The following is a 115,343-nucleotide window of genomic DNA, read 5'->3' as shown; positions in this document are numbered from 1 at the left end:
GTTATTTGTGTAACAGGCTGTTACGCGCAAACCTCTCCAGCAGAAATTATGGCGATACCAGGAGTTGATATCGTCGTAGGAACTCAAGATCGCGTGAAAATGCTAGATTATATCGAACAATATAAACAGGAGCGCCAGCCGATTAATGGAGTAGGCAATATTATGAAAAGCCGCGTTTACGAAGAGCTTGATGTACCTGCTTTTACTGATCGTACTCGTGCCTCTCTTAAAATTCAAGAGGGCTGCAATAACTTCTGTACATTCTGCATTATACCTTGGGCACGCGGATTAATGAGATCAAGAGATCCGCAAGAGGTCATTCGCCAAGCACAGCAATTAGTTGATGCAGGCTATAAAGAAATTGTCCTTACAGGAATTCATACTGGCGGCTATGGAGAAGACATGAAGGATTATAACTTAGCCATGCTTCTTCATGATTTGGAAGCTCAAGTAAAGGGATTAAAGCGAATTAGAATCTCTTCTATTGAAGCGAGCCAAATTACTGATGAGGTCATTGAGGTAATAAATAATTCTAACATGATCGTTAGACATCTTCATATTCCGCTGCAATCAGGATCAAATACGGTTTTAAAGAGAATGCGCAGAAAGTATACGATGGAGTTCTTTGGCGAGCGTTTAGATCGCTTAAAGGAAGCTCTACCAGGCTTAGCTGTCACTTCTGATGTTATTGTAGGCTTCCCAGGTGAAACAGAAGAAGAGTTTATGGAAACCTATAATTTTATTAAAGAACATAAATTCTCAGAGCTCCACGTGTTCCCGTACTCCAAACGAACGGGAACACCTGCAGCTAGAATGGAAGACCAAATTGACGAAGAAGTGAAAAATGAGCGTGTCCATCGCTTAATTGCATTATCTGATCAGCTTGCAAAGGAATACGCATCTCAATTCGAAGGAGAAGTTCTTGAAGTAATTCCGGAAGAAGAATTTAAGGATCAGCAAGAAAGTGGCCTATACGTCGGCTATACGGATAATTATCTGAAAGTCGTTTTCCAAGCAACTGAAGAAATGGTCGGACAAATTGTGAAAGTCAAAATTACAAAAGCAGGCTATCCATACAATGAGGGACAGTTTGTAAGAGTATTAGATGAACTGGAAAACTGTGAAGAAGCAGCGGTATAAATGAAAAAGGAATTACCATTTTTAAATGGTAATTCCTTTTTCTTATCTATTAGAAAAAGTAAAAATATATTCTCGTTAATTTGGATTGTGAATAGGAATATTCTGAAAAAATTGTAGATTAGGAAAAGTAAATATGATAATATTTCAATAAGTCAGATAAATAGGACTTGGAGGTGACAACGGAAACAACCTAAAATTATGAGATAAAATAGGGATAGTAGTTTTGGGAAACTTCTATTAATCTCATCCCTATATTGATGATGCGTAGTTAATAGGAAATATTTGTAGGGAAATATACTATTGAGCTACAAATATTTCAAATCATACAGTGTTTTATTTGGAACACATTGTACATATGAGTTTTCATTCTCCTCTTGGATAGCGTTTACAAATTAGAACTTATTCGTGCAGAAAAAGAGGATAAAGAGATATGGAGAAAAAATGAAAGCATATTTAATGGAGGGGGATTTATCCAATTTACGGTTTAATACAAAGAAGTACGGAATTCATTAAGAGAAGCTGTTTATCAAACTTTATTTACGGGAGGTAGTCTTTGATGTGGTCTTATATAATAAAACGATTGTTTGCCTTAATTCCTGTATTATTTGTCGTATCGATAGTTATATTTTCAATTATTCATCTCACCCCAGGGGATCCAACCTCATATATGTTAGGAGAGGAAGCAACAGAAGAACAGCTAGCAGAGGCTAGGGCACAACTTGGATTAGATAGACCAATTTATGAGCAATATTTGAACTGGATAAAAAAAGCTGTAGTTGGTGATTTAGGCTTATCGTATCACATGAATATGTCAGTCAATGAAGCAATCATGAGCCATATTGGCCCAACTTTATCGCTCGCTATCTTAGCAGAAATCATTGCTTTATGTATTGCAATACCCCTAGGTATAATTGCTGCAATAAAGCGAGGTACAGCTACAGATCAAACTGTTATGGGAATTTCATTACTTGGTATGGCAATACCAAGCTTTCTACTTGCAATGTTTTTAGTATTACTTATTGGAGTACAGCTACAATGGCTACCTGTAGCTGGATACCGTCCTCTGGAAAAAGGAATATGGGATCATATAAAATATTTAATAATGCCAGCCATTTCATTAGGGTCAATCCAAGCCGCTTTAATTGCAAGAATGACTAGATCTTCAATGCTGGAAGTTTTAAATACGAATTATATTAAAATGGCCCGCGCTAAAGGGGTAGTTGAAAGAAAGGTTATTTACAGTCATGCATTAAGAAATGCTTTTCTTCCAATTCTAACTGTTATCGGAATAACTTTTGGGGGATTAGTGACGGGAGCGGTAGTAACTGAAACGATTTTTAATATACCTGGTATAGGATCGTTAATCATTAATTCAGTTGCACGTCGAGACTATACTGTCATACAAGGAATAGTGCTATTTGTTACATTTGTATACGTAATGATTAACCTTATTATTGATATACTTTATGGAGTCATTGATCCACGTGTTAGATTAGGAGAAAAGTAGACTTGAAAGTGATGATCTTTTATCACTATTAAATACTGAATTTTCGGTTATTAGGAGGCTTATTATGGAGGGCGTAGGGAGCACATTAACTCTTTCAGCAGCAAGAAAAAAATTAAAAAAAGAGCAGCAGCAACTATTGAAAAAACGGTTTACTACCAATGTTTCTATGATGATAGGAATTATTGTTTTTTCCTTTTTAGTATTATTGGCTTTAGTAGGTCCATTTATTGTAGGATATAGTCCGTATGAAATGGTAGTAAGCAACCGTCTTCAACTGCCTAGTTCAGAGCATTTACTAGGAACAGATAACTTTGGAAGAGATTTGTTATCTCGGATTGTCTATGGAGCAAGGGCCTCAATAGGCGTAGGATTCTCAATAGCAATCATTACTTCCGTTGTAGGTTTGACAATAGGTTTATTTGCTAGTATGTACAAAGCCTTAGACCATATTTTAATGCGAATTTGTGATGGGCTAATGGCAATCCCAGCCATCTTGTTGGCAATTGCTTTAATGGCAGCTTTAGGCCCTAACGTAAGAAATGTAATTATTGCTTTAAGTTTTGTATTTACTCCATATGTAGCCCGTATTGTTCGGTCTGCTGCACTAGTCGTTCGTGAACAAACATATATTGAGGCAATGAAAGCTCAAGGGGCAAGCCAGGCGCGAATTATTTGGCTACACGTTGCTCCTAACGTACTTTCACCACTAATTGTACAGGCAACCTTCATATTTGCTGATTCTATTATTACTGAAGCTGCCCTTAGTTTTCTAGGTGCGGGGATTCCGGCTCCTGCGCCTAGTTGGGGTAATATCCTGTATGACGGAAAGCTTGTTATTTTTAATGGATGGTGGATGACTGTCTTTCCAGGATTAATGATTATCTTATCTGTAATCGGTCTTAATTCCTTAGGTGATGGGTTGAGAGACATAATGGACCCCCATTATAAAAAGGTTAAAAAGAAAAGAGCTAAGGTTGCTAGATAAAGGGGGAAGTGCATAATGACGAACGTATTATTGAAAATAAATGATCTTAAAACGCATTTTTATACAGAAACTGGGAATGTAACGGCTGTGAATGGGGTATCTTTTGATGTTAAAAAAGGAGAAATATTGGGTGTAGTTGGAGAATCTGGTTGTGGTAAAAGCGTGATGTCCCAAACTATTCTTCAACTATTTGAAGCGGGTACAGTTGAATATGAGGGTGAGATTAACTTCAAAGGGAAAAACCTCCTTAAAATAAGTAAAAAGGAAATGAATAAAGTAAGGGGAAATGAAATTTCGATGATTTTTCAAGACCCGCTTAGTACGTTGAACCCAGTGCATACAATTGGCCGTCAAATTGCAGAATCTATTATTTTACATCAAAAGGTTGGAAAAAAGGAAGCTGAAAAGAAAGCAATTGAACTATTAAAATTAGTAGGAATCCCATCTCCTGAGAGTAGGGCAAAGGAATATCCGCATAATCTTTCCGGTGGGATGCGGCAAAGAGCAATGATTGCAGTTGCCTTAGCATGCCGTCCACAATTATTAATTGCGGATGAACCAACAACAGCATTGGATGTTACGATTCAAGCTCAAATTTTGGATTTAATGAAAAATTTAAATACTGAATTAGATATGGGAATCATTTTTATCACTCACGACTTAGGAGTGGTTGCAGAGTTATGTTCAAGGGTTGTCGTTATGTATTTAGGTGAAATTGTTGAAGAAGCAAGTATCGAGGAGCTTTTCACTAGACCGTTGCATCCTTATACACAAGGTCTAATTAAATCGATCCCACAATTAGATGGAGATAAAACAGAAGAGTTACATACGATCGAAGGAACGGTTCCTCCATTAACACGAGTACCGAAAGGATGTCGTTTTTCAACACGATGTCCATATGCAGATGAACAATGCATTACGTCTTCGCCACCTGTTTTTGATCACACATCTTCACAAAAAGTGAAATGCTGGCATTTTGAAAAAATTCTTACTCAACAGGAGGTTGCGGCAGATGTCAATACAACTACTTGAATCTAGAAAAAATGGAGAAATCAAAGATAAAGACCCGCTTTTAGAGTTAAAGAATTTAAAGAAATTTTTTCCTGTAAAAAAGAGTCTTTTAAACTTCAATAAGGAACAAACATTTGTTCAAGCTGTGAATGATGTTTCTTTTACACTATTTAAGGGGGAGACTTATGGGCTTGTTGGGGAATCTGGATGTGGAAAAAGCACAACAGGCCGTACTCTACTAAAGCTAACTAATCCTACTGAAGGCCAAGCACTTTATAATGGAAAGGATATTTTTAAGATTTCAAATCAAGAATTAAGAAAAGTGCGTCAAGATATTCAAATGGTTTTTCAGGATCCATATTCTTCATTAAACCCGAGAAAAAGAATTGGAAATACGCTTGAGGAACCATTGGTCATTCATAATATTGGAAGTGCTAAAGAACGAACGGAAATTGTAATGGAAATATTAAGTACGGTTGGTTTGCAACTTGAACATTATTATCGCTATCCGCATGAGTTTTCGGGAGGCCAAAGACAACGGATCGGGCTTGCTAGGGCGCTTATTTTGAATCCAAAAATTTTAATCATGGATGAACCAGTCTCGGCACTGGACGTTTCGATTCAATCTCAAATCCTTAACTTATTGAAAAAAATACAATCAGAATTAAATTTAAGTTATCTCTTTATCTCACATGATATGAGTGTCGTTCGCCATATTTCTGACCGGATCGGTGTCATGTATCTGGGAAAATTAGTGGAAGAGGCTCCTACAGATGTATTGTTTGCAGAACCTTTACATCCGTATACGAAGGCGCTTTTATCCGCGGTCCCGGTGCCGAATTTAGAAACGAAAAGAGAAAGGATCATATTAAAAGGCGATTTACCTTCTCCTATGAATCCTCCTTCAGGTTGTGTTTTTCATACAAGATGTCCATTCGCGGAAGAAAGGTGCAAAATAGAAATACCACAAAAGAAAATGATAACAAATGAACATAATGTAGCTTGCCATCTCTATGATAAATAGGGTGATGATTTGTTATATTATCGGGGGAGATTCCTCCAATATGTGAAGTTCTACTTTACGAAAGCCTTATTCACCATTTGGTGAAGGTCTTTTGTTTTATTAAAAGGTGGGAGGCTTGTTCAAATGAAATTGGAACTTCAAGTACTAGATGGAGGAGAATCATAGAGTAACTACTTATTTATCAATTAACAAAATATCCATTTATAAGTAATTAGGTATTTGTGTTTTTTGTTTTCAGAATTGCCAAAAAGTTGAGGGGGGAATTATTATGGAAGTTATATCATTACGAAGGGAATTTCATAAGCACCCGGAATTAGGCTTTACTGAATTTTGGACAGCTTCGAAAGTAGTTGAAATTTTAGAGTCGCTTAATTACAAGGTTTTGTATGGTAGAGATGTGATAGACGAACAATCCCGTCGGGGAGTTCCCACTCAAAATATATTAGATGAGGCTTTTTCTAGAGCATCTCAACATGGAGCGAACCAAACTATACTAGAAAGAATGACTGGAGGTAATACAGCTGTTGTTGGAGTGTTAGAAGGTAAAAGAAAAGGTCCTACAGTAGCCTTCCGTTTTGATATGGATGCATTACCAATTCAGGAAAGTACAAACGCCGAGCATTTTCCGTTTTCACTAGGTTTTAATTCTAAATTCAATGGTAACATGCATGCATGCGCTCACGATGGGCATACAGCGATGGGGCTTGCATTAGCCGAAAGATTAGCAAACAGAGATTTTTGTGGGACATTAAAATTAATTTTCCAACCAGCTGAAGAAGGAGGGCGCGGCGCATACGCAATGACCCAAAAAGGAGTAGTAGATGATGTAGACTTTATTTTTTGCTCTCATCTAGGATTGGATCTTCCACTTGGAGAAGTGCATGGTGGTAATTCTACATTTTTAGCTTCATCAAAATTGGAAGTTGAATTCCATGGTGTGCCTTCGCACGCTGGTGGTACTCCTGAAAAAGGATGCAACGCATTATTAGGGGCAGCGACTGCCTTACTTAATATACATGCTCTCCCACGCTTTAGTGGCGGAATAACAAGAGTAAATGTAGGGATTTTGAAAGGAGGTACAGCTGCGAATATCATACCTCAACAGGCTTCCATGGTTGTAGAAGTAAGATCAGATAAAGCAGATATATGTGATGAATTATTAAATAGAGTTTATAAAATTATTAAACATAGTGCTGAAATGCATGGTCTTACATATGAAACGAAGATAATTGGAGGATCTACTACAATTCAGCCAGATCCTGAATTGGTTTCTATCGTTCTTCAAGAAGCTAAAAAAATAAATGGTTTTACGACTTTTAAAGAGGATAGTGACGTAAGTGTTGGAAGCGAAGATGCTTCTTTCTTCATTAATCGTGTCCAAGAACTTGGTGGAAAGGGAACTTATATGAATATCGGGTCTCCACTGCCTGCACCACATCATCATCATGAATTTGATATAGATGAAAATGTGCTGCCACTTGCTGTTAATCTTTTGGAGAATATCGCAAGACGAATGCTATCATGAATGATTATAAATAAACGAATAGGCCACTCTTAATAGAATTTTATACAAGTTATCAAAGGGGAATAGTAAAATGACTTTGAAGTTAAAAAATCACTGCATACTTTTAATGTTTTTGATATTTGCGATATTTATTGCAGGATGTAGTGCCGATAAATCAGATACCAAAAAAAGCGAAAAGCCAGAAGAGAGTACGACTATAGTTAGCGGTGGCGATATTCATGTCGCAATTGATGCACAACCGCCAACTTTAGATCCTCAGATTACTACAACTACTGCAACAAAAGAAATCGCTAGACATATTTTTGAAACTCTTTTAGTTTTGGATCCGAATTATGAAGTAGCCCCAATGCTTGCCGAGTCTTTTGAAAAAAGCGAGGACGGATTAACATATACATTTAAATTAAGAGAAGGAATCAAGTTTCACAATGGTAAGGAAATGACTGCAGAAGATGTAGCTGCTTCAATGAATCGCTGGTTAAAGAAATCTACGAGAGCTGCTAATGCAATTGGAGAAGGGGAATTTGTAGTTGAAGATGACTACGTTGTAGCCTTGAAGATTAAGAAGCCTACAATTGGAATCTTTGATATTGTTGCCTCTACAAATCAATTTGCTGCTATCATGCCAAAAGAAATTATTGAAAATGCTCCCGAAGAAGGAATAAATGAGATTGTCGGGACAGGGCCATTCAAACTTGTTGAGTGGAAACAAGATCAATATGTCCACTTAGAAAAGTATGATGGCTACCAATCACTTAATACACCATCAAAAGGTTTATCAGGCAAAAAGGAAGCATTAGTAGACAATATATACTTTAATATTGTTAACGATGGATCTACTAGATTAGCTGGAATAACTACAGGGCAATATGATCTTGCTTATCAAATACCGTACGATAGTTATGAACAAATTAAAAGTTCTTCAGATGTCACTCCTCTGCTTAATTTATATGGAGGTATCAGTTTTGTCTTTAATAAAAAAGAAGGTGTTTTTACCGATGAAAAAATTAGACAAGCAGTGAACCTGGGAATTAATAATGAAGACATATTATTTGGAGCAATGGGAAATAAGGATTTTTATCGACTAGACAATGGATTAATGTATCAGGAACAAGCGAAATGGTATACAGATTCTGGGAAGGATTTTTATAACCAAAATGATACTAAAAAAGCGAAAGAGCTTCTAGAAGAATCAAGTTACAAAGGTCAAACGGTTAGGATCTTGGCAACACGCGATTATGAATATATTTATAATACTGCTGTTGTTATGAAAGATCAGTTAGAAGCACTAGGGATTAAAACGGAAATTGACATAGTGGATTGGCCAACTTTAACACAAAAGCGAACAGAACCATCTAGTTATGATGCATATATTACTAGTTTTTCTCCCGTATCAATCCCAACTCAATTGTTAGCACTCGATCCTACTTATCCGGGATGGGCTGAATCTGAGAAACTTAAATCATTAACAGAGGAAATCAGAACCGCTTCGACAGATGAAGAAGCATTTGATAAATGGGTTGAATCACAAAAGTATAACTGGAGTGAATACGTACCATATATTAAAATTGGGGACTTTTATACTTTCTCTGCTTATAGAGACAGTATAGCTGGTAATAGTTATTTTGAAGGAATTATTCTTTGGAACACAAGTTTGAATAAGTAAATATCATGTCTTTCTAGGTTAACACTTGAATAATGGTAAAAGTTCAAGTGTTAACCTTTTTAATTAACTATGGAAATTTAATTTAGGGGATGTTCAAAAAATGAAAGACACCATTTCTTTTGTAGCAACGGGGGATTATTTACAAACAAGAAGAGTGCCAAGTTATCAAGAAGAAAACTTTATGAAAATTAGGGATATAGTAAAATCTGCTGATGCTAGGATTACAAACTTGGAAATTAGTATTGTTTGTAATGAGGGTATTCCAGGTGCAATTTCAGGAGGAACTCATGTAAAAACAACACCAGATCGTTTGGACGATTTAAAGGAATATGGATTTAATCTTGTCGGAACAGCGAATAACCATGCATTTGACTATAATTATGAAGGCTTAGAAGCTACAAATTGCTATCTTGATAGAGCGGGAATACTACATACAGGAACTGGAGAAAATTTGTATGAAGCAGGAAAACCAGCATTTCTTGATACCATTGCTGGTCGAGTCGCCTTTATATCGGTTTCAGTAGTTTCGCATTTGACTCATATGGCTACAGAACAACGACACAATATAAAAGGAAGGCCCGGTATAAATGGTCTTCGTCATGTTAGAAGACATATTATTAGTAAAGAAGAAATGACAGTATTAAAAGGAATTGCAGAGAAGACAGAAATAAATGCTTTTACGCAAATGGCAATAAATGAAGCTTTTATTTTACCATTTCCTGAGAATATTTTGCCATTTGGGAATGATCAATATGGTTACCCTATGTTATTTGAGGTTGGAAATAAAGAAGGGCTTGTCACAGAAACTAATGAAAAGGATATGAAACGAATAGAAAGATTAATAGACGATTCACGCCGACAAGCAGACTATGTGGTGGTGAATTTTCATGCCCATGAAATGAAAGGTGTTAATAAAAGAGAAGCTGCGGATTTCGTTAAAATTGCAGCAAGAAGATTCATAGATGCTGGTGCTCATGCAATAATTGGACACGGTCCTCATACGATTAGAGGTATCGAAATTTATAATAACAAGCCGATTTTCCATGGTTTAGGTAATTTCATTTTTCAAAATGAAACATTAGATGTTCTTCCACAAGATTTCTATGACAAACATAATATACCTAATGAATATGGAGTTATGCAAGCAATGGATATGAAAACAAAAGGTGGAACAAAAGGGTTACTAAGCATACCAGAAATGATGGAGTCTATATTACCTACATGGACAATGAGAAATGGAGAATTAGAAGAAATTACTATATACCCAATTGATTTAGATTACGGTAAAAAGAGGCATCAAACTGGATTTCCTTACATTTCAAACAATATAGGTACTCTTAAACGATTACAAGAACTATCAGAACCTTTTGGCACAAAGATTAGTATTGAGAATGGAATTGGCAAAATATACTGTAATTCAATTTTAAAAACTTCATGTTGATATTGTGACCAATCAGGCTGACGAATAGAAGGCGTAATAGTAAATGCAAATTATTTATTGGGAGGATTTACGGTATGAAAAAGAAATTTAAAGGATTTATTGCCGTCTTAATGGCATTTTTCCTTGTTGCATGTAGCGGTGAGGGAAAACAGTCAAGTGAGTCTGCAGGGAATAAACCTGTTGAGTCCGAAGGGAAAACCAAAACAGAAATGCATGCTGCATTGAACGGACAGCCGCCAACTCTTGATCCAGCAATGACAGCCGGAGCTTCGACGAAATATACTGCACGACATATATTCGAACAGCTCCTCACACTTAATTCTAAATACGAGCCAGTACCAATGCTCGCTGAAACATACAATGTAAGCGATGATGGAAAAACATATACGTTTACTTTAAGACAGGGGGTTAAGTTTCATAACGGCAAAGAAATGAAAGCGGAAGATGTTGTAGCATCTATGAACCATTGGCTTAAAGCTTCTCCAGCTGCAAAAGTGGCCTTCGGAGATGCTCAGTTTGAAGTTGATGGGGATTACAAGGTAATCTTCCAGCTGGATAAGCCAAATTTTGAAACGCTTGATGTTCTCGCTACTCCAAAGCAATTTGCTGGAATTATGCCAAAGGAAATAGCTGAAGCCGCAGGGCCCGAAGGTGCAAAAGAATATATAGGAACAGGGCCTTTCAAGTTTGTAGAGTGGAAACAGGATCAATATATCAAACTTACAAAATTTGATGATTATCAAGCTGTAAAAACAGAGCCGGACGGAATGAGTGGAAAAAAAGAAGCGCTCATAACCGATCTTTATTTTGATATCGTTGATGATTCTTCGACACGATTTGCGGGTCTTCAAACAGGACAATATGATTTTGCGTATTCGGTTCCAATAGATAGCTACGAACAAGTGAAAGCAGATTCAAACCTTAAGACCTATATGAGCCTATATGGAAACTTATCGTTAATCTACAATAAAGAGGAGGGAGCTCTTACCGATATTAATTTGAGAAAAGCTGTAAATGCCATAATTAATTCAGAAGAAGTAATGCTTGGTGCCCTAGCCAATAAAGATCTGTTCGAATTGGATGGTGGTTATATGCATAATAGCCAAAAAGGCTGGTACAGTAGTACGGGAAAAGAAGCATATAATCAAGCAAACCTAGAATTGGCAAAGGAATATTTACAAAAGGCTGGATACAATGGTGAAGAAATCGTTATTCTTACAACAAGAGATTACGACCATTTGTACAATGCTTCGGTCGTAATAAAAGAACAATTGGCTAAATCAGGTATTAATGCAAAGCTCGATGTGTATGACTGGCCTACACTGATGGAAAGAGAAAGAGATCCTAAAAATTGGAATATATTTATTACCGGAGTTTCAACAGTTACAACGCCGTCACAAATTTTATATTTAACATACAATCAGCATGGATTTACAAAAGATGAAAACATTGTAAATTTCCTAAATGACATCAAAGCATCTTCTTCTACTGAAGAAGCCAAAAAAACATTTGGCGAATTGCAGGAATATGGATGGAAAGAATATTTGCCAGCATCGAACCTAGGATTCTACTATGATTTCTTTCCGTCAACAAGTAAGGTAGAAGGCCTAACAATTTTAGATGGGCCACTTCTATGGAATACAAAAGTGTACGAATAATATATCAAAGTGGAGGGAAAAAACATGGCATATGTGTTAATTGAAAATGGAACATTAATTGATGGATTTGGCGGAGAACCAATTAAGGAAGCGGCAGTACTAATAAAAAATAACATTATTCAAGCAGTCGGGAAAAAAAATAATCTAGAATTGCCTTCAGATGCTGAAATAATAACTATGGATGCTAACGGAGGATATATTCTACCTGGATTAATTGATACACATGTACATCTTACTTTCCAATTAGCTGGCCTTGAAGATAAAACTAGCAGCCCATTCTCACTCCGCTTTTATAAAACACTAGATTATATGAAAGCAACAATTAATGCCGGAATTACTACTGTACGTGATGCGGGTGGTACGGATGCAGGTATTAAACAAGCAGTGGAGTCAGGGATGGTGCTTGGACCGCGTATGCAAATTTCGATTGACGCATTAACAACGACAGGAGGACATGGCGACTCCTGGACATTGTCTGGAATCGATTTAACAAAACCTGAATACCCGGGATCACCAAGTGGGCTTTGTGATGGCCCAGAAGAAGTAAGGAAGAAGGTTCGCCAAATGTTACGAGCAGGGGCAGACATCATTAAAGTCCATGCAACTGGAGGAGTAATGAGCCCAACGGACCATCCGGAATATACACAGTTTTCACCAGAAGAATTGTCTATTATTGTAGATGAAGCAAATTATCATCGCGGCAAAAAAGTAATGGCACACGCCCAAGGTTCAGAAGGAATTAAAAATGCTATAAAAGCAGGAATTCATTCAATTGAACATGGTATTTACCTTGACGATGAGGTAATCGAGTTAATGTTAAAGCATGGTACTTACCTCGTCCCAACATTGCTTGCTCCAATTGGAGTTCTTGAATCAGCAGCGGAACATGGCAATATGCCAGAATATGCGGTAAAAAAAGCGCGTGAAGTCATTGATACACATAAAGCAAGTATTGAAAAAGCATATAAAGCAGGCGTGAAAATTGCGATGGGCACAGACGCAGGTGTCTTCAAACATGGCATTAATCTCCGGGAATTAAATTTAATGTGTGAAATCGGTATGTCACCGATGGAAACAATTGTCGCATCAACGAAAACTGCTGCAGAATGCATGGGTTGGGAAGATCAAATAGGTACACTCGAAGCAGGGAAATTTGCCGACATAATCATTGTTAATGATAATCCTATTGAGAATATTAAAGTTCTTGAAAATACTGATAACATCGTTACGGTAATGAAGGATGGAAAAATAGTAAAGGATTTAAGAGCCGTGAAGGTAACTGTTGCCGCTGTATAACAGCAAAAGCTTGCATTGAAATAAATGAAAAAAATAGCGGAGAAGGTTGAATTTAACTTTTTTCGCTGTTTTTTATTATATGAATCTATTTTTGCTAGCTTAAACTAATTTGACAAAAATACTTAAAAATTGAACTGCTCCCTAATTAGAGTATACAAAGGATATTTGGACTGCTTCAAAAATCGAATGCAATTATTGTGATTGGCAAGGAAGCACCTCAGTCAAGAGATAAGCCACGACATATATTTCATTTAAAAGAGTAAAAATACATTCACTTCAAAAAATATTAGGAGGTATCTTAATTGAAAATTGCCATTGGTCAGCTATCTCATGAGACAAACACATTTTCCAACATCACGACAACAGAGGATACTTTTAAAAAATGGGAATGGGAAGATGAAACCATTCTCATAGAAAATCATAAGGGTGTGAAGGATTACTTAGGAGGTATGATTGACGGTGCATCACAACTACAAATAGAAGTTATTCCTACTTTCTGCGCCGGCGCACTTCCATCTGGAATTATTACAAACGAAACATACGAAACGATTAAAAGTCATTTTCAAAGAAATTTATCAAGAATACAGGAGCTTGATGCTGTATGTCTAGCACTTCATGGAGCGGGAGTTGTTGAGGGGATTGATGACTTAGAAGGAGACTTTCTCCAATTTATTCGGGAGATAGTCGGCTCGGGAATTCCCATTGTTGCAACTCTTGATCTCCATGGAAACATGACGCGAAAAATGGTAAAAACAGCGGATCTTTTGTTAGGTGTAAAGCTATATCCCCATACAGACTCCTATGAGAAAGGGTTTGAGGCAATTAATCGTGCCTATCAACTTGTCAAAAAGGAAATCATTCCTACAATGCATTTAGAACAGCTTCCGTTGATGATTCCTACTTCCACTTCAAACCTATCACCAGTAAAAAATATTAATGAATTTTGCAATGAAAAAGAAAATCAGCTAGGAATACTTGATTGTACTTTTTTCCATGGATTTCCGTATACAGATGTACCTTTTGCAGGAGTTTCCGTCTTATGTATCACAGATGATAACAGAGAATTAGCGGAAATAACAGCGAAATCTGTTTCTTCATTTGTGTGGGAGAAAAGGGAACAGTTTTTTCCAAAAAGACCTACACCGGAGGAAGGTATTGAGAGAGCTCAGAAGTTAAATATGTGCCCAGTTGTAATAAATGAAACATCAGATAACCCTGGTGCTGGCACACCGTGTGATGGAACTCGATTACTAAGAGCGATGCTTAATGCAAAGCTAAAAAAAGCTTGCATTGGATTAATATACGATCCTGAAGTTGTAGAGCTTGCTCATAAACAAGGGGTCGGCACACATATCGAAGCATATCTTGGCGGAAAAACAGATCAATTTCATGGTGAACCAGTTTTTATTAAAGGATACATTAAAACACTGACAGATGGTATCTATATTCAATCATCCCCTATGTGGAAAGGGAAGGTTGTGAATCTAGGAAGGACAGTTCGGATTCAGGTTGGCGGACTTGATATTATTGTCGGATGTCTTCGAAATCAAGTCTTTGATGAACAGCTCTTCCTTCTTCATGGAATTGCTGTAAGTGAGGTTCCGATCGTCGGTATAAAGTCAAGCCAACATTTTAGAGCAGTTTATGAATCTATTGCTAAAAAGATCATCACGGTAGATTCACCTGGATTAAGTACACTTAACTTAAATAGTTTCAAATATAAAAAGATCCAAAGACCAAGATACCCGATTGATGATATGATGCACCAAAGTTATTCTGAATATTTTAATTACTGTACAAATAAGACTTCGTAAAGGAACTGTAACAATTAATTTATATAAAGGGGGAAAAACAATTGAAAAAATGGTTATTGCTTCTCATTTGTCTATTTGTAATTACTGGGTGTAGCTCTAAAACAGAGACAACTAAGCAATCTGAACCATCTGAAACTAAAAATAAAACTGGAGGGGAACTTCATGTTGCTATTAATACTCAGCCCTCTACGTTAGACGCTCAAGTAACGACTGCTACAATTGTTTCAGAAGTCTCTCGTAATATTTACGAACAGCTTGTTGCTCTTAACTCTTCCTATCAAATTGTTCCTATGCTTGCTGAGACAGTAGATGAAAGCGAGGATGGAAAAACCTATACCTTCCATCTGCGCAAGGGCGTTAAATTCCATAATGAGAAAGAAATGAAAGCAGAGGACGTTGTCGCATCTCTTAATAAGTGGAAAGAAATTTCTACAAAAGCGCAGGCTGTCATTCCAGAGGCTGCTTTTGAACAAGTTGACGAATACACAGTCACAATGAATCTGCCTAAGCGTGTATATGGTGCTATTACTTTACTGGCAGATGTGGGCCAAATGGCGGTAATCATGCCTAAGGAAATTGCTGAAACGGCTGATGTAGCTGGAGCAACTGAATATATAGGAACGGGTCCATTTAAATTTGTTGAATGGAAACAAGATCAATATATCCATTTTACGAAGTACGAAGATTATATCCCTGTTGATTTACCAGCGGATGGTCTTTCAGGTAAAAAAGAAGCTTTAGTCGACGATATCTTTTTTCATATTATTACGGATAATTCAATACGTGTGTCAGGAGTGCAGACTGGTCAATATGATATCGGAATAGCACTTCCTCCTGATAACTATGATATGTTGAATAATGATAAAAATATTAAAACCGAAATTGATTTAATGGGGCCAGTAGGTTTGATTTATAACAAAGAGGATCGCATTTTTGCTAATGCAAAGATGAGACAGGCAGTTAACGCAGCCCTTGATATGGAAAGTATTATGCTAGCCGCATACTCAAATGAAAAGTTTTTCAGGCTTGACCATGGCCATATGGTAATAGAGCAGAAGGAGTGGTATAGCGAAGCTGGAAAAGATCGATATAACATAAATGATACAGAATTAGCAAAAAAATTATTAAATGAAGCTGGCTACAACGGCGAGGAAATAAGAATTTTAACTACTCGCGATTATGATTGGATGTACAATTCCGCAGTCGTTATTAAAGAACAATTGGATAAAATTGGAGTAAGTGTAAAGCTGGATGTAATCGATTGGGCAACCCTTATTGATCTTAGAGCTAAGCCAACTGAATATGACGCATTTATTACTGCTTTCCCTAAGGTAATGACACCACCGCAAATTCTTTATTTAGGGTCAAAATGGCCTGGTTGGACAAATGATGAAGAAATCACAAAGCAAATGGAGGAGATTAACTCTTCTACTTCAAAAGAGGAGGCTAAGCAAGCATGGGATAACCTTCAGGATAGAATGTATGACTATCTACCAATTTCTAAGTTTGGCGATTACTATCTTTTTTATGGTATATCCAAAAAAGTAGAAGGCATGACTTTTCTTGACGGAATGATGCTATGGAACACATCGAAATCAGAGTAAGTGTAAGAGTAAGCGGTAGATTTTTTGTACCTTGTTGATTGAAGGCGAAGGAGCGGGAACAGCGTGTCTAGGGGAGCCCCCACAGGACCATTAGCGACGAGGAGGCTCCCGGCTCGCCCGCGGAAGGCGAGTACCCATAGCGGAAATCAATAGACTAATAACTGATAAGGGGAGTTACATATGCTAGATATATTAATAAAAAATGGAAAAGTATTTGATGGAACAAGAAATCCATACACCAAGCTGGATATCGGTATCAAGAACGGAAAGATTGTCAATTTGCAAAAAAATATTTCAGAGGAAGCTGAAAAAGTAATTGACGCAACTGGACTCGCCGTCAGTCCTGGATTCATTGACACTCATGTTCATTCTGATTTAATGTGGAAAAAGCCCGAGGTACATGCCATAAAAATTAAACAAGGTGTGACAACGGAATTACTAGGTCAGGATGGAATTTCTGTAGCCCCAGTTTCAGATGCGACAAAGCCACTATGGCAGGCTCAATTAAAAGGGTTAAATGGTGATATTGGAGATTGGCCATGGGATTCCATTGAAAGTTATCTTGATCATCTGCAAACCTTAAAAGCTTGGACAAATACTGCCTACCTTGTACCTCATGGAAATATTCGCACGCTAGTCATGGGTTTTGATAAAAGGGAAGCAACAGAAGAGGAACGAAAAGCAATGAGACTGCTTGTAGAACAAGGAATGAGAGAAGGGGCAGTTGGATTTTCAACAGGACTTGTTTATCCGCCGAATAGTTTTTGTGCAACTGAAGAGCTAGTAGAAATCTGTAAGGGAGTCGCTACATATGATGGGTGTTTTGTCGTTCATATGAGAAATGAAAGCAATCACATTCTAGCAGCACTCAATGAAATGCATGAAGTCGCCATCAAATCAGGCGTTAGGCTACATATTTCTCACTTAAAAGTTATTGGTCTTCGAAATAGAAAATTATATAAGGATGTTATGGAAAAAATCGAAGAATTAAGAAGGGAAGGGGTTGAAATAACGTTTGATCAGTACCCTTATACAGCAGCATCAACCGTTTTTTCCGCTATTCTTCCACCTTGGGTTCATGATGGTGGAACAGAAAAGATGCTTAAGCGTCTTAGGGATGAGGACGATAGACAAAAAATAAAAAATGATTTTCAAAACGATTTAAGTTATGAAAATTGGGTGTTTAATTGTGGATGGGAGAATATTGTTATCTCCTCTATCGATGTTACTGAGTTTAAACGATTTGAAGGAAAGAGCGTAAAAGAAATAGCAGAAGTGTTTAATCATCCCCCGGATGACTTGGCATTGGATCTTCTTCAGAAGGCTGAAGGCAATGTGACGATGGTGATTCATTGGGGCTTGGAAGAAGATATTATTTCATCTATGCGAAGCCCATACCATATCGTTGGATCAGATAGCATCTTTGGAGGCAAGCCTCATCCTAGGTTATCTGGAACCCAGCCTCGTATTCTAGGACGCTATGTGCGAGAATTAAATATTCTTTCACTTGAAGAGGCGATACACCATATGACTGGGGCAGCAGCACAACTTCTGAGATTAAAAGATAGAGGATTAATTAGAGAACAATTTTGGGCAGATATTGTAGTATTTAACCCTGAAAAAATAAATGATACAGCTACTTTTGAAAATCCATTATTAGAACCAGAAGGCATAGAGTATGTACTCGTAAATGGTGCTATTTGTGTTGAAAAAGGGGAATGTCTAGACTCTTTATTTGGACAAGTAATAAAAAGAACATCAGAAAAGTGATGATAAATTAGAAGCTTTTATACTACGTCAAGAAAATCTGTGTCTATTTTCTTGACGTAGTATTATTAGTCATGAAAAACTTAACCCCAATTATCAGATTGTGTCTAACAATTGGGGCCTGCTTTATTTTAAGGACTTATCGGATAGCCCCTTTTCCTTTTTAAGAATTGGGTTCCAATCCAATTTACACTAATAACTCAACTTTGGATGTAGATGTTTTCTATTTATCATTAGAAGATTCCTTAGTATTATTCATTCAAAGAGACATTCCACAAAATAGGATTTGAGATGAATTGAAAGCCATCGACATCTTTACGCATAGATGTAATCAAAGTGTTATTACCAGGCTTAATGATTGGAAGGTAGTCCCAGAACGCACGGTGAAGTTCTGGTGAAAACTTCTGAGCTTCTTCTATGGATTCCGCATAGAGAATGTCGTTGACTACACTTTTAATTTCTTCACTATCTGTCCACCCTAACCACTCAGGGTTCAAGAAAAGATACTGAATAGGGATGGGTCTGACTGTAAAGCTAGTGAAAAATATATCAAATTTATTCTCATCTTCACGATTGGCAAGTACTGTTGCCCAGTCTGACACCGCTAACTTAACATTCATTCCTACAGCTTCCAACTGTTGCTGAACAACGACAGACATATTATAGTAGTTTGTATACTCTCTGGACGTTAGAATCACAACTTCTTCCCCATTATATCCAGCTTCAGCTAACAACTGTTTGGCTAACTCGGGATCATATGTGTTATACACATCACCGCCGACATCTGTGTACCATCCCGTTTGTTCTTTCTTTACGAGCGCGTGATCCTTAAGATAAAATTCATCACTGACATAGGCTGAAGTTAACATATCCTCTACATTAATAGCTGCATTTGCGGCTTGCCGAATTTTTTGATTAGCAAAAACACCTGCTTTTTTATTAAAAACCATCGTTGTAAAAGCACTAGCATCAATGGCATTCTTAATATTATTATTGTTTAACATTGTCTGGGCATTATCCGGAGAGATATCACTAGCAATGTGATATTCCCCCGATTGGAGACCAGCTACACGGATAGAAGGATCCTTTATCAAATGGAAATAGATATCATCGACATAGGCGTTCTTTTGTCCTGCTAAACCGTCTGCTTTTTCACTGCGGGACTGATAATCATCGAACCTGCTCAAATGGATAGAGTGATCTTGTCTCCATTCTTTGAATTGATACGGCCCTGTACCAATATATTCAGTGATTTCGTCGGAACCCGCCTTTTCAACGATGGATTGTGGCATAATTGCAGCGAACTGTGTCATATCGGCTAAAACAAATAAATCTAATGAGGTAGGGTTTACAAAATGGGCAGCAACCGTATGCGGGTCTATAGCTTCATATGTTGTCCCTTCCAAATAAATTTTCGCTTGAGATGACTTTTCCTGCCACCTGTTCATAGAAGCTACGACATCGTCAGCAGTCAATTCCTGTCCATTATGGAATTTAATATTTTGTCTAAGATGGAATGTAATCGTCTTTCTATCCTCACTTACCTCAAAGGTCTCAGCCAACATCGGTTGAATTTCTAAGCTGGTATCGAGTGTGAGTAGGGGTTCAAAAATATGGTGGGCGATGTCTCTCGTTGCATCGGCTGTCGTGAAATGTGGATCTAGTGTGGCTGGTTGAGCATGATAGGCGAAGTTTAGTTCCCCTCCTTTTTTATTAACAGCCCCTTTATTTTCAACATGAGATGAATCGGAAACACTCTTATCAGACGTGCAACCAATAAGAGCAATGCTAAATGTTAACAATAACAATAAGTATCTAAACTTCTTTGACCTCATACGTACTGTCCTCCCTTTTTCAAGAAAGATAATAATTTTCTTATGTCATGCTATTTTTGTTGATTGTCGGCATAACTACCGATTTACTTCCTTAATGATTTAATACCCTCCGTTTCTATAGTAATGTCAATACGTGGCCCATCAAAATAAATAAGATTTGAGATAAGATAACCTCTTCCTGTTGTAGGAATATTCTATAAATTCGGGTGGAATACCTCTAAAAATATAGAAATCTATCAAAAGTTTTTTAAACAAAAAGACCAAACTTCTAATTACCTAATCCTTAATGGGCTGCGGGGCTAATAGCAACAAACTATGTGAAGACAACCTAGAAAATAAATGTTAATATTTTTCGATTTGCGGAAGATATGATCATTTTCATTTGTTTTTATGTATAATAGTAATCGTGGGATAAGGATAAACAATTATGAATTTTATGAAAATATATAAATGATTGATATTAATAAGAGTTAAAGGGAGTTGTTTTAATTAGCAATACTAGGAGGGATAAAAGAATGAATAAAACGAGTGATAAAATAGTGCTTGATGAACTTCCTTTTCCGGCTATTGTTCTAGATCCTGATAATACGATTATTTTATATAATCATTTAATGAAATACATCTTAGAAAATGAAATAAACATTGGAATGAACGTCACAGATACCTTTTCTGTTTGGGAGCATAATCTCCACTCTGAATTGATACTTGCTAATTTTGATCATAAAAAGGATTTCGTATTCATAGAGAGATCCTTTCTAAACACAGAAGACAGATTGCTACTTGGAGTCGAAACATCCGAATTATCTATATTAAAAAGGGAGAATAAAAAACTCAAAAATTTAAATCGGGAATTAGATGCAATTATAGATAATTCGTATGACGGGATTTATATTACCGATAGGAATGGAGTAACCTTAAAAACTAATTCTGCGATTGAACGAATAACGAATATACCGAAAGAATATTATATAGGAAAAAATGTAAACGATCTCATGAAAAGAGGGATTCTAAAAAATTCCGTAACGAATAAGGTTTTAAAATATTCACGGACAGTGTCTGTCGTTCAAAAAAATTATTCTGGAAATGAAACGCTTCTTACAGGTAGCCCTGTATATGATGAGAATGGAGAGATTGAAAAGATTGTAACAAATATTAGAGATTTATCTAATTTAAATGAACTTGAAGCGGAACTAAATAAGGTGAATCAACTTAATGACAAATATAAAAAGGAAATTGATCGTTTAAAAAACAAACCAGATCAACTAAAGGGGATTATTACCAAAAGTAAACAAATGAAAATGATTTATGATACGACAGAGAGGATTGCAAATATTGATGCAACCGTCCTAATTTTAGGGGAAACGGGTGTTGGAAAAGACGTATTAGCAAATTACATTTTTGCAAATAGTAGCAGATCGAAAGAAGGAGAATTTATTAAAGTAAATTGTGGTGCTATTCCACCTGATCTACTTGAATCCGAACTATTTGGTTATGAAAGTGGGGCATTTACTGGGGCAAATCGTCAAGGAAAACCAGGGATGTTTGAACTAGCTAATAAAGGTATTCTCTTTTTGGATGAAATCGGAGAATTGACTCTAAGTTTACAAGTGAAATTACTAAGGGTCTTACAGGAAGGAGAAATTCAACGAGTAGGCGGAGTCAAGCCAAGTAAAATAGATGTTAGAATAATAGCTGCTACAAATAATAATCTGTATAAAATGGTAGAAAAGGGTGAATTTCGAAACGATTTATATTATCGATTAAATGTGATACCAATAGAAATCCCTCCTCTAAGAGAACGGCGTGAAGATATTTTCCCATTAATTCAGTTATTTCTAAATAAAGTGAATGAAAAGTACCAATTATCGAAAGAACTAGATTACGACCTTAATCAATTTTTCTTATCTTACGACTGGTATGGAAATATTCGAGAGCTTTCTAACTTAATAGAAAGACTAGCTGTCACAACACGTGATGATTTAATTAATATCGATGACCTTCCGTCAGAATACCGGCAATATAATCACACAACGGTTGACTCAATTGGATCTTTAAAAGAGGCGGTGGAAATGGCGGAGAAGAAAATCATTACTTTGGCAGCCGGAAAGTATGGAAACACGTATGAGATCGCCCAAGCATTGGGCACAAGTCAACCAACTATAGTTAGAAAATTAAAAAAATATGAGATCGATATAAAAAATAAATGAGGGGATGTTCTCATGAAAATTGGTATTGCTGGTGCGGGAGCGTTGGGATGCTTTTTTGGTGCACTCCTACAAGAAGCTGGTCACCAAGTAACTTTTTTAGCTAGAGGAAATCATCTTGATGCAATGAAAAAGCAAGGGTTATTTGTTAAAAAAGAAGATGAAGTACTACATATTAGAGGCACATTCACTGAAAATCTAAATGATTTATTAGAATCAGAACTAATCTTATTTTGTGTGAAGTCACATGATACGAAAGAGATGGCAAGGGAATTATTGCCGCTTGTAAAAAAAGATACACTTATTTTGACTTTACAAAATGGTATTGATAATGAAGAGCTACTATGTGAAGTGTTTGGTTCCAAACGTATCCTATCTTGCGCAACCTATGTACAAGCCTCCATAGAGGAACCAGGAAAGGTTTGTCAGCATGGCAGAGTGAAAATGGTTATCGGGGAACTTGATCACCTTACGAACGAAGCTTGTTCAATTATTGTAAAAACATTTCAGCAAGCTGGAATTAATACAATGCATACATCGAATATACTTGGGAAAAAATGGAATAAATTACTTTGGAATGTAACTTTTAATCCGTTATCAGCGATTACAACGGCAAAAGTTGGAGAAATCTTAGATGACAAAAATTTACGAGGAACAGCGGAATCGATATGCAAAGAAGCGATAGAAGTAGCAAGTAAGGTTGGAATGTTTTTAGACAAAGATAAAACGTTCTCCACTATTTTTGCCAATGCTGAATTTGCAAGGGATCATCAAACGTCTATGTTACAGGACCGATTAAAAGGAAAAAGCATGGAAGTAGAATCCATGTGTGGAGTTATCGTAAGAAAAGCTATCGAACTAAAAGTCGAAGTGCCAACACTACAGACAGCTTATAGTATTTTACATTTTATGAATGAAAAACCCCAAACAGATAGATTAATAAGGCTTTGAAAGGGGAGTAACCACAGATAATGATCAAGGTCGATGAGAAAGATAACGTTACTTGTGTAGAGGGAACGATTAGAAGATCTGGCCGAAACGAAAGAACGGTATATCTATTTTTAGTGGACGGTATGTTAATTGATACGGGATCGAAAAACCTTGAAAAGGAACTTATTCCATTTTATGAAGATCATTCGTTTGACCTGGTTACACTAACCCATAGCCACGAGGACCATTCAGGAACTGCTCCATGGATACAAGAAAAAAGAAATATTCCCATTTATGTTCATCCGAAGGGAATCAACATATGTGCTCAAAAACATCCCTATCCAAAATATCGTCAAATGACTTGGGGAGCACGAGATGAATTTATAGCATCCCCACTTGGAGATAGGATAAAGTCTAGAACGCACGAATGGAAAATAATATATACACCAGGCCATGCGGATGATCATATCTCTCTTTTTCATGAAGAAACAGGCAGGTTATTTTCTGGTGATTTATTTGTTACTCCAAAGACAAAGGTGATTATGCGTAGCGAATCAATTCCTGTAATTATGAATTCGATAAGAACGCTACTTTTTTATGACTTTGGAACTATGTTTTGTTCCCATACAGGGTATATCCGGGATGGAAAAAATATGTTGAGGCAGAAAATGAATGAATTGGAGTACATATATGGGGAAGTGGAAAGCTTGTATAGGGAAGGACTTTCAATCATTGAAATTGATAAAAGGTTATTCCCGAAAAAGTACTCAATTGTAGAAGTATCCAACGGAGAGTGGGATTCTTTACATATCGTTTCCTCCATTGTTTCTTATATTGAAAAATAAATTTCCCAACCAGAATCGTCAATACATAGTGAGTGATTCTGGTACCTATCATATGATCAACCATATAAAATATTTTTTTCAATAAAAGACCAAAAATAGGTTAGATAATATTTATCTATCCATATTTTTGGTTTTTTATTCGATTAGGAATCTGTAAAATATTCGCATGTAGATAACTTTCCTATTACTGAGGTCAACGTCTAGCTCCAGCGCCTATCGACTAGCGTACTTCAGGACTTCTCCCTACGATAAGTCAACATCGATTCGCCTTTGGCTTATCGTGAATCCTTTATCATAGTCGAAGTCCCGAAAGGAAGTACGTCGATGAGCGCTTCCGCTTTTGTTCTTCAAAAATGAAATAAACGATTCAAATTTGAATTATAAATATTAAGTTCTTTATTCAATCAGTAGGCGCATGAAGAAAATAAATAATTGAATTTTCAATCTATCGTGATTCAGTTTTGAATCTATTAATTGAATTTTCGGAATTTATTTTGTGTATATTTTAATAAGTAAATAGCACTTAAAAAAACAAATTATCAATGATACCAATACTCCATCCTCTTTTTTGAATCAAATAACATAAGTTGGCACGATTATTGCAACATAGTTAGTTAGTGAAAAAAATTCATTTTAGGGCAAGTTTTTAAGGGGGTGTTGTATTGAAAAGCTTGAAAGAACGTAGATGGTACAAAGCCTATCCACCTAAAGTAAAAAAAGAATTAGACATACCAGAAGTGCCATTATATTCTCTCTTGGAGAAGTCAGCCGAACAATTTGGGAACCGAATGGCCATTATACAAGATGATACCCAAATCTCCTATAAAAAATTAAAAAACAAAGTAGATCGTTTAGCAGGAGCTTGGAATGAATTAGGGCTGAAAAAGGGAGAAAGAATTGGATTAATCGTATCAAATCACCCCTTTTATATTGTTTCTTATTACGCTGCAATAAGATTGGGATTAATTGTAGTTCAAATCAACCCACGATATACCGAACGAGAATTTCTGCAAATCGTTAATGATTCTAATATGAAGTATATAGTGGTGGAAGAAGAAAATATTGATAAAGTTTATAAGATTAATGAAATGCAAACGTTTACTCATATTTTTGTTATCGATTCTACAAATAAAAAACATTACTCAGTAAATATGCTTGCTGAAAATTCTAAACCGCTTGAAGCAGAAGTCCCTATTGATGTGAAAGAAGATGTCGCTGTCATTCAATATACTGGTGGAACCTCTGGGGTGATGAAAGGGGCGATGTTAACCCATTTTAATCTTGTGGCAAATGTATCTCAGAGTCACACGATGTATGGGGAAAATATGGAGTTTGGGAAGGAAATCATTTTGATCGCTACTCCGCTCTACCATGTGTATGCAATGACTAGCGGGATGAATCTAGGAGTCTATATTGGGGCAACGATTTTATTAATAAAAAAATTCGAAGTAACTGAAGTGCTAGAGCTTATTAAACAATATCAACCAACTTTTTTCCCTGGTGTTCCTAGAATGTACAACGCCTTTGTTAATCATAAAAGTGTAAAAAAATATAGTCTTAATAGCCTGAAATTTTGCACTAGCGGATCTGCACCTATTCCGATTGAAGTGATTCGAAAATTTGAAAACATTACAGGAGCTGAAATAGGGGAGGGCTTTGGGTTATCTGAGGCATCACCAACTACCCATCGAAATCCACCAAGTGGCATTCGGAAAATAGGCAGTATAGGGATCCCACTTCCAAATACAGATTGCAAAATTGTTGATGTGAAGGACTTAGAGCTTCCCGTCGGATCAGTCGGTGAACTGATTATTAAAGGGCCGCAAATTATGAAGGGGTATTGGAAAAATGAAGAGGAAACAAATAAAACCTTAAGAAATGGCTGGTTATATACCGGAGACTTAGCGAAGCAGGACGAGGATGGCTATTTTTATATCGTAGGAAGGAAAAAGGAGCTAATCATTAACGGAGGCTTTAATGTTTATCCGCAGGAAGTTGAAAACATTTTATATGAACATCCGGATATAAAAGAATGTGCTGTAATAGGGGTTCCACACCAAGAAGGAGAAATTGTAAAGGCTTACATTGTTCCGAAAGAAGGAGCTTTAATTGACTTTGAAGAATTAAAAGGTTTTTGTTATCGTAATTTAACGCCATATAAAGTACCAAAACAGTTCGAAATTATTGAGGCATTGCCAAGAAATACAGTTGGAAAAATATTAAAACGTATTTTGGTTAAGAAAGAACAAGAAAAACTAGACGATGCTGGAAGCTAGAGTCGGCACAGCGTTCTTCCATTATTCATCACATAACTAGACAATGAATCTCTTCACTTCCGAGTTCTGTACAACAGTACCAATTCCTGTATAGGCTCCAATCAGCGTTGTAAAACCACTAAGCTCTTAAGAAAAATCATATTTTTATAGAAATAAAGAACAGGATGGGAGGTATGAAAATTAAATGGCTAGACCTTGGCTAAAACATGTTCCCGAAGGAAATCCAAAAGAAATTGACATCCCTGTAATTTCAGTCCCACAACTATTTGCGGAATCGGTCCATAAATATTCTAATCACACAGCCATTACTTTTTTTAACGATACCTATAGCTATAAACAACTTGATAGTATGATCAAAAATGTAGCTCGCTCATTGTTTAATTTGGGAGTTAATAAAGGGGATCGAGTAGCTTTAATGTTACCTAACTGTCCACAATATCCCATTAGCTATTATGCTGCACTGATTTGTGGAGCAACTGTCGTACAAATCAATCCTATGTATAAATCCAATGAACTATTGCATGTCATAAATGATTCAGAGGCAGAAGTATTAATTGTACTCGATCAACTATTACCTGCAGTAGAAGAGATAAAGGGGAGTACTTTTTTAACGACTATCATTCCGGTATCTTTTGAAAGCGGTTGCAAATTTAATGATCTTCTTAAGGATCATGGATTACCGATGCCTAATGTTTCAATTAACCCGAAAGAAGATATAGCCGTCCTTCAATATACTGGTGGGACGACCGGACGCTCGAAGGGAGCGATGTTAACGCATTATAACCTAGTTGCTAATATCCTGCAGAGTTACGGGACTTCGCAATGTCGAACGAAGCTAGGATACGAACGAGTATTGACCATTTCCCCATTATTCCATGTTTATGGGATGACCAGTTGTATGAACCTTACTTTTTATATTGGGGGAAATGTAATTTTAGTTCCCCGATTTGAGGTCGAACAGACCGTCAAAGTCATTGCACAAACGAAACCGACTATTTTTCCGGGTGTGCCAACGATGTATATTGCTCTACTAAATTATTATAAAGAAAATCCATTTAATCTAAGTTGCTTAAGAACTTGTACAAGTGGTTCTGCCCCACTACCTATAGAAGTTCTCAATCAGTTTAATGAAACGAGTGGAACAAAAGTGGCAGAAGGATTTGGGTTATCTGAAGCGTCGCCAGTAACTCACCGGAATCCAATTAAAGGACTTCAAAAACCGGGAAGCATTGGTATTCCAATCCCAAATACAGATGCTAAAATCGTCGATTTGCTAACAGGAGATAAGACTTTACCCATTGGTGAGGTGGGCGAATTAGTAGTAAGTGGTCCGCAAATTATGAAGGGTTATTGGAAGATGCCTGAAGAAACCAAACAAGTATTACGTGATGGTTGGCTTTATACAGGTGATCTAGCAAAAATGGATGAGGATGGATTCTTTTATATTGTAGGTAGAAAAAAAGAAATGATTATTGCTAGTGGATACAATGTTTATCCAATTGAAGTTGAAGATGTTATCTACACTCATCCGAAAGTGTTTGAGGCAGCTGTTATAGGTGTACCCGATCAATATCGTAGTGAAACAGTAAAAGCTGTTGTAGTACTTAAGGGAAATGAGCAACTTTCTGAAGAAGAGCTCATTCAGTTTTGCCGTGAAAGATTAGCCGCCTATAAAGTACCGCGTTTTATTGAATTTGTATCAGAATTGCCCAAAACAGCGGTTGGGAAAATCTCAAAAAGAATGTTAAAAGAACAACTGCATTTATAAATTATTGATCTTATATTAAGGCTGCGGGTTATTAACAACAATCTATACGAAGATATATTATATTTTCCATTTCACATAAAAAAGGAGAGGGTTACATGTACTTGCGATTGACAGAAGAACAAAAAATGGTCCAGGAAACCATCCGGAAGTTTGTCGAAAAGGAATTAATACCGCTTGAAAATGAAGTACTTCGCAATGAACGAGAAGGAAAACCAAGTTTATCAATAGATATTCAGGAAGAACTGCAATTAAAAGCAAAAAAAGCTGGATTTTGGGGAATTAATACACCTGCAGAATACGGTGGGGCAGACCTTGGTCAAGTGATGCAAGCGATAGTTAGTATCGAAGTGGCTAAAACATTTGTTCCATTTAAATTTGGTGGATCAGCGGATAATATTCTTTATTATGCGAATGAAGAACAGAAGGAAAAATATTTAATTCCTACAATAAACGGTGAGAAAAAGTCTTGTTTCGCAATGACAGAGCCTGGAGCAGGTTCTGATACAAGAAATATAAAAATGAAAGCAGTAAAGCGTGGAAATGAATGGATATTAAATGGTGAAAAGACATTCATAACAGGTGGAAATGAAGCGGATTTCGTTATGGTTATTGCTATCACAGATAAAGAATTACATCAAGAAACTCGGGGAAGAGAGGGCGTTACTTGTTTCATTGTTGATCGTGATATGGGCTGGAAATCAGAATATATTCATACGATGGGAGAATGGGGACCAGCTAGTTTAGTTTTCGATAATGTAAGTGTTCCAGAAGAAAATATATTAGGTGAATTACATGGTGGGTATAATCTAGGTCTAGAATGGATTGGGTTTGCAAGATGGATTGTCGGTGCACGTGCTGTTGGTGCGGCCGAGCGCTTGCTACAAATGGCTATTGATTATTCTAAAGAACGTGAAACATTTGGTAAACCGATTGCTGAAAGGCAGGCCATTCAGTGGCCGATTGCAGATGCGGCAGTTGAAATTGAAGCAGCAAGATGGCTTGTATTAAATGCTGCTTTTACGCTCGACCAAGGGGAAGATAACCGACATTTAGCATCCATCGCAAAATTATATGGGGCAAATATGGGGAACAAAGTAGTTGACCGTGTCCTTCAAATTCATGGAGGGATGGGTTATACAAGGGAATTACCAATTGAACGTTGGTATCGTGAAGCAAGATTATGGAGGATTTATGATGGGACAGATGAAATTCAACGAATGATCATCTCTAGAAATCTATTAAAAGGTCATGTGAAATTAGGACAATTTATTTAAAGCTTAGGATGTTTTCGTAAAGTTTGTTCCTTTTTAGTGATATTTAATTAAGGGCTAAATCTTAATATCTAGGGGGAGAAATTCATGCCAGGAAGATTCGAAGGAAGAGTAGCTTTTGTTACCGGTGGTAGTCGTGGAATAGGGAAAGGAATTGTTCAATTATTTGCAGAAGAAGGAGCAAAAGTAGCGATAATTGATATTAATGAAGAAGCATTAAGTGAGACAACTGAAGAATTTAAGGAAAAAGGGTATGAAATTATTGCCAAACGAGCAAATGTTGTAAATGGAGAAGAAATTGAAGGTGCAATAGAGGATGTGGTCAGTAAATTTGGCAGACTAGATATTCTAGTTAATAACGCCGGAGTTATTCGTGATAATCTGCTATTCAAAATGACAGATAGTGACTGGCAGCAAGTGATAGATGTTCACTTAAAAGGATCATTTAATGCTGCACGTGCAGCTCAAAAGCATATGGTCGAGCAAAAGTACGGCCGAATTATCAACATTTCATCGACATCTGCACTAGGAAACCGAGGGCAAGCAAATTATGCAACCGCTAAAGCAGGCTTACAAGGTTTTACGAAAACACTTGCTATTGAGCTTGGGAAATATGGGATTACGAGCAATGCTGTTGCACCAGGGTTTATTGAAACGGAAATGACAAAAGCAACAGCTGAAAGAATAGGAATTCCATTTGAAGAATTAGTTCATCTAAGTGTGAGTAAAATTCCGGTAGGCAGAAGTGGTAAACCAGCTGATATTGCGAATACGGTCGCCTTTTTTGCAGATGAGAAATCATCATTTGTCAATGGTCAGGTCATTTATGTTGCAGGAGGTCCAAAAGATTAATTTCTCTAAAAGGAGTTGTCCACTATGTATAAGGATATGATTGGTAAACGATCCAACAAAGTAAAAAATATTGTTGATCGATTATTAGTTAAACGTTTTGCCGAGTCAATAGGTGATCTAAATACTATTTTCATAGATGAGGAATTTGGCAAACAGTCTCGATACGGCAAAAATATTGCGCCTCCGACTTTTCCGCGTGTATTTGATTATGGTGGGATTGAAGGATTAGAGCTTCCGATCAAAGGATTGATCCATGGGGAACAAATCTATCATTATGAAAGACCATTATTGGTTGGTGAGGAAGTTTATTGTTATACAGAGGTCAAGGATTACTTTGAGAAAAAAGGATCTAGTGGGTTAATGGGATTGTTAAAAATAAAAAGATATGGTGAAGATGCCCAAGGGAAAATTATTTTCACAGAACAGGCTACGATCATTATTACAGAAGCTGTAAGGAAGGCGATGCTTATATGAAAAGATTAGTTCAATTGGCGACAGGCGAATCACTGGATGAAGTTAAGCTGGACCCCGTATCCAGACTAGATTTGATTAAATATGCAGGGGCATCAGGTGATTTTAATCCCATTCATACGATTGATGAAGAAGCCACAAAAGCTGGATTACCTGGCATTATTGCTCATGGGATGTGGACGATGGGAAACCTGGCCAAGCTTTTTACACCATATTACGAAGAGGGATTTATACAAGATTATAAGATTCGGTTTTCAGGAATGGTATTTCTCGGTGATGTCATTACTCTTAAAGCAGTTTTCAAGGGAGAGACTGAACAATGCTTAGATTTCGATGTGAAGGCTGTTAACCAAAATGAGAACGAAGTGATTAACGGAATCATTCGATTTTCTCCGCATTAATCCAAGAAAAGTCTATGTAGTTGAGCTTTTTTCCCTTTGGCTGTTGTTAGAGTCCCAGCCGACAATATCCTTTTAGGAGAAGGCTGGGGATTTGAAATTGCCCAAGGTAGATTAGGTCCTGGAAGAATTCATCATTGTATGAGAACGATCGGGGCAGCCGAAAGAGCATTGGAAATTTTATGTAAGCGAGTTCAAGAACGGGAGACCTTTGGAAAGGTACTAGCGGAGCAAGGGGTTATTCAAGAATGGATCGCTAATTCACGTATAGAGATTGAACAAGCGCGACTTCTTACACTTAAGGCAGCATATATGATGGACACTGTCGGAAATAAAGAGGCGAAAGCGGAAATTGCAATGATTAAAGTAGTTGCTCCTAATTTGGCTTTGAAGGTTATAGATCGAGCCATTCAGGCAATGGGAGCTGCCGGTGTCAGTGAAGATTTCCCACTGGCATCAAGTTGGGCAAAGATTCGTGCTTTACGGTTGGCAGATGGACCTGATGAAGTTCATCGGAGAACGGTTGCTAGGCAAGAATTAAAAAAATATAGGTAAATTGGTGGTGTTCGTATATGCACGTAAAAGAGCTATTTGATCTATCTGGTCGAACTGCAATTGTAACGGGTGGTGGTCGAGGACTTGGTGAACAGATAGCTGAAGGCTTGGCGGAGGCGGGTGCAAACGTTGTTGTTTGTTCAAGAAAAGATGAGAATTGTAGGGAAGTTAGTGAAAGATTACAACGACTGGGAGTTCAGTCCCTCGCATTCAAGTGTGATATAACCAATTGTGATGATATTCAATATGTAGTTGATAAGACAGTAGAGAGATTTGGAAAAATCGATATTCTTGTCAATAATAGTGGTGCTTCATGGGGAGCTCCAGTTGATGAAATGCCGCTCGAGGCTTTTCAAAAAGTACTTAATGTAAATGTCGTTGGAACATTTTTAATGTCACAAGCAGTTGGCAAAGAAATGACGAAACAAAAATATGGAAAAATCATTAATATTGCCTCTGTAGCGGGCTTAAAAGGTTCAAACCCGGAGTACATGGATGCAATTGGTTATAACACAAGTAAAGGCGGTGTCATTACTTTTACTAAAGATTTAGCAGTGAAATGGGGCCCACGTGGAATTTACGTTAACGCGATTGCACCAGGTTTTTTTCCAACCAAAATGTCTAGCGTTTTGATCGAAAAAGGTGGGGATAAAATGCTTGAAAGGACACCACTTCGTAAATTTGGTACAAATAATGATTTAAAGGGGGTTGCTTTATTCCTTGCTTCCTCTGCTTCAGATTTTGTAACTGGTGAAACGATCGTAGTTGATGGCGGTACAAATGCGATGTAATTGATAAATATTTAATAGACAGGAGTAGATCAATCGATGAAAAGAGATGCTGTCATTATATCAGCTGTACGTACACCTATAGCAAGGCAAGGAGGGGCTTTGGCGACTGTTCCTGCACATGTTTTTGGAGCCGAAGTGATAAAAGAAGCGATAAAGCAGGCAAATATTGATCCGGAATCAATCGATGATATCATATTTGGAAATGTTTTAAGTGGTGGGGGAAATATTGCTCGATTAACAGCTTTACAAACAGGATTATCATTATCTTTACCAGGACTTACGATTGATCGCCAGTGCGGTTCAGGAATAAATGCAGTAATCCTTGCAGCACAATCGATTCAATCTGGTGCCGGAGATATATATGTAGCCGGTGGAACAGAAAGTATGAGCCGTGCACCCTATTTGATGGATCGTGCGGAAAAAGCATACAGTCCTACACTTCCGACATTTAGAAAGTCACAACTCTCACCAAAAGAAATCGGTAATCCTCCAATGGGGATAACCGCGGAAAATTTAGTTAGTAAATATCATATTTCAAGGGAAGAGCAGGATGAATTTGCGCTTCGTAGTCAGCAACGTATGGCAAGAGCATTGGAGGAGGGGCGTTTTACTGAACAAATTGTACCTATAAGTATTCCTGTTCGAAAAGGGGATCCCATTTTATTTAAGAAAGATGAGCACCCTCGTCCGCAAACTACAATAGAAGCATTAGCGAAATTACAACCAGCTTTCCTAGAAGGTGGAACGGTAACAGCAGGAAACAGCTCGGGTTTAAATGATGCTGCCTCTGCACTTGTTATCATGGCAAGAGAAAAAGCAGAAGAATTGGGGCTAGCCCCATTAGCAACCATCCATGCAGCAGCAGTTGCGGGGGTGGATCCGAATATTATGGGAATTGGACCGGTTCCAGCAATCAAAAAGGTGATCGAAAAATCCGGTCTTAGCTTAGAGCAAATGGATATGATCGAACTAAATGAAGCATTTGCTGCACAAGTAATTGCGTGTGATCGCGAATTACACATGGATATGGAAAAGTTAAATGTCAACGGTGGAGCCATTGCACATGGTCATCCTTTAGGTGCTACAGGAGCCATTCTTGTAACTAAAGCCGTGCATGAATTAAAGAGATCAGATGGAAAATACGCGCTTATTTCTGCATGTATTGGTGGCGGGCAAGGAATTGCAACGATTATTGAAAGAGAGAGTCATAATTAGACGACTCCATTTATTTTCTAGGCTGTTTTTTAAAAGATTGTTGTTTTTGAAATAAGTTTTGAAAACGCAAACTGTTGATAAACACGTTGATTGGAACGGAAGGTGTGAGACTCCTGCGGGAATAGCGGGACAGGTGAGCCCCCGCAGGAGCTGTGCTCCGAGGAGCAATAAAATATACGAAAATAGCCACTTTTTAAAATGGAATAAGGGAGGGATTTGATGAAAACTCCCCATGAAATAGAAATCTATGTAAGATTTAGCGAAACAGATGCACATGGTCATATCAATAATACGAGTTATTTTTTATATTTTGAAGAAGCTCGGACTAAACTTTTTAAAGCAATCAATCTAGAAAGAAATTCTGATTGTAGCTTTATTCTAGCATCTATTACATGTGATTATATAAATCAAGCATACGCTGATCAAACATTAATAGTTTCTACGAATGTTATTAAAATAGGGACGAAAAGCTTTACAGTAAGACATACGATTACAGCGGCAGATTCCGGAATAACCATTGCAAAAGCGGATGCTACGAATGTTTGTTATAACTACACAGAACATAGGACCATACCTATACCAAAGGCTTTACGTTTAAGGCTTGAAAACCATTTCGTTACGCCTGTAAAATACTGAAAATTCACAAAAATAGGAGGGGGTATATGTTTTCCGATACAATTCCTGTTCGAAAAGGGGAGGAACTTGATCTACAAACAATAGAATCATTTTTAAGAAAACATATTAAGGATTTACCTAATGATTCTTTACATGTGAAGCAGTTTAGTGCGGGGAAATCAAATTTAACCTACCAATTACAAATAGGAACTTGGGAGGCTGTGCTTAGACGTCCGCCGCTTGGTCCAGTTGCACCTAAAGCTCACGGCATGCAGCGGGAATTTACAATATTAAAAGAGATTCATCCCCATTTCCCTGTAGCACCAAAACCTTATGTTTTTGCGGATGAAAATATTATTGGTAGACCTTTTTATATTATGGAAAGAAAGCGTGGCATCGTTCTCGATACGAAGTTCCCTGATGAAGTTCCAGCATCAAAAAAGTTATGCAGACAAATTTCTGAAAAAATGGTGGATACATTAGTAAAGTTACATCAGATTGATTATACGAAAACAAAGTTAAAAGATATAACAAAACCAAAAGGGTTTATGGAAAGGCAAGTATACGGATGGATTAATAGGTATGAAAGGGCACAAACAGACGAAATTGAAGGAATTGAACAATTGAAAACATGGATGGTTAACCATATTCCGGTTTCTCCAGATCCAACAATTATTCATTATGATTTTAAATTAAATAATACGATGTTCAATGAGAATTTGAACGAAGTAGTTGGAGTATTCGATTGGGAAATGACGACAGTAGGAGATCCGCTAGCGGATTTAGGTGTTGCCATGGCTTACTGGACTGAAGATAAGGAATCGGAATTTTTACAAAGAAGCATCGATGATAAGAAACCGATAAGCTCATATCCCGGATTTATGACGAAAAATGAATTGATGGAAACGTATTCAAGAAAGAGTGGTAGAGACGTTTCGAATATGCATTTTTATCTTACATTTGCTTACTTTAAGCTAGCAGTTATTTGTCAACAAATTTACTTCCGCTGGAAAAAAGGGCAAACAGAAGATGAAAGGTTTGAAAATTTAAATGTGTATGTCAGAAATCTAATCCAATACTCATTAGAGACGGCAAGCAAAAAAATGTAAGTCATTTGGACACATTCTAGATATTAATTAATCAAAATAATAGGAGTGAGGCAAATGCAAAATCAAGAAAATGATCATTTGTTGGTTGAAAATAATGCAGGTGTAATGAATCTTATTCTGAATCGACCAGATCGTTTAAACGCGTTTAGTCCTGAAATGATATCAGGCTTAAAAGATGCAATAAATAGGGCGAAAAATGATGAAACGATACGAGTGGTAACTATTTCAGGGGCAGGACGTGCTTTTAGTGCTGGTGGAGATGTTAGAAGAATGGGAAAGGGAACATCATTAGGAACTTATGAACATCTTGGCCATTTAAATGAATTAATATTAGCAATGAATGAGTTGGAAAAACCGATTATTGCTGCTGTACATGGTTATGCAGCAGGTGCAGGATTTAATCTTGCATTAGCTAGCGACATTATATTAGCTGCTGAAGAAAGTCAGTTTATTCTAAGTTTCTCGAAAGTCGGTTTAATATCGGATGGTGGTGGACTATACTTTCTTCCTAGATTAATAGGACCTTACCGTGCAAAAGAGCTATTTTTTAGTGCAGAACCTATTACAGTCGAAAAGGCGCATTCCATAGGTATAGTGAATCATATTTATTCAAAAGACGAATTTCGTGAGAGGGTAAGTGAATATGCTATAAAACTTGCTTCAGGTCCTTCCATATCATATGGGTTCATTAAAAAGCTTGCGAATCAATCTCTTACTTCAACTTTACATGAAATTCTTGAACAGGAACGTATTACACAAGCAACAATGATAACGACAGAAGATCATCATGAAGGGATTCAGGCGTTTAGGGAGAAGCGGTTACCTAATTTTAATGGCAAATAAAAGGCGAGAAAAATGAAAGGTTTCTATTAATTGGAGGGTGAGATATCAGAATTGAAAGGGGAGAATGGTATTGTTTGTACAACAACTTCTTAATGGTTTAACAGTTGGTAGTGTTTATAGTTTAGTTGCTCTAGGATTAACCCTTGTATATGGAATCTTACACATCCCTAACTTTGCCCATGGTGCATTATATATGGTTGGTGGTTATATCACATTAACCACTATGACACATTTTGGGTTTCATTACTTGCTTGCAATTGCCGTTTCCGTATTGGTAGTTGGATTATTAGCTATTTTAATGGAGAGATTTGTATATCATCCTTTGAGAGGAACAATACCTATCAATAATATGGTTGCCGCGATTGGAATACTTTTGTTTCTTGAATCGTTAGCCCAATTAATTTGGGGACCGGACTACCATCATATGCCAACACCCTATTCTCAAGTAGTAAATGTATTAGGGTTAACCTTGACTATGCAACGGATTATTATTGTTATCGCAGCGATCGCAATTATGATCTTGTTAAATCTTTTCCTAAAGAAAACGTTTTTAGGTCGATCCATCATTGCTATGTCACAAAATCGTGAAGGAGCATTTTTAGTTGGAATCAATGCGAATAAAGTAGCGATGCTAACCTTTTTTATCGCGGGAGCATTAGCGGCGATTGCTGCATCTCTGACATCACCTTTAAATCTTGTTTTTCCAGGTATGGGGCATCTGGTTATTTTAAAAGCCTTTGTCATCATTATTATTGGGGGAATGGGAAGTATTCCCGGAGCCATTATTGCAGGATATATTTTAGGGATGAGTGAAAGTTTTGGGGCAACCTATATCGCTAATGATTATAAAGATATTATTGCATTTGTTCTGCTCATTATTATCTTATCGATCAAACCTCAAGGGTTGTTCACAAAGGGGGCGTATTGATGGCAACATTTTTCAATCAAAGAAATGTTGTAATGGGATTGATGGTTCTAGCTATTCTATTTCCATTCATCACCCAAAATAACTATTACATTTATGTCATAACATTAGCTTTTATTTGGATTATTGCTGTGTATGGGTTAAATTTAATAGCTGGTTATACGGGTTACTTATCTTTTGCACATGCTGGTTTTTTTGCAATAGGAGCATATGCGATGGGACTATTATCTGTTAAAGCGGGGATTGGATTTTGGCCTGCCTTCCTTCTTGCTCCAATGATTACAACAGCGATTGGCTTCCTTCTAGGGATTATTGCCCTGCGGACAAAGGAGCATTTCTTTGCCATCTATACATTATGTGTTGGATATATCATATATTTAGTCATTGATAAATGGGATCGTTTAACAGAAGGCCCCCGTGGTCTTATGGGAATTCCTTCACCAGCTAATATTGGTCCGATATCATTTTCAACCCCAGTATCACAGTATTATTTCGTATTATTTTTTTTGCTCTTAACCATTTTCGTTATGTTTAGAATAATCAATTCTTTAACAGGAAGAACTTTTCTTGCTGTACGAAACAGTGAAATATTAGCACAAACGATAGGAGTTTCAACGATAAGAACCAAATTGGTTTCATTTGTATTATCAACATTTTTTGCTGGATTAGCTGGGGCACTATATGCTTGTTTTTTACGGTTTCTTGGACCCCAAATTAGTTCCACGGCAATTATGTTTGATTTATTGGCATACCTGATAGTTGGTGGGATCGGTACACTTTCAGGTCCGATAATCGGAACATTGTTAATTGTGTTTATTACTCAAAAGCTCCAATTCTTACAAGAATACCGAATGCTGCTTTTTGGTCCAATACTTACACTCATTATTATTTTCTCTCCTCGGGGAATCGCAGGATTCTTTGGTAACTGGAAATCAATAAGGAAAGAAAAAAGGATGATATTGCAAAAAAATAAAAAAGCCGCCTAGGAGGAAATGAGTATGTATTTGGAAACAAAAAAACTAACAAAAAAATTTGGGGGACTGCTAGCGGTTAACGAAGTGGATTTTTCCATAAAGAAAGGAAAAATCAATGCGATTATCGGTCCAAATGGGGCAGGAAAGTCAACCTTCTTTAATTTAATTAGTGGTTTTCATCCTCCAAGTTCTGGCGAAATCATTTTTAAAGGCACAGACATTACAAAACTACCATCCAATAAAATTGCTACGCTAGGAATCGCTCGAACATTTCAGACGACGAATTTGTTCGAGGGATCCACTGTATTTGATAATGTCGTGATCGGTCATCGCTTACGAACAAAATCCAATCTTTTTGATGCCATTTTTAAAACAAAACGTCTAAAACAGGAAGAAGAAAAATGCAAAGAGAAGGCATTAGAAGTTTTACAATTAGTAGGTTTAGCCAAAACGGCAGATAGTTTAGTTTCCAATATTACCCAAGAAGAGAAAAAGCGAGTTGCTTTTGCTCTAGCATTAGCAACAGATCCTGAACTTGTTTTTTTGGATGAGCCCACTGCAGGAGTTAACCCTGATGAAACAGAGGAACTATCTTTACTAATTGAAAAAATGGCTGGAAAAGGGATAACGATTTGCCTCATAGAGCACAAAATGAAAATGGTAATGAAATTGGCGGATAACATTATGGTTTTAAACTATGGTGAGAAAATTGCGGAAGGATTACCAGAAGAAATTAATAATAATGAAGCTGTCATTAAAGCATACCTAGGAGGGAGTGCTAGTGCTTGAGCTAAAGAATGTAACGGTTAAGTATGGAAAATTTGCTGCGGTTGAACAATTAAATATTCGAATAGAGAAAGGAGAAATTGTTGTCTTATTAGGCGCAAATGGAGCAGGTAAAAGTACGACTTTCCGGACAATCAGTGGACTAACTAAGCCTTTTAGCGGAGAAATTTTATTTGGAGAAACTTCAATTGGCGGGATGTCCCCAGATAAAATTGTCCAATTAGGTGTCGTCCAATGTGCTGAAGACAGAAAGTTATTTCCGCAAATGACGGTTTATGAAAATTTGATCATGGGTGCATATGTTCATAGAAAAAAGAAAAATGAAAGAATGAAAACAATCGAAGAAGTCTATCACTTATTTCCTATTTTGTATGATAAAAAAAATGATATGGCAGGCTCATTGAGTGGGGGACAACAACAGATGGTGGCAATCGGAAGAGCCTTAATGGCGAAGCCTAAACTCATGCTGCTTGATGAACCTTCGATTGGTTTAGCCCCATTAATAGTGGAGCAAATGTTTGAAAGTATCCAGCAAATTAATAAAGAGGGAACGACTATTCTTTTAGCGGAACAAAATGCAAATGCTGCATTAAGTATTGCTGATAAAGGCTATGTTTTTGAAAATGGGAGAATAGTAGTTGAAGGAAGTTCCGAGAATCTATTTTGTAATGAAGAGGTTCGTAAAGCATATATAGGTGCGTAGCTAGTGAGACATTATTATATGGAGGAAAATAATATTCATACTATTAGGGGGATGAAAATGCGAATAGGAAAGTTATTTTTAGTAATCGGTCTCATCTTTACAATGTTAAGCTTACATGCTTGTTCTAACTCTACTGGAGGAGCAGGAAAAGGAGAAAATATCGTAAATATTGGTTACAGTGGGCCGTTAAGTGGATCTGCCGCAAATTATGGTAAGAAAACAGTCAATGGATTATCAATGGCTATTGAAGAAATCAATAAAGAAGGCTTTAAAATTGACGGGAAGACATACAAATTAAATCTTGTGAAGCTTGACGATAAGTATTTACCGAATGAAACAGCTGCAAATGGACAGAGATTAGTACAAGAGCATAAAACACCTATTATTATTACCCCGCACAGTGGGGGAATTGCTGCCCTTCAAGTATTTAACGAACAACAGAACTTTATTATTGGAGGATATTCAAGTGAACCATCGATAACTGAAGCTGGTAATTCTCTAACAATTAGAATCCCCCCGAATTATGAAGGTTATATAGACACTTTTATCAATTACGAAATGAAACGTTACGGTAAAAAAATCGCATTAATTCCACCAGTCACTCAATATGGACAGGATTGGGCAAAAGCAATAGCTCCACATTGGGAAGCAAAAGGTGGGGAAGTTGTCCATCAAGCTTCCGTCGACTTTGAAAAAGATACAGATTTCTATACCATTCTTACGAATGCCCTAAATAAAAATCCGGATGTACTATTTATTGGTGGTCCATCAGAATCAACGGCAAAATTGGCCCTACAAGCAAGAGAAGCAGGTTTTAAAGGTGGATTTATCGTTATGGACCAAGCAAAAATGGATGAAATGAAAAAAGTAACGGGGTCATATGAGTTGTTGGAAGGTTCAATTGGGACAATGCCTATAATTTCTGCTAATTATCCAGGTACACCGGAATTTATCAAAAAATATGAAGAGAAATTTAACATCAATGCTAGTTCAGAAGCGGGATACCTTTATACGACAGTCTATATCCTAGTTGAAGCAATGAAAGCAGCCAAAAACGTGGACGATGCAAAAGTGATTCGTGAACATATTCAAGCGGGTCTAGATAACCTACCTGAAGATAAAAAGGTTTATGAGATTCCAAAAATTAATAAAGATGGCGGGTTTGATGTAAATGTTAGAGTTGGTGCAATTGAAAATGGAGAGATTCTTCCTATTAATGTAGAGTAAATAAAATTTCTTTAAGAAGAAATCGGTTTTGTTAGGGTTGGCTGATTTCTTCTTTTATATCGGCTATTTTCTACAAGTTTGTTTTTAATAATCGGGAACGGATGTTGGAGAGAGAAGTTTAAAATGGGGAAGGAGGATGAAAAATGAAGGTTCAAGAATTGTTTGATTTAACAAATAGAGTTGCCCTGATCACTGGAGGAGGAAGGGGACTGGGACAACAGATTGCAGAAGTATTTGCAGAGATGGGGTGTCATTTAGCCCTTTGTTCACGGAAAAAAGAAAACTGCAATAATATTGCTGAAAGGCTCGCTCATGAATATGGAGTAAAAGCAGTCGGTTATGCACTTGATGTAACATGTGAAAACCAGGTGGAAGAAGTGGTTAATCAAATTCACGAAGACTTTGGAAAGATTGATATTTTAGTCAATAATAGTGGAGCTACTTGGGGTGCACCGGTAGAGGAAATGTCACTTGAAGCTTGGAATAAAGTAATGAATGTTAATGTTACAGGTACATTTTTAGTAAGTAAGGCCGTGGGAAAACATATGATTGAGCGTAAATACGGAAAGATTATCAATATTGCCTCTGCAGCAGGATTAACGGTCAGACCACCAGAAATTACAAATACGATTGGGTATACAACTAGTAAAGCAGCAGTCATTCATTTTACAAAAGATTTAGCCATAAAATGGGCAAGGCATAATATCTATGTTAATGCGATTGCACCGGGTATGTTTAGAACGAAGATGACGAAAGGAACATTAGATCAAAAAGAACAAGCAGTGCTTGAAACAATCCCATTAAAGAAAATTGGTGATGAAAACATGTTAAAGGGAGCTGCTATTTATTTAGCAGCAAGAGCAAGTGATTTTGTAACAGGTACAGTGTTGAGTGTGGATGGAGGAAGTACGTTATAAAGAAATTGTTGATGGTATGGGGGGATTTTTTGACGGGAATTTTCTAACAAAAAAATACCCCCCAAAAAAATCATTCTAGGTGGCTTGAAGAATTAGACAGCTTTTTTCGTTTTTCCTATATTATCTAGAAGCAATAGATGATGAATCGTGATTTCAGGTCTGCTTCCTATGCGAATATTTAGTCCTGTTTGACCTAAACCTTCACTAATATAAAAAGCCTTGCCATCATGTTCATTCGAACCAATTTCCCCATTTTAATCAGGTGGTAAGGCTTAGAATATATTTGACCCCCGTGGAAATGACCAGAAAGCCCAAGTGCTGATGTTGCTGATGGACATTGAGCCGTTGGGACAATCCGGCTGACATCTCCGACATCAGTTGATCCTGCAATTATTTCATTAGATTGTACATAAGGTGAAATTGATTCAGTTAGAAATTTTCCTTAAAATTTGGATCCGTCTCCGGAGTATCCGAATCCTTAAATAAGTCGAGATAATTTTTACTTTCTCCACCAGTATCTTGCTTACTCCAGCATCTTTCCAAACTGACTCCCCGGTTTCATGGCTACTGCATGTGGATAATCTAGAACATACTTGACCACTTTTTTATGCAAAAGGTGAAGTTCAAACTTCTTTTCTTAACAGATGAAGCACATATTTTAAAATAATATAAGTCTAATGATTTAAATTATTTAAAATTTTTCATTAAATTAATAATTAGATTATTGTAAGTATACGGAATATATGGTAAATTCGATTAAAAGTATAAGCTTCACTATTAAAATAGAAGAAGTATAAACTTCGTATTCTATGATACACGGAGAATGCTTTTTAAGAGAAAGAAAAAGAGTTGCAAATCTATTAGGGGGAATTTGTAAATGAAAAAAGTAAGCTTATTTTTCGTGGTATTGGTTCTAGCGTTTTCGATCATCGGCTGTTCTGCTGCAGATGAAACGAGCACAAATGAAGAAGCTGAAGGCGGAGAAAAGGTGACAGGTGGAGAACTTCAGGTTGCCTACAATGCTCAGCCACCAACTCTTGACCCGCTGTTAACAACAGCTGTCGCAACGCGTGATATTACGAGACATATCTTTGAATCGCTAGTTACCTATAACCAAAACTTTGAAGTGGAGCCAATGCTAGCTGAATCGTTAGATGTCAGTGAAGATGGAAAGACGATCACATTCGATTTAAGAAAAGGCATCAAATTCCACAATGGCAATGAGATGTCGGTAGGAGACGTTGTAGCCTCGATGAATCGCTGGAAGGACACTACCCCTTTAGGAAAATCCTATTTTGCTAACGCAACATTCACAGCAAGTGGTGACAACACGGTGGTGTTAGAAATGCCGGAGCGTCTTTCAACGGCACTAGCTATGCTGGCCGACCCGGGACAAGCTGCAATTATCACACCGAAAGAAGTAAATGACGGAGCAACGGAAGAGAAAGGGTTAACCGAATTTATTGGAACCGGCCCTTATAAGTTTGTCGAATGGAAAGCAGATCAATATATTCATTTAGAAAAATTTGAGGATTATCAGTCTCTTGATACAGAGAGTAGCGGTTTAGCTGGTAAAAAAGAAGCTTTTCTGAATGATATCTATTTCCAATTTGTAACGGATGCTTCTACAAGACTGGCAGGAATCCAAACAGGTGAATACGATGTGGCGAATGCAATTCCGTTTGATAATGCAGACCAATTAGAGGCAAATAAAGACGTAGTAAATCATGTAGACCATAATGGATTTAATGGGATTGTTTTTAACAAGAAAGCTAGATTTTTTAAAGATGTAACGGCTCGTCAAGCAGTCAACGCAGCCTTAAACCAAGAGGAAATTTTAATGGCTTCGTTTACAAATGAAAATTTCTATGAATTAGAACATGGTCTTATGATCAAGGACCAAGTTGAATGGTACAGTGAGGCTGGTAAAGATCAATATAACCAACATGATCAGGAAAAAGCAAAGGAATTATTAAAAGACGCCGGATATAACGGTGAAGATATCATTATTTTAACCAGCAAGGATTATACAGACCACTACAACGCCGCTGTTGTCGTTCAACAACAGCTTGAAAAAATCGGAATGAAGGTCAAGCTTGATGTGTACGACTGGCCTACTGTCCTCCAAAAACGCACTGAAGAAACAGCTTATGATATTTTCGTCACAGGTTTCCCAACAGAGCCGATTCCAGCTAAATATGTATTTTTAGATTCCGCAAATGAATGGCCAGGCTGGACGAATAGTCCAGAAATTGATGGGCTACTAGATAAAATCAGCGGCGCTACTTCCCAAGAGGAAGCAAAGAAATATTTTGCACAGCTCCAAGAGGAATTTTATAACTATCTGCCAATGATTAAGTTTGGAAATAAGACTACTATTACCACAACTCGTTCAAATATCAAAGACATGGGCTTCTTACAAGGAATCATACTTTGGAATATCGAGAAAGAGTAACAATTTTTAAAATGGTAGGGGTTACGCTTAAAAGTGTGATCCCTTCAACGCTTAATCACTAAACTAGATGAAATCTTCATGCGGGATTCACACACAACTGAAATTTGTAAAAAGGTAGTTTAATTGGGAGAAGAGATTCACAGTGTTTCATGTAATCGCATGCCATTTATATGAATACGGGAGGACTTTCAGATGAAAATTGAAAAAGTCATATTAAGAAGACTAAAAATGGATTTAAAATTTCCATTTCAGACAAGTTTCGGAACACAGAGGGAGCGCGAGTTTATTATAACAGAGGTCCAGGATGGAAACGATGTCGGCTATGGAGAATGCGTTGTAAACTCCAACCCATATTATAATGAAGAAACAGTACAAACGGCATGGCACATTATGAAGGATTTCCTCATTCCAATTCTTTTACAGAAAGAAGAAATTACCCACCCAGATGAGATAAATGAGCTGTTTAAACAGGTGCGTCGCCATCAGATGGCTAAATCTGCTTTAGAAGGAGCTATTTGGGATTTGTATGCAAGAAAGCAAGGAAAGACTCTCGCTGAGGTCATTGGCGGAAAAAAAGAAAAGATTTCTGTTGGTGTCAGTATTGGGATACAAGAGACGAAGGAAGAACTAGTTGAAATAGTAGGAAAGTATCTTAAAGAAGGCTTTCAAAAAATAAAGATTAAAATCAAACCAGGGAAGGATATCGAGATGCTGCAGGCCGTTCGAGATCGCTTTGGCGATATTCCCATCATGGCAGATGCCAATTCGGCGTACACCTTAAAGGATGTCCAACTATTTAAACAGATGGATAGTCTTAGATTAATGATGATTGAACAGCCTTTAGCCCATGACGATATCATTGATCATGCTACACTGCAAAAGGCAATACAAACGCCAATCTGCCTCGATGAAAGCATTCATTCCCTAGAAGATGCTAGGAAAGCAATCGAACTAGGCAGTTGTAAAATTATCAATATAAAAATCGGCCGAGTGGGCGGCATTACCGAAGCAATAAGAATTCATAACCTTTGTAAAGAAAAAAAAATTCCTGTCTGGTGTGGCGGTATGTTAGAATCCGGCATCGGCCGCGCTCATAATCTTGCAATTACCAGCTTAGATAACTTCACGATTCCAGGGGACACAGCTCCATCTGCTCGTTACTGGGATGAAGATATCATTAGACCCGAGATTGAAATGGATACTGAGGGGAATATTGAATTGCCTAAAAAACCAGGGTTTGGCTATGAAATTAATCAAACCGCATTAGATAGATATACAGTGGAGACAGAGGCTTTTTCAAAGTAGGTTTCCTCAAAATGGCTGTTTAAAACGGATAGATATCACTACGAGACTTAGCGAAATACAAGGAGAGGATATGTGGTTATGAACGGTACATTGGAAGTTAGTGACTTAAAATCTCAAATCTATGATATTTTCGAATACCTTCACCAACATCCGGAAGTGAGCTGGAAGGAAGTCCAAACGACTCAATATATTGCCAATATGCTTCGCAAGCTCGGAGCAGATTTAGTAACAACTTTTGATGATTGTCCGGGTATAGTAGCTGAAATCGGTGAGGGGCCAATAACAGTTGGTCTCCGAGCCGATATGGATGCTTTATGGCAAGAAGTAGATGGAACTTGGCAAGCAAATCATTCCTGTGGTCATGATGCCCATATGACTTTAGCTTTAGGTGTTTTTATGGCATTAAAAAAACGAAATGTGAAGCTGCCGGGAAAAGTAAAGTTTATTTTTCAGCCAGCAGAAGAAAAAGGCAATGGTGCCTTAACTATGGTAGAAAAAAAGGTCATTGATCATGTGGATTATTTATATGGAGTTCATCTGCGTCCTAATTCAGAAGTACAAAATGGCAAAGCAGCTCCCTCTATTGTGCACGGTGCTGGACGGTTTATAGAGGGCAAAATTATCGGAGACGATGGACATGGGGGCAGGCCGCATGTTGGAGTGAATGCGATTGAGGTTGGAGCCGCATTAGTCAATCATTTAAGAGGAATTCACCTTGACCCATTGGTTCCTTATTCTGTGAAAATGACTAAATTTTTAGCTGGTGGAGAAAATGCCAACATTATTCCCGGATCAGCAAACTTCAGTCTAGACCTTCGTGCACAGTCTAATCAAATGATGGATCAGCTAAAAGAGAAGGTAGAACAGATCATTTCTAGTGTTTCCAACTTGTATCAAGTAGAAATTACCTATTCATATGAATCCAATGTTGTTGCTGCAGAGGTAAATGAAGAAGCCCAAGCTATTATGGCTGAATCAATCGCACAAGTGCTTGGGAAAGAAAATTTACTTCCCCCGAGTATTACATCAGGCGGCGAAGACTTTCACTTTTATTCGGTGAAAAGACCGCAAGTAAAGGCAACGATGCTTGGACTTGGCTGTGGTTTAACACCCGGACTCCACCATCCTAAAATGACATTTGATCGTGAAGCCTTACTGTCAGGTATAGAGATTTTAACAAGAGCCATCTTAACTACGTTTCAAAAAAACGGATTTCATGTGGAATAAATAAAATTGTAGGGAGGAACGATTAGTGAAAATTGAAAAAGTGAAATTTGAACGATTAAAGATGCCCCTTCTTTCCCCATTTCAAACTAGTTTTGGAACGGAAACCGATCGGGAATTCATTCTAGTTAGTGTTTATGGGGATGGGCTTGTCGGTTATGCAGAATGCGTTGCGATGGACTCACCTGTATATAATGAAGAAACGATTGACACGGCTTGGCATGTTGCAGAGCAATTTATTATTCCTAAGGTATTAGAGACAGAACTAGATTCGCCAGAGGACTTTTCTAACATTTTTTCATGGATTCGTAAAAACAATATGGCCAAGTCAGCGGTTGAAAGCGCCATCTGGGATTTATATGCCAAGCAAAAAGGGCTTACGCTCTCTGAAGCATTAGGAGGGGAAAAAGAAGAAATCGAGGTTGGCGTCAGCATTGGAATCGAGCCAACGGTTGATGGATTATTAAAGAAAGTTGAAGGATTCCTAGCAGAAGGCTATAAAAAAATTAAAATAAAAATTAAACCTGGTGTCGATGTTGATAGGGTTAAAGCCATTCGTGAGCAATTTGGATATGATGTCCCTCTTATGGCTGATGCTAACTCTGCTTACACGCTAGCTGATCTAGAAACACTCAAAAGGTTAGATCAGTATGGTCTAATCATGATCGAACAGCCATTGGCTCATGATGATATTGTTGATCATGCCAAGTTACAAAGTGAATTAGAAACGCCAATTTGTTTAGATGAAAGCATTCATTCATTAGAAGATGCTCGAAAAGCTATTGAACTTGGAAGTTGTAAGATTATTAATATTAAAATTGGACGTGTTGGCGGTTTAACACAGGCTAAAAAAATTCATGATCTTTGTCAGGAGAAAGGAATTCCTGTCTGGTGTGGTGGTATGCTCGAATCCGGAATCGGCCGGGCGCATAATATTGCCATTGCATCTCTATTCAATTTCACAATTCCAGGGGATACCTCAGCTTCTAAGAAATACTGGGCGGAAGATATTATCGAACCTGAAGTTGTCCTCAGCAAACCAGGGATCGTCGCCGTCCCAAAAGAACCAGGAATCGGCTACAGCCTTCGCCAAGACATCGTTGATAAATACTTACTGTATTCGAAAGTTTATAGTAGATAGAGATCTATGCAAGCAAGCAATTAAGAAAAAACTTATTTTTTTGCTTTTAGTCGAGATCTATAGCTTTAGATAAAGCCACTATAATTTTTTTACCCGTGAGCGTTGAATAGAAATCGAAGCTGTTCCATAAACTGAAATTCACTTTGAATTTTAGATTTACGAACAGCTTCTTTTTTTCCCAATTAAAACAACGTTGATAAAACTTTATCATAGGCATCAAGGGTTCTATGAACTTCTTTTTCTTTATGAACCGTTGCTATACTATATCTGTTACTTTTTAAGTACCGATGGTTTTACACTATGCGGTATTGGACAAACATATGGGTTTTTCGTGATCATTTTATCATGTTCATCTTTAATTAAAGCAAGTGCATCTGGATGTTCAAGAATATGAATAGCTGTCAACGCCATTGCTTCCCCCGCCCGTAACATTCCGGAGTGCGCAAACGGCGTAATACCTTGAGTAGTCATCTGCCATGAATGGAGAGCAGTTCCAAGTGCTGATGTTGCTGCTGAACATTGGGCCGTTGGGACAATCCAGCTGACATCGCCGACATCAGTTGATCCTGCATTTATTTCATTAGATGGTACATAAGGGGAAATTGATTCATTTAGAAATTGCCCTTCAAATTCGGATCCGTCTCCAGAGTATCCAAATCCTTTTAATAAGTCCAGAGAATTCCTACGTTCACCTTCAGTTAAGGAATGCCATATTTTTTTTGCAAAAGCTTTATCAGCTACAGAAGCTTCCCCCGGGCCTGCCTCGACCAGTTTCTCGTGAAGAATTTGTTCAAGTGCACGGTTTGGTATGTAATTAGAGCAAGCTTTATCAAAATCAATTGTCAATTTAGTTTCTGTCATCATTGCTGCCCCTTCTGCAATTTTGCAAACACGCTTATAAATCTCCTCAACTTGATTCACTTTGGGTGCACGAATTAAGTAAAGTACTTCTGCATCCGCCTGTACGACATTAGGGGAAACCCCACCTGTATTTGTTACCGCATAATGTATACGTGCTTCTGGAATGATGTGCTCACGTAGGTAATTGACTCCTACGTTCATCAATTCAACTGCGTCTAAGGCACTGCGGCCTAGATGTGGAGAATTTGCTGCATGAGATGAAATCCCTTTGAAACGGAAATAGATTTGGTAGTTTGCAAGTGTTGATAGGCTCATGATAGAGTTCGAAGGTGACGGGTGCCAAGTTAATGCGATATCAAGATGATCGAATACACCTTCTCTTGCCATAAATGTTTTTCCGGACCCACCTTCTTCTCCTGGACAACCGAAAAATTGAACAGTACCAGGAAGATGATTATCTTCCAAAAATGCTTTAACAGCAAATGCTGCAGATAAAGCACCTGTTCCTAGAAGGTTATGACCACAACCATGTCCATTTCCACCAACTTCCATTGGTTTGTATTCTGTTAAATTTGCTGTTTGACTAAGTCCAGACAACGCATCAAACTCACCAAGAAAACCGATAAAAGGAGCACCCTCTCCAAAAGTACCAACAAACGCAGTGTTTATACCGGCTACATTCCTTTTAACATGGAAACCTTCCTGCTCTAAAGTATTTGATAAATAGTTAGCAGACTCATGTTCTTCAAATCTAGTTTCTGGGTGTTGCCAAATGAATTTGCTAATTTCTTCAAATAGATCTTTGTTCTTCTTAAGATACGATTTAACAAATGATGTATTTTCCACTAGCTGGTTCATTTTATTCACTCCTAATGAATGTTTGTTTACTTTACTATTATATGTTACCTTGCATTTTTAAAAAATACTATTTAAAAAATTCAGTAAATAATAAAATAAAAACAGAAATGTAATAATTCGAAGCCTCCGCTAGGGGAGAATGAATAATTAAACTATTCTTAAAAATAACATTGTTATATTCTGAAAAATCAATTATATTATATTTATTAAAAGATAATCTTATGATTTCTAGATTTGCAAGGTTTTTCTCGTGCTTGAAAGAGGTGATTGTAAGTTTATATCTTCCTATAAATTTCCTTAGTTAATGTTGCATGGAAATTTTAGAGTGGGTTGAAAGTCAAAATGGGAGTAAGAGAAGATGATTAGTTCTATTAAAATTCAGGGGGAAAAAGCATGAAATTAAGGCAAATGGGATTTTTTATATTATTTGGTATTTTTGCGTTATTGCTTGTTGGTTGTTCGAGCTCTTCGTCTACTGAAGAAAGCGAAGGATCTAATGAATCCAAAAAATCTGAGGAGCCTAAAGGTGAATCTAAATTTACAGGTGGAGAATTACATGTTGCATTAAATACACAACCACCTTCATTAGACCCTCATATGGGTACTGCAACGGCAACGAGAGATGCTGCTAGACCAATCTTTGAAACACTAGTAACCTTAAACTCAAAATATGAAGTTCAACCAATGCTTGCAGAAAGATTTGAACAAAGTGACGATGGTTTGGTGTATAAATTCTATTTAAGAAAAGGTGTTAAATTCCATAATGGAAAAGAATTGAAGGCTGAAGATGTAGTCGCATCTTTGGAGCGGTGGGTTGCAAAAGCTGGAAGGGCAAAAAATGCACTTGGTGAAGGGAAATTCGAAATTCTTGATGATTACACAGTGCAGTTAACATTGCCACAGCCATCAGTAGGTGCATTGCACGTATTGGGTGCGACAAACCAATTTGGTGGAATAATGCCGAAAGAAATTATTGAAAACACACCTGAAACTGGAATTACAGAATATGTTGGTACCGGACCGTTTAAGTTTGTAGAATGGAAGCAAGATCAATATATTCATTATGTAAAAAATGAAGATTACCAATCACCAGAAGGTACACCAGATGGACTAGCAGGTAAGCGTGAGGCACTTGTTGATGACCTGTATATTAATTTTGTAAGTGACAGCTCTACTCGGGTAGCAGGTATGACGACAGAGCAATATGATATCGGTATTATGATGCCGGTGGATAGTTACGATCAACTTAAGAGTACAAAAAATTTAAAAAATGAAATTGCATTATCAAGTGGGGCAGTAATAGTTTTTAATAAAAAACAAGGACCTTTATCAGATCCGGCAATGCGACAAGCATTTAATATGGGCTTAGACTATGATGAAATTATGTTAGCAGCATTTACAAGTCCAGAATTTTATCGACTTTCTCCTGGAATCATGTTCCCAGAACAAACAGATTGGTATACAGATGCGGGAAAAGAAAATTACAACCCGAATAATCCAGAGTTAGCGAAAAAGATGTTTAAAGAAGCGGGTTATAATGGAGAAGCAATCAAAATTTTGACTACTCGTGACTATGAATACATGTATAATTCTGCGCTTGTAGTGCAGGCTCAGCTTGAGAAAATTGGTGTAAAAGTAAAATTGGATGTTGTGGACTGGCCAACATTAATGCAACTTTATACCGAACCTTCATCGTATGATGCATTTACAACCGGATTCTCTACTGTAACAGATCCGACGCAACATTTGATTTTTGATCCTACATTTAGTGGTTGGAATGACGACGCAAAAACGGCGGATTTAATAGCAAAAATTCGAACATCAACTACACCGGCTGAAGCTTTCCCATATTGGGAAGAGCTACAAGAACATACTTGGACAACTCAATTACCATACATCCGATTTGGTGATATGAACATTTTATACACTTATAATGATAATGTAGAAGGATTTAAACAATTTGAAGGAGTCGTTCTTTGGAACGTAGGAAAAAGATAATACCCTCTAGAAATTAATAATATTAAGAAATCACACTCATTTTATTGCTATAAGCTGTAAAATGAGTGTGATTTTATTTTCGCCCTGAACCCATTGGCCAACCCGGTATCCTACGAGTAAAATCTATTTTTACAACTCTTTTCCTCTTATCATTAATGAATTACATTAGAAGAAATAGAATACACATATAAAAGTTTAACTGCTTCATTTGTATGGTTGAACCAAGTATGGGGAGTCATTGAATCCATATGAAAACTATCCCCTGATTCAAGGTTGTACTCCTCATCATTGTGTACTAATGTAAGAGTCCCCTCCAGCACATATACGAATTCCTGTCCTTTATGAGTTGACGAAGTTACTTTTTGATTGTTTGGCAGAAGAACAACTAGATCGGTTCGAGTAATGCATTTGAGAGATTATTAGAAAGACTTTGATAAATGGAATTTGGTGAATTAAAAGGTATTTCTCCTGTGGCCTCTTTCGAATAAAGCTTTTAGGTGGTTTGGTTTCTGGGAAAAAACAACTCCTGCTCACCTCTAAAGCAGACGACTTATTCCCGCAGAAAGAGGGGATTTTTTAACCCACTACGCATCAGAATAACTGTTTTACGACCACGTACATTCTTAATTGTTTGTGTATCGGCAAGAATAATATAAAAAAATCTTCAAAGATTTATAAATAGGTTTCCGTAGCTACCAAAGCAGGGTAATAGGTAAAAAACTAGTGATAAATTGATCAGATATCTATTATTATATATAAAAATAGCTAATCGATCGCCGATTAGCTATTTTAAAAATACCCCTTATTTCCAATATTAAGCTTCGAGTTTTGGCTCTAAATTGACTGCGTCTTCTTCCTTTGACTTTCCCCCAATAGTCAAAGCGATTAGTGCTGCAATCACGAGAGCGACAATCATCATGATGAAAGAAGTATCGAAGGAGCCGCTTGTTTGAATCATGTATCCCATTAAGAATGGAGAAATGAAACCTGCAATGGACCCGAAGCAGTTTACCGTTGCTGAACCGGATGCCATAATTTTTGCAGGAAGGCTGTCCACAACAAGTGCCCAGAATCCGCCTTGTGCTAAGAACATAAAGAAAGCTGCAAGACATTGGTATACGATTACCATTGTTAATGAGGAAGCTTGGAACATAAAATATAGAGCAACCCCGCCAAGCAATGAGTTGGGGATAAATACCCATTTTCTATTTCCTTTCATTTTATCGGAAATATACCCTCCAAGAACGATTGCTACAGTACCTACTAAATAAGGCAGTGCACTATATACACCTGTGCTCATTAAAGAAAGGCCTTTTTCTTTAATCAAATATGATGGAAGCCAAGACGTAAAGCCCCAGAAAGTAATATCAAAGAAAAACCAAATAAGTGCCATTTGCCATAAAATTGGCTTTTTTAGCAGTTCTTTGAAAGAAACATCGGATTTCTTTTTCTCAGAAGCAGTTGCGGCTTCATCTTCTTCTAGCTCAGCAAGCTCCTCTTTACTAATTTTCGGATGATCTTTCGGATTATCTTTAAACTTAAACCAAATATAAATAGCGATAGCAAGTCCCGGAATACCCATGACGATAAAGACTACGCGCCAGCCATATAAACCGATTATAGCGGCAGCTGCAATTGCTGCAAGTGCAGGTCCAAGCGTATTCACAGTTGATTGAATTCCAGTAGCTGTACCGCGCTGCTTACTCGGGAAGTAGGTAGCAATTGCTTTGTATGATCCCCCTGGCAAACAAGCTTCACCTAATCCGAAAACAAAGCGCAGCAACAACATTAATGGATAAGAGAAAACTAATCCAGTTAATGATGTAAAAATGGACCACCATGCAATCGCAATACTCACTACACGACGGAATCCAAATTTATCAGATAACATTCCCCCTGGAATTTGGAACAGTGCATATCCCGCAAAGAACATACTTAATAATAATCCTTGTGCTGTTGCATTTAAGTTAAGATCTTCTCCAATGAAAGGAAGGGCTATCGTAATAACCATCCGATCTAAGAATGAAAATAACCAGCAGAGCCATAATACTAATAAAACTGAATAACGGACCTTCCATTTTTTCTTAGGCTGTGCATTTATCATAACAATCCCCCATTTTGAAAGCTTTATGTACCGTTTTATTGTCCAATTTCTCCCCTAACTCTCCCCGAAAAATTATTGAAAGAATTGAAACAAGGTTGTAAATTCAAGCTACTTTCTTTTGTTTGTGATTGCGCAATCACATTGTTTCTAATTATTATTATACAAACTATCGTAAAGGAAGTCCTTGTATCATCTGTATAAATTATACAAAAATGGTTAGTAACCATGCACAATGCTTTTTTGGAAAATGTAGGGTTCATACAACTATTTGTGCATAGTTAACAAAGGTGGATTCTTTTATATTCTGAAGACTTGCCATCCCTATTTGAAAGCAAGAAATGGTTTGTTTATGTTGTACTAATAATGAAGAATTAAATTGAATGATAAGTGAAGGCCTCATTTTTGAATGAATACAACTCGATATTTTTGTGTGAGAGTGGTATGATGTATGAGGTACGGACAACTTGGTTGTTTGAAAGGAGTCATTATAATGGCAAAAAATGTAGCTAAAATGATTGATCATACATTATTAAAAGCAGATGCAACAAAGGAACAAATTGAAACAATTTGTGCTGAAGCGAAAGAATACGAATTTGCATCAGTGTGCATAAATCCTACTTGGGTAAAGCTTTCGAGTGAATTATTGAGCGGTACAGATGTAAAGGTATGCACTGTTATCGGTTTTCCTTTAGGTGCGTCAACACCTGAGACGAAGGCATTCGAAACAAAGAATGCTATTGAAAACGGCGCTACCGAAGTAGATATGGTAATCAATATCGGCGCTTTAAAAGGCGGAAATTATGAATTAGTTGAAAGAGATATCCGTGCTGTAGTGGATGCTGCAAAAGGAAAGGCTCTTACAAAGGTAATCATTGAAACTTGTTTACTTTCAGAAGAAGAAAAGGTTAAAGCATGTGAATTGTCAGTAAAAGCAGGGGCTGATTTTGTAAAAACATCAACTGGCTTCTCGACTGGCGGGGCTACCGTTGAAGATATTGCTCTTATGAGAAAAACAGTAGGGCCAGACATTGGCGTAAAAGCTTCAGGCGGTGTAAGAAGTGCAGAGGATGCACAGAAGATGATTGAAGCAGGGGCAACAAGAATTGGCGCAAGCTCTGGCGCAGCCATTGTTAACGGATTAACGAGCGATTCAGACTACTAAAAAAATGCCGGATCTCCGGCATTTTTTTTTAGGTTTCAGACACTGTCCGTGGACAATTAATTAATGGCGTCCGTGGATTTTTATGATTAAATTCCCGAATTTTGTTGCGACTGGGAGTACCATTAGTGATGTAATGACGTTAAATATGACACCGATATGCGCGAGCTGGACATCTGGTGCTGACGCTAGCTGAAGACCAATGGAAGTTAATAAGCCGATAAATGGATAGAATGCAATAACTCCTAAGACATTTAGCCAAATATGGGCATATGCGCAAAGTCTCGCTTCCTTTCCTCCCAATAAGGACGCTAAAAAAGCATCAACACATGTGCCAATATTAGAACCAAGCATGATTGCTATCCCTGTGTCCAATCCGAAAGCTCCACCAGATAAAAAACCCATTATGATACCCGTAGTTGCAGTGCTAGACTGAATAATAGCTGTAATAATTGTTCCTGCAAGTATACTTAAAAGGTAACTTCCTTTTAATTCAATTAATAGCCGATTAACAAAATCAATGGATCTTAATGGTCCTGCTAAATACTCAAAACCCCCCATTGCCGCAAAAACTGCAGACACACCTAGCAGGATTAAACCGATACTCCTTAGATTCCTTTTTCCGAACAACAGAAATATTGCACCTAAAAAAGCAAAAGGAAGTAAAAAGGACTCAATATCAAACGTAATTAATTCAGTCGTTAATGTCGTTCCGATATTTGTTCCTAAAATAATGCCAATCGATTGAGGAAATGAAAGTAGTCTCGCAGAAATAAGTCCAATCGTAATTATCATTACAGCTGAGCTGCTTTGCAATATACAAGTAATCCCAATTCCTGCTAATAAACCTTTCCAAGGCGTGGCAGTTAATTTTGTCAGTGCATCTTTCAATGAATCCCCGGATAAATTGTAAAGACCTGACCTGAGCAAGGTCATGCCATAAATAAAAAGTCCAATGAATAAAATAAATAGAAATAGCTGGGTCAAGCCCCCACCCCCTACCTCTATATGTATGGCTATTATCGCTAGGACATGCCTTTTATTGCTTGGTTTAGGCAAACATACTCAACAAATGAAAGCTGTCGAATATTTATATTAATAATAAATTCAAGTTAAAATCATTGCGAAAAAAGTGGACAACTCTAGCTTGTTCAATCAGGCTATGGTATTTTTTACAACATTACGAAAAACCCTATTATCAATCGCTTTAATAGTTGACCTAGATACGCTGTTATATTATAATTGCAAAGTACATGGAAAAAACCATGTTGGTGTAAGTGTGTTGTGCTCGGAGGGAGGGAAAGGAATGTCTAAAACCGTCGTTCGTAAAAACGAATCGCTTGAAGATGCTCTTCGTCGCTTCAAACGTACTGTATCTAAATCTGGTACTATACAAGAAGCAAGAAAGCGCGAATTCTACGAAAAGCCTAGTATTAAACGAAAGAAAAAGTCTGAGGCTGCAAGAAAACGTAAGTTCTAAGAGAGGTTGTTCGTTATGAGTCTTCTCGAACGTTTAAATGATGATATGAAACAAGCGATGAGGAACAAAGAAAAAGATAAGCTAACTGTTATCCGAATGATTAAAGCTTCTTTACAAAATGAAGCGATCAAGCTTGGAACAGAATTATCTGAAGATCAAGAGCTAACTGTTCTTTCTCGCGAAGTAAAGCAGCGCAAGGATTCCCTCCATGAATTTGAAAAAGCAGGACGCGAAGATCTTGTTGAGAAAATTCGTACTGAACTTCAGTATGTCGAATTATATATGCCTAAACAGCTCTCTGAAGAAGAGGTTTCAAAAATCGTACAAGAAACGGTTGTTGAAACAGGTGCAAAATCTAAAGCTGAGATGGGTAAAGTAATGGCTGCCATTATGCCGAAAGTAAAAGGCAAAGCAGATGGAGCACTTGTAAATAAACTTGTACAACAACACCTTTCCTAAAAACAAAAACAAGCATAAAAGACCGTGAGCATTTGCTTTCGGTCTTTTTTAATAGGCGGCTAAAAATTGTTTCAAGAATGAAACTTTTTGATTTAAGTCACGTATTAAAGGTATAGAAATAGGAGAGGGAGGGGGAAAACTTGAATATTAGAAGACTGTTTATTATATTTTCATTTCTTCTTGCGTTCGTTTTAATGGCCATGCCATTTAAAGGGGGGGCTAAAAATGAAGTCGTATATGTTGTGCCTGTTGAAGAAACAGTTGAAAAAGGTCTATATGCCTATTTAAGCAGGGCTGTTCATTCTGCCGAGGAAGACAAGGCGGCAGCTATCATTTTCGAAATGGATACACCAGGCGGGGCAGTAGATGCTGCAGGGAAAATTGGCAAACTGTTAACGTCAACGAATGTAAAAACGATTTCTTTTGTGAACAAACAAGCCTTATCTGCAGGAGCATATATTGCACTCAACACAGATGAAATTTACATGGTGCCTGGGTCGACAATGGGGTCCGCAGCCATCATTGATCAACAAGGAAATACGGCTGGCAAGAAAGCGGAGTCATATTGGTTTGCGGCTATGGAGGAGGCGGCTAAACAAAGTAACAGAAATCCCATCTATGCTCTAGCAATGGCTGATGAATCTGTCGATTTGCCTGAAGTAGGGGCCCCTAAAGGAAAACTATTAACTTTAGGAGCGGAAAAGGCAAATGAAATAGGTTATTCAGCGGGGACTTTCAGTACTCTTCAGGAGCTATTAGATCATTTAGGATTTTCCAATGCTGAAATAAAAACAGTAAAAGAAAGCTTTGCTGAGAAAATTGCGCGTTTCATTACCCATCCTGTCGTTATTCCGATATTATTATCAGTAGGAAGCTTAGGACTTATACTAGAGTTATACTCACCCGGATTTGGATTACCAGGATTTATGGGTATATCGGCATTGCTTTTGTTTTTCTATGGTCACTTAGTGGCAGGGCTCGCTGGATATGAAACACTCATTCTGTTTGTTATAGGAATTGGGCTTATCATTGCAGAATTCTTCCTGCCAGGGGGAATTGCCGGCATACTAGGAATTGCCGCTATTATTGGAAGCTTATTTTTAGCAACGGACAACGTTATTCATCTAGGAATCTCATTATTGATTGCTTTAAGCATTTCTATTTTAGCATCGATATTAATGGTAAAGGTGTTTGGTAGGAAAATGAAAATATTTAGAAAAATCATCTTAACCGATGCAACGAAAACTGAAGAAGGTTATGTTTCCAACAAGAGCAGATTAGAACTCATTGGTTTGGAAGGCTATTGCTTAACTGATCTTCGCCCATCTGGCACAGTTGTGATTGAAGATGAGCGGATTGATGTTGTTAGTGAAGGCAGTTTTATTCTAAAGGATGCAAGAGTCAGAGTTGTTAAAGCTGAAGGTTCTCGTATCGTAGTAAGGGAAATACAAGATCAAAATAAACTTGATAAAGAGGAGGAGCAGTAATGGGTTTACTAGGAGCTGGTGAAATATTTATAATATTGGCCGTTGTTCTTGCCATTATTCTATTAGGTGTTCTATTTACATTCGTTCCTGTTATGCTGTGGGTTTCCGCATTGGCAGCAGGAGTAAGAGTGAGTATTTTTACTTTAATTGGGATGAGGCTTAGAAGAGTTATCCCAAGCAGAGTGATTAATCCGTTAATTAAAGCGCATAAAGCGGGAATAGATGTTACGACTAATCAACTTGAAAGCCATTATTTAGCTGGCGGAAATGTGGACAGAGTTGTTAATGCACTAATTGCCGCTCATCGTGCGAATATTGAATTGAGATTTGAACGCAGTGCAGCCATCGATCTTGCGGGGCGTGATGTATTAGAAGCTGTACAAATGAGTGTTAATCCAAATGTAATTGAAACTCCTTTTATTGCCGGTGTTGCGATGGATGGAATTGAAGTGAAAGCGAAAGCCCGAATTACAGTTAGAGCAAATATTGACCGTCTCGTTGGGGGCGCAGGTGAGGAAACAGTCGTTGCCCGTGTAGGCGAAGGGATTGTATCAACAATTGGTTCATCGGAAAACCATAAAAAAGTTCTTGAAAATCCAGATATGATTTCACGTACAGTTCTTGCAAAAGGCTTAGATTCAGGTACAGCTTTTGAAATTCTATCTATTGATATTGCTGATGTAGATATCGGCAAAAACATCGGGGCTCATTTACAAACTGAGCAAGCAGAAGCAGATAAAAAGATCGCACAAGCAAAAGCGGAAGAACGTCGTGCAATGGCTGTCGCTTCAGAGCAAGAAATGAAGGCAAAGGTAGAAGAAATGAAAGCGAAGGTTGTTGAAGCGGAGGCTCAAGTTCCTCTTGCCATGGCTGAAGCGCTGCGTTCAGGCAATATTGGTGTGATGGACTATATGAATATCAAAAATATTTCTGCTGATACAGATATGAGAGATTCAATTGGCAAAATCAACGATGATCATAAAGATGGCGGTCATAAATAATAAATATTCGTAGTTAAAAAGTTTTGACTATAGAAGGGAGGGGGCTCCCTCTTGAAATTTATCTTTGATAATCCGGTTTTTATATTAATGATTATTGGCTATCTCATTTCGATGTTTGCTAAGAAGAAAAAAGAGCAACCTCAACATCATAAAGGCAGTCACCGTAAATTCGAGCAAAATCCAAGCCGAGAAGTACAGGAAACGTTCTCACAAACGGAGACTAGTACGCAAAATGAGGAAGAAAAACAATATGCTGACCACACTAAAGCTGATCATGCTAAAAAGCTACAGGTTGAAGCGTTGGAGAGTCAATATGAGGTAGAAAAAAGATTGCACGCTTTAAAAAAGCAGCAGCAATTAGCTGTTAAACGGGCAGAGCAAATTAAAACAATAATTGAAAAGCCTATAACAGAGCAAATTTCAGTACCTCAAAAAGAAAAAAAACCCTCTCTATCCCCTAGCAAAAAACAGCTAGTCGATGGGATCGTTTGGGCAGAAATTATTGGCCCTCCAAGAGCATTAAACCCTCATAGGTCATTAAAAAACAATAAATAATCAGGCATAAAAATTTATGTGCTAGAACTCTTCTTTATCTCATAAATATGAGATGAAGGGGGGTTCTTTTTTTATGGCAAAAAAGTGGGGACAATTCGTCCGAAGATGGATGACAAATAATATGGAGCTTCCACAAGATGTCATGATGGATTTACCCCGCATTACAATGATCGGACAAATCCATATTTATATCGAGAACCACCGTGGATTGCTTGCTTTTTCTGATAAAGAACTAAGGCTTCTTCTTAAGCAAGGGCAGTTGCTAATTAAGGGGAAGGCCTTTGTTATAAAAACGATTTTACCTGAAGAAATATTGCTTGAAGGAAAGATTGATCAAGTTTTATACATTAATGATTAACGTGCCATTTTTCAATTAAGGTGTTTACAGAAGAGATCCTTTTTGTAAGCACCTTAACAAGATCAATGTTTATGGTGATAAAAGGGAAATCAGGGGGAAGGACATGAAAAATCTGTGGGTTGAATTTATTGGGGGCATCGTTACAGTAAAAACGAAGGGCAAGGGAATTGAGCGCTTTATTAATACGCTAACACGCAGTGGTATTCATATTTGGCAAGTGAAGAGACATGGAACGGATGCAGTAACATTTAAAATGAAGCTAAGGGATGTAAAAAAGTTAAGACCGTTAGTTAGGCAGAGTGATTGCAAAGTTGAATTTTTATTGCGGACAGGCTTGCCTTTTATTTATAAGCGAATGTTGAAAAACTTCGGATTTGCTGTAGGTGCGCCAATATTTTTAATCATCATTTTTATTTTATCTAATATGGTTTGGGGCATAGAAATAAAGGGTGCAGATCCAGCAACAGAATACAAAATACGAAAAGAATTAGATGAGCTTGGTGTAAAAACGGGGAAAATGCAGTTTTTCCTAGAAAATGTTGAAGTGATTCAGAGAAAGTTAACAGATCAAATAAAAGAAATTACGTGGGTTGGTGTGGAGTTAAAAGGGACAACCTACCATCTTCAAGTTGTCGAAAAAAATGAGCCGAAGCAACCGGAATATTTGAGCCCCAGACATTTAATAGCAAAAAAGAAGGCAATCATAACCGATATGTTTGTTGAAGAAGGACAGCCTCTTGTTGGTGTGAATGAGCATGTAGAGCCAGGACAGCTTCTCGTTTCAGGTATTATCGGCAAAGAAGGACAGACTGAAACTGTCCCTGCAAAAGGAGAAATTTTTGGGGAAACTTGGTATATATTAAAGACTGAACAGCAATTAAAGAATACATTGCAAGTATTTAACGGAAATGAAAAACGAAAACATTTTCTAAAGGTAGGGAAATTAGAGATCCCGATTTGGGGCTTTGGTAAAGTTGAATACAATGAATTTGAAACAGAATTAAATGAAACGAAGCTTCGCTTTTTAAAATGGGAGCTGCCAATCTCGTTTATTGATAAAACGGTAAGAGAAAGTGAGGTGGTCACCCAAATTTATTCGAATGAGGAAGCTTTTGAAGCTGCAAAAAATCGAGCGCGAAATGATATAAAAAAACATCTTTCTGAAAATGCTAAAATAAAAGGGGAAAAGGTTTTACACAAGTCGGTAGAGAATGGTAAAGTAATCATATCAATACATTTCCAAATTATTGAGAATATTGCAGAAGCACAACCAATTATTCAAGGAGATACAGAATGACAGCAGACTTAAAAACGATGAATGTACAGCTTGAAAATCCGAATGAGGCGATCTGCCTTCTTGGGAATTCGGATGCACATATAAAAATGATCGAGCAGGAATTAGGATGTTCCATCATTACGCGAGGGGAAAACGTTTTTGTTTCCGGAGAGATGGAGCACGTTGAAATGGTCGGGAAATTACTTTCCGAATTGCTGGAGATAATAAGGAAAGGTATAAATATTAGCCAAAGGGATGTCATGTATGGGATACAAATGGCTAAAAAAGGACAATTAGATTATTTTAGCGATTTATATGATGAAGAAATTATTCGCAATGCTAAAGGGAAATCGATTCGAGTCAAGACCATTGGTCAAAGCCAATACATCCGGGCAATTCGCAAAAATGATCTTGTATTTGGCATTGGCCCTGCTGGAACTGGAAAAACTTATTTAGCAGTTGTCATGGCTGTAAATGCGTTAAAAAGTGGACATGTTAAAAGGATAATTTTAACCCGTCCAGCTGTGGAAGCTGGGGAAAGCTTAGGATTTTTGCCTGGTGATTTAAAGGAAAAAGTTGATCCATATTTAAGACCTTTATATGATGCATTACATGATATTTTTGGTGCTGAGCATACACAAAGGCTAATCGAGAGAGGAACAATTGAAATTGCTCCTTTAGCTTATATGAGGGGCCGGACACTTGATGAAGCTTTTGTTATTTTAGACGAAGCACAAAACACAACTCATGCTCAAATGAAGATGTTTTTAACTCGCCTTGGCTTTGGTTCGAAAATGGTGATAACTGGTGATAAAACGCAAGTAGATCTGCCAAAAGGTGCAAAGTCTGGTTTAATTTTAGGAGAAGAGATTTTAAAAGGAGTAAAAGGAATTTCCTTCGTTCACCTAGAAGAAAGCGATGTTGTTCGTCATCCTTTAGTAGCCAGAATCATTCAAGCTTATGGACAGCATGAATAGAAAAGCGGAAGCGCCTTGGTCAGCCCTGACAAGCATAAGTCAAGCCAGCGAGAAGGTTGTTCCTTAACCTTCTTGATGGATTGGCTTATGACCTCGAGGTCGACAAAAACGCGACGTCCTGTCGCATTGTCGACACTAGTACATCCTGTACGTCGGGGCTAGGCACTGGAGCTAGACAAATAGAAAAGCGCTGGAGCTAGACATGAAAATGAAACCGTCGGTATGACCGTACGGTTTTATTTTGCTGTTTTTCCATTAGGAGAAAACGTCCACTTCAGAATTTTCGGGTAGAAAGGTGCAACTTAATAGAAAAACTGTTATCATTTTACATAGCTAATGCATAATGAAGACTAATATTCAAGTGAAAATCACTTATCTGGTTACAGTATTTAACCAAGATAGGAGGGATTAAATTTGGAAAAACTGCAGCAATATTTGATGAAAATAAGAAATTTATTAGAAATGACTTTTTTTAGAGTTCTGCTATTTGTTTTTCTCGGAATTGTCATGTTCCTTGCAATGTTTAGTAATGTTAAGCCGGAGAAATTAGATTTAACACTTTTCTCTATTGCGGAACAAACAATTCGATCCCCGATTACCATTGAAGATAAAGCTTTAACTGAAAGAAGGAAAAAAGAAGCAGCTGATCATGTTCAAGATGTTTATGTCGTTAAAAAGGAAATTGCGCAGAACCGTGTTGACTTAATCACATCTATTTTCGATTCTGCTACTGAAGTAAATGATGAAATTAAGGATGATATTGAAGCAAAGCAGAAAGCTGCTGAGCAAGCAAAGGAACCGGAAAATAAAATAAAAGATTTTCCCGAGCCGACCCTTTCAGATAAATTAACTCGAATGAAGGAAAAGCTCACAGAAGATGTAACAAAGGAAATTTCAGACCAAACATTACTTACCTTATTACAAGTATCTAGAAACGAGCTTACTATTGCTAGAGATATGACGGTTACAGCCGTAAATAATGTCATGAGCAAAAGAATCCCTGCTGATGAAGTCGAAAACGCGAAAAAACGTTTAGAGGAAGAACTGAAATTTACGAGTTTGAATTCTGGTCTAAAACCTGCAGCAATTGAATTAGGAAGATATGCTGTTTATCAAAATGAGTTTTATGATCCGACTGCAACAGAAGAACTGAGACAACAAGCGGTAGAGAGTGTTGAGCCAGTTAAGATTCTTCAAGGACAAATTATTGTCGAGGAGCAACAGTTAATTAGCCGGGATATATATAGACAACTAGGGCTTGTCGGTTTACTTGAGAGCAATAATTCAATTCAGCCCTTCGTTGGCCTCGGATTAATTACTTTTATTATTCTTGCTGCCCTTTATTATAATTTTAATCAATTACAGCTAAAATCTGAGCTGAAGCAAAGTTATTTATTATTGTTTAGCTTAATATTTGCCTTATCCATTTTAATCATGAAAGGAATAAGCTTCTTTCCAGCCTTAAAATACTCAGAAATCAGCTTTATTTTCCCTGCGGCGATGGGTGCCATTTTGATTAGAATTTTAATTGATGAAAGAATGGCTGTCCTTTTTACGATTATTATGGCGATTTGCGGCAGCATTATTTTTAATGAAGGAATACCAGGAACTTTTCATGTTTCTTCAAGTATTTATATTATTTGTAGCGGATTAGCTGGGATAATTTTTTTAACGAAGCAAAAAAATCGCTCAAAGATTTTACAAGCTGGAATGTTTGTCGCCGCTGTAAATGTCATTATTATCTTTTCGCTTGTTTTTCTAAGAAATGGACAATACGATGGGCTTGAATTTGGCTTTTACTTTGTCATTGGAGTTATTTCGGGTATTTTGTCTGCCGTTTTGGCAATTGGCTTGCTTCCTTTTTTTGAAGCAGGATTTGGAATCCTTTCAACAATTAGGCTTATTGAACTATCTAGCCCGAATCACCCACTATTAAGAAAAATTTTGACGGAAGCACCTGGAACGTATCATCATAGTGTTATGGTAGCAAATTTGTCTGAGTCAGCTTGTGAGGCAATTGGTGCTAATGGTTTGTTAGCAAGAGTCGGCTGTTACTACCATGATATTGGCAAAACGAAGAGGCCGCAGTTTTTTATTGAAAACCAAATGAATATCGAGAATCCTCATGATCGATTGCCTCCGCAGACGAGTAAAAATATTATTATTGCCCATGCAACAGATGGGGCTGAAATGCTTAGGAAGCATAAAATGCCAAAGGAAATTGTTGATATAGCAGAGCAGCATCATGGAACAACACTTCTTAAATATTTTTATCATAAAGCAAATCAAAATGGACTTGATGTGAGAGAGGAAGATTATCGTTATCCGGGACCGAAAGCCCAGACGAAAGAGGCAGCCATTGTTGGGATTGCAGATAGTGTTGAAGCAGCCGTCCGTTCTATGTCTTCTCCAACTCCAGAACAAATTGAAGGGCTCGTAAGAAATATTATTGCAGATCGTCTACAAGACGGGCAACTCAATGAGTGCGATTTAACATTAAAGGAATTGGAAATTGCTGCAAACTCTTTTTGTGAAACTTTAAACGGTATTTTCCACTCAAGAATTGAGTATCCAGAAATCACAAAGCAGAAGGTGAAACAAGCATGAGTTTAAATTTAGATTTTTTAGATGAAACAAATGAATTGACAGAGGAGCAAGCTTCTTATATTAGTGAACTGCTAAATTTTGCAGCCGTTTATGAAAAAGTTGAAGACGAAACAGAAGTATCACTCACATTTGTCAGCAACGAAAAAATTAGAGAAATTAATAAAGAATATCGGCAAAAAGACAGTGTGACAGATGTCATTTCATTCGCTATGGAAGAAATGGGTGAAGGAGAGATGGAGCTAATTGGCGTTGAAATGCCTCGAGTGTTGGGTGATATCGTTATTTCTATATCTAGAGCAAAAGAGCAGGCTGATGAATATGGACACTCTTTTATGCGTGAATTAGGTTTTCTAGCTGTTCACGGGTTTCTTCATCTCCTTGGTTATGATCACGAAACGGAAGAGGATGAAAAGATCATGTTTTCCCGTCAAAAGGACATTTTAGATGAATTCGGCCTCCAAAGGTAAGAAAGCTCCGTTTTTAAAGTCTTTTGGTTATGCTTTTGCTGGCATCAAACAAGCTGTTAAACAAGAAAGAAATTTTCAAATTCATTTAGGTGTTACGGTTATCGTAATAATAATGGGAGCATTGTTATCCATTTCCTATTTAGAATGGCTTTTTATTATTTTTTCTATTGGCGGTATGCTTTCTATGGAAATGGTTAATACATCGATTGAGAAAGTGGTAGATTTAGTTACGGAAGAGTATCATCCGCTCGCAAAGGCAGCAAAGGATATTGCAGCTGGAGCTGTACTTCTCTTTGCAATCATGTCTGTTATTATTGGATTGATTGTTTTCCTTCCTAAAATATTATTATTGATTACATAGGCTGCTTTCGTAAAGTATCTTGCTTTTAGTGTGATATTAATTTAACCATCTGAATTGATTGGAGCGGAGGGCACTTGACTCCGCCAAAATGCATATGCATTTTGGCGTGAAGTGTCCATTTACGGATGTTTATTCAATGTTCTGCTAGAAATAGAGGGAAACGGGAGACCCCGAAGGCGGTAACGCCGAGGAGGCTTCCGTCCCTCCCCGCGATCGCTGTGTGCCCGGAGCGGAATTCAACGGGCAAACTTCGAAGGCTTAAAACAACAATATATGCGAAGACAGCCATTTCATAAGATCCCCGAATAACGTAAAGCTGTCCTTTGACGAGGACAGCTTTTATTGTCTATCTTCAGCGCGCCTAGCCCAGACGTACAGGATGTTCCTTTGCGAGGCGTTTCCGCTTTTCTAATGTCCCAATTTGAAAACGTATACTAAGTTCTGATAAAATGACAAAGCAATCTCGTTGAGGGCGGGACGTATTTTTAGAAAATTCAATTTTTTTATTACGTTTTTGCTACAAACGATGATTTTTATGTCAATTTGAGGTAAAATAAAAAGAAGTAATAGCCTTCTAATATGAAAGGAAGACTTTGAAGTGCAATTTGAAAAATTAATTGAAGAAGCAAAAGTCGCAAGAGAAAAAGCTTACGTTCCATATTCAAAATTTAAAGTAGGTGCGGCGCTGTTAACTAAAGACGGAAAAGTATATCATGGATGCAATATCGAAAATGCAGCTTATAGCATGTGTAACTGTGCTGAAAGAACGGCCATTTTTAAAGCTTATTCTGAAGGAGTCAGAAACTTTACGGCAATGGCTGTTGTAGCCGATACAGAACGCCCTTGTTCCCCTTGCGGTGCATGCCGACAAGTAATAGCGGAATTATGTCCGAAAGATATGCAAGTGATCTTAACGAACTTAAAAGGGGATATTCAAGAAATCTCTATTGAACAATTACTGCCAGGCGCTTTTTCACCGGAGGATTTAAATGAATAATACAGTAAAAGGGCATAAATCAGGATTTATTTCCATTATTGGTCGGCCAAATGTGGGCAAATCAACCTTTTTAAATCGGGTTATTGGTCAGAAAATCGCCATAATGAGTGATAAACCGCAAACGACTAGGAATAAAGTTCAAGGTGTATTAACGACAAATGATGCACAATTTATTTTTATTGATACTCCCGGAATTCATAAGCCAAAGCATAAACTAGGCGACTTCATGATGAAAGTTGCACAAAATACATTAAAAGAAGTCGATGTAATTTTGTTTATGGTTAATGCCACAGAAGGCTATGGAAAGGGAGAAGAATTCATTCTGGAGAAGTTTCAGACCGTACGTACTCCCATTTTTCTTGTCATCAACAAAATTGATCAAGTTCATCCAGATGAATTGCTAAAAATCATTGATTCTTATAAGGGAAAATATAATTTCAGTGAAATTATTCCTATTTCAGCCCTTGAAGGCAATAATGTAGAAAATTTATTAAAGCAAATTAAAGAGTATATTCCTGAGGGACCGCAATACTATCCAGCTGATCAAGTGACCGATCATCCAGAACGGTTTATTGTTTCTGAGCTCATTCGGGAGAAAGCTCTTCATTTAACAAGAGAAGAGATTCCTCATTCATTAGCTGTATTGATTGATAAGATGGAGCGCCGAGATGAAAAAGACATCGTTCATGTAATGGCTACCATTATAGTCGAAAGAGATTCGCAAAAAGGGATTGTTATCGGAAAACAAGGGAAAATGCTTAAAGAAATTGGTCAAAGGGCCCGTGTTGATATTGAGAATCTCTTGGGATCAAAGGTATTTTTAGAATTATGGGTAAAGGTACAGAAAGACTGGCGTAATAAAATGACGCAGTTAAGAGACTTTGGCTTCCGTGAGGATGAATACTAATACTCTTTTGGCTTGGAAATTCCCAGCCTTAACTAAGTTATTACTCATTGTTTATAAATATGTTTATTATTAATTTACAATATTTTTCTCTTATGAAATTCGAAAGACAGGCTATGATAAAGGTAAAGGATTTGGGATAAAGAATATTGCGTTGAATAACTGAAAGGTGGGGTTTTCGATGATGGATTTTACCTGGAAGGTGTTTTCACAAACGGGTAATATTGACACATATCTTCTCTTTAAAGAGCTAGAACAGGAAACTCAAGATAAACCCGGAAATCAGGACGCAGAACTAACAGAAGTAGACTTTCCCATCTCATAGATTGTCTAAAGCTTAGGGATGGTGAATATGATGCTTGAAAAATGCGAAGGCATCATTATTAGAACAACAAATTATGGTGAAACAAATAAAATTGTCACTTTATACACCCGGGAATGGGGAAAAATTGGTGTGATGGCACGCGGCGCAAAAAAGCCAAACAGTCGCCTTGCTGCCATCACCCAAGCTTTTACATACGGCTATTTTTTAGTACAAAAAAGCAGCGGACTTGGAAGCCTGCAGCAGGGAGAAATGATTTCTTCTATGCGTTCTATCCGTGAAGATATTTTTCTAACCGCTTTTGCTAGCTATATTGTTGATCTAACTGATAAAGGCACTGACGATAGGAAACCGAATCCTTATTTATTTGAACTAGTTTTCCAAGCTTTAAATTTAATTAATGAAGGCTATGATGCAGAGATCATTGTTAATATTTTTGAGATGAAAATGTTAAACGCACTTGGTCTCTACCCAGTATTAAACCAATGCGCTGTTTGTGGAAGCACTGACGGCCATTTTTCTTTTTCCATTCGTGAAGGGGGACTTATTTGCCACAGATGCTTGGAAAAAGACCCGTACCATTATAAAATTTCTCCAGCAACCGTTAAGCTTTTGCGGGTGTTTTATTATTTTGATTTGTCACGGCTTGGAAATATCTCCGTAAAACCGGAAACAAAGGCCGAGCTCAAAAAAGTAATAACTGCCTATTATGACGAATATTCTGGTCTAAATTTAAAAACAAAGAAATTTTTAAATCAAATGGCTAAATTTGAGAATATGCTAAACGATCATTCTTGACAATTAATATTGATTCGTATATGATTCAAATTATTAATTTAATAGTTGCAGTGATGAAGAAGAGTACTGAATGTATTCAATAAAAGCGAACCTAGGATGGTGTGAGCTAGGGTATTGTTCATTTAGGAAGGCACTTCTGAGCAACGCCGGAATAAAGTGGCTGCCAATAAAGCAGCAATTAGGGTGGAACCGCGGGTAAACTCTCGTCCCTATGCTTCATGCATAGAGACGGGAGTTTTTTGTGTTTTATTTTAGGCTATTTTCGTAAAATTTGTTGCTTTTTTAGGTGATTTTAATTTAAACATCTGAGTTGATTGGAGCGGAGGGCACTTGACTCCTGCGGGAATGGAGGGAAGCGGGAGACCCCGCAGGCGGAAACGCCGAGGAGGCTCCCGTCCCTCCCCGCGGAAAGCAAGTGCCCGCAGCGGAGATCAACGGGCTAACTTCGAAGGTTTAAAACAACAATATATGCGAAAACAGCCTTATTTCTATAAAGTATTCATTGAAAGAGGTGCCATAATGAACATTCAAAACATGATTTTAACTCTACAAAAGCATTGGTCAGATTATGGCTGCATTTTAATGCAGGCTTATGATGTTGAAAAAGGAGCAGGTACGATGAGCCCGTATACATTCTTAAGGGCAATTGGGCCTGAGCCTTGGAACGTAGCCTATGTTGAACCGTCCCGCCGTCCAGCAGACGGAAGATATGGCGAAAATCCAAATCGCCTTTACCAGCATCATCAATTTCAAGTTATTATGAAGCCATCACCTGATAATATTCAAGAAATGTATCTAGATTCATTACGGAAACTTGGCATTAATCCACTTGAACATGATATTCGCTTCGTCGAAGATAACTGGGAAAATCCTTCGCTTGGCTGTGCAGGATTAGGATGGGAAGTATGGTTAGACGGGATGGAAATTACTCAGTTTACTTATTTCCAGCAGGTTGGCGGAATTGAATGTAAGCCAGTTTCTGTTGAAATTACTTATGGGATCGAAAGGCTTGCCTCCTATATTCAGGAAAAGGAAAATGTTTTTGATCTTGAATGGACAAATGGATTTACTGTAAGAGATATCTTCCTACAGCCAGAATATGAGCATTCTAAATATACATTTGAAACGTCAGATGTAGATATGTTATTTAATCTTTTTACTATTTATGAAAAAGAAGCACATCGTCAAATGGAAGAGGGGCTCGTTCATCCGGCATATGATTATGTGTTGAAATGCTCTCACGTATTTAACCTTTTAGATGCAAGAGGTGCCATTTCGGTTACAGAGAGAACAGGGTATATCGGCCGTTGCCGGAACTTAGCAAGAAAAATAGCAAAAACCTTCTATGATGAACGTGAAAAGCTAGGTTTTCCAATTTTGCAATCAAGGGAGGAAGAGAATCGTGGCTAAAAGAGATCTCCTTTTAGAAATCGGCTTGGAAGAAATGCCTGCCAGATTTGTAACTAATTCAATGGACCAGCTGTCAGACAAAATTCAAGCTTGGTTACTAGAAAAGAAAATAAACTTTGAACAGATTAATGCATACTCTTCACCGCGCCGTTTAGCTGTTTTCGTTTCGGGAGTGGACGAAGCACAAAAGGACATTCATGAGGAAGCAAAAGGACCAGCACGAAAAATTGCTATAGATGCTGATGGAGAATGGACGAAGGCAGCGATCGGCTTCTGCCGTGGACAAGGAGCAAGTGTTGACGATATTTTCTTTAAAGAAATTAAAGGCGTTGAATATGCTCATGTAAAAAAATTCATTCAAGGTCAAGAAACGATTGGCCTATTGCCAGAGCTACAGCAAATTATTACAGCCATGACCTTCCCGAAAAATATGAAATGGGCAAATAATGATCTTCGTTATATTCGTCCGATTAAATGGCTTCTTGCTCTATTTGGCAATGAGATTGTTCCGTTTTCAATTACCGGGGTTGAAACATCAAACTGGACAATGGGGCATCGCTTCCTAGGAAATAAAATTGAAATCAATCAGCCAATTGATTATGAAAAAGCGCTTCTTGGTCAGTATGTCATAGTTGACCCGAAAGAAAGACAAGCAGCAATTAAAGAACAATTAGCAAAAATTGCCGAAGAAAATGAATGGGTTATTCCTATCGATGAGGATTTACTTGAAGAGGTAAATAACCTAGTAGAGTATCCGACAGCACTCTTTGGACGCTTTGAAGAAGAGTTTCTCGAGATTCCAGCTGAGGTTCTAGTCACTTCAATGAAAGAGCATCAACGATATTTTCCGGTGAAATCAAAAGAGGGCAAGCTGCTTCCATTCTTCGTTACAGTTCGAAACGGAGGGCATGAGCATCTTGAAAAAGTAGCTAAAGGGAATGAGAAAGTTTTAAGAGCAAGATTATCAGATGCCGCATTCTTCTATAAGGAAGATCAGAAAACTGAAATTGCCGCATCTTTAGCGAAATTAAAAACAATTGTTTATCATGAAGAAATTGGAACATTGGCTGAAAAAGTAAACCGAGTTCGCAAGCTTACAAATGAAATAGCCGGCACACTTAATTTTAATAGTGAAGATAAAAAAGCCGCTGATCGGGCAAGTGAAATTTGTAAATTTGACCTTGTTACAAATATGGTTTATGAATTTCCCGAGTTGCAAGGATTTATGGGCGAGAAATACGCCTTACAAAAGGGAGAAACAGCTGAAGTAGCAAAAGCAATCAATGAGCATTATATGCCAAGAAATGCGGAAGACGATACACCAAGTAGTAATGCAGGAGCCGCACTCTCAATTGCTGAAAAGATGGATACTATTGCGGCATGTTTTGCTATCGGAATTATTCCGAGTGGGTCTCAAGATCCATACGCATTAAGACGTCAGGCTACAGGTATTGTCCAAACTTTATTAAATAAAGAATGGAATATTACAATGGAATGGCTCATTGATTCCGCTCTAACTCATATTGAAGAGGCGAGAATTGCGAAGAAGTCTAGAGAAGAGCTAACTAATGAATTAATTAGTTTCTTTAAACTAAGAATTAAGCATATTCTTCAAGAAAAGCAAGTGAGATATGATTTAATTGAGGCTGTGCTAGGCAATGAAATTGGGGCAATTCCTTCTCTTGTTAGAAGATCTGAGGTTCTTGTAAGCAAGAAAGATGACAGCGGCTTTAAAGAAAGCATCGAGGCTTTAAGCCGTGTCTTAAACATTGCTTCTAAGGCTGAAAAAGGCGGAGAGATCAACCGCGACTTATTTGAAAATGAATATGAAAAAAATCTTTATCATAAATACATGCTTCTGGAAGATAAGCTAAATAACCCGTTAACAGAAAGTGAAAAGTTTGATCTACTTGTATCGATGAAGCCAGAGATTGATGAATACTTTGACAATACGATGGTGATGGCTGATAATCATGAAATTCGTCAAAATAGGCTAACACAAATGATAAGACTAGCCGATATGATTAAAAAATTCGCAAATGTAAACGAAATATTAGTAAAATAACATGCTCTTTTTGGAAAGGCCTGTCCATAAAGGCAGGCTTATTTTCGATACTGATTGAAATATTTTATTAATTGTTCCCATCCTTAATGCACAATTCTTTTCATTTCATCTAAATAGTATATAATAATTCTATAACAGTATAACCTAATGAGCTTTATTCATGGCGCTTGCGCTTTTCTATTAAGGTGGTGAGGACAATCGAGTTAAATAAACGGCAGGAAAAAATATTAGAAATCGTGAAAGAAAACGGTCCAATTACAGGTGAAAATATCGCAGAAAGATTGAACCTGACTCGGGCAACGCTTCGACCGGATTTAGCCATTTTAACAATGGCAGGATTTTTGGATGCAAGGCCTAGAGTAGGATATTTTTACACTGGGAAGTCAGGCACCCAGCTGCTTACAGATAATTTAAATAAGCTTTATGTAAAAGACTACCAATCTATACCTGTGGTCGTGAATGAAAATGTTTCAGTATATGATGCCATTTGTACGATGTTCTTGGAGGATGTAGGCACATTATTTGTAGTCGATCAATCATCATTACTTGTTGGCGTCCTTTCCAGAAAAGATTTATTACGTGCAAGCATTGGCAAACAGGAATTAACGACTATTCCGGTCAATATTATCATGACAAGAATGCCTAATATTGCGATGTGTGAAAAAGAAGACTTATTAATTGATATTGCGCGGAAATTAATAGAAAAGCAAATCGATGCATTACCTGTTGTGAAAGAAACAGATAAAGGCTTTGAAGTGATCGGTAGAATTACAAAAACAAATTTAACAAAAGCTTTTCTTGCTCTAGCAGAAGATAATTAATCATTGGACAGAGGAGATGGTGTTAAGGGATGACAAAGAAGCCAATCATCTACGTTGTGTCTGACTCTGTTGGAGAGACTGCTGAATTAGTTACAAAGGCGGCTGTTAGCCAGTTTAATGGTAGCGGAGTAACAATCAAGCGATTTCCATATGTTGAGGACAAAGTTCATATTGACGAAGTAATCTCCTTGGCTAAATTAGACAATGGGATGATTGTTTATACCCTTGTTAAGCCGGATATGCGTTATTATATTAATGAATTGGCCGATAGGGAAGGAATTTATGCCTGTGATATTATCGGGCCATTAATGGATAAAATCCAGCATTTACACGGGAAAACTCCTCTATTAGAACCAGGGCTCGTTAGAAAGTTAGACGAGGATTATTTCAAAAAAATTGAGGCCATTGAATTTGCAGTTAAATATGATGATGGACGCGATCCGCGAGGAATATTGAAAGCAGATATTGTTCTTGTAGGAGTATCAAGAACATCAAAAACTCCTCTATCACAATATTTAGCTCATAAACGATTAAAGGTTGCAAATGTACCGCTTGTTCCCGAAGTGGATCCGCCTGAAGAGCTATACAAGGTACAGCCAGAAAAATGCTTCGGATTAAAAATTAGCCCTGAGAAACTGAATCATATTCGCAAAGAGAGGCTCATTTCTTTAGGATTAAGTGATAATGCAAGTTATGCAAATATCGAACGCATTAAAGAAGAGATAAACTATTTCGAAACTGTCATAAATAAATTAAAATGCCCTGTCATTGATGTAACCAATAAAGCGGTTGAAGAAACAGCCAATTTAATTTTAAATCAGTATCACAAAAGCTTTCCGAAAAGCTAGCACATAATTCCGATTATGTGCCTTTTTCTTTTCTTTTGCAATAAAAACGGAACCTTTCGAATATTCTTTTTTACATGTGCAGGCTGGAATAATTTTTTAAAAAAAAGATAAAACAATAGAAATAATCGAGTATTTGTTCTATAATAAAAAATTGTGATAAAAATATTGCAGATTAGGTTTAGAGTTCATTGTGAACGAATAAACTATTTATTGTGAGAAGTCAAGGTACTGTCCTAAAAACAATTCGACATACCGTTTCTTAAAAAAATTTGCTCTTTATAAGTGTATTCTTTCTCGCCAAAAGTTACTTTAGAAAGAAGGATTATGTGGAGTGATGTAGAATAATTAGAACATTAGGCAATCCTATTATCCGAGTTGATGCTGATTTATGTCCGGTAAAGGAAGAAATTGTCGAAATTGCAGGGCGCTACTTAATTGAGGCCATTGTTGTTGCTTCCTACGCCCACATGAAAAATGATTTACAAGGAGCCGCTTGGAAATTTGTTGATACAAATTAAGAAGCAGTCGACTTATATATCATGAATCATGTCCATAGAAGAGATCTTGTGGTAACGCAGGTCATCGGATTAGCATCGACGCTTTTACTTAAAGGAGTTTTTGTATTATCTCCAAAAGGGTTTTTATATGAGGAGAAAGATATTCATACCGCGCTTGATATGAGATATTTATCAGCAAAAGCGCGCAGAAGGGGGATATATAGGAAGGGCCCCAAGCCATATAGCCGGGAAGATCGCTTAAGGTTTGTGAAAGAATTGACAAAGATTTTGTCGAATTTTGAAGGAATTCGCTAATTTTTATAGAAATACTATATATGATGCCTAAACTAGATGAAAATATTTAGGTAGATGGTGAAAGTTTCTATAATCAAAGATTGTTTTATTAATTGGAGTTGTTGGGTCCCATGGTAGAGCGTATCGCCGAGGAAAAAGTGAATGAGATTCGACAGGCTGTTGATATTGTTGATATTATTAGCGACTACGTCCAATTAAAGAAGCAAGGACGCAACTATTTTGGTCTATGTCCGTTTCATGGAGAGAATACACCATCTTTTTCTGTTTCACCAGATAAACAAATTTATCATTGTTTCGGATGTGGTGCAGGCGGAAATGCATTTTCGTTTTTAATGGATCTAGAAGGATTTTCATTCCAAGAAGCCGCTGTTAAATTAGCCGAAAAAGGGCATGTAAAGCTTGATATTAATGTACCATCAGCAATAATTCCAAAGTCTATTCCTCCTGATATTCAACAAATGCTGGAGGCACACGAGTTATTGCGTAAATTTTACCATCATCTGCTGTTAAACACAAAAGATGGCCAGCATGCTTTAGATTATTTGCTTACAAGGGGTTTTACAATAGAATCGATTGAAAAATTTCAAATTGGCTATTCCCTAAATTCCTGGGATTTTGTATATAAATTCCTTGCAAAAAGAAAATTTTCAGCAGAAGTTATGCAAAAAGCAGGCTTAATCATTCAAAGCGAAAAAGATGGCAGTTTTTTTGATCGATTTCGAAACCGAATTATGTTTCCGATATTTGACCAAAGTGGTAAAACGATTGCCTTTTCAGGAAGAACATTAGGGGACGACGATCCCAAATATTTAAATAGCCCTGAAACGCCAATCTTTAATAAAAGCAAAATTTTATACAATTTCCATTTGGCCAGACCGCAAATAAAAAAGCTCCATCATGCCGTTTTATTTGAAGGCTTTGCCGACGTCATATCTGGTGATCTTGCAGGTGTTGAAAATGGTATCGCAACAATGGGAACATCGCTGACTGATGATCATATAGCTGCTTTAAAGAGAAATACGCAGTCTATCACAATCTGTTATGATTCCGATAACGCGGGTATTGAAGCGGCTTTCCGGGCAGCAAATCTGTTCTCCGATGCTGGCTGCCAAGTTAAGGTAGCTTCAATGCCAGATGGACTTGACCCAGATGATTATATTAAACAATTTGGACCTGAAAAGTTCCGTCATGAAGTAATTGAAGCAAGTTCTACTCTTATGACTTTTAAACTTCAATATTTTCGGAGAGGGAAAAAGCTCCAAGATGAAGGAGATCGCCTACTTTATATCGAAGAAGTATTGACAGAAATCAGCAGGCTAGAAAATGCCGTAGAAAAGGATTATTACTTACGGCAGCTAGCGGAGGAATTCTCACTTTCACTCGAAGCATTAAAAGATCAAGAAAAGCAAATTAATTTTTCGGATAGGCGGAAGAATAAGGGGCAGGCCAATAAAATAGCAAGCAAACACCTTGTCCTAACGAAACAAACAAAGCAGCTTAAACCCGCCTATTATACAGCTGAGAGAAGTCTTATTGCGCATATGCTGCAAAATCATGATCTTGCATTTAAAGTTCAAGACATGCTGCAGGGCAACACATTTAATGTAGATGAACATCAAGCAATCATCACATATTTATTAGGCTTTTATGAAAACGGACACCCGCCAAATCCAAGTGCTTTCATTGACTTTATTGATGATGAAAAGCTAAAGAGAATTGTCGCTGACATCGAAATGATGAATATTAACGATGAATTAAGTGAACAAGAATTAAAGGATTATATAAAACAGGTGTTTAATTATCAAAAAATGTTAAAGATAAAAGAAAAACTGCTTGAACAAAAGGAAGCGGAGCGGCAAAGTGATTTTACAAAGGCTGCCTTGATCGCAATGGAAATTATTCAATTGCGCAAGTCTCTATAGATAAGGAAATTTTTTGTGAAGATTTTCTGTGACTTTGGAAGGAGGGGGACAAATGGCTGAAAAATCAGCTCGATCAAAAGAAGTTGATTCAGAATTGACCCTAGAACAAGTGAAAGAACAATTAACTGAGATTGGGAAGAAGACGGGCGTTCTTGCCTATGACGATATTGCGGAAAGAATGTCTCATTTTGAATTGGATTCCCATCAAATGGATGAATTTTATGAGTTCCTTGGAGATCAAGGAGTTGAGATCGTCGGTGACACTGATGAGGATGCAGACCCAAATGTTCAACAGTTAGCAAAAGGTGAAGAGGAATTCGATTTAAATGATTTAAGTGTGCCTCCGGGTGTTAAAATAAACGACCCTGTTCGCATGTACTTAAAAGAAATTGGCCGAGTTGACCTTTTATCAGCAGAAGAAGAAATTTCTCTTGCTGAGCGAATTGAAGAGGGAGATGAAGAGGCAAAAAGACGTCTTGCTGAAGCAAACCTTCGACTTGTTGTTAGTATTGCAAAACGATATGTAGGCCGTGGCATGCTTTTCCTTGATTTAATTCAAGAAGGAAATATGGGCTTAATTAAAGCTGTTGAAAAGTTTGATTATAGAAAAGGCTTTAAATTCAGTACGTACGCAACATGGTGGATTCGCCAAGCGATCACAAGAGCTATTGCCGATCAAGCAAGAACGATTCGTATTCCAGTTCATATGGTTGAAACGATCAATAAATTAATCCGTGTTCAGCGTCAGCTTCTTCAAGATTTAGGTCGTGAACCGACACCGGAAGAAATTGCTGAAGATATGGATTTAACGCCAGAAAAGGTTAGAGAAATTCTAAAAATTGCTCAAGAGCCAGTTTCTTTAGAAACACCAATTGGTGAAGAAGATGACTCTCATTTAGGCGATTTCATTGAAGATCAGGATGCTACATCACCTTCAGAGCATGCTGCCTATGAGTTGTTAAAAGAACAGCTAGAGGATGTTCTTGATACTTTAACCGATCGAGAAGAAAATGTCCTTCGTCTTCGATTTGGGCTTGATGACGGCCGTACAAGGACGTTAGAGGAAGTCGGCAAAGTATTTGGTGTAACACGTGAACGTATTCGTCAAATTGAAGCAAAGGCATTGCGTAAATTAAGACATCCAAGCAGAAGCAAGCGTTTAAAAGACTTTTTAGAATAGAAAATGTTTGTCAAGAAATAGTTTACTTCTTACAATAGAGGTAAACTATTTTTTTTTCCAGATTGGACGTGTTTTTCCTAATGAATGAAACTAGAAAAAAGGTAATTGTTAACGAAATAAGAAACTGGAGAAAAAATCGTCTGCTCCCCGAACATTATTGCGATTATCTTTTAGCCTTGTATACGGAAGGCAATGAATCGATAGATATGAAAGGGCCAGCTAGCCCTAAAAAAAGGTACAGGAAAAATCATTATCTATTTATGCTTTTCATTCCGTTAACTTTCGTTTTAATCCATTTTACTGAATTGTCTATTACTTTGCAAATCACCTTTGCGATTTTATTTGTCTTAATCGGCATTATTTTTACATTATACTTTATTAGAAAAGGAATCTTGTTGCAAATTCCCTTAATTGTTTCAGCCTTCATTTTATTATTATCGTCCGTTGAGTTTATTTCAAGATTATATCCAGAAAGCTTGATAGGCCTATATTTAGGAATAGTAGTGAATTGTTTACTATGGTTGTTTACCGGGTGGAAGCTAAAATTACATTCATTCAGCATCTCAGGTATTTTAGGAATTATTTTAATTATTATTTTTATATTTAAATAATAAAATATTTTTAAACTTTTTTAAATGTTTTGTTAATTATCACCTCCCTTATAATAAACAATATGGAAAACTAACAGAAATCGGCGAAAGAACTTCTGGAATTCAGGGATTAGTCATTGCTCGACAAATTGGGTGCGGCCAATATTTGATAAAAATCCCGATATTCCATCTTAGTTGATAGAGTTTTGTCTAATTTTTGAATTTGATAGGACAAAGTTAGCTTTAGGGCTTTTCCTTCTCACCAATATGAAGTAGAATAGGAATTGTTTGTATAATTAATTTAGTTATATTGAGATGTTCTTACATAAGGGAGGTTTAAACATGAAAAATCCAGTCATGCCGTACATCTTAATTTTTGCTTTAGGTATTATAGCCATGCTCCTTATTTCATTCAAAGGACTTGGAGATGCCGAGCAAATCGCTGCTGAAAAAGAAGGCGGCGGAGGAAAAACGGAAGAAACGGCTGCAGCAAGCCCTGAGGAGATCTATCAAAAGAGCTGTATTGGGTGCCACGGTGACCAATACCAAGGTGCAGTTGGACCCGCTTTAAAAGGTGTGGGTGATCATTTATCACAAGATGAAATTGCTGATATTCTTGAACATGGTAAAGGAGCAATGCCTCCAGGTTTAGTTCCAGCCGATAAAGCAGGCGAAATGGCTGCGTGGTTAGCTGAATTAAAGTAATTTTCATACGAAACGTGACAGTGCCTAAATCAGGTGCTCGAGCAAAAAAGTCCTTTGCCTTTGTAAAGGACTTTTTTTATACTTTAATAAAGGATTTTAGACAATGCCTGTGTTATAGCTTAATGTTGAAATTAACAGCTATGTCTAATAAAGCCTAGACAAATAAATAAAAGTGGTGACTTAATTGAATACAGAGAAATTATCACAACGTTTAGAGGTTGTTGCAAATAATATACCGAAAGGATTTCGATTAGCTGATATTGGCTCTGATCACGCCTATTTACCTTGTTATGCTGTGAAAGTTGGCATTATCCCATTTGCTGTTGCTGGAGAAGTAGTGGAGGGGCCATACCATTCTGCCAAACGACAAGTAGAAATTGAAGGCTTACAAGAACAAATAAGTGTCCGAAAAGGAAATGGCCTTGAAGTAATTAGCTCAGAAGAAGTAGATTGTATTTCCATTGCTGGTATGGGTGGAGCGTTAATAACAAGCATTTTAGAAGATGGCAAGGAAAAGCTGGAGACAGTAAAAAGGTTAATTTTGCAGCCAAATATTAGTGCCATCTCCATTAGAAACTGGCTTTCTCAAAATGGCTGGGTTCTTATTGCTGAAGAAATACTTGAAGAAGATAATAAAATTTATGAAGTCTTAGTAGCTGAAAAAGGGAACCCCTTGAATAAACCGGAAAAAGAATTACAAATGGAATTATTATTTGGCCCTTTTTTGCTAAAACAAAATTCCGCCGTTTTTAAAAAGAAATGGTCGGCTGAATTAAGGAATTGGCAAAGGATATTAAATCAGCTTGAAAAAGCGGCAGATACTGAGGAAACAAGAAGCAAAAAACATGAGCTGATCGAGAAGATTAAGATGGTTGAGGAGGTACTGGAAATTGAAAAAGGTTAATGGACATGAAATTATCCAGCTTTTTGAACAATTTTCTCCAAAAGGATACGCAATGGAAGGGGATAAAATTGGCTTGCAAATTGGCAGACTAAACAAGCCAATTGAAAACGTAATGATTGCTTTGGATGTATTGGAAGAGGTAGTGGATGAAGCAATTTCCAAAAACGTTCAGCTTATCATTGCGCATCATCCGCCTATTTTTCGTCCGCTTAAATCGATCGCGACTGATACCCCTGCAGGAAGGCTAATAGAGAAGCTAATTAAACATGATATAGCTGTCTATGCTGCCCATACGAATTTAGACGTAGCAGCAGGCGGAGTAAATGATATGCTAGCTGATGCACTTCAGCTAGTTAATACAGAGGTGCTTTATCCTACATATGAGACTGAATTAAGGAAACTGGTTGTATATGTCCCTGAAGAGCATGCAAACGCTCTTAAAACCGCTTTGGGAGACGCAGGAGCAGGGGCAATCGGCAATTATAGTCATTGTTCCTTCTCATCACCTGGAACTGGCCAATTCTTACCTCAGGAAGGAACCAATCCTTTTATCGGTGCTGTCGGGAAACTCGAAACTGTCAATGAACAGAAAGTTGAAACGATTTATCCGGCTCACTTGGAAAATAGAGTTTTAAAAGCAATGTTTAAAGCGCATCCATACGAAGAGGTTGCTTATGATATTTATAAGCTTGAAAATAAAGGCGAAGTATTAGGTCTAGGCAGAATTGGTGAGATTGCGGAAATGACATTAGGAGAATTCGCTGAACATGTTAAGAAAACACTAGAAGTAAATGGTGTACGTGTCGTTGGAGATTTACATTCAAAGGTTAAAAAGGTAGCGGTGCTAGGCGGGGACGGAAATAAATATTTTACTTCGGCTAAATTTAAAGGAGCAGATGTTTACGTTACCGGAGATATGTATTACCACATTGCGCATGATGCGATGATGATGGGGCTTAATGTTGTTGATCCTGGCCATAATGTTGAAAAGGTAATGAAAAAAGGTGTTGCAAGCCAATTGACAAAAATGTGTCAAGAAAAGGGGTATGAGGTTTCAATTTTTGCTTCTGAAATCCATACAGATCCTTTTCAGTTTGTTTAAAAAGTTTTTAAAAAGAAAAAGAGGACGGTTTCGTCCTCTTTCTTAAGTTATGATTTCTTTACTTTAGGCAGAATTTTATTTAACGGTACTCTTTTTTCTTTATTCCACGTTGTTTCATCAAACGGATTAAACTGTTCAATAAACGAGATCACTTCTTTTGTAATTGGAGTAGGTGTTGATGCTCCAGATGTTACAGCTACAGTGGAAGCATCCTTAATCCAGTCAATTTCAAGCTCAGAAACATCGGCGATTCGGTACGCCTTCGTACTAGCAATTTCTTCTGAAACTTGTGCCAAACGGTTTGAGTTATTGCTTTTTGGATCGCCAACGACAATTAGTACATCTGCCTTACCAGCTTGTTCAGCGACTGCTTCTTGACGAACTTGTGTTGCAAGGCAAATTTCTTTATGGAATTCGGCATGCGGATATCTTTCTTTAATTTGCTCCATTACGTGCTTAACATCCCATTGACTCATCGTCGTTTGATTCGTGACAACAACTTTATCATTTTCGATTTGAAGAGCATTTACATCATCAATCGTTTCAACAAGATGAACTTGTTGTGGTGCGACGCCAATTGCTCCTTCTGGTTCAGGATGGCCTTTTTTACCGATGTAGATAATTTCAAAGCCTTGTTCCGTTTTATCCTTAATTAAATCATGTGTTCTTGTTACATCTGGACAAGTTGCATCGATCGTCACGAGGCCCTTTTGCTTCGCTAATTCTCTAACCTGTGGTGAGATCCCGTGAGCGGTAAAGATAACTGTTCCTTTATCAACCTTTTCGAGAATTTCAAGACGATTGTTTCCGTCAAGGGTGATAATGCCATCCTCTTGAAAAGCATCAGTAACATGTTTATTGTGTACAATCATTCCTAGTATATAAATAGGCCTTGGCAAGGTTTTATCAAGAGCAGCATTTCTTGCAATGACCATCGCATCAACAACTCCGTAGCAATAACCACGAGGCGAGATTTTAATAATTTCCAAATATAAAGCCCCCTTTAGATAAGATCTAAGAAGATAAATATTCAATATTTTGCTGTTCAATCAGTTCAATGAACATACACTTATACTATTATAAAGGACAATTGATAATAATAATACTAAAAGGGGATAAATAGCGAAGTGTTTCTCAGCATGGCAATGGTCAAAATAATGTTTTTATAGGGAAAATATTATACATAGAGTTTCGGTTTTGACATTCCAATTTCAGCTTTTTTCTCATTTTCTATTGTGGACTCTTCGATAATTGGAGTATCTTGTTTCTTAGTATTAGCAGCCTTTTTAGTTTTTTTAGGTTTCTTAATTTCTTTTTCCTTTTCTTCGGAAGTTTCATTTGATGAGCCTTTAATTCCTCTATAAAGCTTCCATATAGCAGGGATGTTTCTTACGAGGGGACCATATTGCTGAACCATTGGTCCAATTTGTTGAGCAGTATTTAGTACCTTTTGTGTATTTTGTAAAAAGCCTGTAACCGCTCCAGGGTCGCTAAGTGATTTAAGAATTCCGCCTGCACCGGTATTCCCTGCGCCAGCTGCTCTACTTGCTGTTTGCATTGCACCTCCACCCAAACCGCGGCCTGAGTTTCCACGGCCTAATAGTTTGGAGAAAAGCCCTCCGCTGCCACCGCCTTGTCTCATTTGCTGAGGGACTCCCAGTCCTCTGAATCCACCTCTAGCCATTGGGCCGCCTGCACCACCCATCGGAGCTCCTGGGCCTCTCATGAAGGGCTGAGCCCCCCGGAAGCCCATTGGAGGAGGGCCGAACATTTGATTTCTAAAGGCATGAGGAGGCATTCCTCCGTGAAAAGGTGCCCTTGGTCCATTTATCATATAATTGGCCTCCATTCTTATCTATTAGTAATAAGCTATGCACAAATGTCGAAATGGTTTTAACTGTTTTATATTTACTAATTAAATTGAAAACTTTAAGAAGAAAGGTATGGGTGGTTATTTCAAGCAAATTTTATTATAATAACAGGATGATTACTTGAATCGAAATGAAGGAGTTAAATAAATGATAGAAAATAAATTTGCACGTTTTGAATTGAAAGCATTTATTGAGGATGCGGTGAACGAATTAGGCTTTTTTGAGCCAACGGAAATACAAGAAAGATTAATTCCAACGGTGTTAAAAGGAGAGTCAGCCATAGGGCAGTCTCAAACAGGTACCGGAAAAACTCATGCCTATGTTTTGCCTATTTTACAAAAAATAGATTTTGAAAAACAGGAAGTACAAGCTGTCATCGCTGCACCGACAAGGGAACTGGCAAGCCAAATTTACCATGAAATCCTAAAAGTAACGAAGCATTGCCGTGAAGGAGAAGAAATTTCTGCACGCTGTTACGTCGGAGGTACGGACAAGCAAAGATCGATTGAAAAATTAAAAAATCAGCCGCAAATCGTTGTCGGTACTCCAGGAAGAATTAATGATCTTGTGAAGGAACAAGCACTATTTGTGCACACAGCAACAATGCTAGTTGTCGATGAAGCAGATTTAATGCTAGACATGGGCTTCATTGAGGATATTGATCAAATCGCTTCGAGAATGCCAGAAAAGCTACAGATGCTGATTTTTTCCGCGACAATCCCGGAGAAATTAAAACCATTTTTAAAGAAATATATGGAAAACCCAAAATACATTCAAGTTGATCCTAAACAAGTAGCTGCAGCTAAAATTGATCATTGGATCATGCCTTCTAGACATCGTAATAAGGATAAGCTTGTATATGAAGCCTTGACTGTATTTAATCCTTATTTGGCAATTGTTTTTACGAATACAAAGAAGATGGCAGATGAAGTGGCGGATTCATTAATTAAAAAGGGCTTAAAAGTTGGCCGCATACATGGAGATCTTAATCCGCGTGAACGAAAAAAGATGATGAAGCAAATAAAGGATTTAGAATTTCAATATATTGTTGCGACAGATTTGGCAGCAAGAGGAATCGATATTCAAGGAATTAGTCATGTCATTAACTATGAGCTGCCTTCGGACTTAGACTTTTATATACACCGTGTCGGCAGAACAGCTCGTGCTGGATATTCAGGGATTGCGTTAACCATATATGATCCATCTGATGAGGATGCACTAAATCGTCTTGAGAAAATGGACATTGAGTTCCATCATGTAGACCTTCTCAAGGGGGAATGGACAGATTTAGGTAGTCGAAACAAGCGGAAAAATCGTCAAAAGCAAACAGATAACATTGATAAACAAGCACATTCAATTGTCCAAAAACCTAAAAAAGTTAAGCCAGGGTATAAAAAGAAAATGCAATCTGAAATTGAAAGCTTCAAAAAGCGCCAAAGAAGATTACAGAGAAAAAAATAAGATTAGAGAAAGGGAGAGAGAAATATGCCAAAAATCGGATCTCATGTTTCGATGAGTGGGAAAAAAATGCTCTTAGCGGCGAGTGAGGAAGCCGTCTCCTATGGTTCCAACACGTTTATGATTTATACGGGTGCACCACAAAATACGAGACGAAAGAAAATAGAAGATTTAAATATTGAAGCAGGTTTAAAGCATATGGAGGCAAATGGAATATCCGATATTATTGTCCATGCCCCGTATATTATTAATATTGGCAATACAGAAAACCCAAGTACTTTTGAATTAGGTGTAAACTTCTTAAGAACTGAAATCGATCGTACGGAAGCAATTGGCGCCAAACAGATCGTATTGCATCCAGGAGCGCATGTAGGAGCCGGTACAGAGGCTGGAATTAAGAAGATTGTTGAAGGGTTAAACGAAGTATTAGCAGGGGATGAAAAGGTCCAAATTGCCCTTGAAACGATGGCGGGAAAAGGCTCCGAATGCGGAAAGACATTCGAGGAATTAGCGATGATTATTGATGGAGTCAATTATAATGACCATCTTTCTGTCTGCTTCGATACTTGCCATATACATGATGCCGGTTATAATATTGTGGAAGATTTTGATGGTGTGTTAGAGCAATTTGATCGCATTATCGGCCTCGACCGACTAAAGGTTATGCATATTAATGACAGTAAAAATGAACGCGGAATGAAAAAGGACCGTCATGAGAATATTGGTTTTGGTCATATCGGCTTTAAAGCGTTAAACTATATTGTCCATCATCCTCAGTTAAAGGATGTTCCTAAAATTCTTGAGACTCCATATGTCGGCGAAGACAAAAACAATAAAAAAGCGCCATATAAACATGAGCTTTCCATGCTGCGTGCACAAGAATTTAATGAAGATCTACTTGATTTAATAACGCGAGGTTAATGTGCTAAGAGGGAAAAAGCTGATAGTAAATTACAGCTTTTTTCCTCTTACAATTAATATTATTTTGCCAATTGGAGAAACAAACGGTTCACTTCTCTAGCAGTTTCAGGGCCCGCAATTTTGGCAATGGCCTTTACAACTTTTGAACGTTCAGCATCATTAAAAATATTTATGTTTTTTCCGCGAAGATACTCAGCAATTTTATTCGCTTGCTGTTTAGTGATTGATACTTGAAATTGCTCTCCATACTTTAATAACTCAGCAACAGAAATATTGTTTATTTTATGATTGATGATATTTTCAAAAATTTTCAACTCTCATCACCCCTCAAATGTACTTTATGATGGATTATAAAAAATCGTGACAAATAATTATAACTATTTCTTTTCTGCTTTGTCCCCCTTGTTTCTTTACAAATCTTTTCTCTTCCTGTATACTTTCTTTTGTTAAATCGGAATGATTCTTAATTTGAAAAAGGTGATACAAATGAAGGCGCAATCTACGCCGATAATTGAAATAAATCAATTATTTTACCGATACGAAAAAGAAAATGTTCTTGAAAATATAAACTTAGCCATTGAAGAGGGTGCGTTTCTTGGAATTGTAGGACCGAATGGTTCAGGAAAATCAACGTTACTAAAACTCATCCTTGGATTACTCAAAATGCAAACAGGGGAAATCCGTCTATTCGGTGATGATGTCAGCAAATTTAAGGATTGGCAAAAAATTGGTTTTGTTTCACAAAAAGCAAATTCTTTTAATACTGGTTTTCCAGCAACAGTTTTTGAGGTAGTAGCAAGTGGATTAACAAAAAAGCTTGGGCTTTTCAAATTTATGAAAAAAGAGGATCAGCAGAAGGTTATTCAAGCCATTGATTCTGTTGGCCTCCTTCCATTTCAAAAACGCAATATTGGCGAACTTTCAGGTGGTCAACAGCAGCGAGTATTTATTGCGAGAGCTTTAGTGAGCGATCCGAAGCTTCTAATACTTGACGAGCCTACTGTTGGGGTTGATGCCCAAAATGTTCAATCCTTTTATGATATGCTTCATGTGCTTAATAAAGATTTAGGAATTACACTTTTATTAGTGACACATGATATTGGCGCTATATCTGACAAGGTGACTCATGTTGCTTGTTTAAATAAACATTTGCATTTTCATGGAGAAACGATGGAATTTGAACAATTGAAAATGGAAGAGTTGTCTGATTTTTATGGCCATGATGTCAATATTTTGACACATCATCATGATCATCACCATCATCAACATGAAGGAGCGGGGCAATGCTAGCTAGTTTATTACAATACGAATTTTTGCAAAATGCCTTTTTAACGGGAATTATTATTGGCATTATCGCTCCCTTACTAGGTGTCTTTATCGTTGTCCGCAGACTTTCGCTAATTGCAGATGCGTTAAGCCATGTTACACTAGCGGGAATTGCAGCTAGTCTTTTTCTAGAGAAGAAATTTGTTGGTTTAAGCGGATTAAATCCAATTTATATGGGGATGGCATTTTCAGTAACGGGATCTTTATTTATTGAAAAGCTTCGAACCGTTTATAAGCATTATCAAGAGCTTGCGATTCCAATCATATTGTCAGGCGGGATTGGATTAGGCGTCATTTTTATATCACTTGCAAATGGCTTTAATACAGATTTATTCAGTTATTTATTCGGCAGTGTAAGCGCAGTTAGCCGAGTAGATTTATGGACAATTGCTGTTATTAGTGTTCTTGTTATATCTCTTGTTTTTCTTTTATATAAAGAATTATTTTTGTTGTCTTTTGATGAGGAGCATGCTAAAGCCTCTGGAATTGCCGCAAGAAGTGTTCATTTTATTTTTATAATATTAGTTGCCCTTGTTATTGCCGCATCCATGCGAATTGTTGGTATTTTGCTCGTTTCGTCTTTAATGACATTGCCTGTGGCTGCGAGCATTCGAATCGCTAAAGGGTTCAAACAGACAATATTCTATTCAATTATATTTGGCGAAACATCTGTGTTAGGCGGATTAACCCTATCATATTATTTAGATTTGGCGCCTGGCGGAACGATTGTCATGTTAGCTGTGTTAATCTTAGTTATAACAATTCTCATTAAAAGGCTAAATTAAAATGTAACAACAAGTGTTTAAAGAACATAGAGTTCCTTTAAAGGGGTGAAAGAAGTGGATGTTAACGAAGCGCTGGAGCTTTTAAAGGAAAAAGGATATAAACAAACTGGAAAAAGAGAAGAAATGCTGCAATTTTTTGCAGAAAACAATAAATATTTAACGGCAAGAGATGTGCTCAATTGGATGAAAGAGGATTATCCAGGCTTAAGCTTCGATACGATCTATCGCAATCTATCCTTATTTGTTGAGCTAGGAATATTTGAAATGACCGAATTATCAGGAGAGAAGCATTTCCGCTTTACTTGTTCTCACGAGCATCATCACCATCATTTTATTTGTCTTGATTGCGGAAAAACGAAAGAAATTGACACATGTCCAATGAAAGAGTTACAAGAAAATTTAAAAGGCTATGATGTATCAGGGCATAAATTTGAAATATATGGACGCTGTCCTGATTGTGTAATATAGATAGGCTTCAAAAAAAAACGGCAAAATGCCGTTTTATTTTTTGTCTAGCTCCAGCGTCTACCCCCGACGTACAGGACGTACTAGTGTCGACTTAGCGATGCGGATGTCGCGTTTTTGTCGACCTCGAGGTCACAAGCCAAGCCTCCCAGAAAGGTAGAGCTCACCTTTCCGTGAGGCTCGTCTTGTGCTTGTCGGGGGTGAACATCAAGGAAAACACCTTGGAATAATCATCGCAGGAACAATTCGATTTTAATTGTTCCGAAGGCGCTTCCGCTTATCTATTTTAACCAATAATTAACCCATTGATTCGCTTCATTCCAGTTATTTACGCGGATAACCCCGCTAGGGATAGGATCTTGATTGTACGGGGTATTAAATAAAATGACTGGAATCTTACATTCTTCATGTATCATTACCGCATTATCATGCTTGTCTTCAAAAAACAATTCAACACCGTATTCCTTTGCTGCTTTAATTTTATTATGAGTTCCGATTAAGTCAATATGATGGAAGGATAAGGCATGTTTTAAAAACCATTCCTTCGTTACCTCTAATAAATGTGACCCGCGGGCGCTAATAAAAAATAATTCATGCTCCTTTTCCCATTGATTTAGAATATCTTTTGCACCTTCGGCAAGCGGGGACTCGGCGTATATGGCCGGCTCAGTTTCCACAAACCATTGGGCAAACTCTTCTTCAGTAATTTCAACTAAATGGTTTAAATCGTATTGTTTGACATCTTGTAGCGTAATATTAAGATTAAATGCTTTATTTAAAAAAGGAATCATTGAGGATGGACAAGTGACCGTTCCATCAATATCAATTCCAAAGCGCTTTTTCATGAACAAACTCTCCTTTTTACAAAGTTCAATTATTATCTTAGCAGAACAAAGTGTAGGACTAAAGAATTTTCCTAAAAGATCAGAAACAGTAAAACATTAACATCTTTAAAAATGGCATTTTCGCTAACAATATTAATGCTCCTTTGAAAAAAGTTTTTTGGGGGAATCACAAGAGCGTTATGTACCTAATTGAACTTTTTTCCTAGTGGCAGCCTGCATACTTGAAAGCGAGGGATCCGTATGGCAGATCAAAAGCGCGATTACGAGGAATATGATCTTCGTGAACCGCAAGAAATTGGAGAGAAAGACCAATATAGAGCTGCAGATTACAATGAAGAAACCTCTGCTGAAATTGCTGCACCAATGTCTTTTGATAGGGATAGGGATGTTGTAAATGATGTAGATAGAGAAACCGAAACAGCAGGCAGGGGGATGGGGATTGCTGGCTTAGTCCTTTCCATCATCTCATTGTTCGTGTTTCCAGTCCTGTTTGGAGCAGTAGGTATTGTCCTTGGATTTATTGCACGCCGCAGAGGCGCTTTAAGCTTAGGGAGCTGGGCAATTGGTATTGGGGTCGTTTCCATAGTTGTCGGAATGTTTATCCTCCCATTTTTTTAACATAAATAAAGAAGAGGGTGACATTTATGTCCCCTCTTTTAAAATGCATTTAGTTCAATGTTTCTTGTTGCTGTTTTTCAGCTTCTTTTTTTTCGAAGTATTCTTCAGCAATTTTGTCAATTTCCTTTTTTAATTCTTCAACCATTGTTTCTTCAGGAACTTTTCGCACGATTTCTCCTTTACGGAAAAGAAGTCCTTCTCCTCTTGCACCAGCAATTCCAATATCGGCTTCACGTGCTTCCCCTGGACCATTTACCGCACATCCGAGGACGGCTACTTTAATTGGTGCTTTAATTTTTTGAATATATTCTTCCACTTCATTCGCAATGCTGATTAAATCAATTTCGATTCTGCCGCATGTAGGGCAAGAAATTAATGTAGCAGCGTTAGAAGAAAGACCAAATACTTTTAACAGCTCACGAGCAACTTTTACTTCTTCAACTGGATCTGCACTTAACGAGATACGAAGCGTATTTCCAATCCCTTTATTTAAAATAACACCTAGTCCAGCAGCACTTTTTACCGTACCGGCAAATAGTGTACCAGATTCTGTAATTCCTAAATGGAGTGGATAATCAAAGGCCTTTGCAGCTTTTTCATAGGCTTCAATCGCTAAATTAACATCCGAAGCTTTCATCGACACGATAATATCGTGGAAATCCAAATCTTCAAGGATTTTAATATGGTGAAGGGCGCTTTCAACCATTCCATCTGCAGTTGGATATCCATACTTTTCAAGAATCTTTTTCTCTAATGAGCCGGCATTAACGCCGATTCGAATAGGAATCCCTTTTTCTTTTGCAGCTTTGACAACAGCCTCTACTTTTTCTCTTCTCCCGATATTACCAGGATTGATTCTTATTTTATCTGCTCCGCCTTCAATCGCTTTAAGAGCAAGTTTATAGTCAAAATGAATGTCGACAACGAGTGGAATGTTAATTTGCTTTTTAATATCAGCAATCGCATTTGCAGCTCGTTCATCTGGACAGGCAACGCGCACGATCTGACAGCCTGCTTCTTCAAGACGCTTGATCTCAGCAACTGTCGCTTCAACATCATGAGTCTTTGTTGTTGTCATACTTTGAATAAACAGTTCATTACTGCCGCCAATTGTTAAAGGACCAACCTTAACAGGGCGTGTTTTTGTACGATGTATAATTTCACTCAATGGAGATTCGCTCCTTTTATCACAATTCTTTTCTTTCTTATTTTGCTTCATACTTTCATATTGTAACAATGGTTCATTGAAATTGACAAGAATGAAGGTTTATCCACTAATAGGAAGTAAATTTTTCTTCGATCAAGGAGCTTGAGCATTACTATTGTAATCCGGAAATTTATAAATAATACCAGATTTTATTTCTTCAGGCTTTAAACCATCATTTAAGCTTTTAAAGTCTATGATAACCTCGGAAATGGAAACAGAAAGAGGACCTTTTATGTTTCTCTCTATTATAGATAAAACTGTATCTCCGGACGATACTTTTTTTTCAAAAAAAGGTAATGTAGTTTCACTTTTTGTCATTACTTCAATAGCTGGTTCTTTATCTGCTGGAAGCGTTCCATTTGTTAAATCATAATAGATTACATAAATAATAAGGATTGATATGAGAAAGAGGGAAAGACGCTTCATATTGGTTATCCTCCAGGATAAGTAGTTTTTACCAATATGTATGCTTGTACAAGGAAGTTAGAACTAATAGTAGAAAAAACTAACAAAAATATTACTATACCTTTACGAAAACTTAATATTATTTTGCCATAATTAACTAGGTCCTTAGAAGGGGGAGGTTGTTTATGAGTAAGCTGAAAGTTGTGATTCATCAATTATTATCAAAAATTACTTTGCAAACTAGACTATTAGTGCTGATATTATCATTGCTTCTACTTATTGTTTCAACTGTAGGTTATATCTCCTATGGAAAAACAAAAGAAAAAGTGCAAAGCTTAATTGAGCAAAGATTGATGAAGGAAGTAACAACTATTTATGACCTATCACAAAATCTCATGCTTATTTATGTAGGGAATGAAGACAAATATTTTACAAAGATGAATCAAGTGATTAAAAGACAGGATTCTGAGCTTGCACAAGATGGTCTAAGTGGTCATTTTTTCTTAGTAAATGAAAAAGGTGCAAGTCCTTTTCCTGTTAGTAAAAATACGAAAATCAAGTTCTCGCAATCAACAATAAATGAAATCAATAAAAAAAAGAAAGGGTTTATTCATCAAAAAATAAACGGGGAGCTTTATACCATCTCATTTCAACCTGTTCATGAGTTAAAAGGAATTTATGTAATCGCGATCCCGCAAAGTCAATATTTAAAAGAAATTAATGAAATGGCAAAGTACATATTTATTGTTGTGTTAATTAGCCTCTCCATTACTTCTATAATCCTTATCCTTTTAGTAAGAAATCTAACAAGTCCATTGTTAAAACTAAGAGAGGTTATGAAAGAAGCAAGAAATGGAAATTTAAATGTGCAAGTAAATGCAAATACAACAACGCCAGAGATAACATCTCTTATTAAAAGCTTTGATGCCATGATTAAACAAATGAGTTCTTTACTATATAAAATGGCTACTACTACTAGGGATTTATCAGAAACAGGTGGAGAGCTTCAAAATATGTCTATTCAAGTAATGGAAGAAAACGAACAATTAATGAAGGCTATACAGATTGTTAAATCAGGTGCTAAGCAAACAGCAAGCAGTTCAGATGAAAGTATTCAAATGTTCCAAAATATGAAGGAGGGAATAAATAATATTTTTGTTCAAATGAATGAAATCATAAGCAAAACACATTCTATGAATGAATCAGCACATGATGGTGACATGAGTGTTGGCAATCTTATTCAAGCCTTTGAACATTTAAGTAACGAATTTAAAAGTATTTCCACCACCGTTGAGCAAGTAAAAGAACATTCAGCTTCTATCGCAGAAATTGTCACTTTCATACAACAAATGGCTGGGCAAACAAAGCTATTGGCTTTAAATGCTGCCATTGAAGCCGCAAGAGCAGGCGAGTCAGGAAAAGGTTTTGCTGTTGTTGCAAATGAGGTAAGAAAATTAGCGGAACAATCTTCTTATGCTACAGAAGAAATTAAACAAACCATTGAAAAAATGGAATTAATCTCACTACAGGCCTCAAATGAATTTGCACAAATGTTAATTCACTTTCAATCACATCTAGAAACTGCATCAATTAGCAGAAAATCTTTTGATTTATTAATGCTCGAAATAGCAGCGGTTAGTGAAATGATTCAACAAGCACAAAGTGAATTAGTTGGGCTAAATACTACGCTGCCAAAAATGGAATCTGCTACTGAATATTTTGTCTCTATTTCACAGGAGACCTTTGCAAGTGCAGAGCAGGTTGTCGAAGCCTCAGAAAAACAAATGATTAAAGTGCAAAAGAATCATGAAGCTGGTGAAAAGCTGCAGGATTTGTCGCTATCACTTGCCAAACTTAACTCGGAGTTTCGATATTCTCAAAGTTTAGAATAAACAAAAATAAAAAAACGCGCACTGCGCGTTTTTTTATTTTTTGTCTAGCTCCAGCGCCTACCCCCTCGAGGTCACAAGCCAATCCTGAAAGGTAGAGCTCACCTTTCCGTTAGGCTCGTCTTGTGCTTGTCGGGGGTGAACAAGGCGCTTGCGCTTTTCTATTTCTTTGGCTGAGGGATTTCTTTAATCGTTAGGAAAAGAAGTATATTAGCAACAAACCAGTTAATAAGGACTCCGTTTGGTACGGTTGTTTGCAAACAATCCATAATTGTAAAAAAGATCGTTGGCAGAGTGACGCTGTAAGCAGCAAGACGCCAAGTATGGCGGTAATGTAAATTGCGATGAAGTATTTTTTTCAAAAACAAACCAAGCAAAGCTAATATCGAAACTTCAATAAACTTCATGCCACTAGCAAAAATAAAAATAACAACTGCCATCAATGGAATAATGACAGCAAATGAAGAATCGACAGTCGCTAAAAGATCCAGTAAATCTTCATTTGTTAAAGGGATCGTACTAAACATAGTGTAAGGCAATGATTGAACCTGACCCCCAGCGATAAAATAAGCATCGTGCTTAAGAATGGCAATCGTTTTATCGCTGTTTTTTAGCAAATCTGTGTCATATGTTCCTGTTGAATCAAAAATAATTGTAAATTTTCCCTTATTAAGAATGATCGGTGCTTCATGTTCAGATTGTAATTCACCGTTTTCTATCTGAAATGGGGGGAGTTCGTTTTTAATACTATCTCTTACTTCATTTATTCCATTAATTAGACCAGAACTTAAATAATAAAACGAGGGAAGCAGAGATATTAAAGTAAGAAAAAAAACATATAAAATTGTTTTTCCAATTCCTTGAAAACGAAACGTTGCTATGTCTTTAGGAGAATAAAGACTTTTACCTAATTGTTTGAAAATATTCATAGTAACACACCCTTAAAAAGTTCATCACATCATTTTAACTTGATAGTAACAGGAGAACAAGATTTAAATACTATTAATATATTCAGAAAACCGTAACATCGTTGTAACATAACGCATGATTGTTAAGGTATTGTAAATTCGGATGAGGTTTTCTTTACTTCCTATTAAAAATTTTATAATAATTGGATGTGTTTGATGAAACTTGTCGAATTATAAGATAGAGGATGGGGAAAGTGGAACTGAATATACAGCAGATACTTTTTGAATTTTTGGGCGGTTTAGGAATATTTTTAATTGGAATTAAATTTATGGGAGATGGGCTGCAAAAATCCGCTGGTGATCGGTTAAGAGATATACTAGATAAATATACAACTAATCCCTTAATGGGTGTTTTTGCGGGGATCTTTGTTACCATTCTTATACAAAGCAGCTCAGCAACGACCGTAATCACTGTTGGCTTGGTTAGCGCTGGTTTTATGACTCTACGTCAAGCAATTGGGGTTATTATGGGAGCAAATATTGGAACAACGGTTACCGCCTTTATTATTGGCATAAATGTTGGAGCTTATTCTTTACCGATCATTGCTGCTGGTGCAATTTTACTTTTCTTTTTTAAGAATAAAAAGATTCAAAATTTAGGTCAGATTGTGTTTGGATTTGGTGCACTCTTCTATGGGTTAGAGTTGATGAGCGGAGGTATGAAACCGCTTAGAACACTAGAATCCTTTCAGGAATTAACTATTAGTTTAAGTACAAATCCAGTTTTAGGCGTCATCGTTGGAACTGTATTTACAGTAATCGTGCAAAGTTCAAGTGCGACGATTGGGATTTTGCAAGGTTTGTTTTCTGAAAATCTTCTTGATTTGGATGCTGCATTGCCGGTCCTGTTTGGCGACAATATTGGAACGACCATTACTGCCGTTATAGCATCAATTGGGGCATCTATCGCAGCAAAAAGAGCTGCAGCTGTGCATGTTTTATTTAATATAATTGGAACGGCCATTTTTTTAGTCATATTAAAGCCATTTACATTACTAATTGGAAATATACAGGCTAGTTTAGGACTGAATCCTGAAATGACGATTGCCTTTGCGCATGGAATATTTAATGCCTCTAATACGATAATCCAATTGCCGTTTATTGGGGTTCTTGCTTTCATTGTAACTAAATTAATACCTGGTGAGGATTCAGTAATCGGGTACAAGGCACAGCATCTTGATCCGTTATTTATTGAACAATCACCTTCCATTGCTCTTGGGCAAGTGAAAGAGGAAGTTTTGCGTATGGGTCATTTCGCCATTCGTGGCCTGGAAGAAACTCATGAATATTTCAATACTAAGCTGCAAAAGCATTCGGATAATGCTATGCAAATTGAGGAAGCCCTTAATAATCTAGATAGGAAAATTACTGATTATTTAGTTGAATTATCAACAAGATCTTTGACTAAACATGAATCGGAAGAACATTCGATGCTCATGGATGCAGTAAGAGATATCGAGCGAGTTGGTGATCATTATGAAAATATTATTGAACTGATTGAATATCAATTAGCAAATAAAGTTTTGATCTCTAATTCGGCAATGGAAGATTTACATAATATGTTTATGCTAACGATTTCGACCGTTTCAGAAGCAATCGAGGCATTAGATCATAATGATAAAGAAGCGGCTTATCATGTCGTACAAAAAGAAGAAGAAATCGATAAGATGGAGAGGAAGCTCTGCAAACAGCATATCATAAGGTTAACTGAAGGACTTTGTTCAGCACAGGCTGGTATGGTGTATATTGATATTGTGAGTAATTTAGAACGGATCGGTGATCATGCTGTAAATATTGCTGAAGCAATTTTAGTAGAATAAAGTTAATGAATTTCATGAAGTAAGGAGAAAATCTCCCTTGCTTCTTTTTTTGACTGATTATTTTATTTGTTTTTGGGAAATGTATATTGGTGGGAAGCTTTTTAATTGAAACGTTTCCCGAACTTTGGTAATCTTAAAATGTGCCATGAAGAATGATTCTAATTTCAGAATTGTAAGAAATATAGAGTTACCCCCATGGCAAATTTATGAATACATAGGAGGAATATACAATGGCATTCGAATTACCACAATTACCTTATGCTTATGATGCTCTAGAACCAAATATTGACAAGGAAACAATGAACATTCACCACACGAAGCACCATAACACATATGTAACAAACTTAAATAACGCTTTAGAAGGAAATGAAGAGCTTCTTTCTAAATCTGTTGAAGAAGTTATTTCTAACTTAGATGCTGTTCCAGAAGCTGTTCGTACAGCTGTACGCAACAATGGTGGCGGACATGCAAACCATACTTTATTCTGGCAAGTAATCTCTCCAAATGGCGGTGGCGAACCAACAGGTTCATTAACTGATGCAATTAACAGCAAGTTCGGTAGCTTCGAAAGCTTTAAAGAAGAATTTGCTAAGGCTGCAACTACTCGTTTCGGCTCAGGCTGGGCATGGCTTGCAGTAAATAACGGCGAGCTTGAAGTAACAAGCACTCCAAATCAAGATTCTCCATTAATGGAAGGCAAAACTCCAATTCTTGGTTTAGATGTTTGGGAGCATGCTTACTACTTAAATTATCAAAACCGTCGTCCAGACTACATTGGCGCATTCTGGAATGTAGTAAACTGGGATGAAGTTGCAAAACGTTATAACGAAGCAAAATAATGAAACAGCACGGCAGGAGATCCCTGCCGTGTTTTTATATTTTCCCGAAAAGAGTATAAGACGCCTTGCTTAGTTAGAGACTACCCTTAGATACAAAGGGGAGTTTTTTTATGAGTAAGGTAAAGAAGTTGATCGGTGATGTTGAATTGACAAAGGATTTAGGGCTGCTATTAGTAATTGGCGGCCTCTATTCTTTAAGTGTCGCTTTATCAAATACATTTGTTAATATTTATCTTTGGAAACAAACTGGTGATTTTAAAGATTTAGGATTATATAACTTAACGGTCGCTGTTATTCAGCCGCTTACATTTATTTTAGCCGGCAGATGGGCGAAGAAAGTTGATCGTGTAATTGTTCTAAGAATTGGTGTTATTTTTTTGGCAGCCTTTTATCTTACCGTTCTAGTCATCGGAACAAATGCATCTAAATTTCTCTTTCTTCTTGGCGCTTTGCTTGGTTTAGGCTATGGCTTTTATTGGCTTGCTTTTAATGTGTTAACGTTTGAAATAACCGAACCAGAAAATCGTGATTTTTTTAACGGGTTTTTAGGGATTCTCTCTTCAGTTGGTGGGATGATTGGCCCCATCGCTGCAGGATTTATCATTTCAAAGCTTGAAAAATTTACAGGCTACACGATTATTTTTAGTACATCTTTAGCTCTTTTTTCTTTAGCTGTTTTTTTAAGCTTTTTTATAAAAAGGCGACCAGCAAAAGGAAAGTATTTCTTTACAAGGATATTAGCTGAGCGCAAAAATAATAAAAATTGGCAGTTAATCACTAACGCTCATTTCTTTCAAGGCCTTCGTGAAGGGACCTTTGCATTTGTTATTTCTGTTTTTGTATTTATTTCTACTGGAAGTGAGCTGGCATTAGGCGCATATGGCCTCGTTAACTCAGGTGTTTCCTTTATCGCTTACTATTTTGTTTCTAGACTCCTAAAAAAAGAATATCGAAAAAAGGCGATACTAATCGGCGGGCTCGTTTTATACGCAGCGATTTTTTTTATCTTTAAAGATGTTAGATATTCGAAAATGTTAATGTATGCTGCCACAATTGCAATTGCATACCCCCTACTGCTTGTCCCCTATATCTCTATGACATATGATGTGATTGGAAAAGGGTGGAAGGCTGCAGAGATGAGAATCGAATATATTGTTGTCCGGGAAATATTTTTAAATACGGGACGGGTCATTTCCATTCTTTGTTTCTTAGGAGCTGTTACTTTTTTAAATGAGGCAAAAAGTATTCCCATCCTCCTGCTTATACTGGGTGCTGGACATTCTGTAATTTATTTTTTTGTCCGGCGAATACAGTTTCACACCGCTTAAGAGAAGAGAATACTCTTCTCTTTTTGTCTAGCTCCAGCGCCTACCCCCTCGAGGTCACAAGCCAATCCTCCCAGAAAGGTAAATAACACCTTTCCGTGAGGCTTGTCTTGTGCTTGTCGGGGGTGAACAAGGCGCTTCCGCTTTTCTCTTTTTCAATGTACCTTTAAAAGCTGTTGACAAATATTGTTTCATCCTAAAATAGGTTCTTCCTAGAATATTTCACTGATATCTTATAGAATAGAATTAGATAAGTATGAAGAAACTCTGTTTCAAAGGAAGTGTCGATTGAAATTGAACAAAAAGAAAAAGAAAAAAAAGTCACATGTTCCCTTTCGGCTGAACATTTTATTTTTTATTGTGTTTTTATTGTTTTCGGTATTAGTTCTTCGATTAGGCGTTGTCCAAATTGTTTATGGTGATGATTATCGGCGAGAAATAGAACGGACTGAAGATATAACGGTCAATAATCCTGTTCCAAGAGGAAAAATGTTCGATCGCACAGGGAAGGTAATAGTTGATAATACTCCGCAAAATGCCATTACCTATACGAATCGTGGAGCAAAGCAAGATGAAATGATTCAAGTAGCGGCGAAGCTTGCTAAACTCATTGACAAAGACACAAGTAAAGTGCAAGAGAGAGACAAAAAGGATTATTGGATTTATTTAAATCCAGAACGAGCCGATGAAAAGGTTTCGCAAAAGGAGAAGGACAAATTAAAGGAGAAATTTGAAGGGAAGGAATTAGATAAAGAAATATATCGATTAACACTTGAAGGTATAACGGAGAAAGACTTAAATGAGCTCACCAAGGATGATCTAGAAATTATCGCCATCTATAGAGAATTTATAAGCGGGTATGCTTTGACACCACAAATCGTCAAAAATAAAAATGTAACACCTGAAGAGTTTGCAGTCGTTAGTGAAAACCTACAGCTGCTTCCTGGCGTGGATACAACAACAGATTGGGAAAGAGCCTATTCATTTGGATCTACTTTACGATCAGTTCTCGGTAAAGTGACCGATTCTGACGAAGGGCTTCCTGCAGAACAGCTTGATTATTATTTAGCGAGAGATTATAGCCGCAATGAACGAGTAGGAAAAAGCTATATTGAAATGCAGTATGAAGATGTGCTGCATGGCCAAAAAGCAAAAGTGAAAAACGTAACTGACAAATCAGGTAATGTTCTTGAGACGATTCCGATAACAGAGGGAAAACGAGGAATGGATCTCGTTTTGAGCATTGACATGGATTTGCAAGTAGCTGTTGAAAAAGTACTTGAAGAAGAATTAAAAGACGCGAAAGCTAAAGCTGGAACGGGATTGCTTGATCGGGCTTATGTTGTTTTGATGGATCCGCATACGGGTGAAATTTTAACAATGGCTGGGAAGAGAATTGTTAAAGATGAAAAGACTGGCAAGAGCGAGATGCAAGATGATGCATTAGGGAATATTACAACGAGTTACAACGTAGGTTCTGCTATTAAAGGGGCTACAATTATTACAGGATATAAAACGGGAGTTATTAAGCCTGGTACAACATTTTATGATACTCCTATCCTAATCAGCAGAACACCGCCGAAGAAATCATGGAAAAATCTGGGGTCTGTTAATGATATTAATGCACTTAAGTATTCTTCCAACGTTTATATGTTTCTCACCGCGATAAGAATTGGGGAAGGAACTTATATTCCAAATGCACCCCTTCCATTAAAATTAGATAAAGGATTTACGACTTTCAGGGATTCCTTTGCCCAATTTGGATTAGGAGTCCGTACGGGGATTGATTTGCCTAATGAGACAATTGGTTATAAAGGTAATTATGGAAACTTCCCTGGACTTTTACTAGATTTATCGATCGGCCAGTTTGATACGTATTCAAATATGCAATTAGCGCAGTATGTTTCTACAATTGCTAACGGGGGAAACCGAATGGAGCCCCATATGGTTAAAGAAATTCGTGAGCCATTATTAGATAATCACGAGTTTGGTCCAATTGTCCAAGAAATTCAGCCTAAAGTTTTGAATCATGTGGATGCAGAGGATGAATGGTTTAAACGGGTACAAGAAGGTTTCCGAAGAGTTTATCAAGAGCCGGGCGGTACAGCATATGCTTATTTCGGCTCTAAAGAATATAAACCAGCAGGTAAGACTGGAACTGCTCAAGCATTCTATGACGGACCTGAACGTAAGAAATTTGGTAAAGAACCACCAGAGGTTATTAACTTAACTCTTGTCGGCTATGCACCAGCAGAAAATCCGGAAATAGCTATGGCCGTACTCGTTCCTTGGGCATATCAAGGAGGGAAAGGACACTCTGCCAATTTAACGATTGGTCAGCGTGTCATGGACACTTATTTTGAGTTAAAGAAACAGCGGCAAATGGGAAATAAAGACATCGAAAATAATAGTGTGGAAGAGTCAGTCCAAGAAAATGGACAATAAGTAATTTAAGAAACAAGCCTGTCACCTTTATATTGAAGGGGCAGGCTTGTTTTATTTTTATTTGAATAATAATGCTTTGTTTGGCGTACTATAATTTTAGATTTTCTTCTTTATTCGACAAATTTACACATCTTTCACCGCAATTTACAAAACCTTTACATTCCGTTAAAACCATATTTACAGTTATCCCTTATTCTAATACATGTAGGACAAAACAACTAATCTCTTAGGGGGAATAAAGAAATGAAAAGCTTCAAGTACTTAGCGCTATCAACAATGATTGGGGCAGTGCTAGCATTTACTGCAGCTTGTGGTGCATCAGGAAATGGTACATCTAATGGCTCTCAAACAGACGAGAATAAGACAGAGCAAGCTGGTGAAGAAAATAAGCAACTTCAAGGTGAAATTAATATAGATGGTTCTACTACAGTGTACCCAATTATGGAAGCTGTTGTTGAAGAGTTTGGAATGGCACAACCTGGCGTGAAGGTTGCTGTTGGAACGTCTGGTACAGGCGGTGGCTTTAAAGCGTTTATCGGTGGTAGTACAGATTTCGCTAATGCTTCCCGTCCAGTAAAGGATGAAGAGAAAGCTCAATTAGAAGAAAAGGGAATTAAATTTACTGAGTTTAAATTAGCAAGTGACGGTCTATCAGTTGTTGTTAACAAAGATAATGATTGGGTTGACTATTTAACAGTAGATGAATTACAGAAAATGTGGTTAGAAGATGGAACAGTAAAAAAATGGTCTGATATTCGTCCAGGATGGCCAGATGAAGAAATCAAATTTTATTCGCCATCAACAGACAACGGTACTTTCGACTATTTTGATGAAGTCATTCTAGAGAAACAACCACTTGTTGAAAAAGCAACACTTTCAGCTGCTCCAAACGTTCTTGTTCAAGGGATTTCTGGAGACAAAAATGCAATTGGCTATTTTGGTTTTGCTTACTACGCAGAAAACAAAGATAAATTAAAAGTTGTACCTATTGATAATGGAAACGGTCCTGTGGAACCAACACACGAATCAATTGAAAGTGGAGACTATTCTCCGTTATCACGCCCATTATTCACTTATGTAAAGGACGAATCAGTGAAGAAAGAAGAAGTATATGAATTTCTAAAATATACGCTAGAAAATGCTGCTGAGCTTTCTGAATCTGTTGGATACGTGAAATTAAGTGATGAAGACTATAAAAAGGATTTAGAAACATTACAAGGTCTTAAATAAGCTTTAAAACTGAATGATGGGAAGCGCAGTGTGTGCTTCTCATCTTGCTATTGGATGAAAGGGGTTTTTCATTTTGGCTTTTCAAGATTCAACATCAAAGATATCTGTACAGGATATGATACAAGCAAAAAAACAAAAGAGAAGCACAAGCTCAATGATTGAAAAATTTGTTCCATATCTTTTGTTATTTGTTGCTGTTGTATCCGTATTAACAACACTTGGAATTGTACTTACATTGGTATTTGAAACATTTACTTTTTTTGGGAGAGTATCTATTGTTGAGTTTCTTACTTCGCAGAAATGGTATCCATTCTCGGAAGCTCAGGGGTCGTATGGGATATTGCCACTTGTTTCAGGTACGTTAAAAGTTACGCTGATTGCTGCAATCGTCGCTGTGCCGATTGGATTAGCATCTGCCATTTTCTTGAGTGAATATGCGTCTGATAAAACACGTAGATTTATTAAACCGATATTGGAGGTTTTAGCTGGAATTCCGACGATTGTATATGGATTCTTTGCTTTGACCTTTGTTACTCCGATGTTAAGAGAAATTATTCCTTCTCTTGAAATTTTTAATGCTTTAAGTCCGGGTATTGTGATTGGAATCATGATTATTCCGATGATTGCCTCACTTTCTGAAGACGCACTTGTTTCAGTGCCCAATTCCATGCGTGAAGGGGCACTTGCATTAGGTTCAACAAAGCTAGAAGTATCCTTAAAAGTTGTCCTGCCTGCAGCGATTTCTGGCATTATGGCTTCGATTGTTCTCGCAGTATCAAGGGCTATAGGGGAAACAATGATTGTCGCAGTTGCTGGGGGATCGACGCCAAATTTAAATTGGGATGTGACAAGTTCAATCCAAACAATGACTGCTTATATCGTGCAAATTAGCCAAGGTGATGCAGGCTATCAAACGACTATCTATTACAGTATTTATGCCGTTGGATTTACACTTTTCTTGTTTACATTAGTAATGAACCTATTTGCTCAATACATCTCTCGTCGTTTCAGGGAGGAATATTAAATGAAAATGATCAATCATACTACTGTTATTAAACGAATGAAACCAAGATTAATAATAAACACATTTTTTAAAGCCTTATTTTTGATGGCAACAATGTTCGGCTTGTTAGTATTAGGGATTTTACTATATCGGATATTCACTCAAGGAATTGGTCATCTTAATTTGCAATTTTTGCAAAATCTCCCCTCACGTAAAGCTGAATTGGCAGGTATTAAACCAGCCCTAATCGGTACAATTTGGCTTATGGGGGTTGTAACGCCTATAACTTTATTATTAGGCGTTGGAACAGCAATTTATTTAGAGGAATACGCAAAGAAAAATCGATTTACAAGTTTTATTCAAATTAATATTTCCAACCTTGCAGGTGTTCCTTCTATTGTATTTGGACTTTTAGGATTGACGGTTTTCGTACGTGCACTTGCCCTTGGAACTAGTGTGTTAGCTGCAGGTTTAACGATGAGCTTGCTAGTTCTCCCAGTCATTATTGTTGCTTCACAGGAAGCAATAAAATCTGTTCCAAAGCAATTAAGAGAGGCTTCTTACGGAATGGGAGCGACAAAATGGCAGACAATCGTTCGAGTAGTCTTACCAGCTGCTATTCCAGGCATATTAACAGGTGGTATTCTAGCATTATCAAGGGCTATAGGTGAGACAGCACCATTAGTCGTTCTAGGGCTGCCATTATTCCTAGCGTTTTTGCCAAAATCAGTTTTTGACATGTTTACAGTATTGCCAATGCAAATATACAACTGGACAGGGAGGCCGCAAGCTGCGTTCCAAGAATTGGCGGCGGCAGGAATTATCGTATTGCTTCTAATGCTGATAATCATGAATTCAATAGCTGTATTAATACGGAATAAGTTTCATAAAAGATATTAGGTTTAACGGATTCATTGGATGAAAGGGGAATAAAAAAATGACAGCAACAATGGAAAGACAAAAGGTACGTATGGTTCAAGGTAAGAACAGTCAGAATGAAACTGTAAATAAAAATATCGTTTATAAAACAGACCAGCTTAATTTATGGTATGGAGAAAACCACGCACTGAAAAATATAAATCTAGATATTTATGAGAATGAAGTGACCGCAATTATTGGTCCTTCCGGCTGCGGGAAATCCACGTATATTAAAACATTGAATCGCATGATTGAACTCGTTCCGATCGTTAGAACATCAGGAGAAATTTCATACCGCGGGAGAAATATTTTTGATAAATCTTATGGGGTAGAAGAATTACGCACAAAGGTGGGAATGGTATTTCAAAAACCGAACCCATTTCCTAAATCCATCTATGAGAATGTAGCCTATGGACCAAAGATTCATGGTATTCGTGACAAAAAGATCCTCGATCAAATTGTCGAGGAAAGCTTAAAAGGTGCGGCCATTTGGGATGAGGTAAAGGACAGATTACATCAAAACGCCTATGGACTTTCTGGCGGACAGCAGCAACGCCTATGTATTGCCCGCTGTTTAGCCATTGAGCCAGATGTCATTTTAATGGATGAACCAACCTCTGCACTTGATCCGATTTCAACATTAAAAGTTGAGGAACTTGTACAAGAGTTAAAGAAGGAATTCAGCATTATTATCGTTACACATAATATGCAGCAGGCAGCTCGTATTTCTGATAAAACAGCTTTCTTCCTAAATGGGGAAGTAATCGAATATGCCGATACGGATAAAATTTTCTCCATGCCATCGGATAAAAGAACAGAGGACTATATTACAGGAAGATTCGGCTAATTGGGAAGGGAGATATAAAGTCATGTCAGTTCGTGAAAAATTTGATGTTGAATTAAAAGAATTACAAGGAAAATTATTAGAAATTGGTAATTTTGCGGAAAAAGCATTGACCCAATCCATTATCGCTTTAGAAAATCAAGATCTTGAGCTGGCTCTTGAAATCATTGATAATGATGCTAATGCGAATCTGATGTATGAAGAAATAAATGATTTTGCGATACTGTTAATTGCGAGACAGCAGCCAGTCGCCATTGATCTCCGCAGGATTATTGTAGCGATTAAAATTGCAACTAATATTGAGAGAATAGCTGATTTCGCAGTAAATATTGCGAAATCAACAATTCGAATTGGCTCGGAGCCGTTAGTAAAGCCAATTGTTCATATTAAAGAAATGCACAAGATTACTTTAGAAATGTTAAGATTATCTTTAGAGTCTTTTAATGATGAAGACATTGTAAAAGCAAAAAAACTTGCTGAGATGGATGACAAGGTTGATGATTTATATGGAGAGACAATCAGGGATTTAATGCAAATTAATATGCAAAAGCCAGAATATTTGCCGCAAATTTTACAGCTATCATTTATTTGTAGATACCTAGAAAGATCGGCAGACCATATCACAAACATTGCAGAAAGTATTTTATACCTTGTAAAAGGACGACAATATGATTTGAACTAATGATCAATTAAAAAGCTAAAGGGTTGCTGATCTGCCCCGTAAATGTTAGACAAGAAACTAACATTTACGGGGTGTTTTTGTGGCCAAATTTACAACCGAAGAAAAGATACAAATTGCATTAAGGTATTTAGAAGGAAATGAAAGTATTGAAATAATTGCGGGAGAAGTAAAAGTTAGTCCTACAATATTAAGTGGATGGGTTAGACTTTATGAACAGCACGGTATAGAAGCATTTATTAAGCCCTATACAAATTATTCTACGGAGTATAAACTTAATGTACTCAATTATATGAACGAAACGGGTACATCTTCTTATAACACAGCTGCCATTTTTAATATTTCTTCACCAGGCATGATCCGAAATTGGAGAAAGGGTTTTGAAGCTGGGGGGGGGGGGGTGATGCCCTAAAATCAAAGAAAAAGGGGCGTCCATCCATGAAAGAAGTATCAAAACTAAACAAAGAACAACAACCACCGGTTCAAGGGTCGATTGAAGCTCTACGAGCTGAAAATGAGCGCTTACGTATGGAGAATGCCTATTTAAAAAAGTTGAACGCTTTAGTTCGAGAACAGGAAAAATTACAAACAAAATTAAAGCGCAAGTAATTTTTGAACTAAAGGATGAATTTGATGTAGTGGAATTAGTTAAAGTCGCAGACATTCCACGTAGTACATATTATTACTGGGAAAAACGATTAAGTTGTGAAGATAAATATGCAAAGGTAAAAATAGCGATTGAAGCTATTTATCATGAGCACAAAGGACGTTATGGTTACCGGCGTATCACCAAACAATTAGCGAAAATGAATATTCACCATGATCCAAAGACAATTAATCGTTTAATGAAAGTGATGGGCTTAAAATGCGAAGTACGTATAAAAAAATACCGTTCGTATTGCGGAACAGTAGGCAAAATGGCACCTAATTTATTGAATCGTAATTTCCGTGCAAACAACATGAATGAAAAATGGGTAACCGATGTTACAGAGTTTCATTTATTTGGGGAAAAACGTTATTTGTCGCCTGTTTTAGATTTGTGTAATGGAGAAATAATTGCGTATAAAGTTTTGGACCGTCCTGTTTATTCTCTTGTTGGAGATATGCTAGATGAAGCAGTGAAAAGAATACAACCTGAAGATGAAGTCGTCCTCCATTCAGATCAAGGCTGGCATTATCAGATGAGGAAATATCAAAATAAATTAAAGGAACACGGAATACGGCAGAGTATGTCCCGTAAGGGTAATTGTTTAGACAACGCAGTCATGGAAAATTTCTTTGGCTTATTAAAGTCTGAACTACTCTATTTACAAGAATTTGAGAGTATGGAACATTTCGAACGAGAATTGGAAGATTATATTTATTATTACAATCACAAGCGAATGAAGGCAAAATTAAAAGATCTAAGCCCAGTTGAATACCGGACTCAGATCTTGAAAGCAGCCTAAACTTTTTGTCTAACTTTATTGGGTCAGATCATGCACCTTTAGCTTTTTGTGATGATTTTGGCAATTTGTTTGTAGCTCATGTCAGGTTTCAAATCAAACGTTCCAAGCTGAATTCTTTTATTATAGCCATTTTCCTCAAGATATGTTTCAAAATGATCTCCATCATCAATGATTTTTTCTCTCTCTAGTAAAGCGGCGATGTCATGAGAGACCATCCCACTGACAATTTCTAACTTTAAACTAGGAATGATTTCATCCGTTTTTTGAGCGGCTGGGGTTTGCTGTGGTGGTTCAGCTTGCTTAGTTGCTTCTATTCCTGCTTTCTCCATTACCTGATATTGTTCTTTCGTCAAGACGATGTATTCACCGTCGGTTAATAAAGCTTTTGCATTTTCAATCGTAAGTTCTCCAGCTGAATCTTTTTTCGTCGAAAAATAGAATGATCCGATTATACTTACAGAAACAAGGATACCAAATGCAAAGGCACGAGTATTTCTTCTGTTCATACTTTTACCTTCTTCCCATCTTTTCAGATATGATCCATTCTACCTCACTAGGCGATAAGGAAGATTGCCTCGCAATTTGCTCCACTGTTAATCCTTGTTGGACTAAGGAACATACTTGGTTCTTTATGATCTCATGAATTTCCTTTTTTTGATTTTTTACTGTAGGTGTTTGAGTGGAGCTCTGAAAAGGAAAATCAGCATCATTTACAAGCAGCTCTTCTTCAAGTACTTTTAATTTTTTCTTTACGATATACAAATCTTGAATATGCTGTATGGAGAGCTGGTCTAATTCTTCACGAATGCTTTTATAAGGGTCTTTCATAAACACCGAAATAATAAGGAGAATCAGCGAAAAGGCTAGCAGGCCTATCATTATGTATTCCAATTTAGTCACCTCTATCTTTATCAATACAAAAGATATTTTACCATTATTACTGACAAATTTCGATTTGAACTTCAATAAAGCAGTTGTTTTTGTCGATGTCTAGAAAAGGCTCTTGTCGAAAAAGGTGCATTGACATATTAAATTTCGTCATTAAAAATTTTTCTCACTGTTAGAGTTATATAAATAGAAAGGATTCGCAATAAACGACAATTTCCGTTCATTGTAGGAGAATGTTTTCAGTGATAACATAATAGAAACAAGGAATTATTTATTTTTTTCAGCATATAGCGAATATTTTGTAGTTCTATTGATGAAAGTCATTTGGCAATTACATTTCATAAAGAGGTACACATGTTAGAAAATTTTATTCAGTTAAAAATGCTTTCCGGCAGCAGCTGTTCAGCTTCATGGGCGATCCCATCTAGCATCAGAAAATTTATTGAATGCTATTTCAGTAGACCTTTCCCTTCCCAATGTATTTCTTTACGTTTTTACGATATAACAGGAAGGCAATTTAACGGAGGAAATGCCCATTATTATCAAGAGATTATAGTGCGAGACAACCAGTCCCATTGGGTATTCAAAGGCCTTAAGAAAAATCGAAGCTATTGCGCAGAGGTAGGTATTAAGTTTTCGGAAAATTACTTTTTTCCACTGCTTCGTTCTAATGTTGTTCCATTTGTTGATCAAGATGCCTATGAAACATTGAATGAACAGGCTCAACTAGATTGGTCGAATCAAGTCAGTACTTATACATTTTACGGGTCAGGCGGGAGGGGAGAATCTTTTATATTTGCATATAAACATTCAGAAAGTATTTTTGGCCAAATTAACGGGAGAAATCTTCATAAAAAGTATCGAAATGGATGTCTTCCAAATGGTGAAAAACGTAAAATCCTTTTGTTGTCATGGGAATACCCGCCTCATATAGTCGGGGGTTTATCAAGGCATGTGCATGGCCTCGCTGAAAGTCTCACATTTTTCGGTTATGAAGTCCATGTCATTACGGCTGAAACGGATCAGCATTTACATGATGAATCTATTCAAGGTCTTTATATTCACCGTGTTACGCCCCTTAATGAACATGACCATCATTTCATAAGCTGGATAGGCGGATTAAATATTGCTATGATTCATAAGGCTCTAGAGCTTAATACCATCAGCAGTTTTTGTTTAATCCACGCCCATGATTGGCTCGTAGGTGCATGCGGAATTGTCTTACAGGACGTCTTACAAGTTCCGCTTATCGCAACGATACATGCTACAGAATATGGAAGAAGTAATGGGATTCATACGGAATTACAAAAGTTTATTCATTTAAAAGAGCAGCAATTAATTCATTTTGCAGAAACTGTAATCGTTTGCAGTGAATATATGAAAAATGAACTTTACCAAGCTTTCGTTATTCAAAATGGAAAGAAAATAGCGATTATTCCTAATGGGGTTCATAAACTAAAACCTGCAAACTCTTATAACAACCTATTATCGGGAATGCCGCTTCAAGTGAAAAAGCGCTTCATCTTTTCTATTGGCCGTATCGTCAAGGAAAAGGGTTTTGATATTTTAATCCATGCAGCACATAAAATGCGCAGTCAATTTCCAGATATTTATTTTATCATTGCTGGAAATGGACCATTGCTAACCGATTATAAAAGAATGGTAAAGGAACTAGCTTTACAAGACCGTGTTTTTTTCATTGGCTTTGTCAATGACGAGCAGAGGATGGCCCTATTAAGCAAATGTGAGCTCGCAGTCTTTCCGAGTCGCTATGAACCTTTCGGAATCGTTGCACTAGAAGCTATGCAAGCGGGTAAACCAACAATTGTCGCCAATACCGGCGGATTAAAGGGAATTGTCCAGCATATGCAGTCAGGAATGTTCATGTCAGCTGGAAGTTCAGAAAGCTTTATTGAACAGGCATCATTTCTGCTGAAGAATAAATATGCTTCTGAGCAAATGGGAAGAGCGGGGAAAGAGCGTGTCGAAAGCTTGTTCGGCTGGGATCGAATTGCAGAAGAAACGAAAAAAATCTATGAAGAAACTATATAGGTGAATAGTCTGTATTGCAAAAAATGGTGAAAAATATTACGGAGGTGAGCTTTATTATGACGGCAAATACTTGGTTTCAGTCAGGGGAAACGGATGAAGTAACGAACGTAATTAAAGAAGGAATTGAGGTAATTCCGGGGGTTTGGATAAACGGAAGTACGTATTGGCTAACAAATGGATTGGAGTCTTTTATAGCTAATGAAGGAATATCTGTCCAATTGAAACAAGAACAAGGGCCAACATCTGTTCAATTATATAATGTCAGCATTACGAACCATCAGGAACGTCCGCTTCATGTGAAACTGCTAATTCAAAATAGGCATTATCAAAGTAGAAAAAGACAGCATCGATTGTTTAAAGAATACGATCATTTTTCATTTATTTCCCCTTCTGAAAAGGTTGCCTTTCATTTTGATCATCAGAATGTGTATTTAGCAAATGGCTATAATCACGAAAGAATAGACGGTGCAAGTACGATACAGCCATTAAAAAATGTCTCTGCTGATAATATTTGGTCTTGCCCGAAAACAGGAAAACTTAAATATAATCCGATGGCAAATGGGCATTCAGTTAGCTTATTCCTTTATGATTACAATTTTAAGGAAAAAGGCACTTTAGAAGGGAAATCATGGGTAATTAGTGGAAGTAATGAGGCAGAACTTATAAAATTAAACGAGTCACTTTTAAAAACATACTAGCATTTACAATTGAAAAGTGATATTATAAAAAGGTCGTATGAACGAACTAGTCTTTCAATAGTTTGGAGGGAAATTACATGCGTGTGAATATTACGTTAGCTTGCACAGAATGTGGAGATCGTAACTATATTTCTAAAAAAAATAAACGAAACAATCCAGATCGTCTTGAGCTTAAAAAATACTGCCCAAGAGAAAAGCGTTCTACTACACATCGTGAGACAAAATAAGCAGTGGGGTGATTCCTACTGCTTTTTTTGTTGTTTTCTAAAAGGCTAAGCCAAACTATTTATTAATGGGGGCAATAGAACGATGGAAGAAAAAAAGATCTTGAGGAAACAAATCATAGAAGAATTAGCAAAGATTCAAAAGCCTGTATATGAGCAGCTTTCCTATCAAATTGCAAATAATCTTTTTCAGGATGAGATTTGGAAAGAGGCAAATACGATTGGCATTACGATTTCAAAGCCGCCAGAGGTCGATACATATCAAATTATTAGAAGGGCATGGGAGGAAGGAAAAAAAGTAGTGATTCCTAAATGCTTGCCTCAAAATAAAGAGTTAGATTTTCGAACATTAAGTCGATTTGACCAATTAGAGTCAGTTTATTACGGATTATTTGAACCGATAGAATCTATGACTATCGCAGTAGCGCCAACTGATATTGATTTATTGATCGTGCCTGGATTAAAGTTTACTAAGAATGGATATCGGCTTGGATTTGGCGGTGGTTACTATGACCGCTATTTGACAAATTACGTTGGCCGTACAGTTTCGCTCGCCTTTCAACGCCAAATAGCTGATGGCATTCCAATTGAAACTCATGATATTCCGGTGGAGAAAATTATAACGGACGTTAAGGTTAATAGTGTAAATGGATGATACAATCCTTCTTATTCTATTTATTGCTGTTACCTCAATAAGCGGTTATGTACTTAAATTGCTCACTTTGTCAGGCAGTTTAGCTGCATTTGTGATCGGCATATGTGTCAGTATAGGATTTGGCATTGAAGGTTTGCTTCTGCTTGGTTTCTTTTTTATAAGTTCAAGTCTTTGGTCAAAATACAAACGAAAATTTAAAATGAACATTGAGCAGCGACATGAAAAGGGCTCACGAAGAGATTGGGCCCAAGTTGCAGCGAATGGAGGAGCGGCTGCCTTATTTAGTATGCTAAATCTCGTCATTCCGGACCCAGCTTGGATATTCGGCTTCTCCATTTCTGCAGCTGCAGCAAACTCCGATACATGGGCTTCAGAAATAGGCTCACTAAGTAAAAAGCCACCTGTCTTTATCCGGACATTCAAAAGGACAGACGCAGGTACATCTGGAGCTATTAGTCTTCTCGGAACTGTTGCAGCTTTATGTGGGTCTTTTACTATTGCAGCACTAGCATTTTTTCTGTTTCATCTTCCTCTAACTGATTTTTTCATTATATTCATCTTTGGATTCGCTGGTAATATCATCGATACTTTGTTTGGCGCATTCGGTCAGGTTGTGTATCAATGCAAAATTTGTGGTGCTGAAATAGAATCAACTATTCATTGTAGGAACAAAACAATACATAAAAGAGGACTGCTCGTAATGAATAATGATTTCGTCAATTTTTCTTCCTGTTTTCTATCAGCGTCACTTGGAATGTTATTCACGTCGTTATTGAATTAATCGCAGATTAACGGGTTGTAGGACTCCCACTTCAAGAGTTGAGAAAATGGGATTTCCCGGTGAGAGACCAACAGCCCGTAAAGGCCCGACGACGGACACGATGTCCTAGTCAGGCGAAAGCCACAGGACAAGGAATACTTCGGCAGCAACGCATCGCACGACCAAGAGCATAGCTTTTGGGAGGACGTGGCGCTTTGAGCGTGATAAGTTCAACTAACATTCAGTGGGGAAAATACGTCCCCACTAAATGAAGTTTCACTTTATGGATAAAAATTAACTATTCATCCAAAACTATTCCTAGGAGGGATGGATATGGGACGAATATTATTATCAATTTTGGCGATTGGAATCAGCGGGTATTTAATTTTTCAAAATCGTTATCGTGCGATGAATGTATTGTTTAGGAATGCTTTATTACGCCGTATATTCGTAAGCTCATTAATGGGACTTCCAGGTGTGAAAGACCGCATGCTGAAAATGGTTTTCCCATCAAGTTCATCTGAAGGCGCTTTTGAAAAGACCTATTAAAAAGGTCTTTTTCTTTTGTTTAGCTTCAGCGCCCTCGAGGTCACAAGCAAATCGTCTTGTGCTTGTCATTGTTCCGAAGGCGCTTACGCTTTTCGATTTGCGTTTATGAAGGGCTAGGGCTTATAGTAAAAAAGAAACTTCATATTTTTTGGCGATATCGCGGATTTGAATTAATATAAATAAGTAAGTTGGAAAAAGAGGTAGGGGAGCCGGGTGAATTTGCAAGAGGATTATTTATTCTGGAGATTGGCGCATTATTTCATAACGGATCAAGAATATCGAATTATTCAATTATCGGAACAACATCAAGAACTATGGCTAGAGAAAATGGAAAACAAGAAGGCCCCAGTGATTAGATTGCTTCGCTATAATTTAGACTGGAGCAATTGGATGCAAAAGGATATAGAGCATATAGCTGTTAATGGCGAAAGAATTCGGAAACAGCTCAGGCGCGGGGAAATGAATGTCCTTAATTTATATATTTCTGCATTTCCTCCGGTGGATGATTACGAGTTTAGAATTGAGAAACCTTTTATTCCTCAGGAGAATGAAAAAACGAAGGTGAATTCCATTATTTTTGAGCGGAATAATTATGATGAAGGTTTTTCTAAGCTTAGTACCATTTTTCATACACCGATTTCATTTACAGTGAATAGTGAAGAGTATACTGAGCATGAGGTAGATACTGTAAAGCTAGCGGCATTATCAGAAGCATCAAACCGTTCAAAAAAGGAACAATCTTTTTTTCAGCATGGAAAACCACTTTTTACATATATGTTTATGATTATACAAGTAGCTATGTTTCTATTATTAGAATGGAAAGGCGGCAGTACGAATTCGTCTACACTTATTCAGTACGGTGCGAAGTTTAATCCGCTTATTCTTGAGGGTGAGTGGTGGCGATTTTTTACGCCCATTTTTTTGCATATTGGCATTCTTCATTTATTGATGAATACACTAGCTCTTTATTATCTTGGGACGACGGTTGAAAGAATATATGGGAATATACGATTTTTGCTCATTTATTTGCTTGCTGGATTTTTTGGTTCTTTAGCGAGTTTTATTTTCAGCCCTACATTATCGGCTGGAGCAAGTGGAGCTATATTTGGATGCTTTGGGGCCTTGCTTTATTTCGGAGTGATTAATCCAAGACTGTTCTTTCGAACGCTGGGCCTAAATATTATTGTTATATTAGTAATTAATCTAATCTTCGGATTTACGATGTCAAATATCGATAATGCGGGACATATTGGCGGATTAATTGGCGGCTTTTTGGCAACGGGGATTGTTCATTTTCCGAAGCAAAAAAAGCCTTTTCTACAAATAATCTTCCTTATCATTGCCGGAGTGACCATTACAGGGTTGTTGAAATATGGATATAGTGAGCCGGGGAATGTAGTAAATGAGAAGTCAGCATTAATTATGGCCGCTGAATATATGAAAAAGGAAGATTATAATCAAATTAAAAGTCTCCTTCATCCCTTTGCTGACGAAGGCTCAGCAACCGCAGAAACGTATTTTCTGCTTTCTTATGCAGAAATTAAAACAAACGAGCTAGAGAACGCAAAAGAACATTTGCACTTGGCTATTGAAACAAGAAAAGATTTTCATGAGGCTTATTATAATCTGGCTCTTATTTATATTCAGGAAGGGAATATGAAGGAAGCGAAGAAACTTGCCGAAAAAGCTATTGAATTAATGCCTCGTGAAGAAAATTATCAAAATTTATTACAACAAATAAAGTGAAACTTCATTCAGTGGGGGATTCTTTCACCCCGTTAATCTGCGATAAATGCGGAAATAGAATAAGATTTGAGGGTAGAAAATGAAAACAATTTATGACATTCAGCAGTTTCTGAAGAAATTTGGCACAATTATTTATGTAGGCGACAGGGTAGCTGATTTGGAACTTATGGAGGAGGAAATTAAGGAGCTTTATCAAGCACAGCTGATGGATGCTAAGGATTATCAAATGGCTATTCTTTTATTAAGGCATGAAGCTCAAGCTTTAAAAGAAAAATTAAGCCACTGAAATTTACTGTGATATAGAGAGAATCCCCCATGATTAAACATGAATGATTTGGTAATAATATAGGAAGTATATCGGATTTGTATAGGTCTATATTACTGATGAGTAAAGAGTATTCGTATTTAAAGCGAATACTCTTTACTTATATTTTTATTGCTCAAAGCCAATAAATTAGCTGTTTTTCCAAGCGAAAAAGCGCTAAATTGTTAACTGTGACAAATGGTTCATTTTTCAAAAAATGGACAAACATGAAACTTTTTGAGGTTTAAAACGTCTAATAAGATGGGTATACATAAATCTATAATTATATAAAAATATGGTTAAGCGTAATTTGATTTTTTGTAAAAAAAGTATTAAGATAGTGTTTGATTCAAAATTCGATACATCCTTAATTTGTAAAAATATGATATTTTTTCCGTATCTGTTCCGAAAAAACAGGGAGGGTAACTTTTGTTATGAAAAATTTTAAATGGTCAAAGGTATCGCTCATTTCGATTGCGATTGTGTTGCTTTGGCTAAAAACGTATATTACCTACAAAACTAGCTTTGATATTAAGATAGAAAATTGGCGGCAGGAATTTATCCTATTTATTAACCCGTTGAGCTTTCTGTTATTTGTCTTTGGGATTAGCTTATTTATGAAGGAAAAGAATCGAAATCGCTATTTACTTTTATCAAGCTTTTTCATTTCCGCCGTTTTGTTCGCAAATGTAGTCTTTTA

103 protein-coding genes and 4 pseudogenes (2 of these 107 running past the window's edge) are annotated in these 115,343 nt (G+C 37.1%); 92 read left to right on the top strand and 15 right to left on the bottom strand.

The annotated features are described in order from the left end of the window. The 13 genes from mtaB to F7731_RS03300 form a co-directional block, all read left to right on the top strand. Window positions 1–1,140, top strand: partial view of a tRNA (N(6)-L-threonylcarbamoyladenosine(37)-C(2))-methylthiotransferase MtaB gene (mtaB, locus tag F7731_RS03360; protein ID WP_151533346.1) — the 3' portion only. It extends 213 nt beyond the left edge of the window; 1,140 of the gene's 1,353 nt are visible here — the last part of the coding sequence; the start codon falls outside the window, past its left edge; it ends in the stop codon at window positions 1,138–1,140. A 556-nt stretch (window positions 1,141–1,696) separates the two neighbouring features. Next, window positions 1,697–2,647, top strand: coding sequence for an ABC transporter permease (locus tag F7731_RS03355; protein WP_151533345.1), 951 nt, complete (start codon window positions 1,697–1,699; stop codon window positions 2,645–2,647). Window positions 2,648–2,711: 64 nt separating this feature from the next. Then, window positions 2,712–3,632 (top strand): ABC transporter permease, encoded by a 921-nt coding sequence (locus F7731_RS03350; RefSeq protein WP_151533344.1) that lies wholly within the window; start codon window positions 2,712–2,714, stop codon window positions 3,630–3,632. 15 nt (window positions 3,633–3,647) lie between these two features. Continuing rightward, a complete protein-coding gene (locus F7731_RS03345; protein WP_151533343.1) occupies window positions 3,648–4,664 on the top strand; it encodes an ABC transporter ATP-binding protein in 1,017 nt (338 codons plus the stop codon). After that, window positions 4,645–5,667: an ABC transporter ATP-binding protein gene (locus F7731_RS03340; RefSeq protein ID WP_151533342.1), complete on the top strand. Its 1,023-nt coding sequence runs from the start codon at window positions 4,645–4,647 to the stop codon at window positions 5,665–5,667. The genes F7731_RS03345 and F7731_RS03340 overlap by 20 nt, the downstream gene beginning before the upstream one ends. A gap of 265 nt (window positions 5,668–5,932) precedes the next feature. Further along, window positions 5,933–7,192 (top strand): amidohydrolase, encoded by a 1,260-nt coding sequence (locus tag F7731_RS03335; RefSeq protein ID WP_151533341.1) that lies wholly within the window; start codon window positions 5,933–5,935, stop codon window positions 7,190–7,192. Between the two features lie 70 nt (window positions 7,193–7,262). Further along, window positions 7,263–8,855, top strand: coding sequence for an ABC transporter substrate-binding protein (locus F7731_RS03330; RefSeq protein WP_151533340.1), 1,593 nt, complete (start codon window positions 7,263–7,265; stop codon window positions 8,853–8,855). Between the two features lie 100 nt (window positions 8,856–8,955). Then, window positions 8,956–10,296, top strand: a complete 1,341-nt coding sequence (locus F7731_RS03325) for a CapA family protein (RefSeq protein ID WP_151533339.1) — start codon at window positions 8,956–8,958, stop codon at window positions 10,294–10,296. A 74-nt stretch (window positions 10,297–10,370) separates the two neighbouring features. Next, window positions 10,371–11,954 carry an ABC transporter substrate-binding protein gene (locus tag F7731_RS03320; RefSeq protein ID WP_151533338.1) on the top strand — a complete coding sequence of 528 codons (1,584 nt, stop codon included), beginning with the start codon at window positions 10,371–10,373 and terminating at the stop codon, window positions 11,952–11,954. 24 nt (window positions 11,955–11,978) lie between these two features. Beyond that, on the top strand, window positions 11,979–13,250 hold the full coding sequence (locus F7731_RS03315; RefSeq protein ID WP_151533337.1) for a metal-dependent hydrolase family protein: 1,272 nt from the start codon (window positions 11,979–11,981) through the stop codon (window positions 13,248–13,250). Between the two features lie 302 nt (window positions 13,251–13,552). Next, window positions 13,553–15,064 carry a M81 family metallopeptidase gene (locus tag F7731_RS03310; protein ID WP_151533336.1) on the top strand — a complete coding sequence of 504 codons (1,512 nt, stop codon included), beginning with the start codon at window positions 13,553–13,555 and terminating at the stop codon, window positions 15,062–15,064. Window positions 15,065–15,105: 41 nt separating this feature from the next. Beyond that, complete coding sequence (locus F7731_RS03305; RefSeq protein WP_151533335.1) at window positions 15,106–16,668, top strand: ABC transporter substrate-binding protein; 1,563 nt, start codon at window positions 15,106–15,108, stop codon at window positions 16,666–16,668. Between the two features lie 180 nt (window positions 16,669–16,848). Beyond that, entirely contained in the window at window positions 16,849–18,438 is a 1,590-nt protein-coding gene (locus tag F7731_RS03300; protein ID WP_151533334.1) for an N-acyl-D-amino-acid deacylase family protein, read from the top strand. A gap of 248 nt (window positions 18,439–18,686) precedes the next feature. Here the strand turns inward: F7731_RS03300 and F7731_RS03295 are convergent, their stop codons facing one another. Next, window positions 18,687–20,270, bottom strand: a complete 1,584-nt coding sequence (locus F7731_RS03295) for an ABC transporter substrate-binding protein (RefSeq protein WP_151533333.1) — start codon at window positions 20,268–20,270, stop codon at window positions 18,687–18,689. A 515-nt stretch (window positions 20,271–20,785) separates the two neighbouring features. Between F7731_RS03295 and F7731_RS03290 the strand changes: the two genes are divergently transcribed. The 21 genes and pseudogenes from F7731_RS03290 (at window position 20,786) to F7731_RS03190 (ending at window position 41,945) form a co-directional block, all read left to right on the top strand. Further along, window positions 20,786–22,477 carry a sigma-54 interaction domain-containing protein gene (locus F7731_RS03290; protein ID WP_246197120.1) on the top strand — a complete coding sequence of 564 codons (1,692 nt, stop codon included), beginning with the start codon at window positions 20,786–20,788 and terminating at the stop codon, window positions 22,475–22,477. Window positions 22,478–22,489: 12 nt separating this feature from the next. Continuing rightward, a complete protein-coding gene (locus F7731_RS03285) occupies window positions 22,490–23,425 on the top strand; it encodes a ketopantoate reductase family protein (RefSeq protein WP_151533332.1) in 936 nt (311 codons plus the stop codon). 20 nt (window positions 23,426–23,445) lie between these two features. Continuing rightward, window positions 23,446–24,249: an MBL fold metallo-hydrolase gene (locus F7731_RS03280; protein WP_151533331.1), complete on the top strand. Its 804-nt coding sequence runs from the start codon at window positions 23,446–23,448 to the stop codon at window positions 24,247–24,249. Window positions 24,250–24,911: 662 nt separating this feature from the next. Beyond that, complete coding sequence (locus F7731_RS03275) at window positions 24,912–26,525, top strand: long-chain-fatty-acid--CoA ligase (RefSeq protein WP_151533330.1); 1,614 nt, start codon at window positions 24,912–24,914, stop codon at window positions 26,523–26,525. A gap of 184 nt (window positions 26,526–26,709) precedes the next feature. Continuing rightward, window positions 26,710–28,293 carry a long-chain-fatty-acid--CoA ligase gene (locus F7731_RS03270; protein WP_151533329.1) on the top strand — a complete coding sequence of 528 codons (1,584 nt, stop codon included), beginning with the start codon at window positions 26,710–26,712 and terminating at the stop codon, window positions 28,291–28,293. Window positions 28,294–28,388: 95 nt separating this feature from the next. After that, the gene (locus F7731_RS03265; RefSeq protein ID WP_151533328.1) at window positions 28,389–29,567 is read left to right on the top strand and encodes an acyl-CoA dehydrogenase family protein; all 1,179 of its coding nucleotides are present in this window, start codon (window positions 28,389–28,391) and stop codon (window positions 29,565–29,567) included. Between the two features lie 84 nt (window positions 29,568–29,651). Further along, window positions 29,652–30,416: a 3-oxoacyl-ACP reductase FabG gene (gene fabG / locus F7731_RS03260; protein WP_151533327.1), complete on the top strand. Its 765-nt coding sequence runs from the start codon at window positions 29,652–29,654 to the stop codon at window positions 30,414–30,416. Window positions 30,417–30,440: 24 nt separating this feature from the next. Beyond that, window positions 30,441–30,890 (top strand): MaoC family dehydratase N-terminal domain-containing protein, encoded by a 450-nt coding sequence (locus F7731_RS03255; RefSeq protein WP_151533326.1) that lies wholly within the window; start codon window positions 30,441–30,443, stop codon window positions 30,888–30,890. Then, window positions 30,887–31,288, top strand: a complete 402-nt coding sequence (locus F7731_RS03250; protein ID WP_151533325.1) for a MaoC/PaaZ C-terminal domain-containing protein — start codon at window positions 30,887–30,889, stop codon at window positions 31,286–31,288. Before F7731_RS03255 ends, F7731_RS03250 begins: the two co-directional genes overlap by 4 nt. 45 nt (window positions 31,289–31,333) lie before the next feature. Next, window positions 31,334–31,840, top strand: a pseudogene (locus tag F7731_RS03245) (acyl-CoA dehydrogenase family protein); the annotation flags it as partial. A gap of 17 nt (window positions 31,841–31,857) precedes the next feature. Then, window positions 31,858–32,631 (top strand): SDR family oxidoreductase, encoded by a 774-nt coding sequence (locus F7731_RS03240; RefSeq protein WP_151533324.1) that lies wholly within the window; start codon window positions 31,858–31,860, stop codon window positions 32,629–32,631. A gap of 36 nt (window positions 32,632–32,667) precedes the next feature. Continuing rightward, on the top strand, window positions 32,668–33,846 hold the full coding sequence (locus tag F7731_RS03235) for a thiolase family protein (protein ID WP_151533323.1): 1,179 nt from the start codon (window positions 32,668–32,670) through the stop codon (window positions 33,844–33,846). Between the two features lie 219 nt (window positions 33,847–34,065). Beyond that, a complete protein-coding gene (locus F7731_RS03230) occupies window positions 34,066–34,482 on the top strand; it encodes an acyl-CoA thioesterase (RefSeq protein WP_151533322.1) in 417 nt (138 codons plus the stop codon). Between the two features lie 26 nt (window positions 34,483–34,508). Further along, on the top strand, window positions 34,509–35,570 hold the full coding sequence (locus tag F7731_RS03225; protein ID WP_151533321.1) for a phosphotransferase family protein: 1,062 nt from the start codon (window positions 34,509–34,511) through the stop codon (window positions 35,568–35,570). A 54-nt stretch (window positions 35,571–35,624) separates the two neighbouring features. Next, window positions 35,625–36,413 (top strand): enoyl-CoA hydratase/isomerase family protein, encoded by a 789-nt coding sequence (locus F7731_RS03220; RefSeq protein ID WP_151533320.1) that lies wholly within the window; start codon window positions 35,625–35,627, stop codon window positions 36,411–36,413. A 64-nt stretch (window positions 36,414–36,477) separates the two neighbouring features. Then, complete coding sequence (locus F7731_RS03215; protein WP_151533319.1) at window positions 36,478–37,341, top strand: branched-chain amino acid ABC transporter permease; 864 nt, start codon at window positions 36,478–36,480, stop codon at window positions 37,339–37,341. Next, window positions 37,341–38,324, top strand: a complete 984-nt coding sequence (locus F7731_RS03210) for a branched-chain amino acid ABC transporter permease (RefSeq protein ID WP_151533318.1) — start codon at window positions 37,341–37,343, stop codon at window positions 38,322–38,324. Before F7731_RS03215 ends, F7731_RS03210 begins: the two co-directional genes overlap by 1 nt. 12 nt (window positions 38,325–38,336) lie before the next feature. Continuing rightward, window positions 38,337–39,101, top strand: a complete 765-nt coding sequence (locus tag F7731_RS03205) for an ABC transporter ATP-binding protein (RefSeq protein WP_151533317.1) — start codon at window positions 38,337–38,339, stop codon at window positions 39,099–39,101. Next, window positions 39,094–39,801: an ABC transporter ATP-binding protein gene (locus tag F7731_RS03200; protein WP_151533316.1), complete on the top strand. Its 708-nt coding sequence runs from the start codon at window positions 39,094–39,096 to the stop codon at window positions 39,799–39,801. The genes F7731_RS03205 and F7731_RS03200 overlap by 8 nt, the downstream gene beginning before the upstream one ends. Before the next feature lie 51 nt (window positions 39,802–39,852). Continuing rightward, the gene (locus F7731_RS03195) at window positions 39,853–41,028 is read left to right on the top strand and encodes an ABC transporter substrate-binding protein (protein WP_151533315.1); all 1,176 of its coding nucleotides are present in this window, start codon (window positions 39,853–39,855) and stop codon (window positions 41,026–41,028) included. A 143-nt stretch (window positions 41,029–41,171) separates the two neighbouring features. After that, the gene (locus F7731_RS03190) at window positions 41,172–41,945 is read left to right on the top strand and encodes an SDR family oxidoreductase (RefSeq protein WP_151533314.1); all 774 of its coding nucleotides are present in this window, start codon (window positions 41,172–41,174) and stop codon (window positions 41,943–41,945) included. 92 nt (window positions 41,946–42,037) lie between these two features. Here F7731_RS03190 and F7731_RS03185 read toward each other — a convergent pair. Then, window positions 42,038–42,255 (bottom strand): annotated as a pseudogene (locus F7731_RS03185) (metallophosphoesterase); the annotation flags it as partial. A gap of 567 nt (window positions 42,256–42,822) precedes the next feature. Between F7731_RS03185 and F7731_RS03180 the strand changes: the two are divergent. The 4 genes from F7731_RS03180 to menC (F7731_RS03165) all read left to right on the top strand — a co-directional run bounded on the left by F7731_RS03180 (window position 42,823) and on the right by menC (F7731_RS03165) (window position 48,070). Next, complete coding sequence (locus F7731_RS03180) at window positions 42,823–44,400, top strand: ABC transporter substrate-binding protein (protein ID WP_151533313.1); 1,578 nt, start codon at window positions 42,823–42,825, stop codon at window positions 44,398–44,400. A gap of 192 nt (window positions 44,401–44,592) precedes the next feature. Next, the gene (gene menC / locus F7731_RS03175) at window positions 44,593–45,705 is read left to right on the top strand and encodes an o-succinylbenzoate synthase (protein ID WP_151533312.1); all 1,113 of its coding nucleotides are present in this window, start codon (window positions 44,593–44,595) and stop codon (window positions 45,703–45,705) included. Between the two features lie 78 nt (window positions 45,706–45,783). Next, complete coding sequence (locus F7731_RS03170; protein ID WP_151533311.1) at window positions 45,784–46,932, top strand: M20 peptidase aminoacylase family protein; 1,149 nt, start codon at window positions 45,784–45,786, stop codon at window positions 46,930–46,932. A gap of 25 nt (window positions 46,933–46,957) precedes the next feature. Beyond that, window positions 46,958–48,070, top strand: a complete 1,113-nt coding sequence (gene menC, locus F7731_RS03165) for an o-succinylbenzoate synthase (RefSeq protein ID WP_151533310.1) — start codon at window positions 46,958–46,960, stop codon at window positions 48,068–48,070. Between the two features lie 270 nt (window positions 48,071–48,340). On the opposite strand, the gene F7731_RS03160 is transcribed toward menC (F7731_RS03165), so the two are convergent. After that, on the bottom strand, window positions 48,341–49,789 hold the full coding sequence (locus F7731_RS03160) for a M20 family metallopeptidase (protein WP_151533309.1): 1,449 nt from the start codon (window positions 49,787–49,789) through the stop codon (window positions 48,341–48,343). A gap of 393 nt (window positions 49,790–50,182) precedes the next feature. Here F7731_RS03160 and F7731_RS03155 point away from each other — a divergent pair, with 393 nt between their 5' ends. Then, complete coding sequence (locus F7731_RS03155; protein WP_151533308.1) at window positions 50,183–51,787, top strand: ABC transporter substrate-binding protein; 1,605 nt, start codon at window positions 50,183–50,185, stop codon at window positions 51,785–51,787. Between the two features lie 152 nt (window positions 51,788–51,939). Here F7731_RS03155 and F7731_RS27240 read toward each other — a convergent pair whose 3' ends face one another. Next, window positions 51,940–52,164 (bottom strand): cupin domain-containing protein, encoded by a 225-nt coding sequence (locus tag F7731_RS27240; RefSeq protein ID WP_425481981.1) that lies wholly within the window; start codon window positions 52,162–52,164, stop codon window positions 51,940–51,942. A gap of 437 nt (window positions 52,165–52,601) precedes the next feature. Continuing rightward, entirely contained in the window at window positions 52,602–53,891 is a 1,290-nt protein-coding gene (locus F7731_RS03145; protein WP_151533307.1) for an MFS transporter, read from the bottom strand. Window positions 53,892–54,381: 490 nt separating this feature from the next. Here F7731_RS03145 and deoC point away from each other — a divergent pair, with 490 nt between their 5' ends. Next, the gene (gene deoC / locus F7731_RS03140) at window positions 54,382–55,053 is read left to right on the top strand and encodes a deoxyribose-phosphate aldolase (RefSeq protein ID WP_151533306.1); all 672 of its coding nucleotides are present in this window, start codon (window positions 54,382–54,384) and stop codon (window positions 55,051–55,053) included. Between the two features lie 60 nt (window positions 55,054–55,113). On the opposite strand, the gene F7731_RS03135 is transcribed toward deoC, so the two are convergent. Beyond that, window positions 55,114–56,037: a Na/Pi symporter gene (locus F7731_RS03135; protein WP_151533305.1), complete on the bottom strand. Its 924-nt coding sequence runs from the start codon at window positions 56,035–56,037 to the stop codon at window positions 55,114–55,116. A 319-nt stretch (window positions 56,038–56,356) separates the two neighbouring features. Here F7731_RS03135 and rpsU point away from each other — a divergent pair, with 319 nt between their 5' ends. The 26 genes and pseudogenes from rpsU (at window position 56,357) to F7731_RS03005 (ending at window position 81,458) form a co-directional block, all read left to right on the top strand. Then, window positions 56,357–56,530: a 30S ribosomal protein S21 gene (gene rpsU, locus F7731_RS03130; RefSeq protein ID WP_151533304.1), complete on the top strand. Its 174-nt coding sequence runs from the start codon at window positions 56,357–56,359 to the stop codon at window positions 56,528–56,530. 15 nt (window positions 56,531–56,545) lie between these two features. Next, a complete protein-coding gene (locus F7731_RS03125; RefSeq protein ID WP_151533303.1) occupies window positions 56,546–56,989 on the top strand; it encodes a GatB/YqeY domain-containing protein in 444 nt (147 codons plus the stop codon). 140 nt (window positions 56,990–57,129) lie between these two features. Further along, a complete protein-coding gene (locus F7731_RS03120) occupies window positions 57,130–58,476 on the top strand; it encodes an NfeD family protein (protein WP_425481975.1) in 1,347 nt (448 codons plus the stop codon). Next, on the top strand, window positions 58,476–59,477 hold the full coding sequence (floA, locus tag F7731_RS03115) for a flotillin-like protein FloA (protein WP_151533302.1): 1,002 nt from the start codon (window positions 58,476–58,478) through the stop codon (window positions 59,475–59,477). The genes F7731_RS03120 and floA overlap by 1 nt, the downstream gene beginning before the upstream one ends. 51 nt (window positions 59,478–59,528) lie before the next feature. Then, entirely contained in the window at window positions 59,529–60,032 is a 504-nt protein-coding gene (locus F7731_RS03110; protein WP_151533301.1) for a hypothetical protein, read from the top strand. Between the two features lie 73 nt (window positions 60,033–60,105). Next, a complete protein-coding gene (yqfC, locus tag F7731_RS03105; protein WP_151533300.1) occupies window positions 60,106–60,390 on the top strand; it encodes a sporulation protein YqfC in 285 nt (94 codons plus the stop codon). Window positions 60,391–60,493: 103 nt separating this feature from the next. Then, window positions 60,494–61,687, top strand: coding sequence for a sporulation protein YqfD (yqfD, locus tag F7731_RS03100; protein ID WP_151533299.1), 1,194 nt, complete (start codon window positions 60,494–60,496; stop codon window positions 61,685–61,687). Beyond that, window positions 61,684–62,643: a PhoH family protein gene (locus F7731_RS03095; protein ID WP_151533298.1), complete on the top strand. Its 960-nt coding sequence runs from the start codon at window positions 61,684–61,686 to the stop codon at window positions 62,641–62,643. The genes yqfD and F7731_RS03095 overlap by 4 nt, the downstream gene beginning before the upstream one ends. Window positions 62,644–63,057: 414 nt before the next feature. After that, on the top strand, window positions 63,058–65,250 hold the full coding sequence (locus F7731_RS03090) for an HD family phosphohydrolase (protein WP_151533297.1): 2,193 nt from the start codon (window positions 63,058–63,060) through the stop codon (window positions 65,248–65,250). After that, on the top strand, window positions 65,247–65,717 hold the full coding sequence (ybeY, locus tag F7731_RS03085; protein WP_151533296.1) for an rRNA maturation RNase YbeY: 471 nt from the start codon (window positions 65,247–65,249) through the stop codon (window positions 65,715–65,717). The genes F7731_RS03090 and ybeY overlap by 4 nt, the downstream gene beginning before the upstream one ends. Next, window positions 65,695–66,078: a diacylglycerol kinase family protein gene (locus F7731_RS03080; RefSeq protein ID WP_151533295.1), complete on the top strand. Its 384-nt coding sequence runs from the start codon at window positions 65,695–65,697 to the stop codon at window positions 66,076–66,078. The genes ybeY and F7731_RS03080 overlap by 23 nt, the downstream gene beginning before the upstream one ends. A 598-nt stretch (window positions 66,079–66,676) precedes the next feature. Beyond that, complete coding sequence (locus tag F7731_RS03075; RefSeq protein ID WP_151533294.1) at window positions 66,677–67,075, top strand: cytidine deaminase; 399 nt, start codon at window positions 66,677–66,679, stop codon at window positions 67,073–67,075. After that, complete coding sequence (gene era / locus F7731_RS03070; RefSeq protein ID WP_151533293.1) at window positions 67,068–67,982, top strand: GTPase Era; 915 nt, start codon at window positions 67,068–67,070, stop codon at window positions 67,980–67,982. The genes F7731_RS03075 and era overlap by 8 nt, the downstream gene beginning before the upstream one ends. A gap of 178 nt (window positions 67,983–68,160) precedes the next feature. Next, on the top strand, window positions 68,161–68,304 hold the full coding sequence (locus tag F7731_RS03065; RefSeq protein WP_151533292.1) for a YqzL family protein: 144 nt from the start codon (window positions 68,161–68,163) through the stop codon (window positions 68,302–68,304). Between the two features lie 30 nt (window positions 68,305–68,334). Then, window positions 68,335–69,099 (top strand): DNA repair protein RecO, encoded by a 765-nt coding sequence (gene recO, locus F7731_RS03060; protein ID WP_151533718.1) that lies wholly within the window; start codon window positions 68,335–68,337, stop codon window positions 69,097–69,099. Window positions 69,100–69,618: 519 nt separating this feature from the next. Further along, entirely contained in the window at window positions 69,619–70,509 is an 891-nt protein-coding gene (gene glyQ / locus F7731_RS03055; RefSeq protein WP_151533291.1) for a glycine--tRNA ligase subunit alpha, read from the top strand. Further along, window positions 70,502–72,574: a glycine--tRNA ligase subunit beta gene (gene glyS / locus F7731_RS03050; RefSeq protein ID WP_151533290.1), complete on the top strand. Its 2,073-nt coding sequence runs from the start codon at window positions 70,502–70,504 to the stop codon at window positions 72,572–72,574. Before glyQ ends, glyS begins: the two co-directional genes overlap by 8 nt. Window positions 72,575–72,759: 185 nt before the next feature. Further along, window positions 72,760–73,395: a transcriptional regulator CcpN gene (gene ccpN, locus F7731_RS03045; protein ID WP_151533717.1), complete on the top strand. Its 636-nt coding sequence runs from the start codon at window positions 72,760–72,762 to the stop codon at window positions 73,393–73,395. A 29-nt stretch (window positions 73,396–73,424) separates the two neighbouring features. Beyond that, window positions 73,425–74,243, top strand: coding sequence for a pyruvate, water dikinase regulatory protein (locus F7731_RS03040; RefSeq protein ID WP_151533289.1), 819 nt, complete (start codon window positions 73,425–73,427; stop codon window positions 74,241–74,243). Window positions 74,244–74,773: 530 nt separating this feature from the next. Beyond that, window positions 74,774–75,055 (top strand): annotated as a pseudogene (locus F7731_RS27235) (DUF188 domain-containing protein); the annotation flags it as partial. 110 nt (window positions 75,056–75,165) lie between these two features. Further along, complete coding sequence (dnaG, locus tag F7731_RS03030) at window positions 75,166–76,977, top strand: DNA primase (protein WP_151533288.1); 1,812 nt, start codon at window positions 75,166–75,168, stop codon at window positions 76,975–76,977. A 52-nt stretch (window positions 76,978–77,029) separates the two neighbouring features. Then, window positions 77,030–78,157: an RNA polymerase sigma factor RpoD gene (rpoD, locus tag F7731_RS03025; protein WP_151533287.1), complete on the top strand. Its 1,128-nt coding sequence runs from the start codon at window positions 77,030–77,032 to the stop codon at window positions 78,155–78,157. 80 nt (window positions 78,158–78,237) lie between these two features. Beyond that, window positions 78,238–78,768 carry a hypothetical protein gene (locus tag F7731_RS03020; RefSeq protein ID WP_151533286.1) on the top strand — a complete coding sequence of 177 codons (531 nt, stop codon included), beginning with the start codon at window positions 78,238–78,240 and terminating at the stop codon, window positions 78,766–78,768. Window positions 78,769–79,089: 321 nt separating this feature from the next. Beyond that, the gene (gene cccA / locus F7731_RS03015; RefSeq protein ID WP_151533285.1) at window positions 79,090–79,452 is read left to right on the top strand and encodes a cytochrome c550; all 363 of its coding nucleotides are present in this window, start codon (window positions 79,090–79,092) and stop codon (window positions 79,450–79,452) included. Between the two features lie 184 nt (window positions 79,453–79,636). Then, window positions 79,637–80,356 (top strand): tRNA (adenine(22)-N(1))-methyltransferase, encoded by a 720-nt coding sequence (locus F7731_RS03010; RefSeq protein ID WP_151533284.1) that lies wholly within the window; start codon window positions 79,637–79,639, stop codon window positions 80,354–80,356. Beyond that, on the top strand, window positions 80,343–81,458 hold the full coding sequence (locus F7731_RS03005) for a Nif3-like dinuclear metal center hexameric protein (RefSeq protein ID WP_151533283.1): 1,116 nt from the start codon (window positions 80,343–80,345) through the stop codon (window positions 81,456–81,458). The genes F7731_RS03010 and F7731_RS03005 overlap by 14 nt, the downstream gene beginning before the upstream one ends. A 47-nt stretch (window positions 81,459–81,505) precedes the next feature. Here the strand turns inward: F7731_RS03005 and F7731_RS03000 are convergent, their stop codons facing one another. Continuing rightward, on the bottom strand, window positions 81,506–82,447 hold the full coding sequence (locus tag F7731_RS03000) for a 4-hydroxy-3-methylbut-2-enyl diphosphate reductase (protein WP_151533282.1): 942 nt from the start codon (window positions 82,445–82,447) through the stop codon (window positions 81,506–81,508). A gap of 188 nt (window positions 82,448–82,635) precedes the next feature. Next, window positions 82,636–83,292, bottom strand: coding sequence for a VrrA/YqfQ family protein (gene vrrA / locus F7731_RS02995; RefSeq protein ID WP_151533281.1), 657 nt, complete (start codon window positions 83,290–83,292; stop codon window positions 82,636–82,638). Window positions 83,293–83,476: 184 nt separating this feature from the next. Here vrrA and F7731_RS02990 point away from each other — a divergent pair, with 184 nt between their 5' ends. Together F7731_RS02990 and F7731_RS02985 are read left to right on the top strand one after the other, a co-directional pair. Beyond that, window positions 83,477–84,790 carry a DEAD/DEAH box helicase gene (locus tag F7731_RS02990; protein ID WP_151533280.1) on the top strand — a complete coding sequence of 438 codons (1,314 nt, stop codon included), beginning with the start codon at window positions 83,477–83,479 and terminating at the stop codon, window positions 84,788–84,790. Between the two features lie 24 nt (window positions 84,791–84,814). Continuing rightward, on the top strand, window positions 84,815–85,708 hold the full coding sequence (locus F7731_RS02985; protein ID WP_151533279.1) for a deoxyribonuclease IV: 894 nt from the start codon (window positions 84,815–84,817) through the stop codon (window positions 85,706–85,708). 59 nt (window positions 85,709–85,767) lie between these two features. Here the strand turns inward: F7731_RS02985 and F7731_RS02980 are convergent, their stop codons facing one another. Next, a complete protein-coding gene (locus F7731_RS02980; protein ID WP_151533278.1) occupies window positions 85,768–86,022 on the bottom strand; it encodes a DUF2624 domain-containing protein in 255 nt (84 codons plus the stop codon). Between the two features lie 172 nt (window positions 86,023–86,194). Between F7731_RS02980 and F7731_RS02975 the strand changes: the two genes are divergently transcribed. The 3 genes from F7731_RS02975 to zur are packed head-to-tail and all read left to right on the top strand — an operon-like array spanning window position 86,195 to window position 88,287. Then, entirely contained in the window at window positions 86,195–86,998 is an 804-nt protein-coding gene (locus F7731_RS02975; RefSeq protein WP_151533277.1) for a metal ABC transporter ATP-binding protein, read from the top strand. Next, window positions 86,992–87,819 carry a metal ABC transporter permease gene (locus tag F7731_RS02970; protein ID WP_151533276.1) on the top strand — a complete coding sequence of 276 codons (828 nt, stop codon included), beginning with the start codon at window positions 86,992–86,994 and terminating at the stop codon, window positions 87,817–87,819. The genes F7731_RS02975 and F7731_RS02970 overlap by 7 nt, the downstream gene beginning before the upstream one ends. A gap of 54 nt (window positions 87,820–87,873) precedes the next feature. Next, window positions 87,874–88,287 carry a zinc uptake transcriptional repressor Zur gene (gene zur / locus F7731_RS02965; RefSeq protein WP_151533275.1) on the top strand — a complete coding sequence of 138 codons (414 nt, stop codon included), beginning with the start codon at window positions 87,874–87,876 and terminating at the stop codon, window positions 88,285–88,287. A 278-nt stretch (window positions 88,288–88,565) separates the two neighbouring features. On the opposite strand, the gene F7731_RS02960 is transcribed toward zur, so the two are convergent. Next, window positions 88,566–89,129 carry a 5' nucleotidase, NT5C type gene (locus F7731_RS02960; protein ID WP_151533274.1) on the bottom strand — a complete coding sequence of 188 codons (564 nt, stop codon included), beginning with the start codon at window positions 89,127–89,129 and terminating at the stop codon, window positions 88,566–88,568. Between the two features lie 240 nt (window positions 89,130–89,369). On the opposite strand from F7731_RS02960, the gene F7731_RS02955 reads away from it, so the two are divergent. After that, window positions 89,370–89,747, top strand: a complete 378-nt coding sequence (locus F7731_RS02955) for a DUF4190 domain-containing protein (RefSeq protein WP_151533273.1) — start codon at window positions 89,370–89,372, stop codon at window positions 89,745–89,747. Window positions 89,748–89,796: 49 nt separating this feature from the next. Here the strand turns inward: F7731_RS02955 and ispG are convergent, their stop codons facing one another. Together ispG and F7731_RS02945 are read right to left on the bottom strand one after the other, a co-directional pair. Then, complete coding sequence (gene ispG, locus F7731_RS02950; protein ID WP_212031149.1) at window positions 89,797–90,906, bottom strand: flavodoxin-dependent (E)-4-hydroxy-3-methylbut-2-enyl-diphosphate synthase; 1,110 nt, start codon at window positions 90,904–90,906, stop codon at window positions 89,797–89,799. A 141-nt stretch (window positions 90,907–91,047) separates the two neighbouring features. Beyond that, window positions 91,048–91,380, bottom strand: a complete 333-nt coding sequence (locus tag F7731_RS02945) for a hypothetical protein (protein ID WP_151533271.1) — start codon at window positions 91,378–91,380, stop codon at window positions 91,048–91,050. A 164-nt stretch (window positions 91,381–91,544) separates the two neighbouring features. Between F7731_RS02945 and F7731_RS02940 the strand changes: the two genes are divergently transcribed. Next, window positions 91,545–93,251, top strand: a complete 1,707-nt coding sequence (locus F7731_RS02940; RefSeq protein ID WP_151533270.1) for a methyl-accepting chemotaxis protein — start codon at window positions 91,545–91,547, stop codon at window positions 93,249–93,251. Window positions 93,252–93,409: 158 nt separating this feature from the next. On the opposite strand, the gene F7731_RS02935 is transcribed toward F7731_RS02940, so the two are convergent. Next, on the bottom strand, window positions 93,410–94,177 hold the full coding sequence (locus F7731_RS02935; protein WP_151533269.1) for a DUF1189 domain-containing protein: 768 nt from the start codon (window positions 94,175–94,177) through the stop codon (window positions 93,410–93,412). A 224-nt stretch (window positions 94,178–94,401) separates the two neighbouring features. Here F7731_RS02935 and F7731_RS02930 point away from each other — a divergent pair, with 224 nt between their 5' ends. From F7731_RS02930 to F7731_RS02885, 10 genes and pseudogenes are all read left to right on the top strand, one after another. Beyond that, window positions 94,402–96,036, top strand: coding sequence for a Na/Pi cotransporter family protein (locus tag F7731_RS02930; RefSeq protein ID WP_151533268.1), 1,635 nt, complete (start codon window positions 94,402–94,404; stop codon window positions 96,034–96,036). Between the two features lie 230 nt (window positions 96,037–96,266). Then, on the top strand, window positions 96,267–96,875 hold the full coding sequence (gene sodA / locus F7731_RS02925; protein WP_151533267.1) for a superoxide dismutase SodA: 609 nt from the start codon (window positions 96,267–96,269) through the stop codon (window positions 96,873–96,875). A gap of 110 nt (window positions 96,876–96,985) precedes the next feature. Next, window positions 96,986–98,203 carry an MFS transporter gene (locus F7731_RS02920; RefSeq protein WP_151533266.1) on the top strand — a complete coding sequence of 406 codons (1,218 nt, stop codon included), beginning with the start codon at window positions 96,986–96,988 and terminating at the stop codon, window positions 98,201–98,203. A gap of 291 nt (window positions 98,204–98,494) precedes the next feature. Further along, window positions 98,495–100,645, top strand: a complete 2,151-nt coding sequence (locus F7731_RS02915; protein ID WP_151533716.1) for a peptidoglycan D,D-transpeptidase FtsI family protein — start codon at window positions 98,495–98,497, stop codon at window positions 100,643–100,645. 243 nt (window positions 100,646–100,888) lie between these two features. Further along, a complete protein-coding gene (locus tag F7731_RS02910; protein WP_151533265.1) occupies window positions 100,889–101,875 on the top strand; it encodes a PstS family phosphate ABC transporter substrate-binding protein in 987 nt (328 codons plus the stop codon). 73 nt (window positions 101,876–101,948) lie between these two features. Next, a complete protein-coding gene (gene pstC / locus F7731_RS02905; protein WP_425481974.1) occupies window positions 101,949–102,899 on the top strand; it encodes a phosphate ABC transporter permease subunit PstC in 951 nt (316 codons plus the stop codon). A gap of 6 nt (window positions 102,900–102,905) precedes the next feature. Then, window positions 102,906–103,778 (top strand): phosphate ABC transporter permease PstA, encoded by an 873-nt coding sequence (gene pstA / locus F7731_RS02900; protein WP_425481980.1) that lies wholly within the window; start codon window positions 102,906–102,908, stop codon window positions 103,776–103,778. Between the two features lie 70 nt (window positions 103,779–103,848). Beyond that, window positions 103,849–104,643 carry a phosphate ABC transporter ATP-binding protein PstB gene (pstB, locus tag F7731_RS02895; protein WP_151533714.1) on the top strand — a complete coding sequence of 265 codons (795 nt, stop codon included), beginning with the start codon at window positions 103,849–103,851 and terminating at the stop codon, window positions 104,641–104,643. A gap of 22 nt (window positions 104,644–104,665) precedes the next feature. After that, window positions 104,666–105,322 (top strand): phosphate signaling complex protein PhoU, encoded by a 657-nt coding sequence (gene phoU / locus F7731_RS02890; protein WP_151533263.1) that lies wholly within the window; start codon window positions 104,666–104,668, stop codon window positions 105,320–105,322. Between the two features lie 79 nt (window positions 105,323–105,401). Beyond that, window positions 105,402–106,767, top strand: a pseudogene (locus tag F7731_RS02885) (IS3 family transposase). Window positions 106,768–106,805: 38 nt separating this feature from the next. On the opposite strand, the gene F7731_RS02880 reads toward F7731_RS02885, so the two are convergent. Beyond that, window positions 106,806–107,273 carry an endolytic transglycosylase MltG gene (locus F7731_RS02880; RefSeq protein ID WP_151533262.1) on the bottom strand — a complete coding sequence of 156 codons (468 nt, stop codon included), beginning with the start codon at window positions 107,271–107,273 and terminating at the stop codon, window positions 106,806–106,808. 4 nt (window positions 107,274–107,277) lie between these two features. Beyond that, window positions 107,278–107,658 carry a helix-turn-helix domain-containing protein gene (locus tag F7731_RS02875; RefSeq protein WP_151533261.1) on the bottom strand — a complete coding sequence of 127 codons (381 nt, stop codon included), beginning with the start codon at window positions 107,656–107,658 and terminating at the stop codon, window positions 107,278–107,280. Between the two features lie 351 nt (window positions 107,659–108,009). Here F7731_RS02875 and F7731_RS02870 point away from each other — a divergent pair, with 351 nt between their 5' ends. From F7731_RS02870 to F7731_RS02830, 9 genes are all read left to right on the top strand, one after another. Continuing rightward, window positions 108,010–109,707, top strand: a complete 1,698-nt coding sequence (locus F7731_RS02870; protein ID WP_151533260.1) for a glycosyltransferase — start codon at window positions 108,010–108,012, stop codon at window positions 109,705–109,707. A gap of 56 nt (window positions 109,708–109,763) precedes the next feature. Further along, window positions 109,764–110,405 (top strand): hypothetical protein, encoded by a 642-nt coding sequence (locus F7731_RS02865; RefSeq protein WP_151533259.1) that lies wholly within the window; start codon window positions 109,764–109,766, stop codon window positions 110,403–110,405. A gap of 77 nt (window positions 110,406–110,482) precedes the next feature. After that, window positions 110,483–110,632, top strand: a complete 150-nt coding sequence (gene rpmG / locus F7731_RS02860; protein ID WP_057771568.1) for a 50S ribosomal protein L33 — start codon at window positions 110,483–110,485, stop codon at window positions 110,630–110,632. An 82-nt stretch (window positions 110,633–110,714) separates the two neighbouring features. Then, the gene (locus F7731_RS02855; protein ID WP_151533258.1) at window positions 110,715–111,284 is read left to right on the top strand and encodes a 5-formyltetrahydrofolate cyclo-ligase; all 570 of its coding nucleotides are present in this window, start codon (window positions 110,715–110,717) and stop codon (window positions 111,282–111,284) included. Next, window positions 111,277–112,065 (top strand): DUF92 domain-containing protein, encoded by a 789-nt coding sequence (locus F7731_RS02850; protein WP_151533257.1) that lies wholly within the window; start codon window positions 111,277–111,279, stop codon window positions 112,063–112,065. The genes F7731_RS02855 and F7731_RS02850 overlap by 8 nt, the downstream gene beginning before the upstream one ends. A gap of 312 nt (window positions 112,066–112,377) precedes the next feature. Then, the gene (locus F7731_RS02845; protein ID WP_151533256.1) at window positions 112,378–112,593 is read left to right on the top strand and encodes a hypothetical protein; all 216 of its coding nucleotides are present in this window, start codon (window positions 112,378–112,380) and stop codon (window positions 112,591–112,593) included. 213 nt (window positions 112,594–112,806) lie between these two features. Further along, complete coding sequence (locus F7731_RS02840; protein WP_151533255.1) at window positions 112,807–114,339, top strand: rhomboid family intramembrane serine protease; 1,533 nt, start codon at window positions 112,807–112,809, stop codon at window positions 114,337–114,339. Window positions 114,340–114,418: 79 nt separating this feature from the next. Continuing rightward, window positions 114,419–114,625 (top strand): YqgQ family protein, encoded by a 207-nt coding sequence (locus F7731_RS02835; RefSeq protein WP_151533254.1) that lies wholly within the window; start codon window positions 114,419–114,421, stop codon window positions 114,623–114,625. A gap of 452 nt (window positions 114,626–115,077) precedes the next feature. Then, window positions 115,078–115,343, top strand: partial view of an LTA synthase family protein gene (locus F7731_RS02830; protein ID WP_151533253.1) — the 5' portion only. Its footprint extends 1,633 nt past the window's final position; 266 of the gene's 1,899 nt are visible here — the first part of the coding sequence; its start codon is at window positions 115,078–115,080; its stop codon lies beyond the right edge, outside the window.

The sequence above is a fragment of the Cytobacillus depressus genome, from assembly GCF_008923245.1.
In the GTDB taxonomy this organism is placed as follows: Bacteria; Bacillota; Bacilli; order Bacillales; family Cytobacillaceae; genus Cytobacillus; species Cytobacillus depressus.
This window is presented reverse-complemented; position numbering and strand designations above follow the sequence as displayed.

What these genes read in the sequence shown, in the direction of transcription:
- F7731_RS03355 (WP_151533345.1), top strand. Translation starts at nt 1,697, where the DNA reads ATGTGGTCTTATATAATAAAACGATTGTTTGCCTTAATTCCTGTATTA.
- F7731_RS03350 (WP_151533344.1), top strand. Translation starts at nt 2,712, where the DNA reads ATGGAGGGCGTAGGGAGCACATTAACTCTTTCAGCAGCAAGAAAAAAA.
- F7731_RS03345 (WP_151533343.1), top strand. Translation starts at nt 3,648, where the DNA reads ATGACGAACGTATTATTGAAAATAAATGATCTTAAAACGCATTTTTAT.
- F7731_RS03340 (WP_151533342.1), top strand. Translation starts at nt 4,645, where the DNA reads ATGTCAATACAACTACTTGAATCTAGAAAAAATGGAGAAATCAAAGAT.
- F7731_RS03330 (WP_151533340.1), top strand. Translation starts at nt 7,263, where the DNA reads ATGACTTTGAAGTTAAAAAATCACTGCATACTTTTAATGTTTTTGATA.
- F7731_RS03325 (WP_151533339.1), top strand. Translation starts at nt 8,956, where the DNA reads ATGAAAGACACCATTTCTTTTGTAGCAACGGGGGATTATTTACAAACA.
- F7731_RS03320 (WP_151533338.1), top strand. Translation starts at nt 10,371, where the DNA reads ATGAAAAAGAAATTTAAAGGATTTATTGCCGTCTTAATGGCATTTTTC.
- F7731_RS03315 (WP_151533337.1), top strand. Translation starts at nt 11,979, where the DNA reads ATGGCATATGTGTTAATTGAAAATGGAACATTAATTGATGGATTTGGC.
- F7731_RS03300 (WP_151533334.1), top strand. Translation starts at nt 16,849, where the DNA reads ATGCTAGATATATTAATAAAAAATGGAAAAGTATTTGATGGAACAAGA.
- F7731_RS03295 (WP_151533333.1), bottom strand. Translation starts at nt 20,270, where the DNA reads ATGAGGTCAAAGAAGTTTAGATACTTATTGTTATTGTTAACATTTAGC.
- F7731_RS03290 (WP_246197120.1), top strand. Translation starts at nt 20,786, where the DNA reads ATGAATAAAACGAGTGATAAAATAGTGCTTGATGAACTTCCTTTTCCG.
- F7731_RS03285 (WP_151533332.1), top strand. Translation starts at nt 22,490, where the DNA reads ATGAAAATTGGTATTGCTGGTGCGGGAGCGTTGGGATGCTTTTTTGGT.
- F7731_RS03280 (WP_151533331.1), top strand. Translation starts at nt 23,446, where the DNA reads ATGATCAAGGTCGATGAGAAAGATAACGTTACTTGTGTAGAGGGAACG.
- F7731_RS03270 (WP_151533329.1), top strand. Translation starts at nt 26,710, where the DNA reads ATGGCTAGACCTTGGCTAAAACATGTTCCCGAAGGAAATCCAAAAGAA.
- F7731_RS03265 (WP_151533328.1), top strand. Translation starts at nt 28,389, where the DNA reads ATGTACTTGCGATTGACAGAAGAACAAAAAATGGTCCAGGAAACCATC.
- fabG (WP_151533327.1), top strand. Translation starts at nt 29,652, where the DNA reads ATGCCAGGAAGATTCGAAGGAAGAGTAGCTTTTGTTACCGGTGGTAGT.
- F7731_RS03255 (WP_151533326.1), top strand. Translation starts at nt 30,441, where the DNA reads ATGTATAAGGATATGATTGGTAAACGATCCAACAAAGTAAAAAATATT.
- F7731_RS03250 (WP_151533325.1), top strand. Translation starts at nt 30,887, where the DNA reads ATGAAAAGATTAGTTCAATTGGCGACAGGCGAATCACTGGATGAAGTT.
- F7731_RS03240 (WP_151533324.1), top strand. Translation starts at nt 31,858, where the DNA reads ATGCACGTAAAAGAGCTATTTGATCTATCTGGTCGAACTGCAATTGTA.
- F7731_RS03235 (WP_151533323.1), top strand. Translation starts at nt 32,668, where the DNA reads ATGAAAAGAGATGCTGTCATTATATCAGCTGTACGTACACCTATAGCA.
- F7731_RS03230 (WP_151533322.1), top strand. Translation starts at nt 34,066, where the DNA reads ATGAAAACTCCCCATGAAATAGAAATCTATGTAAGATTTAGCGAAACA.
- F7731_RS03225 (WP_151533321.1), top strand. Translation starts at nt 34,509, where the DNA reads ATGTTTTCCGATACAATTCCTGTTCGAAAAGGGGAGGAACTTGATCTA.
- F7731_RS03220 (WP_151533320.1), top strand. Translation starts at nt 35,625, where the DNA reads ATGCAAAATCAAGAAAATGATCATTTGTTGGTTGAAAATAATGCAGGT.
- F7731_RS03215 (WP_151533319.1), top strand. Translation starts at nt 36,478, where the DNA reads ATGGTATTGTTTGTACAACAACTTCTTAATGGTTTAACAGTTGGTAGT.
- F7731_RS03210 (WP_151533318.1), top strand. Translation starts at nt 37,341, where the DNA reads ATGGCAACATTTTTCAATCAAAGAAATGTTGTAATGGGATTGATGGTT.
- F7731_RS03205 (WP_151533317.1), top strand. Translation starts at nt 38,337, where the DNA reads ATGTATTTGGAAACAAAAAAACTAACAAAAAAATTTGGGGGACTGCTA.
- F7731_RS03195 (WP_151533315.1), top strand. Translation starts at nt 39,853, where the DNA reads ATGAAAATGCGAATAGGAAAGTTATTTTTAGTAATCGGTCTCATCTTT.
- F7731_RS03190 (WP_151533314.1), top strand. Translation starts at nt 41,172, where the DNA reads ATGAAGGTTCAAGAATTGTTTGATTTAACAAATAGAGTTGCCCTGATC.
- F7731_RS03180 (WP_151533313.1), top strand. Translation starts at nt 42,823, where the DNA reads ATGAAAAAAGTAAGCTTATTTTTCGTGGTATTGGTTCTAGCGTTTTCG.
- menC (WP_151533312.1), top strand. Translation starts at nt 44,593, where the DNA reads ATGAAAATTGAAAAAGTCATATTAAGAAGACTAAAAATGGATTTAAAA.
- F7731_RS03170 (WP_151533311.1), top strand. Translation starts at nt 45,784, where the DNA reads ATGAACGGTACATTGGAAGTTAGTGACTTAAAATCTCAAATCTATGAT.
- F7731_RS03160 (WP_151533309.1), bottom strand. Translation starts at nt 49,789, where the DNA reads ATGAACCAGCTAGTGGAAAATACATCATTTGTTAAATCGTATCTTAAG.
- F7731_RS03155 (WP_151533308.1), top strand. Translation starts at nt 50,183, where the DNA reads ATGAAATTAAGGCAAATGGGATTTTTTATATTATTTGGTATTTTTGCG.
- F7731_RS03145 (WP_151533307.1), bottom strand. Translation starts at nt 53,891, where the DNA reads ATGATAAATGCACAGCCTAAGAAAAAATGGAAGGTCCGTTATTCAGTT.
- deoC (WP_151533306.1), top strand. Translation starts at nt 54,382, where the DNA reads ATGGCAAAAAATGTAGCTAAAATGATTGATCATACATTATTAAAAGCA.
- rpsU (WP_151533304.1), top strand. Translation starts at nt 56,357, where the DNA reads ATGTCTAAAACCGTCGTTCGTAAAAACGAATCGCTTGAAGATGCTCTT.
- F7731_RS03125 (WP_151533303.1), top strand. Translation starts at nt 56,546, where the DNA reads ATGAGTCTTCTCGAACGTTTAAATGATGATATGAAACAAGCGATGAGG.
- floA (WP_151533302.1), top strand. Translation starts at nt 58,476, where the DNA reads ATGGGTTTACTAGGAGCTGGTGAAATATTTATAATATTGGCCGTTGTT.
- yqfC (WP_151533300.1), top strand. Translation starts at nt 60,106, where the DNA reads ATGGCAAAAAAGTGGGGACAATTCGTCCGAAGATGGATGACAAATAAT.
- yqfD (WP_151533299.1), top strand. Translation starts at nt 60,494, where the DNA reads ATGAAAAATCTGTGGGTTGAATTTATTGGGGGCATCGTTACAGTAAAA.
- F7731_RS03095 (WP_151533298.1), top strand. Translation starts at nt 61,684, where the DNA reads ATGACAGCAGACTTAAAAACGATGAATGTACAGCTTGAAAATCCGAAT.
- ybeY (WP_151533296.1), top strand. Translation starts at nt 65,247, where the DNA reads ATGAGTTTAAATTTAGATTTTTTAGATGAAACAAATGAATTGACAGAG.
- F7731_RS03080 (WP_151533295.1), top strand. Translation starts at nt 65,695, where the DNA reads ATGAATTCGGCCTCCAAAGGTAAGAAAGCTCCGTTTTTAAAGTCTTTT.
- era (WP_151533293.1), top strand. Translation starts at nt 67,068, where the DNA reads ATGAATAATACAGTAAAAGGGCATAAATCAGGATTTATTTCCATTATT.
- F7731_RS03065 (WP_151533292.1), top strand. Translation starts at nt 68,161, where the DNA reads ATGATGGATTTTACCTGGAAGGTGTTTTCACAAACGGGTAATATTGAC.
- recO (WP_151533718.1), top strand. Translation starts at nt 68,335, where the DNA reads ATGCTTGAAAAATGCGAAGGCATCATTATTAGAACAACAAATTATGGT.
- glyQ (WP_151533291.1), top strand. Translation starts at nt 69,619, where the DNA reads ATGAACATTCAAAACATGATTTTAACTCTACAAAAGCATTGGTCAGAT.
- F7731_RS03040 (WP_151533289.1), top strand. Translation starts at nt 73,425, where the DNA reads ATGACAAAGAAGCCAATCATCTACGTTGTGTCTGACTCTGTTGGAGAG.
- dnaG (WP_151533288.1), top strand. Translation starts at nt 75,166, where the DNA reads ATGGTAGAGCGTATCGCCGAGGAAAAAGTGAATGAGATTCGACAGGCT.
- rpoD (WP_151533287.1), top strand. Translation starts at nt 77,030, where the DNA reads ATGGCTGAAAAATCAGCTCGATCAAAAGAAGTTGATTCAGAATTGACC.
- F7731_RS03020 (WP_151533286.1), top strand. Translation starts at nt 78,238, where the DNA reads ATGAATGAAACTAGAAAAAAGGTAATTGTTAACGAAATAAGAAACTGG.
- cccA (WP_151533285.1), top strand. Translation starts at nt 79,090, where the DNA reads ATGAAAAATCCAGTCATGCCGTACATCTTAATTTTTGCTTTAGGTATT.
- vrrA (WP_151533281.1), bottom strand. Translation starts at nt 83,292, where the DNA reads ATGATAAATGGACCAAGGGCACCTTTTCACGGAGGAATGCCTCCTCAT.
- F7731_RS02990 (WP_151533280.1), top strand. Translation starts at nt 83,477, where the DNA reads ATGATAGAAAATAAATTTGCACGTTTTGAATTGAAAGCATTTATTGAG.
- F7731_RS02985 (WP_151533279.1), top strand. Translation starts at nt 84,815, where the DNA reads ATGCCAAAAATCGGATCTCATGTTTCGATGAGTGGGAAAAAAATGCTC.
- F7731_RS02975 (WP_151533277.1), top strand. Translation starts at nt 86,195, where the DNA reads ATGAAGGCGCAATCTACGCCGATAATTGAAATAAATCAATTATTTTAC.
- F7731_RS02970 (WP_151533276.1), top strand. Translation starts at nt 86,992, where the DNA reads ATGCTAGCTAGTTTATTACAATACGAATTTTTGCAAAATGCCTTTTTA.
- F7731_RS02960 (WP_151533274.1), bottom strand. Translation starts at nt 89,129, where the DNA reads ATGAAAAAGCGCTTTGGAATTGATATTGATGGAACGGTCACTTGTCCA.
- F7731_RS02955 (WP_151533273.1), top strand. Translation starts at nt 89,370, where the DNA reads ATGGCAGATCAAAAGCGCGATTACGAGGAATATGATCTTCGTGAACCG.
- F7731_RS02945 (WP_151533271.1), bottom strand. Translation starts at nt 91,380, where the DNA reads ATGAAGCGTCTTTCCCTCTTTCTCATATCAATCCTTATTATTTATGTA.
- F7731_RS02940 (WP_151533270.1), top strand. Translation starts at nt 91,545, where the DNA reads ATGAGTAAGCTGAAAGTTGTGATTCATCAATTATTATCAAAAATTACT.
- F7731_RS02935 (WP_151533269.1), bottom strand. Translation starts at nt 94,177, where the DNA reads ATGAATATTTTCAAACAATTAGGTAAAAGTCTTTATTCTCCTAAAGAC.
- F7731_RS02930 (WP_151533268.1), top strand. Translation starts at nt 94,402, where the DNA reads ATGGGGAAAGTGGAACTGAATATACAGCAGATACTTTTTGAATTTTTG.
- sodA (WP_151533267.1), top strand. Translation starts at nt 96,267, where the DNA reads ATGGCATTCGAATTACCACAATTACCTTATGCTTATGATGCTCTAGAA.
- F7731_RS02920 (WP_151533266.1), top strand. Translation starts at nt 96,986, where the DNA reads ATGAGTAAGGTAAAGAAGTTGATCGGTGATGTTGAATTGACAAAGGAT.
- F7731_RS02910 (WP_151533265.1), top strand. Translation starts at nt 100,889, where the DNA reads ATGAAAAGCTTCAAGTACTTAGCGCTATCAACAATGATTGGGGCAGTG.
- pstA (WP_425481980.1), top strand. Translation starts at nt 102,906, where the DNA reads ATGATCAATCATACTACTGTTATTAAACGAATGAAACCAAGATTAATA.
- pstB (WP_151533714.1), top strand. Translation starts at nt 103,849, where the DNA reads ATGGTTCAAGGTAAGAACAGTCAGAATGAAACTGTAAATAAAAATATC.
- phoU (WP_151533263.1), top strand. Translation starts at nt 104,666, where the DNA reads ATGTCAGTTCGTGAAAAATTTGATGTTGAATTAAAAGAATTACAAGGA.
- F7731_RS02880 (WP_151533262.1), bottom strand. Translation starts at nt 107,273, where the DNA reads ATGAACAGAAGAAATACTCGTGCCTTTGCATTTGGTATCCTTGTTTCT.
- F7731_RS02870 (WP_151533260.1), top strand. Translation starts at nt 108,010, where the DNA reads ATGTTAGAAAATTTTATTCAGTTAAAAATGCTTTCCGGCAGCAGCTGT.
- F7731_RS02865 (WP_151533259.1), top strand. Translation starts at nt 109,764, where the DNA reads ATGACGGCAAATACTTGGTTTCAGTCAGGGGAAACGGATGAAGTAACG.
- rpmG (WP_057771568.1), top strand. Translation starts at nt 110,483, where the DNA reads ATGCGTGTGAATATTACGTTAGCTTGCACAGAATGTGGAGATCGTAAC.
- F7731_RS02855 (WP_151533258.1), top strand. Translation starts at nt 110,715, where the DNA reads ATGGAAGAAAAAAAGATCTTGAGGAAACAAATCATAGAAGAATTAGCA.
- F7731_RS02850 (WP_151533257.1), top strand. Translation starts at nt 111,277, where the DNA reads ATGGATGATACAATCCTTCTTATTCTATTTATTGCTGTTACCTCAATA.
- F7731_RS02845 (WP_151533256.1), top strand. Translation starts at nt 112,378, where the DNA reads ATGGGACGAATATTATTATCAATTTTGGCGATTGGAATCAGCGGGTAT.
- F7731_RS02835 (WP_151533254.1), top strand. Translation starts at nt 114,419, where the DNA reads ATGAAAACAATTTATGACATTCAGCAGTTTCTGAAGAAATTTGGCACA.